The organism is Paenibacillus sp. ICGEB2008 (genome assembly GCF_000307675.1).
Classification (GTDB): Bacteria; Bacillota; Bacilli; order Paenibacillales; family Paenibacillaceae; genus Paenibacillus; species Paenibacillus polymyxa.
The window spans coordinates 519,043-634,385 of the sequence record NZ_AMQU01000007.1 but is presented as its reverse complement, the minus strand read 5'-3'; the positions used below and the strand labels follow the sequence as shown (position 1 = coordinate 634,385).

103 protein-coding genes, 6 tRNA genes, 7 pseudogenes and 2 riboswitches (1 of these 118 running past the window's edge) are annotated in these 115,343 nt (G+C 46.2%); of the genes and pseudogenes, 34 read left to right on the top strand and 82 right to left on the bottom strand.

The window, feature by feature from the left end:
• The first annotated feature begins 437 nt into the window (after nt 1–437).
• Nucleotides 438–923: a glutathione peroxidase gene (locus C400_RS0107540; protein ID WP_017426531.1), complete on the top strand. Its 486-nt coding sequence runs from the start codon at nt 438–440 to the stop codon at nt 921–923.
• A 148-nt stretch (nt 924–1,071) separates the two neighbouring features.
• Here C400_RS0107540 and C400_RS0107535 read toward each other — a convergent pair.
• Nucleotides 1,072–1,154 (bottom strand) — tRNA-Leu (locus C400_RS0107535).
• A 262-nt stretch (nt 1,155–1,416) separates the two neighbouring features.
• On the opposite strand from C400_RS0107535, the gene C400_RS0107530 reads away from it, so the two are divergent.
• Both C400_RS0107530 and C400_RS0107525 read left to right on the top strand, forming a co-directional pair.
• Nucleotides 1,417–2,154, top strand: coding sequence for an urease accessory protein UreF (locus tag C400_RS0107530; RefSeq protein ID WP_017426530.1), 738 nt, complete (start codon nt 1,417–1,419; stop codon nt 2,152–2,154).
• 285 nt (nt 2,155–2,439) lie between these two features.
• Nucleotides 2,440–2,661: a Rha family transcriptional regulator gene (locus C400_RS0107525; protein ID WP_013369935.1), complete on the top strand. Its 222-nt coding sequence runs from the start codon at nt 2,440–2,442 to the stop codon at nt 2,659–2,661.
• Nucleotides 2,662–2,777: 116 nt separating this feature from the next.
• Here C400_RS0107525 and C400_RS0107520 read toward each other — a convergent pair whose 3' ends face one another.
• From C400_RS0107520 to C400_RS0107495, 6 genes are all read right to left on the bottom strand, one after another.
• Complete coding sequence (locus tag C400_RS0107520; RefSeq protein ID WP_016818371.1) at nt 2,778–3,161, bottom strand: helix-turn-helix domain-containing protein; 384 nt, start codon at nt 3,159–3,161, stop codon at nt 2,778–2,780.
• An 87-nt stretch (nt 3,162–3,248) separates the two neighbouring features.
• Nucleotides 3,249–3,623: a helix-turn-helix domain-containing protein gene (locus C400_RS0107515; protein ID WP_016818372.1), complete on the bottom strand. Its 375-nt coding sequence runs from the start codon at nt 3,621–3,623 to the stop codon at nt 3,249–3,251.
• 186 nt (nt 3,624–3,809) lie between these two features.
• A complete protein-coding gene (locus C400_RS0107510) occupies nt 3,810–4,265 on the bottom strand; it encodes a MarR family winged helix-turn-helix transcriptional regulator (protein WP_017426529.1) in 456 nt (151 codons plus the stop codon).
• A gap of 165 nt (nt 4,266–4,430) precedes the next feature.
• Nucleotides 4,431–4,513 (bottom strand) — tRNA-Leu (locus C400_RS0107505).
• A gap of 15 nt (nt 4,514–4,528) precedes the next feature.
• A tRNA-Lys gene (locus C400_RS0107500) sits at nt 4,529–4,604 on the bottom strand.
• 86 nt (nt 4,605–4,690) lie between these two features.
• Nucleotides 4,691–4,762, bottom strand: a tRNA-Glu gene (locus C400_RS0107495).
• Between the two features lie 246 nt (nt 4,763–5,008).
• Here C400_RS0107495 and C400_RS0107490 point away from each other — a divergent pair.
• Nucleotides 5,009–5,770 carry a DeoR/GlpR family DNA-binding transcription regulator gene (locus tag C400_RS0107490; RefSeq protein WP_017426528.1) on the top strand — a complete coding sequence of 254 codons (762 nt, stop codon included), beginning with the start codon at nt 5,009–5,011 and terminating at the stop codon, nt 5,768–5,770.
• Between the two features lie 72 nt (nt 5,771–5,842).
• Nucleotides 5,843–6,718: a Cof-type HAD-IIB family hydrolase gene (locus tag C400_RS0107485; RefSeq protein WP_017426527.1), complete on the top strand. Its 876-nt coding sequence runs from the start codon at nt 5,843–5,845 to the stop codon at nt 6,716–6,718.
• 168 nt (nt 6,719–6,886) lie between these two features.
• On the opposite strand, the gene C400_RS0107480 is transcribed toward C400_RS0107485, so the two are convergent.
• From C400_RS0107480 to C400_RS0107470, 3 genes are all read right to left on the bottom strand, one after another.
• Nucleotides 6,887–6,975: transfer RNA gene (locus C400_RS0107480), tRNA-Ser, on the bottom strand.
• 1 nt (nt 6,976) lies between these two features.
• Nucleotides 6,977–7,052: transfer RNA gene (locus C400_RS0107475), tRNA-Asn, on the bottom strand.
• A 44-nt stretch (nt 7,053–7,096) separates the two neighbouring features.
• Entirely contained in the window at nt 7,097–7,609 is a 513-nt protein-coding gene (locus tag C400_RS0107470) for a SprT family protein (protein ID WP_016821162.1), read from the bottom strand.
• Between the two features lie 142 nt (nt 7,610–7,751).
• Here C400_RS0107470 and cmpA point away from each other — a divergent pair, with 142 nt between their 5' ends.
• Nucleotides 7,752–7,886 (top strand): cortex morphogenetic protein CmpA, encoded by a 135-nt coding sequence (cmpA, locus tag C400_RS26640; RefSeq protein ID WP_016821163.1) that lies wholly within the window; start codon nt 7,752–7,754, stop codon nt 7,884–7,886.
• Nucleotides 7,887–7,989: 103 nt separating this feature from the next.
• Here the strand turns inward: cmpA and C400_RS0107460 are convergent, their stop codons facing one another.
• The 6 genes and pseudogenes from C400_RS0107460 to C400_RS0107435 all read right to left on the bottom strand — a co-directional run bounded on the left by C400_RS0107460 (nt 7,990) and on the right by C400_RS0107435 (nt 14,810).
• Nucleotides 7,990–10,212: a Tex family protein gene (locus tag C400_RS0107460; RefSeq protein ID WP_017426526.1), complete on the bottom strand. Its 2,223-nt coding sequence runs from the start codon at nt 10,210–10,212 to the stop codon at nt 7,990–7,992.
• Between the two features lie 178 nt (nt 10,213–10,390).
• Nucleotides 10,391–10,742, bottom strand: a pseudogene (locus tag C400_RS0107455) (type II toxin-antitoxin system PemK/MazF family toxin).
• 6 nt (nt 10,743–10,748) lie between these two features.
• Nucleotides 10,749–11,031: pseudogene (locus tag C400_RS0107450) on the bottom strand (CopG family ribbon-helix-helix protein).
• A 293-nt stretch (nt 11,032–11,324) separates the two neighbouring features.
• Nucleotides 11,325–12,521 carry an alanine racemase gene (gene alr / locus C400_RS0107445; RefSeq protein ID WP_026065391.1) on the bottom strand — a complete coding sequence of 399 codons (1,197 nt, stop codon included), beginning with the start codon at nt 12,519–12,521 and terminating at the stop codon, nt 11,325–11,327.
• Between the two features lie 267 nt (nt 12,522–12,788).
• A complete protein-coding gene (locus C400_RS0107440; RefSeq protein WP_017426524.1) occupies nt 12,789–14,066 on the bottom strand; it encodes an outer membrane lipoprotein-sorting protein in 1,278 nt (425 codons plus the stop codon).
• Nucleotides 14,067–14,176: 110 nt separating this feature from the next.
• Nucleotides 14,177–14,810 (bottom strand): annotated as a pseudogene (locus tag C400_RS0107435) (LysE family translocator).
• Nucleotides 14,811–15,044: 234 nt separating this feature from the next.
• On the opposite strand from C400_RS0107435, the gene C400_RS0107430 reads away from it, so the two are divergent.
• On the top strand, nt 15,045–16,016 hold the full coding sequence (locus C400_RS0107430) for an ABC transporter substrate-binding protein (protein ID WP_017426523.1): 972 nt from the start codon (nt 15,045–15,047) through the stop codon (nt 16,014–16,016).
• Nucleotides 16,017–16,125: 109 nt separating this feature from the next.
• Nucleotides 16,126–17,847, top strand: coding sequence for an ABC transporter substrate-binding protein (locus C400_RS0107425; protein ID WP_017426522.1), 1,722 nt, complete (start codon nt 16,126–16,128; stop codon nt 17,845–17,847).
• 27 nt (nt 17,848–17,874) lie between these two features.
• Here the strand turns inward: C400_RS0107425 and C400_RS0107420 are convergent, their stop codons facing one another.
• Together C400_RS0107420 and C400_RS0107415 are read right to left on the bottom strand one after the other, a co-directional pair.
• Nucleotides 17,875–19,506, bottom strand: a complete 1,632-nt coding sequence (locus tag C400_RS0107420) for a formate--tetrahydrofolate ligase (RefSeq protein ID WP_017426521.1) — start codon at nt 19,504–19,506, stop codon at nt 17,875–17,877.
• A 260-nt stretch (nt 19,507–19,766) separates the two neighbouring features.
• Complete coding sequence (locus C400_RS0107415) at nt 19,767–20,270, bottom strand: DUF6933 domain-containing protein (RefSeq protein WP_017426520.1); 504 nt, start codon at nt 20,268–20,270, stop codon at nt 19,767–19,769.
• A 306-nt stretch (nt 20,271–20,576) separates the two neighbouring features.
• On the opposite strand from C400_RS0107415, the gene C400_RS0107410 reads away from it, so the two are divergent.
• The 6 genes from C400_RS0107410 (at nt 20,577) to C400_RS0107385 (ending at nt 27,587) form a co-directional block, all read left to right on the top strand.
• Complete coding sequence (locus tag C400_RS0107410) at nt 20,577–21,284, top strand: response regulator transcription factor (RefSeq protein WP_017426519.1); 708 nt, start codon at nt 20,577–20,579, stop codon at nt 21,282–21,284.
• A gap of 1 nt (nt 21,285) precedes the next feature.
• Complete coding sequence (locus C400_RS0107405; RefSeq protein ID WP_017426518.1) at nt 21,286–22,230, top strand: sensor histidine kinase; 945 nt, start codon at nt 21,286–21,288, stop codon at nt 22,228–22,230.
• Nucleotides 22,231–22,332: 102 nt separating this feature from the next.
• Nucleotides 22,333–23,256 carry an ABC transporter ATP-binding protein gene (locus tag C400_RS0107400; RefSeq protein ID WP_016821174.1) on the top strand — a complete coding sequence of 308 codons (924 nt, stop codon included), beginning with the start codon at nt 22,333–22,335 and terminating at the stop codon, nt 23,254–23,256.
• Nucleotides 23,249–23,941 (top strand): ABC transporter permease, encoded by a 693-nt coding sequence (locus C400_RS0107395; RefSeq protein WP_016821175.1) that lies wholly within the window; start codon nt 23,249–23,251, stop codon nt 23,939–23,941. Before C400_RS0107400 ends, C400_RS0107395 begins: the two co-directional genes overlap by 8 nt.
• Before the next feature lie 124 nt (nt 23,942–24,065).
• A riboswitch (FMN riboswitch) is annotated at nt 24,066–24,210 on the top strand.
• 171 nt (nt 24,211–24,381) lie between these two features.
• Nucleotides 24,382–25,329, top strand: coding sequence for a DMT family transporter (locus C400_RS0107390; protein ID WP_016821176.1), 948 nt, complete (start codon nt 24,382–24,384; stop codon nt 25,327–25,329).
• 227 nt (nt 25,330–25,556) lie between these two features.
• Complete coding sequence (locus C400_RS0107385; RefSeq protein ID WP_017426517.1) at nt 25,557–27,587, top strand: methyl-accepting chemotaxis protein; 2,031 nt, start codon at nt 25,557–25,559, stop codon at nt 27,585–27,587.
• 140 nt (nt 27,588–27,727) lie between these two features.
• On the opposite strand, the gene C400_RS0107380 is transcribed toward C400_RS0107385, so the two are convergent.
• Nucleotides 27,728–29,209 carry a carboxylesterase/lipase family protein gene (locus C400_RS0107380; RefSeq protein WP_017426516.1) on the bottom strand — a complete coding sequence of 494 codons (1,482 nt, stop codon included), beginning with the start codon at nt 29,207–29,209 and terminating at the stop codon, nt 27,728–27,730.
• Between the two features lie 152 nt (nt 29,210–29,361).
• A pseudogene (locus tag C400_RS0107375) lies at nt 29,362–29,926 on the bottom strand (GbsR/MarR family transcriptional regulator).
• A 514-nt stretch (nt 29,927–30,440) separates the two neighbouring features.
• Here C400_RS0107375 and C400_RS0107370 point away from each other — a divergent pair.
• The 3 genes from C400_RS0107370 to C400_RS28680 are packed head-to-tail and all read left to right on the top strand — an operon-like array spanning nt 30,441 to nt 34,234.
• The gene (locus tag C400_RS0107370; protein ID WP_017426515.1) at nt 30,441–31,664 is read left to right on the top strand and encodes a quaternary amine ABC transporter ATP-binding protein; all 1,224 of its coding nucleotides are present in this window, start codon (nt 30,441–30,443) and stop codon (nt 31,662–31,664) included.
• The gene (locus tag C400_RS0107365) at nt 31,639–33,696 is read left to right on the top strand and encodes an ABC transporter permease/substrate binding protein (RefSeq protein WP_017426514.1); all 2,058 of its coding nucleotides are present in this window, start codon (nt 31,639–31,641) and stop codon (nt 33,694–33,696) included. Before C400_RS0107370 ends, C400_RS0107365 begins: the two co-directional genes overlap by 26 nt.
• Nucleotides 33,697–33,730: 34 nt before the next feature.
• Entirely contained in the window at nt 33,731–34,234 is a 504-nt protein-coding gene (locus C400_RS28680; RefSeq protein ID WP_232795328.1) for a glycine betaine ABC transporter substrate-binding protein, read from the top strand.
• 89 nt (nt 34,235–34,323) lie between these two features.
• On the opposite strand, the gene C400_RS0107360 is transcribed toward C400_RS28680, so the two are convergent.
• The 6 genes from C400_RS0107360 to C400_RS0107335 form a co-directional block, all read right to left on the bottom strand.
• Nucleotides 34,324–35,547 (bottom strand): ABC transporter permease, encoded by a 1,224-nt coding sequence (locus C400_RS0107360; RefSeq protein WP_017426512.1) that lies wholly within the window; start codon nt 35,545–35,547, stop codon nt 34,324–34,326.
• A gap of 1 nt (nt 35,548) precedes the next feature.
• A complete protein-coding gene (locus tag C400_RS0107355; protein WP_017426511.1) occupies nt 35,549–36,916 on the bottom strand; it encodes an HlyD family secretion protein in 1,368 nt (455 codons plus the stop codon).
• A gap of 24 nt (nt 36,917–36,940) precedes the next feature.
• Entirely contained in the window at nt 36,941–37,525 is a 585-nt protein-coding gene (locus tag C400_RS0107350; protein WP_016821184.1) for a TetR/AcrR family transcriptional regulator, read from the bottom strand.
• 255 nt (nt 37,526–37,780) lie between these two features.
• Nucleotides 37,781–39,148 carry an ABC transporter substrate-binding protein gene (locus tag C400_RS0107345; RefSeq protein ID WP_017426510.1) on the bottom strand — a complete coding sequence of 456 codons (1,368 nt, stop codon included), beginning with the start codon at nt 39,146–39,148 and terminating at the stop codon, nt 37,781–37,783.
• 117 nt (nt 39,149–39,265) lie between these two features.
• Complete coding sequence (locus tag C400_RS0107340) at nt 39,266–40,087, bottom strand: carbohydrate ABC transporter permease (protein ID WP_016821186.1); 822 nt, start codon at nt 40,085–40,087, stop codon at nt 39,266–39,268.
• Nucleotides 40,084–41,049, bottom strand: a complete 966-nt coding sequence (locus tag C400_RS0107335) for a carbohydrate ABC transporter permease (protein WP_017426509.1) — start codon at nt 41,047–41,049, stop codon at nt 40,084–40,086. Before C400_RS0107335 ends, C400_RS0107340 begins: the two co-directional genes overlap by 4 nt.
• Nucleotides 41,050–41,242: 193 nt before the next feature.
• Here C400_RS0107335 and C400_RS0107330 point away from each other — a divergent pair, with 193 nt between their 5' ends.
• Nucleotides 41,243–41,563: a hypothetical protein gene (locus tag C400_RS0107330; protein ID WP_016821188.1), complete on the top strand. Its 321-nt coding sequence runs from the start codon at nt 41,243–41,245 to the stop codon at nt 41,561–41,563.
• A 118-nt stretch (nt 41,564–41,681) separates the two neighbouring features.
• Here C400_RS0107330 and C400_RS0107325 read toward each other — a convergent pair whose 3' ends face one another.
• A complete protein-coding gene (locus C400_RS0107325; protein ID WP_016821189.1) occupies nt 41,682–42,056 on the bottom strand; it encodes a hypothetical protein in 375 nt (124 codons plus the stop codon).
• A gap of 606 nt (nt 42,057–42,662) precedes the next feature.
• Nucleotides 42,663–43,379 carry a hypothetical protein gene (locus tag C400_RS0107320; protein WP_017426508.1) on the bottom strand — a complete coding sequence of 239 codons (717 nt, stop codon included), beginning with the start codon at nt 43,377–43,379 and terminating at the stop codon, nt 42,663–42,665.
• Between the two features lie 92 nt (nt 43,380–43,471).
• Between C400_RS0107320 and C400_RS27535 the strand changes: the two genes are divergently transcribed.
• The gene (locus tag C400_RS27535; RefSeq protein WP_017426507.1) at nt 43,472–43,645 is read left to right on the top strand and encodes a hypothetical protein; all 174 of its coding nucleotides are present in this window, start codon (nt 43,472–43,474) and stop codon (nt 43,643–43,645) included.
• A 577-nt stretch (nt 43,646–44,222) separates the two neighbouring features.
• Entirely contained in the window at nt 44,223–45,011 is a 789-nt protein-coding gene (locus tag C400_RS0107310; protein WP_017426506.1) for a polysaccharide deacetylase family protein, read from the top strand.
• A gap of 89 nt (nt 45,012–45,100) precedes the next feature.
• On the opposite strand, the gene C400_RS0107305 is transcribed toward C400_RS0107310, so the two are convergent.
• Complete coding sequence (locus C400_RS0107305) at nt 45,101–46,075, bottom strand: sugar-binding transcriptional regulator (RefSeq protein ID WP_231124959.1); 975 nt, start codon at nt 46,073–46,075, stop codon at nt 45,101–45,103.
• A 134-nt stretch (nt 46,076–46,209) separates the two neighbouring features.
• Here C400_RS0107305 and rpiA point away from each other — a divergent pair, with 134 nt between their 5' ends.
• Complete coding sequence (gene rpiA / locus C400_RS0107300; protein WP_017426504.1) at nt 46,210–46,902, top strand: ribose 5-phosphate isomerase A; 693 nt, start codon at nt 46,210–46,212, stop codon at nt 46,900–46,902.
• Nucleotides 46,903–46,918: 16 nt separating this feature from the next.
• Nucleotides 46,919–47,887, top strand: coding sequence for a Gfo/Idh/MocA family protein (locus tag C400_RS0107295; protein ID WP_017426503.1), 969 nt, complete (start codon nt 46,919–46,921; stop codon nt 47,885–47,887).
• A 105-nt stretch (nt 47,888–47,992) separates the two neighbouring features.
• Here the strand turns inward: C400_RS0107295 and C400_RS0107290 are convergent, their stop codons facing one another.
• The 14 genes and pseudogenes from C400_RS0107290 to C400_RS28545 all read right to left on the bottom strand — a co-directional run bounded on the left by C400_RS0107290 (nt 47,993) and on the right by C400_RS28545 (nt 58,885).
• The gene (locus tag C400_RS0107290) at nt 47,993–49,318 is read right to left on the bottom strand and encodes a prolyl oligopeptidase family serine peptidase (RefSeq protein ID WP_017426502.1); all 1,326 of its coding nucleotides are present in this window, start codon (nt 49,316–49,318) and stop codon (nt 47,993–47,995) included.
• 100 nt (nt 49,319–49,418) lie between these two features.
• Complete coding sequence (locus C400_RS0107285; RefSeq protein WP_017426501.1) at nt 49,419–50,300, bottom strand: AraC family transcriptional regulator; 882 nt, start codon at nt 50,298–50,300, stop codon at nt 49,419–49,421.
• Between the two features lie 268 nt (nt 50,301–50,568).
• Nucleotides 50,569–50,643 (bottom strand): annotated as a pseudogene (locus tag C400_RS26635) (phage terminase small subunit-related protein); the annotation flags it as partial.
• Nucleotides 50,644–50,707: 64 nt separating this feature from the next.
• On the bottom strand, nt 50,708–51,331 hold the full coding sequence (locus C400_RS0107280; RefSeq protein ID WP_017426500.1) for a LysE family translocator: 624 nt from the start codon (nt 51,329–51,331) through the stop codon (nt 50,708–50,710).
• A 57-nt stretch (nt 51,332–51,388) separates the two neighbouring features.
• Nucleotides 51,389–51,616, bottom strand: a complete 228-nt coding sequence (locus C400_RS27530; RefSeq protein ID WP_231124968.1) for a hypothetical protein — start codon at nt 51,614–51,616, stop codon at nt 51,389–51,391.
• 140 nt (nt 51,617–51,756) lie between these two features.
• Nucleotides 51,757–52,527: a BclA C-terminal domain-containing protein gene (locus C400_RS0107270; protein ID WP_017426498.1), complete on the bottom strand. Its 771-nt coding sequence runs from the start codon at nt 52,525–52,527 to the stop codon at nt 51,757–51,759.
• A 249-nt stretch (nt 52,528–52,776) separates the two neighbouring features.
• A complete protein-coding gene (locus tag C400_RS0107265) occupies nt 52,777–53,400 on the bottom strand; it encodes a LysE family translocator (RefSeq protein WP_017426497.1) in 624 nt (207 codons plus the stop codon).
• Between the two features lie 206 nt (nt 53,401–53,606).
• Complete coding sequence (groL, locus tag C400_RS0107260; protein ID WP_013369880.1) at nt 53,607–55,235, bottom strand: chaperonin GroEL; 1,629 nt, start codon at nt 55,233–55,235, stop codon at nt 53,607–53,609.
• A gap of 73 nt (nt 55,236–55,308) precedes the next feature.
• Nucleotides 55,309–55,590, bottom strand: a complete 282-nt coding sequence (gene groES, locus C400_RS0107255) for a co-chaperone GroES (RefSeq protein WP_007429271.1) — start codon at nt 55,588–55,590, stop codon at nt 55,309–55,311.
• 288 nt (nt 55,591–55,878) lie between these two features.
• Nucleotides 55,879–56,646, bottom strand: coding sequence for a twin-arginine translocase subunit TatC (gene tatC, locus C400_RS0107250; RefSeq protein WP_016821197.1), 768 nt, complete (start codon nt 56,644–56,646; stop codon nt 55,879–55,881).
• Between the two features lie 112 nt (nt 56,647–56,758).
• A complete protein-coding gene (locus tag C400_RS0107245; RefSeq protein WP_016821198.1) occupies nt 56,759–57,007 on the bottom strand; it encodes a twin-arginine translocase TatA/TatE family subunit in 249 nt (82 codons plus the stop codon).
• A gap of 102 nt (nt 57,008–57,109) precedes the next feature.
• Entirely contained in the window at nt 57,110–57,592 is a 483-nt protein-coding gene (locus tag C400_RS0107240) for a MogA/MoaB family molybdenum cofactor biosynthesis protein (RefSeq protein ID WP_013369877.1), read from the bottom strand.
• A 113-nt stretch (nt 57,593–57,705) separates the two neighbouring features.
• A complete protein-coding gene (moaC, locus tag C400_RS0107235; RefSeq protein ID WP_017426496.1) occupies nt 57,706–58,194 on the bottom strand; it encodes a cyclic pyranopterin monophosphate synthase MoaC in 489 nt (162 codons plus the stop codon).
• Nucleotides 58,195–58,232: 38 nt separating this feature from the next.
• Nucleotides 58,233–58,885 (bottom strand): annotated as a pseudogene (locus C400_RS28545) (5-formyltetrahydrofolate cyclo-ligase).
• Nucleotides 58,886–59,154: 269 nt separating this feature from the next.
• On the opposite strand from C400_RS28545, the gene C400_RS0107225 reads away from it, so the two are divergent.
• Nucleotides 59,155–61,119, top strand: a complete 1,965-nt coding sequence (locus tag C400_RS0107225) for an ABC-F family ATP-binding cassette domain-containing protein (protein WP_017426495.1) — start codon at nt 59,155–59,157, stop codon at nt 61,117–61,119.
• 545 nt (nt 61,120–61,664) lie between these two features.
• Here the strand turns inward: C400_RS0107225 and tsaD are convergent.
• Genes tsaD through tsaE form a run of 4 tightly spaced genes read right to left on the bottom strand, consistent with a single transcriptional unit; the run spans nt 61,665 to nt 64,577 of the window.
• A complete protein-coding gene (gene tsaD, locus C400_RS0107220; RefSeq protein ID WP_017426493.1) occupies nt 61,665–62,729 on the bottom strand; it encodes a tRNA (adenosine(37)-N6)-threonylcarbamoyltransferase complex transferase subunit TsaD in 1,065 nt (354 codons plus the stop codon).
• Nucleotides 62,726–63,241, bottom strand: coding sequence for a ribosomal protein S18-alanine N-acetyltransferase (gene rimI / locus C400_RS0107215; protein ID WP_017426492.1), 516 nt, complete (start codon nt 63,239–63,241; stop codon nt 62,726–62,728). Before rimI ends, tsaD begins: the two co-directional genes overlap by 4 nt.
• A gap of 16 nt (nt 63,242–63,257) precedes the next feature.
• Nucleotides 63,258–64,094, bottom strand: coding sequence for a tRNA (adenosine(37)-N6)-threonylcarbamoyltransferase complex dimerization subunit type 1 TsaB (tsaB, locus tag C400_RS0107210; RefSeq protein ID WP_017426491.1), 837 nt, complete (start codon nt 64,092–64,094; stop codon nt 63,258–63,260).
• A 3-nt stretch (nt 64,095–64,097) separates the two neighbouring features.
• Nucleotides 64,098–64,577: a tRNA (adenosine(37)-N6)-threonylcarbamoyltransferase complex ATPase subunit type 1 TsaE gene (tsaE, locus tag C400_RS0107205; protein WP_016821205.1), complete on the bottom strand. Its 480-nt coding sequence runs from the start codon at nt 64,575–64,577 to the stop codon at nt 64,098–64,100.
• Nucleotides 64,578–64,712: 135 nt separating this feature from the next.
• Here tsaE and C400_RS0107200 point away from each other — a divergent pair, with 135 nt between their 5' ends.
• The 5 genes from C400_RS0107200 (at nt 64,713) to C400_RS0107180 (ending at nt 69,247) form a co-directional block, all read left to right on the top strand.
• Nucleotides 64,713–65,243, top strand: coding sequence for a cysteine hydrolase family protein (locus tag C400_RS0107200; RefSeq protein ID WP_016821206.1), 531 nt, complete (start codon nt 64,713–64,715; stop codon nt 65,241–65,243).
• Nucleotides 65,244–65,910: 667 nt separating this feature from the next.
• Nucleotides 65,911–67,095, top strand: a complete 1,185-nt coding sequence (locus C400_RS0107195; protein ID WP_017426490.1) for an acetyl-CoA C-acetyltransferase — start codon at nt 65,911–65,913, stop codon at nt 67,093–67,095.
• A 55-nt stretch (nt 67,096–67,150) separates the two neighbouring features.
• The gene (locus C400_RS0107190) at nt 67,151–67,891 is read left to right on the top strand and encodes an acetoacetate decarboxylase (RefSeq protein ID WP_017426489.1); all 741 of its coding nucleotides are present in this window, start codon (nt 67,151–67,153) and stop codon (nt 67,889–67,891) included.
• Nucleotides 67,892–67,929: 38 nt separating this feature from the next.
• Entirely contained in the window at nt 67,930–68,598 is a 669-nt protein-coding gene (locus tag C400_RS0107185) for a CoA transferase subunit A (RefSeq protein ID WP_017426488.1), read from the top strand.
• Nucleotides 68,591–69,247 (top strand): 3-oxoacid CoA-transferase subunit B, encoded by a 657-nt coding sequence (locus tag C400_RS0107180; RefSeq protein ID WP_016821214.1) that lies wholly within the window; start codon nt 68,591–68,593, stop codon nt 69,245–69,247. The genes C400_RS0107185 and C400_RS0107180 overlap by 8 nt, the downstream gene beginning before the upstream one ends.
• Nucleotides 69,248–69,378: 131 nt before the next feature.
• On the opposite strand, the gene C400_RS0107175 is transcribed toward C400_RS0107180, so the two are convergent.
• Together C400_RS0107175 and C400_RS0107170 are read right to left on the bottom strand one after the other, a co-directional pair.
• The gene (locus C400_RS0107175) at nt 69,379–69,558 is read right to left on the bottom strand and encodes an H-type small acid-soluble spore protein (protein ID WP_017426487.1); all 180 of its coding nucleotides are present in this window, start codon (nt 69,556–69,558) and stop codon (nt 69,379–69,381) included.
• Nucleotides 69,559–69,611: 53 nt separating this feature from the next.
• Entirely contained in the window at nt 69,612–69,851 is a 240-nt protein-coding gene (locus C400_RS0107170) for a hypothetical protein (RefSeq protein WP_016821216.1), read from the bottom strand.
• A gap of 208 nt (nt 69,852–70,059) precedes the next feature.
• Here C400_RS0107170 and ku point away from each other — a divergent pair, with 208 nt between their 5' ends.
• On the top strand, nt 70,060–70,974 hold the full coding sequence (gene ku, locus C400_RS0107165; RefSeq protein ID WP_017426486.1) for a non-homologous end joining protein Ku: 915 nt from the start codon (nt 70,060–70,062) through the stop codon (nt 70,972–70,974).
• 181 nt (nt 70,975–71,155) lie between these two features.
• On the opposite strand, the gene C400_RS0107160 is transcribed toward ku, so the two are convergent.
• The 9 genes from C400_RS0107160 to C400_RS0107115 form a co-directional block, all read right to left on the bottom strand.
• The gene (locus C400_RS0107160; RefSeq protein ID WP_017426485.1) at nt 71,156–72,487 is read right to left on the bottom strand and encodes an erythromycin esterase family protein; all 1,332 of its coding nucleotides are present in this window, start codon (nt 72,485–72,487) and stop codon (nt 71,156–71,158) included.
• 654 nt (nt 72,488–73,141) lie between these two features.
• Nucleotides 73,142–75,037, bottom strand: a complete 1,896-nt coding sequence (locus tag C400_RS0107150) for an ABC transporter ATP-binding protein (RefSeq protein WP_017426483.1) — start codon at nt 75,035–75,037, stop codon at nt 73,142–73,144.
• A gap of 20 nt (nt 75,038–75,057) precedes the next feature.
• A complete protein-coding gene (locus tag C400_RS0107145) occupies nt 75,058–76,584 on the bottom strand; it encodes a nucleotidyltransferase family protein (protein ID WP_017426482.1) in 1,527 nt (508 codons plus the stop codon).
• Nucleotides 76,585–76,641: 57 nt separating this feature from the next.
• Nucleotides 76,642–77,127 (bottom strand): lasso peptide biosynthesis B2 protein, encoded by a 486-nt coding sequence (locus C400_RS0107140; protein ID WP_025364274.1) that lies wholly within the window; start codon nt 77,125–77,127, stop codon nt 76,642–76,644.
• A gap of 1 nt (nt 77,128) precedes the next feature.
• Nucleotides 77,129–77,431 (bottom strand): lasso peptide biosynthesis PqqD family chaperone, encoded by a 303-nt coding sequence (locus C400_RS0107135; protein WP_017426480.1) that lies wholly within the window; start codon nt 77,429–77,431, stop codon nt 77,129–77,131.
• Entirely contained in the window at nt 77,418–78,473 is a 1,056-nt protein-coding gene (locus C400_RS0107130; protein WP_025364273.1) for a dephospho-CoA kinase, read from the bottom strand. The genes C400_RS0107135 and C400_RS0107130 overlap by 14 nt, the downstream gene beginning before the upstream one ends.
• A 128-nt stretch (nt 78,474–78,601) precedes the next feature.
• The gene (locus C400_RS26625; RefSeq protein ID WP_013369856.1) at nt 78,602–78,730 is read right to left on the bottom strand and encodes a paeninodin family lasso peptide; all 129 of its coding nucleotides are present in this window, start codon (nt 78,728–78,730) and stop codon (nt 78,602–78,604) included.
• A 53-nt stretch (nt 78,731–78,783) separates the two neighbouring features.
• Nucleotides 78,784–80,709, bottom strand: a complete 1,926-nt coding sequence (locus C400_RS0107120; protein WP_017426478.1) for an asparagine synthase-related protein — start codon at nt 80,707–80,709, stop codon at nt 78,784–78,786.
• The gene (locus tag C400_RS0107115; RefSeq protein ID WP_017426477.1) at nt 80,684–81,970 is read right to left on the bottom strand and encodes a sulfotransferase family protein; all 1,287 of its coding nucleotides are present in this window, start codon (nt 81,968–81,970) and stop codon (nt 80,684–80,686) included. Before C400_RS0107115 ends, C400_RS0107120 begins: the two co-directional genes overlap by 26 nt.
• A gap of 212 nt (nt 81,971–82,182) precedes the next feature.
• Between C400_RS0107115 and ligD the strand changes: the two genes are divergently transcribed.
• Complete coding sequence (ligD, locus tag C400_RS0107110; protein ID WP_017426476.1) at nt 82,183–83,085, top strand: non-homologous end-joining DNA ligase; 903 nt, start codon at nt 82,183–82,185, stop codon at nt 83,083–83,085.
• 68 nt (nt 83,086–83,153) lie between these two features.
• Here the strand turns inward: ligD and C400_RS0107105 are convergent, their stop codons facing one another.
• Entirely contained in the window at nt 83,154–84,098 is a 945-nt protein-coding gene (locus C400_RS0107105; protein WP_013369852.1) for a YitT family protein, read from the bottom strand.
• A 194-nt stretch (nt 84,099–84,292) separates the two neighbouring features.
• Nucleotides 84,293–85,723, bottom strand: a complete 1,431-nt coding sequence (gene cls, locus C400_RS0107100) for a cardiolipin synthase (protein WP_017426475.1) — start codon at nt 85,721–85,723, stop codon at nt 84,293–84,295.
• 122 nt (nt 85,724–85,845) lie between these two features.
• Between cls and C400_RS0107095 the strand changes: the two genes are divergently transcribed.
• Nucleotides 85,846–86,877, top strand: a complete 1,032-nt coding sequence (locus C400_RS0107095; RefSeq protein WP_017426474.1) for a M23 family metallopeptidase — start codon at nt 85,846–85,848, stop codon at nt 86,875–86,877.
• A gap of 45 nt (nt 86,878–86,922) precedes the next feature.
• Nucleotides 86,923–87,384, top strand: a complete 462-nt coding sequence (locus C400_RS0107090; RefSeq protein WP_016821227.1) for a bactofilin family protein — start codon at nt 86,923–86,925, stop codon at nt 87,382–87,384.
• A gap of 39 nt (nt 87,385–87,423) precedes the next feature.
• Here the strand turns inward: C400_RS0107090 and C400_RS0107085 are convergent, their stop codons facing one another.
• From C400_RS0107085 to C400_RS0107010, 16 genes and pseudogenes are all read right to left on the bottom strand, one after another.
• Nucleotides 87,424–88,509 (bottom strand): AI-2E family transporter, encoded by a 1,086-nt coding sequence (locus C400_RS0107085; RefSeq protein WP_017426473.1) that lies wholly within the window; start codon nt 88,507–88,509, stop codon nt 87,424–87,426.
• 260 nt (nt 88,510–88,769) lie between these two features.
• Complete coding sequence (locus C400_RS0107080) at nt 88,770–89,552, bottom strand: ABC transporter permease (protein WP_017426472.1); 783 nt, start codon at nt 89,550–89,552, stop codon at nt 88,770–88,772.
• Nucleotides 89,545–90,467: pseudogene (locus C400_RS0107075) on the bottom strand (ABC transporter ATP-binding protein). Before C400_RS0107075 ends, C400_RS0107080 begins: the two are co-directional and overlap by 8 nt.
• Before the next feature lie 115 nt (nt 90,468–90,582).
• Nucleotides 90,583–91,080 carry a hypothetical protein gene (locus tag C400_RS0107070; protein WP_013369844.1) on the bottom strand — a complete coding sequence of 166 codons (498 nt, stop codon included), beginning with the start codon at nt 91,078–91,080 and terminating at the stop codon, nt 90,583–90,585.
• A 118-nt stretch (nt 91,081–91,198) separates the two neighbouring features.
• On the bottom strand, nt 91,199–92,176 hold the full coding sequence (locus tag C400_RS0107065) for an LCP family glycopolymer transferase (RefSeq protein WP_017426471.1): 978 nt from the start codon (nt 92,174–92,176) through the stop codon (nt 91,199–91,201).
• A gap of 13 nt (nt 92,177–92,189) precedes the next feature.
• Complete coding sequence (locus C400_RS0107060; RefSeq protein WP_017426470.1) at nt 92,190–93,530, bottom strand: UDP-glucose dehydrogenase family protein; 1,341 nt, start codon at nt 93,528–93,530, stop codon at nt 92,190–92,192.
• Between the two features lie 52 nt (nt 93,531–93,582).
• Nucleotides 93,583–94,392 carry a WecB/TagA/CpsF family glycosyltransferase gene (locus C400_RS0107055; protein ID WP_017426469.1) on the bottom strand — a complete coding sequence of 270 codons (810 nt, stop codon included), beginning with the start codon at nt 94,390–94,392 and terminating at the stop codon, nt 93,583–93,585.
• The gene (locus C400_RS0107050; RefSeq protein ID WP_017426468.1) at nt 94,370–95,611 is read right to left on the bottom strand and encodes a glycosyltransferase family 4 protein; all 1,242 of its coding nucleotides are present in this window, start codon (nt 95,609–95,611) and stop codon (nt 94,370–94,372) included. The genes C400_RS0107055 and C400_RS0107050 overlap by 23 nt, the downstream gene beginning before the upstream one ends.
• Nucleotides 95,608–96,822: a glycosyltransferase family 4 protein gene (locus C400_RS0107045; RefSeq protein WP_017426467.1), complete on the bottom strand. Its 1,215-nt coding sequence runs from the start codon at nt 96,820–96,822 to the stop codon at nt 95,608–95,610. Before C400_RS0107045 ends, C400_RS0107050 begins: the two co-directional genes overlap by 4 nt.
• A 741-nt stretch (nt 96,823–97,563) precedes the next feature.
• The gene (locus tag C400_RS0107040; protein ID WP_017426466.1) at nt 97,564–98,832 is read right to left on the bottom strand and encodes a zf-TFIIB domain-containing protein; all 1,269 of its coding nucleotides are present in this window, start codon (nt 98,830–98,832) and stop codon (nt 97,564–97,566) included.
• Nucleotides 98,819–100,162, bottom strand: coding sequence for a flippase (locus C400_RS0107035; protein ID WP_017426465.1), 1,344 nt, complete (start codon nt 100,160–100,162; stop codon nt 98,819–98,821). The genes C400_RS0107040 and C400_RS0107035 overlap by 14 nt, the downstream gene beginning before the upstream one ends.
• A 122-nt stretch (nt 100,163–100,284) precedes the next feature.
• Nucleotides 100,285–101,274, bottom strand: a complete 990-nt coding sequence (gene gmd, locus C400_RS0107030; protein ID WP_017426464.1) for a GDP-mannose 4,6-dehydratase — start codon at nt 101,272–101,274, stop codon at nt 100,285–100,287.
• A gap of 20 nt (nt 101,275–101,294) precedes the next feature.
• Nucleotides 101,295–102,233 (bottom strand): GDP-L-fucose synthase family protein, encoded by a 939-nt coding sequence (locus tag C400_RS0107025; protein ID WP_016821240.1) that lies wholly within the window; start codon nt 102,231–102,233, stop codon nt 101,295–101,297.
• Between the two features lie 34 nt (nt 102,234–102,267).
• Complete coding sequence (locus tag C400_RS0107020; protein WP_017426463.1) at nt 102,268–102,966, bottom strand: sugar transferase; 699 nt, start codon at nt 102,964–102,966, stop codon at nt 102,268–102,270.
• Between the two features lie 84 nt (nt 102,967–103,050).
• On the bottom strand, nt 103,051–103,728 hold the full coding sequence (locus tag C400_RS0107015; protein ID WP_016821242.1) for a CpsD/CapB family tyrosine-protein kinase: 678 nt from the start codon (nt 103,726–103,728) through the stop codon (nt 103,051–103,053).
• Complete coding sequence (locus C400_RS0107010) at nt 103,709–104,458, bottom strand: YveK family protein (RefSeq protein ID WP_016821243.1); 750 nt, start codon at nt 104,456–104,458, stop codon at nt 103,709–103,711. Before C400_RS0107010 ends, C400_RS0107015 begins: the two co-directional genes overlap by 20 nt.
• Before the next feature lie 328 nt (nt 104,459–104,786).
• Here C400_RS0107010 and C400_RS0107005 point away from each other — a divergent pair, with 328 nt between their 5' ends.
• The gene (locus C400_RS0107005) at nt 104,787–105,155 is read left to right on the top strand and encodes a helix-turn-helix domain-containing protein (protein ID WP_016821244.1); all 369 of its coding nucleotides are present in this window, start codon (nt 104,787–104,789) and stop codon (nt 105,153–105,155) included.
• Nucleotides 105,156–105,702: 547 nt separating this feature from the next.
• Here C400_RS0107005 and C400_RS0106995 read toward each other — a convergent pair.
• The 3 genes from C400_RS0106995 to C400_RS0106985 all read right to left on the bottom strand — a co-directional run bounded on the left by C400_RS0106995 (nt 105,703) and on the right by C400_RS0106985 (nt 111,259).
• Nucleotides 105,703–107,982: a hypothetical protein gene (locus C400_RS0106995; protein ID WP_017426462.1), complete on the bottom strand. Its 2,280-nt coding sequence runs from the start codon at nt 107,980–107,982 to the stop codon at nt 105,703–105,705.
• Between the two features lie 48 nt (nt 107,983–108,030).
• A complete protein-coding gene (locus tag C400_RS0106990; RefSeq protein WP_017426461.1) occupies nt 108,031–109,632 on the bottom strand; it encodes a glycosyl hydrolase in 1,602 nt (533 codons plus the stop codon).
• A gap of 13 nt (nt 109,633–109,645) precedes the next feature.
• Nucleotides 109,646–109,727, bottom strand: a riboswitch (cyclic di-GMP riboswitch).
• Nucleotides 109,728–109,882: 155 nt separating this feature from the next.
• Nucleotides 109,883–111,259 (bottom strand): sugar phosphate nucleotidyltransferase, encoded by a 1,377-nt coding sequence (locus C400_RS0106985; RefSeq protein WP_017426460.1) that lies wholly within the window; start codon nt 111,257–111,259, stop codon nt 109,883–109,885.
• 49 nt (nt 111,260–111,308) lie between these two features.
• On the opposite strand from C400_RS0106985, the gene C400_RS27525 reads away from it, so the two are divergent.
• On the top strand, nt 111,309–111,539 hold the full coding sequence (locus tag C400_RS27525; protein ID WP_232795326.1) for a hypothetical protein: 231 nt from the start codon (nt 111,309–111,311) through the stop codon (nt 111,537–111,539).
• Between the two features lie 375 nt (nt 111,540–111,914).
• Here the strand turns inward: C400_RS27525 and C400_RS0106980 are convergent, their stop codons facing one another.
• The 3 genes in view from C400_RS0106980 to C400_RS0106970 are tightly spaced (at most 28 nt apart) and all read right to left on the bottom strand, a layout consistent with a single transcriptional unit that may run on beyond the window.
• A complete protein-coding gene (locus C400_RS0106980; protein WP_016821249.1) occupies nt 111,915–113,243 on the bottom strand; it encodes a UDP-glucose dehydrogenase family protein in 1,329 nt (442 codons plus the stop codon).
• 5 nt (nt 113,244–113,248) lie between these two features.
• Nucleotides 113,249–114,349 carry a glycosyltransferase gene (locus C400_RS0106975; protein ID WP_019686407.1) on the bottom strand — a complete coding sequence of 367 codons (1,101 nt, stop codon included), beginning with the start codon at nt 114,347–114,349 and terminating at the stop codon, nt 113,249–113,251.
• 28 nt (nt 114,350–114,377) lie between these two features.
• Nucleotides 114,378–115,343, bottom strand: partial view of a glycosyltransferase family 4 protein gene (locus C400_RS0106970; protein WP_016821251.1) — the 3' portion only. The gene runs 183 nt beyond the window's last position; 966 of the gene's 1,149 nt are visible here — the last part of the coding sequence; its start codon lies beyond the right edge, outside the window; the stop codon is at nt 114,378–114,380.

Below are 115,343 nucleotides of genomic sequence, written 5' to 3'. Positions count from 1 at the left end.
TTTGAAATTACGTCTTGAATCATACACCCGTGCAAGGAAGACTGTAAAGCTCAACGGCAAGGCTATAAATCACCCTTTAGAGCATAGAAGATTAAGGATAACGCTTACAACCAACCTATGCTTCTCGTATCTCTCTAAAACTCTGTATTTCACCCCTTTTTGAAAATGAAAGGCATGTCAATATTGGCGTAGGGTATGGTACGGTTGCCCTTTATTATAAAAAAGAAAGAAAATGCGCTATATGTACTAGATAATTATCGAATGAAGCCTTTTTTATGAGAAGAAACACCTCAATTTGCTCCATTTGAAGTGCGATTTACCGTTTTGAACAAAAGACGATTTTACAATGCACAATGTTTGTAGACTCTTCTGGACTTGCAACCCCTTGTTGAATTGTTCACAATTTAATTGTAGAATATTGAATTAGGAGGGATATCATGAGCGTATATAAATATGATGCACAGACCCTACAAGGGGCACAAATTCCGTTATCCACATACGAAGGGAAAGTTCTTCTTATCGTGAATACTGCCAGCAAATGTGGGTTAACCCCCCAGTACAAGGCGCTACAAGAGCTATATGACCAGTATCATGAACAGGGGCTCGAAATTTTGGGATTTCCCAGCAACCAGTTCGCCAAACAAGAGCCGGGTTCCAGCGAGGAGATCTCCGGGTTTTGCCAACTCAATTACGGAGTGACCTTTCCCATGTTCGCCAAGACAAATGTTAACGGTGATCAGGCACATCCTCTATTTCACTACCTGACCCACACTGCTCCAGGCGTATTAGGCTCCAAAGCGATCAAATGGAATTTTACTAAATTTTTAATTACACGAGAAGGTAACGTATTTAAGCGTTATGCGCCGCAAACCACTCCAGACAAGCTTGTAGGAGATATTAAGAAGCTTTTGCAGAAAAACTGACAATCTTTATGCACTACAGTCAACGAGCGGTCCGTTGTCCATACGACCGCTTCTGTGACGGGAGGATATGACGAAAAGTATTTAACAAAAAAGCATCCCTTCACGTAAAACGTGTCAGGATGCTTTTTCAACTGGGTACTGCATATAATGCGGTCGAGAGGACTCGAACCTCCACGGGCGTACGCCCACTACCCCCTCAAGATAGCGTGTCTGCCATTCCACCACGACCGCATGTCATAATGTATTGAGGCAACAGATTTATTATACTCTCTCAGCAACAATTTGTAAACAAGAATATTATAATTATTTTAATGTAACTTTACATAACATATATAAGCAATAAAATTATTTAATTTGACATAATTGAGTTCGAAGTGTAAATATATATTACATAAATATTTGAATTATTATTATAAAAATAAGATTTGAGTCAAATAACATCACACAAATATTCACTTCAAGGAGGCGAACCGTCCTGTATAAAGGTAACCGGTTGCTAAACTACGCATTATTGTTGGACCCTTCCCTACCTATTGGTGGTTTCACCCGTTTCTACGGATTGGAGGAGCGTTTCCGCGCTGGACACCTGAACAGTCTACAGGATCTGAAACATTACATGCGAGACGATTGGTATCCTCAAATCACAACCCTTGACGGCATGGCCATTAAAAGTCTGTATGCAGCCATCCAGCAGAATGACGGTTGGCGGATCGCCCTTATTGATAAAATGCTGCACGCCCAACATCCTTCCTCGCAGCATGTAAAAGAGTCGCGACTTTCTGGCCAGCGACTGCTCAAGCTCACCAAGGCTCTTTATCCTTGGCTCGCATTTGACCAACTGGAAGACACACTCACTCAATACAATGCAATTGGCACACTCGCTACTGTCCACACTTGGATTAACTCCCTCCTCGGAAGCGATATAGAACAGACCATTCACGGCTATTTTGCCACAGCGGTATCCTTCTGTATCGAAGATGCCTTCAGACTACTCAATCCTCCTTATGAGGAAAAAAGTCCTCTTATCGATCATATGACCAGCGAGTTGCTTACCACCTGGAAGACGATTAACAAACCTACGCCAAGCTCATATCAGCGCCATCTTTTCCACAGCCATCGGACCAGCTCCTACATCACTCAGCCACCCTATATGAGCCATAGCAGCCAATTGAATGCATCCAGACCCTTTTCCTCCTCCGTCCTATTTAAACGCCTTCCAGCATCCCTCTGATGCGTCGTTTACCAATCTAGCAGTCACAATAAAAATACTCTGCCCTTTTCTCAAGCGGCAGAGTATTTCATGTATCCCAAATTCACACCAATAACAGACCATAGTCGGATTATTTTCACTTTTTGCACTTAATTAAGTAATTATTTTAACGAAATGCCGTATTTAAGATTGTATAAACACGTATAAAAGTGTATCATAGTTTTAGATGGTTAATTCTAACATGTTTACTGATGATTATTATATCACACCAATTATTCCGTAAGAATCCGTAAGGGGCGATTTCTCTTGAACAACAAAATGCCTGTCACCTCCTTCGGGTGGGCCATCAAACAAAGGCTTGTCGAGCTTCGGCTGGATCAGAAAACATTTTGCGAGACACATAATATTCCGCCTTCACGCTTGTCCAATCTGATTCACGGCACCCGCAAAGCACAAAGGTACAGAAAACAAGTTGCTGCAATTCTGAATATCGACGATAACGATTATAAGGAGGCAACACCACACTAAATCCAACAAGCATTTCAGCATCCATCGCGTCGCCATATTATCAGGAAACCAAATAAACCCGTAAACCGAACCCTCAGTTCGTTTTACGGGTTATCACCCAGGCGTTTAGCCATAGATTATTCAAGTTTTGTTTTGTCCTTCTCTCTTTTTTGCTTACGGTACTTCGCAAATTCAACGTATTCTAAAATAAAGTTCTGTTCTTCTGTCTCAAGATCTTCAGCCTGGCAATTCAGTGGCCCCATCACCCCAAAAAAATAAGCAGCCTTCTGCTCCTGAAGCACGCCTTCCCCTGGCTTAATCCCTTTCATCAACCAGTCGAGCGATACATTAAAAAAGTCCGAAATCTGAATCAAATGGGCGGTACCTGGCGTTGTTTTTCCCCTTCTCCAATCACCGAGATTCCCTGAGCTAATTTTAAGCTTTTCACAAAATGCCTTCTTGGTCATTCCTCGATCCTTAATTAAAGCTTCAATCCGCTGATAAATAGTTTGATCTCCCACAACGTTTCCCCTCCGACACTGTAGCTTTTTCTAATTAATTTTCAATTGTACACATTAGAATGTCCTTATCAAATCCCACAGCAAACATTAATCAGTAGTTGAATTGGGCTGGTTTTTCTCTTTACGAAAGCGGGTAAATTCAATATACTCAAGTATAAAATCTCTTTCCGCCTCACTTAGCGATCCCCCCTGGCAATTCAGTTGCCCTGAAGCTCCAAAAAAATAAGGGTCCTGCGACTCCTTCAGCACCTTACTCTGCACGTCTCGACCCAGCATAATCCAATCCAGACTAGCGTCAAAAAAAGAAGCGATTTCTATGAGTTTATTCGTGCCTGGTGTCGTTTTTCCTCTTTTCCAATCTCCAAAGTTCCCTGTACTAATGCCCAACTGCTGGCAAAACGCCTTTTTGGTCATACCTCGTTCCTTAATGAGCTCCTCAATGCGTTGGTAAATAGATTGCATAGAAGTTCCTTCCTCCCTAGCAGGCTCTCCAAATAACGATATCATGTCCCTTGTTCCCTTTTCAAAGATCGCGTGTGCTAAAATTACCGAATTATGTATGTTGGTTTTCATTATACCACAATATGCAACAAAAACCGCCTGTTTTCCGAAGAAAGGGCGGTCTTTAAGTCAGTTCGCTTACGCCAATCACGTAGCAGAGTTGTCGATTTTAAGTAAAATCCGCTTCAATTCGTTCAACGTTTCACTTAAGTGCAATAAATCTTCTTCCGGCAGATACACCAGTCTCTCTTGAATTTTATTAGAGAAGGTATGAAACACCTGTTCACAAAAAGCGTCGCCTTCTTCTGTAATGGCTACGTTCACGACTCTACGATCCGAGTCGCACGATTGACGGTCAGCCAACCCATGCTCCACCAGCTTATCCAGAAGAGGAGTCATGTTTGGACGAGAGACATTTAGTTGTTTGGACAAATCGGATACCGTAGACGAACGCACTTCACGCAGAAGCAAGAGTACCTGAAAGTTATTAGGTGACAAATGCAACGGAAAATCAAGCGGACCGTAGGTGAAAAATTTCTTCTTCACAATCGGAAACAAGCCCAAAATATTTTCTGATATATTTCCTAACAGTTGAGTGTCCATATTTTTCACCGTCACTTCATAAGTTTATATATTTATTATTCTATAACATTATGGCGTTATATTATACTATGGAATCATTATTTCATCATAATCATTGTTTAATTGCATCCATGCACAAATAAAAAAAGCCTCTAACGCGAGAGACTTTTCCGTTTATTCCATTGATGCGGTCGAGAGGACTCGAACCTCCACGAGCGTACGCTCACTACCCCCTCAAGATAGCGTGTCTGCCATTCCACCACGACCGCATAACAAAATATAAATGGTGAGCCATGAAGGACTCGAACCTTCGACACCCTGATTAAAAGTCAGGTGCTCTACCAACTGAGCTAATGGCTCATGCTGTTCATCCTAGCTGTCCGCCATTAGATCAGACCTCAGGAATTCCCCTTAAGCATGCAACATGTAGTCTGTAAAGACAACAATGACCCGTAGGGGATTCGAACCCCTGTTACCTCCGTGAAAGGGAGGTGTCTTAACCCCTTGACCAACGGGCCTTATGAATGTACACCAACTTGGCGACAAGAAAGAGTATATCAAATAGAATAGTAAATGGCAATACTTATTTTTAAAATTTTCAAAAAAGCTATTTTATATAATTGTAAAATGCATATTTACTTACATTAACTTATTTATTATCATCTAAACCCTGAAAAATCACGATAAATGATTGCAAAATCACTTATATTTACTTATAATCACTTACGAGATACCGAAATGATTATATATTAGAGGAGCTTTCTATGTATCAGGAAGAACGAATGTTAAAAATCGTTGATTACTTACAGCTTCACAAGCGTATTTCGGTGGATGATATTTGCGAAATTTTTAATGTTTCACGGGATACGGCCCGCCGAGACCTGGTAAAACTTGAGGAGCACCAAAAAATTATTCGTACCCGCGGCGGTGCCCTTCTCCCTAAACTGCATCACGATCCAATTGGAAATTATAACGAAAGACTGCTTACTGTATCTGAGGAGAAACAAGTGATCGGACAATTGGCTGCCAGTATGGTACGAGATAGGGATCGTATTATATTGGATTCCTCTACCACCGTACAGGCGTGTGCAGAAAGACTGAATGTGCAGGAATGTTCGGTTATCACCAATTCAATCAATCAGGCTGACGTACTATCTGGAAAAGACGGTGTCTCCATTCATCTATTGGGGGGCCGCCTCCAAAAAGAACACCGATATGTATACGGTTCGTCCGTAATCGCCACTTTGTCTCACTATTTTGTAGACAAAGCTTTTATCGGGATTGGAGGCATATCAGCTCACGGACTAAGCCTGATTCATGAAGAAGACGGTATGCTGAAGCATCAGATGATGAAACAGGCAGATCAGGTGATCATCCTTGCGGACCATTCGAAATTCGGAATCAATTTCCCGTATCGTTTTGCTGATTTGTCTGAGGTTAATATCGTGATCACCGATCGCTTACCAGAACCGGCGATGCTGGAAATTTTGCAACACCATGATATCGAAGTTGTTGTCCCCTCATAAACTTGAAGCCAATCGCTCTAACTAGACGCAATATGTATAACAGAGATATCAGAAGACAGGAGCTGGAGAGAAATGAAACTGTTTGCAATTGATATGGATGGAACGCTATTGAACGAGGAAGGAAAAATAAGCAAAGCCAACGCAGAGGCAATCCGCAAGGCACAGCAGCAAGGTGTTCAAGTGACGATTGCCACTGGCAGAGCCGCTTATGATGCCTGGACAAAGCTAGAGGAAGCAGAGCTGGTTACTCCCGTCATCGGGGCAAACGGCGCCACTGTGCACGATGTGCATCGGCGCCAGCTAACCTCTACTCCTATGGGCCGGAGCGAAACATTTGAAGTGCTGAGCTGGCTTGAGGGTAACGACTTCTACTATGAGGTCATGACAGACCGGGCTATTTATTCTCCACAAAAGGGGCATCAGCTACTTGCTGTTGAAATGGACCGCTTGCTGAGCGCCAACCCAGATATTTCGCTGGATACTTTATTACATGCAGCTGAAAAACAATATGAACAGACCGGGCATACCCGCATCGCTTCATATGAGCAGATTCCACTGGATGTAGAGATATATAATGTGCTCTGTTTCTCCTTTGATCATGCCAAATTGGAACGGGGGCGTAAACGTTACCGAGATTTTCAAGGTCTAAACATGGTCATCTCCTCAGATCGCAACTTTGAAGTCGAGCATAAGGATGCGTCTAAAGGTAATGCATTGCTTTATCTCGCGAATTATCTGAACATCCCAATGCAGGAAGCCGTAGCGATCGGTGACAGCTATAACGATATTTCCATGCTGACGACGGCCGGAAGAGGTATTGCCATGGGCAATGCAAATGACGACATTAAGGCTGTCTGCTCTGAAGTTACCCTGACCAATGTGGAAGATGGCGTTGCTCATGCTCTGTTGAACCTCCTCAACACCGTCGAGGCTGACACTGTAAAATAGAAGGGATTAGTTGCGTACTGCGTACAACTCAGGCTAACGCTGTTTCATGCTGTACGCAACATGTCCGTCTTACATATAACAATTCTTAAAAAGCAGATCTAGACGAAAAAGACGCTCGCAAGCATGGTTACCATGCATACGAGCGTCCTTTTCTGTTTGAAATACCAACGGAGAGAGAGGGATTCGAACCCTCGCACCGCTTACGCAGTCTAACCCCTTAGCAGAGGGTCCCCTTATAGCCACTTGGGTATCTCTCCATGGCTCCCCGAACAGGACTCGAACCTGTGACAACTCGATTAACAGTCGAGTGCTCTACCAACTGAGCTATCAGGGAATATTACTGTAGATTATCATACAGTATGGTTAATTTACCATGAATCAGGGGGCCTCGTCAAGTGCCAACAAGCGAAGTTTACCTCCACATTTCCCACAGCGATATCGCTGTGGATTCATTTTACGCTTACGCATATACTCCTGTTGACAGGAAACACACACAAGCTTGTAACGATAAGGCTGAGGCTTTCTTCCCACTCTTCCCGGTAGGGTCTGACAATGCCTGCTTCCTCCTACGCGAGCCAGCCATGCTTTGAAATCAGCATCACGATGCTGGTAGCCCATTCCGCGCAGATGTAGATGATAATGGCACAGCTCATGCTTTATAATTTTTTCCACCTCAGAACGCCCATAAGCTGCGAGTTGATGTGGATTAATTTCAATATGGTGACTTTTCATAAAATATCGACCGCCTGTAGAAGACAGGCGCGCATTAAAGGTGGCTTGATGTTGAAACGGCACGCCAAAGCTCTCCAGCGAGATGCGCTCTACCCATTCTTGAAGTTCTTTATTACTCATGGAAGGGTTCATTGAATTGCTCAGAGACTTGGACTCCATCCTTATGGTTTCCCTCCTTTGCTTCATACTGACAAGCATATTATAAAATGACGGCCGAAGTCTAACCCTGGTTCATAAGCACACTTTAGGTATCCACCCCATATGCTAAACATACAGATGTAACGCAGAGGAGGAGATCGGCTTGCCTCAATGGCTCAGCAACCAGCTCATGCGGGCCTTTTACAAGAAGGACCGACGCCAAATTAAACTGTTGAACGATTGTTGGTTTTTTTATCATAAAGCACCTGGTATAGAATTTGACGCCAACAACGGGTAGAAGCAGAAAAGTTCCAGAAATGAAAAACCGGAGTCTCCAATATGATTCGGAGATTCCGGCTTTTTTTACTCTCACAAAAGGTTATACAGCTTTATTTAAAGCACTATGCCTGTGACTGCGCATCTGCGGGAGGTTTCATAGTCAGACCTACCCTGCCTTTTTTCAAATCAACATTCAACACCCACACGGTTACGTTATCACCAACAGATACAACATCCATCGGATGCTTAACAAAACCACTGCGCAGCTGTGAAATATGAACCAACCCGTCACTTTTAATACCGATATCCACAAATGCACCGAAATCAATGACATTGCGGACCGTTCCCTGAAGTTCCATACCCGGTGCCAGATCCTCGATCTTCAACACATCCTTGCGGAATACAGGCAATGGCAACTCGTCGCGCGGGTCACGACCTGGTCGCTGGAGGCTGTCCAAAATATCCCGCAATGTTGGTACACCAACTTCCAGCTTCGCAGCCAGCTGATCAATATTAGACACATTCAGCGCTTCTGTTGCAACTTTCGAACCCAGATCATGGGCACTGATACCTAGCTCCGCCAACAGACGGTCTACGACAGCATACGATTCAGGGTGAATCGGTGTGCGATCCAGTGGATTTTCTCCACCCGGTATACGGATAAAGCCAACGGATTGCTCGTAGGTTTTTGCGCCAAGTCGCGGCACCTTCTGCAACTGACGACGGTTGCTGAATTTACCGTTTTCCTCACGATACTTCACGATGTTTTTAGCAATAGTAGCGTTGATCCCTGCTACGTAGGACAACAGCGCCGAGGAAGCCGTGTTCACATCCACACCGACGTGGTTAACAGCCGATTCCACAACGTCCTTCAAGCTCTCATCCAGATGTTTCTGCGACACATCATGCTGGTATTGACCTACACCAATGGCCTTCGGCTCAATTTTGACCAGCTCAGCCAGCGGGTCCTGCACACGACGCGCGATGGACGCCGCACTGCGCTCAGCTACGTCCAAATCAGGAAATTCTTCCTGTGCCAGCTTGGAGGCAGAGTATACGCTCGCACCTGCCTCATTGACGATCAGATACGCGAGGCTGTTGTCACCAATATCCGCGATAACTTCGGCTACGAATTGCTCTGTCTCGCGTGATGCGGTTCCGTTACCAATGACAATCAACTCGATGTCGTATTTAGCAATCAGCTGCTTGAACGTTTCGGCAGCCTCACGTTTCTTGTTGTTCGGCGGTGTTGGATATGTCACAGCCACTTCCAGCAGCTTGCCTGTGTCATCGACAACTGCCAGCTTGCAGCCTGTCCGATAGGCCGGATCGACTCCAAGCACACGACGCCCCTTGATCGGAGCCTGTAGCAACAGGCTGCGCAAATTGCCTGCAAAGATAGAGATGGCCTGCTGTTCGCCCTTCTCTGTCATTTCAGCGCGCACTTCACGTTCGATAGATGGCGCGATAAGTCTTTTATACGCATCCTCAATGACACTGCGTAGCAGGTCTTCCACCACAGACGATCCTTTAATCACTTGACCTGCCACATAATTGTAGATGGAATCCGGTGCTACCTCCAAACCAACCTTGAGAATGCCCTCCCGCTCTCCGCGATTAATCGCCAGAATACGGTGAGGTGGCATTTTCTTAGCCAGCTCACGATAGCTGTAGTAATTCTCATACACAGACTCTTGCTCGGTATCCTTCGCTTCAGAGGTCAGCATTCCATGATCCAGTGTATAACGGCGCACCCATTGGCGAATAGCCGCATCATCAGCTATATTTTCGGCCAAAATATCCATAGCTCCTTGGATAGCTGCCTCAGGGGTTTCGACTCCCAGCTCAGCATTCACATAGGATTCAGCTTCTTTCAAAACATCACCCTGCTTCGGCTGACCCCAAATCCAGATGGATAGCGGCTCCAACCCCCGTTCCTTTGCCACACTGGCGCGAGTCTTGCGCTTTTGCCGATATGGACGGTATAGATCTTCCACTTCCTGAAGTTTAACCGCAGAGGTGATAGCAGCCTGCAGCTCTTCAGTCAGCTTGCCCTGTTCATCAATAATGCGGATGACCTCTACCTTACGATCCTCCAGATTACGTAAATACAGCACACGATCTTCAATTTCACGCAGCTGATTTTCATCCAGCTCTCCTGTCATTTCCTTACGATAACGCGCGATAAAAGGAATTGTATTTCCTTCATCCAATAAACTGATCGTTGTCCGGATTTGCTTGAGTGCCAGCGACAGCTCTCTCGCCACTTGTTTGACAATCCGTTCTTGGCGTTCTGCTTCGTTCGGCTCCTGCCCAATTTCCGTCTTCATTTCCTCGTTAGACAAACCTATCCCTTCTTCCTCACAGCTCTTGTCATACATCATGTCTTTTATTATCACAAAAAATGATTCAAAGCGCCAGCAGGTGACGTAAAAGCAAGCCCTACCTGTATTTTTCTTCGGACATGCAAAAGGACAGCGCTAGAGCGCTGTCCTTTCCCGTTTCACTCGTCGTTCCATCATACTAAAAATCAATCAAACCGAGACTGATCTGTAGCGAATCGCTCACTTTGCGCATGGTTTCTTCATCCAAATGGGTGATTTTGTCGGTAAGCCTTTGCTTGTCGATCGTCCGGATTTGCTCCAGAAGAACAACAGAATCACGATCAAAGCCATGCGTCGCCGCGTCGATTTCCACGTGTGTAGGCAGCTTTGCCTTCTGAATCTGTGCTGTGATGGCTGCTACGATCACGGTAGGGCTAAACCGGTTGCCGATATCATTTTGAATGATCAGCACAGGTCTGACGCCACCTTGCTCGGAACCGACTACGGGTGAAAGGTCTGCAAAAAAAAACGTCGCCGCGCTTTACGATCAATATGGATTACACCCCGCTAACTGTACGGCCCAAGGTGCTGTTTGCATCTTCCTCCGCGTGAAAGGCTTCAGATGCCATGGTCAGGTTAATTTTAGCCATTTCCATGTATCCACGCTGCATAGCTTCACGAATGTAACGTTTTTTTACGTTCACCTACATAAAGCTTCATTGCCTGCCTGATAAATTCACTGCGGTTGGAATTCTCCATAGCTACGATCCCGTCCACTTCCTGCAAGAGATGATCTGGCAAACTGATCATTATTCTTTTGGTGTTCTGCAAATTGGCCAACTTCTCTTCCACCCCCAAAACCTTGTCGCCATTGTACCATTATAACGTTATTCCCGGTAATTTATTCAAACGGAATATAAGAGAATGTATATGATATGCGTATATCATCTATGCTGCATTCCATTATAAACTACGCAGTTCGTTTTCGTACAGGCGTTTGATCCCCGAAATACAAGTGTCAGCGGAGCCTAGTGCGTCTTTTGACAGTTATAGCGCTCTTTTCTTTCCTTTGTACATATTTCGGGACGTTCTACGAAAACTCCTGCTTTTATCCGGTAATTTGCGTTATGAAATTAATTCCAGCGGGTTGGAAGAAGCGAGTTCACCCGAACGACAGGAACATGATCTCGCATGTAAACACGCGGTACCCTGTCTGCGATCATGCAGATCACCTCGTAGTGGATTGTACCAAGCTTGGATGCCAGCTCATCCGCCGCAATGATTTCGCCGGACTGCTGGCCGATGAGAACAACCTCTTCGCCGGTTTGGATTTCTTCCGCATCCTCTGCGAAAGATTGTAAGGATACCATACACTGGTCCATGCAGATCGTACCGAGTACAGGGACGCGACGACCGCGTATCAACACTTCGACCTTCCCACTTAGCATGCGGGAGTATCCATCCGCATAACCAATTGGCAGTGTGCCGATCCGCTCTTCATCAGAGGTTACATACCGGGTGCCGTAGCTAACCCCCCAGCCGGGAGGAAGCGTCTTGGTATAAACCACCGCCGTCTTTAATGACAATACAGGCAACAGTTCAATGACTTGCCGGTTAACCTCATCAGACGGATACAGACCGTATATACTGATGCCAATCCGCACCATATTGGGGGAAAGGGAAGGGGTATCAATGGTGGCCGCGCTGTTGCCCGTATGTATAATGGGAATAGAAATACCTTGTTCCCTTAGCGCATCCGCCACGCCCCGAAACCGATCATATTGTAGCAGTGTATAGCTTTTATCTTCTTCATCCGCACGGGCAAAATGGGTGTACATGCCTTCCAGCAGCACCTGCTCTAATTCGTGAACCTGCCGGACAAAAGCCAAAGCCGTTTCTCCAGGCAGCAAACCGAGTCTTCCCATACCGCTGTCTATTTTGATGTGCACCTTCAGCTTGCGTTCGCTTCCTTGGCGATCCAATCTGCAGATACCCTCCAGCACTTCCTCACTAAACACAGTCAATGAGATATCATGCTCCCAAGCTGTTTGGACAGCTTCAGGTGAGGTATAGCCGAGTACAAGGATCGGCAGTCCAACCCCCGCATGACGAAGCTCCAGAGCCTCATCCAGAAAAGCGACGCTCAAATAATCCGCACCAAGGCGTTCCATTTCCTTTGAAATTTCTACGGCACCGTGACCGTAGGCATTAGCCTTGACACAGACCAGCATCAGCTTATCCGCAGGCAATGCCTTGCGAAAGGCCTCATAGTTGGCGCCAAGGTGATCCAGGTTGATTTCGGCCCGGGTCGATCTGTATTGTGCTTGCAAAATCCAGTCACCTTCTTCAATTGTTAGCCTGTAACGTAACCTTTTACCATTTTGGATATAGCAAAATCCTTGCTTCCAAAGGTTAATGGTAATGTTCAGAGACGTGGCTGTCAATGGCAGGGGGCTCTGCCAGCCTCCTCTACCATCTTTACAATAGAACAAGATATACAAGCGATGCACATCTTAGACTGCGAATGAACAAAAGACGGATACGGGCGGTAGCAGAGCATTTTACACTCTAGACCGTCTGCATCCGTCTATAAAATTTTATTTACCCGATTGTTCCTGTATAGAAGCGGCAATTTGTATCATTTCGCTCACAGGCAAGTCAGCACTGGTGATTCTGAACTCTATTCCATCATTCATCCAGGTCATCGTCTGCTGTTCACTTCCTGTCAGCACGGCAAAACTTCCTCCAATATCAACCAGTTCGCCTGCCGTCAATGCGACCGCCCGATCTTTTGGACGCGCCTCCACAATGGTATAGTTATACGTTCCGCTGTACCGCAGCATCACTGCATGTGTACCATTATCCTCCAGCTCCGGCGTATCCTTGATTTGTACTCCGGCTGGCGTGTAGGACGGTTCAATCAAGCCGAACTCACCCAACACAGCTTCTGCGGCATCCGTTCCCGCTGACGTTCCAGTTGCAGCATCCGCTGTGCCCGGTGTCTGTTGCTGCTCCTCTGCGTTAGCTGCTGCTTGCGGCTTGGACGTATCGCCAGTGACAGCTCCGTCGCTCTTTGCTTCACCAGACGGTTGCTGGACATCGCCCCCTACGGTTCCCTGCTCTTGTCCGGCTTCACTGGACGTCACGCCAGTCGTCCCTTCTAACGTACCGGTCGTATCAAGCGGACCGCTGGAATCCACTGCCCCTGAAGATGGCGATCCCTCGTTACCTGCATTCGTTTTTCCGGAAGCCATATTCCGCTCCATATCAAAGGAATCCTTGTCAAACTTCGTATCAAAAGCAAATTGATCGAATTTCAGATCGACAACCACCTTGGCATTCGCATCAGATACTTGTACCTGAGTAGGGGCATAGTTGTTTTTGGATAGCCAAATCTTTTGCCTTACCAGCGCATGGCTATTGTAGTTCGCGGCCACATCAAACACATAGGATTTATCGTCGGTAGCCAACTGACGGGAAGCATCACCGATAATGCTGCGAACCAGCGTCTCATATAAATATACCTGACCCTGATTGTTTGGCCAGTCGCTCTTGAAACGGAAGCTTTTGTTCAGGCTGGGGGTCAGTACAAATACACCCTCATCATTACGAAGCACAATTTGCGTAACATCTTTTTTCTCGTTCGTCATGGCAATTCGGTAATAGGACGGCTTGCGATAGGAAATATCCACCTTGTATTCCTGCGGCGTGTCGCCGGTATGCAGCGTCATCAAAGCTGTACCGTGGTAGCTGTTCAGGTCGCTCACCACGTCACTCAAATCTTTAACCACATCGTCTGCGCTCTTCTTGCCGCACCCGGCCAGCAGCAACGTTACACACATGACCATGGCAAGCATCCATGAAATCCGGCGCATGTCATCAACCCCTTCAGCACATGTTTTAAATGAATTAGTACATGTCTATGAAGGACTTGTTCGATTTATGCAGACTGGCATGACAAGCTTGAGCGTATCCTTGTGTCATGCTATAAAATCTTTTGGAGACTGATCATAAATTCATACAAGAAATAAACTGAAAAACCAATCAAAACCACACCGGCACAGATTGTAACCCACTTGATGGCGGTTCGGTTCATGGCTTTTCGTGTTGTCGCTACGAGGGTCATCAAACCTAAATCATGAATAAGAATACCAAACAAAATACCTAAGCCAACAATCAAAAATTGACTTGTATTTGACCGATCAAATGAACTTGCCAGCACAGTCCCAAAAACACTTACCCAGAACACTAAATTCCCTGGTGAAACAGCTACAAGCAGCCCATTTTTATAGGAAGAAAATAATGATTTCGTCTTTTTCTCTCCTTCTAGTGCAATATCATGATCCGCATTTTTAATGCTGTCGTACCCCACGTAGCACAGAAATATGGCTCCAACGAGCCACATGATCACCTGTACAACAGGTAAGGACAGAACAGAGGCCAGACCAAAATATAAACCAATGATTAATAACAAATCGATGGTCATCCCCCCCGAGCCCCACAATCCATCCATGCATAAATCCATTCTTTAGCCCTTGCTTCGTCATTTCAACCGTAATGGTACCTACAGGTAATGCTATGGAGAAACCTAGTAAAACATATGTAATAAACAATGCCATTTCAAAACCCCTTTCAAATGTATAAAAACGTTATTCTATATTATAAAAAATGACAAATCAATAAAATGTTGAAGCCTGTATGAGCTTAAAACACATGAGACTTATTTTGTACAAAATCGGATTCATTGACCAAGTTTGTCCATTGAGTATTGAGGTTCCAGCACTTATCATTGCTTTTGTGATAATAATTCTCATTCGCAAATTTATGAACTATCATATTATACGGAGGCTGCTATGACCAACAAAAAATCTACTCGACAATACACTGCTCTGATCTGTCTATTCTCTCTTATGGGGGCATTGCTGCTAGGATGCGGCGCATCTGATAAGCAGACTGCAAGCAGCAACACAACAGCATCTACAACCTCGGAAGCTGCCACAACTCGTGCCTACACAGACTATAAGGGTCATACAGTAAACATTCCCACGACTCCTGAGCGCATTGCTTACTTCGGAGAAAACTATGGGGATCTATTGGTTTTAGGCGTACAGGCTGTTGGTACATCGACTTCTATGATCGAGGGAAAGATATATGAGAAAAAAGTTCAGAATGTATCGGACCTAGGATTTCCCATTGATTTAGAAAAAACATTGGCTCTACAACCAGACCTAATCATCACCGCCGATACGGATGAAAAACAATACGCAGCGTTAACGAAAATTGCACCTACAATTATGTTCGATACCTTCGCTCCACTGAACGATCGTTTGCTACATCTCGGAGACATTGTGAACAAGAAAAAGGCTGCTGAGGACTGGCTTGCCCAATATAAAATCAAGGAAGCAGAGATGTGGACCAAACTTCATGCGCAAGGTGTTAAGTCGGGTGAAACAGCTTCGGTCTTTACCTACTATCCCGGTGATCGTTTGTTCGTCATGGCACGGACAGGCCTGTCACAGATATTATATGAAGAGAATGGTCTCAAGCCTACTCCTCTTATTCAGAAAGCGCTGGATGAGGACAAAGGATTCGTGCAATTATCACAGGAAGTAATCGGACAATACGCTGGAGATCGGATTTTCATACTAAGCACTCCAAGTTCAGAAGCCCAGCAATCCACCGAACAATTAATGAAAAGCAAGCTGTGGCTTCAGCTCCCTGCTGTCAAGCAGGGACATGTGTACATGCAGGACATTGGCAAAACCGAAAGTGATGCATCTACTCGGGAATGGTTGCTGGAGGAAATGCCCAAGCTCATAAAATAAGATTGGAGAAGCCTATCGTCCTTGTTGATAGGCTTCTTTTTTGTTGAACCTAAAGGAGGTATACTTATGCATATATGATAACCATTCTCAGTAAAAGGAGCTTTACACCGTGAATCAGCCTTCGTCGTCTGTAAATTCACCTCCACCCAACACACTGCTTTTTCATTTTAAAGGAATTGTGTTGGTTAGTGAGCCTACCGTTGGACAAATATCTCAATCAAATTCCGATCACTGTCTGCTTATGTTCATCGGCGGGGCTGGTAGGGTGGATGTGGGTCAAGAACAATATGTATTCCATTCAGGTCATGGGTATTGGTTAACTCCTGGCGAATCCTATCGCATCGCTCCCTTGGATGGAACTGTTCCTGAATACTACAAAATCACGTTCAAGGTCATTACCATGCCGTTGGAGCCACAATCGGACGCGACCTTGGTTGAAAACGCAACGGGCATGCCATCCATATATCACGGATCTGTCCTGCCAGACCCGCGTGAATACATCGTTTCCTCTTCCTTCAAGCCTATTCAGTTGGCCGAAGAGTTATTTTATAGCACCCAACAAACAATACAGCCTCATAGACAAACCACTGCATTGCGTCAGCAAATCATGTTTCAAGAGCTGCTCTTACTGTGGCAGGAAGCCCACGTCCCTATTAAGCATAACGAGGGCTTTAATCCGACATTGCCTGCATCGGTGGAAAGCACCCTTGCATATATGGAAAACCACTACGAAAAGCCTATTACCGTCAAGCAGCTTGCCGAACAGGCCAACGTTTCCATATGGCAATACTCCCAGCTGTTTCGCAAAATAACGGGCAAAAAGCCGTTGCATTACCTCACTGAGCTGCGCTTGAACCATGCCAAGCGGCTGCTGCTGGAATGCAAACGGCCTTTACGTGAAATTGCCCGTCAGGCGGGTTTCTCTGACGAATATTATTTTAATCGGCGTTTTAGGCAAATGACCGGGGTTCCACCGGGTAAATATGCGCTTTCCACTCCCGGTTCTGTGTGCGTTAAGGATTGGACTGGCCACCATATTCATATCCCTCGTCGAGCGAGCCGCATCATCTATCACGGAGAAACGATGGGCGATTTGCTCGCGTTAGGAGCCACAGCCATAGGCGGAAGCCTGCGGCTCAGTGAATACAGCGTCTATAAGCATCGTCTTGAGAACGTAACTGACGTGGGACTTCCGCTGGATACCCGCTTGACCAGCGCTCTTGATCCTGATCTGATTATCATCGCCAACTCGGATGAACAGGAATATGAGCGTATTGCAAGCATCGCGCCCACCGTCACCTTCAACTCCTTTGCCGCCCTGGAGGAACGACTGCGTACACTTGGCGCCTGGCTCGATAAGGAACAAGAGGCCGAACGCTGGTTAGCGACCTTCACCGCTCGTAATCTGGCGATGTGGCAGCAGCTCAGCACGCATATCACAGCCGGAGAAACCGCCTCTGTTTTTATCTACGACCATGGCGATCGGCTCTTTGTCATGGGCATGTCCGGATTCTCATCGGCCCTCTACCACCCGCACGGCTTCCAGCCTGTCGAGCCAATCCAAAAGATGCTTGATGAGGGACTGGGCTTCGCAGAAATTAATCCAAACGAATTGCCTGATTACGCTGGCGATCGCATATTTATGCTCGTCCCTACGGCACCAGACTCCAAGCATACGCTGGAATGCATGCTCAACAGCCCTCTCTGGCATAGCCTCCCTGCTGTGCGTCAAGGCCAGGTATATTTCGTAGAAGCAGACCGCTGGAACTGGAGCGATGCTATGACTCGGCAAAAGCTGCTCACTGCACTGCCCAAACTGCTCGTTCGTTGATGCTGAAATGCTGTTATTTTTCAAAAGCTACATGAGTCCTTGAATAGTCCCATCTGCCTCCAGCGACATATGCTCAGCTGCTGGAGATTTGGGCAATCCTGGCATCGTCATGGTATTACCTGTTTCCACGACTACAAAGCCTGCGCCTGCGGACAATGATACGCTGGACACGTGAATGGTGAACCCCTCCGGCGCACCTAGCAAGGAAGGTTGATCTGAGAAAGAATACGGCGTTTTGGCCATACATACAGGCAGTTGTCCAAAACCAAGCTGCTCCATACCAGCCAACGCCCGTTTGGCTGCAGGCGTGTAAGCCACCTCTGCCGCACCGTAAATCTCCTTGGCAATGACACTAATTTTCGCTTGCAAATCAAGCGTATGATCATATAGCGGCGCAAAATGGGCTTTATCCTTCTGAAGTAAGTTCAGCAGGCTTTGGGCCAATTTTTCTCCCCCTTGGCTTCCCTGCGCCCATACTTGTGAAAGCTCTGAGGGTACACCCAGCTTGCGGCATTCTGAGAAAATCAAATCCAACTCAGCTTCGCTATCTGTTACAAAATGGTTAATCGCCACCAAGACAGGCACACCAAACTTTTGCAAATTCCGTACATGCCGGCTCATATTGGCTAATCCGAGTTGCAATTGCTCCAGATTTTCCGCATCCAGCTCCTGTTTAGCTACACCGCCGTTATATTTCAGCGCTTTGGCGGTTACAACCAGCACAGCCGCATCCGGCTGCAAGCCGGACTGGCGGCACTTGATGTCAAAGAACTTTTCCGCTCCCAGCTCAGCCCCAAATCCCGCCTCTGTGACGACGACCTCTCCCAGCTTCAACGCCAGCTTTGTACCGATCAGACTGCTACATCCATGGGCAATATTAGCAAAAGGTCCACCATGCACAATAACCGGAGTGCCTTCCAACGTCTGCACTAGATTAGGCTTTAATGCTTCCCGAAGCAGCACAGCCATTCCTTCCACCGCGTGCAGATCCTCTGCTTTTACCGCTTCACCGGATTCGTTATATCCAATCACCATCCGACCCAACCGTACTTTAAGATCGTCCATATTTTCACTTAAGCATAGCACCGCCATGACTTCCGATGCCGAGGTAATCAGAAAGCCGCTTTCTCTTACCGCTCCATTCCCCGTTCCCAATCCAGTCACAATACTTCGCAAGCTCCGGTCATTCATATCGACAGCCCGTTTCCACACGATTCGGTCTGGCTTCAGCCGCAAAGCATTTCCATGGAACAAATGGTTATCAATCATCGCTGCCAGCAAATTATGTGCTGCCGAAATCGCATGTATATCCCCTGTAAAATGCAGATTAATGTCTTCCGCCGGAACAATCTGGGCCTGTCCTCCCCCGGTGGCTCCACCTTTCATCCCAAAGCAAGGTCCAAGGGACGGCTCACGCAGCGCAGCAACGGTTTTATGCCCCATCGCGTTGAGTGCCTGGGACAGCCCGATGGTTGTCAGCGTTTTTCCTTCTCCAGCCGGAGTGGGATTCATCGCTGTAACCAGCACCAGCTTTCCATTCGGGCGATCCTTCAGTTCCTCCCACAGAGATGGATTCAGCTTCGCTTTATATTTGCCATACGTCTCCAGATGCTCTTCTTCAATTCCTGCTTCTTTGGCTATATCAATAATCCTCTTCATCTTTCGTTATGTACCCCCCGTTTTATAAGTCTGACCCATGGTGTCGAACCCTTTATCATTTTATTCTACCAAAGTGTACGGTTTATTGCGCTATGATTCATTTCATCGCAAGCATGACTATCCTGTGAGTTATAAAAAAAGCATCCCCTGCCTGCATGAACTTTGAGGATACTCTTTTGGCATGTCCTAATCAGCAGAAATCCTTTAGAAATCAGGACAGCTTGGGACTACAAACCATCCATATGTAAGCAATTAAACTCTCAACTACTCTCCACTTTATAATGCTTTTCCAGCAGTTCTTTAAAAACGTCAATCGGGTACTTGTATTGATCCGTTTTGAACACAATCCGGTTATTCCACTGGTTCTTTTCCAGCTCGCACCCATGCTCCATGTCCAGTTCCTTCATAATAAATATAATCTCATCTAAGGTTACCATCACACTATGTCTATTCGTCGTAGTCGCCAGCATCTGCTCGCCTTCCTGTATGTATGCCTTAACGATCTGTTCATCAAACCCTTCGCTGATCATTAATTCCTTCAAGGTTTGTACAAAAAGAGACGGCAGGTTTTTGTACTGCGATTTTTTAATCCCAAACAGCGTGACGCTTAAGCGGGAAATATCATGCATAAACACAATATTTTTTCTCCGGTTCAGTAAAAACAAGCTGGCATGCCAACTATTCAAAGGCGGATAAATATCAACTTGAAGTGGTTCAGTCTCCCATTCCTTCAGCAGTTTTTGGGTTCCCCGTATAACAAACATCATTGCTCTCCTTTATTGACGGTTCTGTACCGTAGCTCGTGATCTGACATCCCTAATCTCTCACACTAGGCTTGCCCCGGAAATTATAACACCGTATTCCAAACATCGGATTATAGACTATTTCAGTATAGAATAGGGGAATGATTAATTACCTGACACTGTTGAACGTAGCTCCTTCGGGACAATCCAGGGCATTTTCGTTTTCTTAGTGGATATTTTTTATGGAAATCCCCTTCACCGCTCTATATAATTCAGGTACAGTTCGTCACACGAGCTTAATCTAAAAATTAGGGGTGTTCCACACCTATGTCACAGCATATTTTACTTATTGAAGACGATCTATCCATTGCTGAAATGCTGCTCAAAGCACTCACCAAGGAGGGCTACAATTTAACCACCGCCTATGACGGAGAAGAAGGACTTAATACCTTTGAACGGCATAACTATGACCTCGTACTCGTGGATCTGATGATGCCAAAGGTTGATGGTATGGAGGTAATCCGCCGAATTCGTACCCGCAGCGCCGTGCCGATTTTGATTATGTCGGCTAAGGACAGTGATGTGGATAAAGCGCTTGGACTGGGCTTCGGGGCAGATGATTATGTTGCCAAACCTTTTTCGATGCTTGAGATGACGGCGCGTATTCAATCCGCAATCCGCAGATCGACTACCTATGCTCGTCTGCAACAGCAGGAGGAACAGCCGCAAGCACAAGTGTTGACCTATGGAAATTTGCGCATTGATTTTGATCATTTTACAGTCATACGCGATGGAAATGAAATTCAGCTAACAGCCAAAGAATCCGATATTCTGAAGCTGTTTGCATCCAATCCGAACCGGGTTTTTACGAAAGCTCAATTATACGGATTTATTTGGAAAGACGATTATATGGGTGATGAGAATGTGATTAACGTCCATATTCGCCGCCTACGTGAGAAAATTGAAGAAGATCCCTCTCACCCTGTCCACATTAAGACGCTGTGGGGCATCGGCTACAAATGGGAGAATGGTTGATATGAGCATCGAAATCATTTTCGAATGGATTGTCGTCCTCATGATGTCCGTCGTTATCATATGGCTTTGGCGGGAACGTGTAGCCTATAAGCGCAAAATCAAGAATGTCCGAACCCTACTTGAGCGGATCGTGACCGTGAATCATGCGGAAAAGCTGCTATATGTCACAGGTGACGTTGAACTGCAGCGACTCATGACGGAGATCAACCGGCTACTAGACTTAAATTTGAGGGTATCAGCCGATTACAACCGGAGCCAAATCGCTATGCGCAAAATGATTTCAAATATTTCTCACGATCTCAAGACCCCGCTTACCGTTGTGCTTGGTTATGCCGAGATGCTGGATGGCGATCCAGATATTTCGTCAGAAGAACGTATAAAGCTGCTATCCAGAATTCATCAAAAGACAAGCGAAGCGATTGAGCTGATCGGAAGTTTTTTTAGTTTGGCGAAGCTGGAAGCCAACGATACGGATATTCCACTGACCCGACTGGAGATAGGAGAACTGTGCAGACGCAGCATTTTGGAGTTTTATGATCTGCTGACGGCTCAGGGTTTTACGGTACATATTGACATTCCGGAGCATCCCATTTATGCCTTGGGGAACGAAGGAGCCATTGGGCGGGTGCTGAGCAATCTGATTTCAAATGCCATTCGCTACGGGGCAGAGGGTCGAACGCTAGGCCTGACGCTGTCAGAACAGCAGGATACAGTGCGTATAGAAGTGTGGGATCGTGGAAAAGGCATACAGGAGCCGGAGCAGGATAAGGTTTTTGAACGCATGTACACACTTGAGGATTCCCGTAATAAGGCGGTACAGGGCAGTGGACTGGGTCTTACGATTGCCAAGCGCCTGGTTGAATGCATGAATGGAGAGATGCAATTGACCAGCAAACCTTATGAGCAGACCGTCTTCTCTTTTACCTTGAAGAAGATCAACTATTAAGCGAGCTGCTCAACTTAATAAATTTGTAAGGATTACGAAAGAAAAATGAACATTTCGCCCTTTATTCTTGAATTATCAACAGCACACGAAGGGAGAACACCCATGACTTACATATTACGTACACATCAGCTGACCAAAGCCATGAAGGGCAATGAAATTGTAGCAGGGGTCAGTATGAATGTGCGCAAGGGGGAAACCTATGGCTTTCTCGGTCCCAATGGGGCGGGCAAGACAACGATCATGAAAATGATTACCAACCTGCTCAAGCCGACATCGGGTGAGATTGAACTGTTCGGTGAAAAGCTAACGCCAAACTCTTATCATCTGCTCGGACGGATGGGTTCGATTATTGAATACCCAATTTTTTATGATAGACTGACGGCTCAGCAAAATCTCGAACTTCATTGTGAATACATGGGCTATTATAATAAACAGGCTGTCCGGGATGCGCTAGAATTAGTGAACTTGCGGAATGCGAGTGACAAGCCAGTAAAAGACTTTTCACTAGGAATGAAGCAGCGTCTCGGGATTGCCCGGGCCATTGCGACCAAGCCAGAGCTACTCATTTTGGATGAACCAATTAATGGTCTGGACCCAGTGGGAATTAAGGAAATTCGGCAGTTATTCCACATGTTATGCAAGGAATATGGGATGACGCTGCTCGTATCCAGTCATATTTTAGCGGAAATAGAGCAGATTGCGGATACAATAGGCGTGATTAATCACGGACGGCTGATTGAGGAAGTTTCGATGGAACAGGTACGGGATACCAATACAGAATACATCGAATTTACGACCAACGATTGTAAAAAAGCGGCCTACGTCCTCTCCCATCATCTGAGTCTGAATAATATAAAGGTACTCAATGAACAGAGTATACGTATTTACGATATGAGTGTACCGCAGAAGCAAATTACGAAAACGCTCATTTTAAATGATGTAGAAGTCGATTCCATTCATCAGAAAAGCAGTACGCTGGAAGACTACTTTTTACGTCTGTTACATGGAGGTGAGCCCCATGCTTAGATTAATACAGTTGGAGATGAAAAAGCTTCATCTGGCGGGTTATATCCGTTCAGCACTGATCGCCAACGCCTGTATTTTGGGGTTGCTCTGTATTATTGCGCTGGATAGCCAAAATGAAGGAGTACCCGAATTTACACAGTACGCTCAGCTTCTTGATCTCATGGACAATATGGTGAGAGCCACATTTATTGTATTTGCCTCCGTTCTGCTATGCCGTTTTATTGTAGGAGAATTTAAGTCCAAATCGATTACAATCTTGTTCATGTATCCGATTCATCGTCAAAAGCTGATGATCGCCAAACTCTTGATTGTGCTGCTGTTTACGTTCTTGTCTGTTGTTATATCGGAAATCATCATTACGGCTGCGATTCATTTGCTCAACCAGTTTGTCATGATTGTACCGGATAAGCTTACTCTTTCCATACTGGCCGAACAATCCGCGCGGACGCTAATCAATGCCGTGGCCGCCAGCTTTATGGGATTGGTTCCGCTGTATATGGGAATGCGAAGATACTCAGTACCCACGACTATTGTGACCTCAATTCTGGTTGTAGCCTTGCTTTTCTCCAATAATAACGGCGCTACACTTAGTTCCATTGCCCCCGTGCAAATCAGCTTCTCTGTGCTGGGAATGATTGTGGCTTATGCGGCAATTCGGCGCATTGAGTATAAGGATATTGCTTAGTAATATAGATTTTAGTGAAACGCTTTCAAAAAAAGATGAAAATCCTTGTTAGATATACACACATTTTTCACTGGACTTCATTCTAAAACAGGTATATCCTATAGGAGAAATTAAAAAACGGAATAAGGATCTTCGGGGTAGGGTGAGATTCCCAACCGGCGGTATGGCTCATGGAGCTAAGCCCGCGACTCTGTATCTGGCAACAGGATACGGACTGATTTGGTGAGATGCCAAAGCCGACGGTAAAGTCCGGATGGAAGAAGATCGAAGTATGAACATGCCGCAAAGTGAATGAATGCTGCGCTATAGTTTTTGCAGTAACTTCATTTAACTTGTATCAAACGGCAAGTTTATTTGATCAACCCCCGTCTTGCATGGCTTTCGCCATGGACGGGGGTTTTTGTGCCACCGGTCCTGTATTCGCAAGGAGCTAAATAAGTATGAGTCAATCATCAACTGTACTATCATCCAAAGGTTTTGATCGTAGCTCCCACATGAAAAGCGGTTTTTGGCTAGTCGCGATCGGAGCGGCCTTGTGGGGTGCAGACCCGCTGTTTCGTATTATTTTGTTAAAGTCATTCACCTCAGCACAAATCGTACTGATGGAGCATGTGCTGCTCTTTATCGCTCTGACGCCGATGCTGTGGAAGCATCGCGAGGAGCTCAAAACGATACGATTTCGTCAGGTTTTCGCTATTTTGTTCGTCTCGTGGGGCGGCTCGGCACTGGCCAGTGTGATTTTCACCATGGCACTCAGCAACGGTGATCTGAATGCAGTTCTTTTGCTCCAGAAGCTTCAGCCTTTGGTCGCCATTATTCTGGCCCGCGTTATATTGAAGGAAATGCTACCGCGTCATTTTGGAATATTAATTGTCATCGCTCTGTTCGGAACGTATCTTCTAACCTTCGGTTGGTCGCTTCCCTTTGGGCATGTTCATGATTTTGTTCACATTGGTAGTCTGCTCGCACTAGGTGCAGCGGTTCTGTGGGGCGGTTCGACCGTTATGGGTAGCTACTTGCTTCGTTCGATGAAATATGAGACAGTAACCTCCCTCCGCTTCATGGTGGCGCTCCCTCTGCTCATTGTTCTCACCTCGGTGGAGCATGCTCCGTGGAATATGCCTACAGGTACATGGGCGGGCGCAGCTGTAATGATCAACTTGCTGCTGCAAGCATTGCTTCCGGGTCTTCTCAGTTTATTACTGTATTACAAAGGCTTAAGTACAACCAAAGCTTCTTATGCTACGATGGCAGAATTGAGCTTCCCCATGGTTGGTGTCGTAATTAACTGGATCGCTTTCCAGCAAATCGTTACCGTAGCGCAATTGACTGGTTTTATGCTGATCTGGATTACACTCTTTATGATTTCTCGTCAGCAGAAAAATTAATAGCTTAATCTTCTTTCATGCTCATCCAAGCCAAATCGTGAAGATGCTTTTGCATCTCTGATTTGGCTTTTTATGTATTCATATTCATATTAACATTAGTTCCTAAGACCTATTTTTTCAAAAAAAAGTGTACTATTCCTTGTTTTTAAAGATTACATCTATAAAATTAGTCGATTTATGTCGAATAAAACTATGTAGTGATCATCTGACACAGAGGAGAAAAAACTATGACTAAAGCAAAACAAACAGTTCCGTGGTGGAACAGGTTTCTCAAGCAGTTTTATTTAATGAGGACAAAATTAATAATATCTTTTTTGGCTGTGTTATTGATTCCAAGCGTACTTATTGGATACTTTTCTTACCAGGGGGCCACGACACAGCTCAGTCAGCAGATGGCTGCTTCCGTAAACACGAATCTGTATCTGATCCGAAGCAATGTTAATCAGTATGTAGCACCGATTATAAAAGACGTAGACGTGCTTACCAGTGAGATCGAATCTGATTCCATTGGTTCCAACCAAGAAGCACTTCAGAAAAAGTTGGACGTCATCGTCAAAGCTCATCCTGAGTTAGATGCCGCGCTCCTTGGCAATATGGAAGGACAATATATCCGTTCTCCGATAAAAAAGGAGGCTGATTATGATCCTAGGGAGAGAAAATGGTACAAAAACGCAATGCTACATAAGGGCAAGGTATTCGTCGGCGTTCCAGTTGCCAGCGTTACGACAGGAAACTTAGTGGTTAATGTATCGGCAACGCTCAAGGACGGTGAAGGAGCTGTTGCATTGGCTTTGAATCTGGACAAGATGGGTGAAAGTCTCCAATCTGTGAAGATAGGTGAACGCGGAGGACTCATCATTGTTGATTCTGATCATAAAGTTGTATCTGGGACTGGAACAGCCTTTACCAAGACAGGCAAAAAACCGGCTGACACCATGGAGGGCCTTCCCGAAGTGGCGGCAACCGGTGAAAATGATACTCCTTCCGTGTCGCAAATTCAATTTATGAATCGGGACGTACTGGCCTTTACACTTAAGGACCCTCTCACTGGCTGGAACATTGTTGCACTATCGGATCTGGAGGATTACAGTGATGCAGCCCAACCGATTCTGAAGCAAAGCCTGATTGTAATTGTTATTTCCATACTGGCCGCTGCGATCATCATAGTGCTTATGGTCCGCTCATTCCTGATCCCACTCAAAAAGCTGCAAGCAGGAACACGGATCGTCCGTGATGGAAATCTGACCGAACGTGTTAATCTGTCTAGAAAGGACGAGTTCGGCGAGCTGGCACAGAATTTTGACCAGATGACGCATTCCTTGCATTCAATGGTCTCCGAAGTCAACCAAACCTCCTCCCGTCTTGCTTCCTCTTCCCTGATAATCAAGGAGAGCACAGAGCAAACGACGGAGTCCGTACAACACGTAGCGGAAACAGTTATGGAATCCGCGGAAAATGCAGTGACCAGCGCCGAGGCATCCGAGCAAACCGCCAATGCTGTTGAAGAAATGGCGAAGGGTGTCAGCACGATTGCCGAATCGGCAAGCTCCATCGTGGATTCAGCAGGACAAACCGAGCAGGACGTAGCTCAAGGCAGTCAAATGATCAGCCATGTGCGGACACAAATGGACCGCATTTTGGAAGCTGTAAGCCAAACGGCTAGCCTGATGGATGAGCTATCCCAGCTCTCGGACGATGCGAAGCAAATGAATGCGGCTATAGCTGCCATTGCCAAGCAAACTAACTTATTGTCCCTGAACGCATCTATTGAAGCCTCCAGAGCAGGCGAAGCTGGACGTGGATTTGCTGTAGTCGCTATAGAGGTACGCAAGCTGTCGGAACAGTCCAAGGAAAGCGCCGATTCCATCAGTCAGATCATTACGCAGATGCTCGATTTGATTCAACGCTCTACCGCTACGATGAACGGTAATGTTCGTAATCAGGTAGGTGAAGGATTACGAATCAGCCAAGATGCAGAAGGTGCTTTTACGAATATTGAACGCTCTACTTCTCATATCGTGGAACAAATTCAAAGTGTGTCCGCTGCTGCTGAACAAATCTCAGCCAGTACAGAGGAAGTTTCCGCCACTGTCACCCATTTGGCAAGCCTATCCCGCAATTCGGCGGACAGTTCGCAGACAACCTCTGCTGCCGCTCAAGAGCAAATGGCAGCCATGGAGGAAATCGCCTCTTCCTCACAGGAGTTGTCCAACATGGCACAGGATCTGCAAGAGCTTGTTAAGCGATTTAAGATTTAGCTTCCACAGCTATTATTGAAATTTTCACCAACGAAAGCTCAGCAGTACTGTATCTGTTTACTAACAAAAGCCTTCGCCCGCATACAAAATACGGGCGAAGGCTTTTTCGTTGATTCCTTTAGACGATGCCTCGTACTTACCTATATGCTCATCTGCCCCGTTAGCTGGCGGCGTCTATCCCCTTCTGGATCATGTTCCACCATAATATCCTGATGAAAAATGGCTGTAGCTCGCTGTTGCCTGTCGTACATCGGCCATGCTCGCTCAGGTAGCATAGGCTCCCCATCCCGTGCAAAAGCAACCCATGCCTGCTGCATATCATGAGCAAGCTTCTCCATCGAAGGTTGAATCTCTAATCCCAGCTTACCCAGCAGCTTCAGATTATCGAAAACAAAAGCAATTTCTGCACCGTGAACCGCTTGTCCAAAGGTAGGATGGCCCGGCAGTGTCCAATCAAAACGGTACATCCATACCGACGCATACACCGACTGTGCAGCGGCAAGAGCCAACGCAGGACGCCAAAAAATGAGATCAGTCAACATTTGTGCCTGTCCCTCAATGGTAACTGGAAAAGGTTCTATCAGGTCGCCAATGTCGGACATACCTGTCATCATTTCCAATGCCTGACGTGCTGTTAGCTTGTTCATCAGATGGGATTCTTTGCGGATAAAATAGTTCCCTTCATGCAAGTTCGTTCCAATCATAACAGATACCTGTTTTGCTGAACCTTGGGCGATTGCCGACAGGGGTACATCCGGCAAGGTCACCCCGTCCACAACGGGTTGATAAATCATCGCCATCCCAGGTCCGATGACTTCATGTGTTTTGGCCATAGCGAGCATCAACGCATCTGTCGGCAGCGTAAACAATCGCTCAGGATGCTGAGCATCCACACCCAGTTGCTGCAAATACACAGCCGCCACTTGCTCAGCCTGTGCAGCTGGCAACACCTGCGATGCTCCACTTTGCAAAATTGCACGCTGGAACAGCCCCTCAGCGGCTGGCATCGCCAATAGAGCGGCAATACTCATCGCGCCTGCCGATTCACCGAACACCGTTACTTCGTCCGGGTTGCCGCCAAAGGCAGAAATATGATCCCGAACCCATTCCAGCGCAGCGATTTGATCCAACAGTCCGGCATTTGAGGTCAGCCCATTCCCCTTTGGAGTCAAATGCAAAAATCCTAACGGTCCTAACCGATAGTTGATCGTAACTACAACAACATTGCCATTCTTCGCCATGCGTTCCCCGTCATATAAAGGTATAATCCCAGACCCGGTGACAAAGGCACCGCCATGAATCCACACCAGCACCGGACGTCCCTTCTCAGGAGCCTTCGAAGCCGGTGTCCAAATGTTCAGATACAAGCAATCCTCGGACTGCTGCGGCGGTTCCACCAGATTTCCGGTCATACTTTCAGCGGAGGGCATGGGTTGCGGACAGATGGGTCCGAAACTCGTCGCAGCCCGTACACCCTCCCAAGGCTCCAAAGGCTGTGGTCCGTGAAAACGAAGTTTTCCAACAGGAGGCTGCGCATATGGAATACCTTTCCACACATGATATCCATTCCCCGTTTCTCCACGTAATTGACCTAGACGAGTATGTACTGTATTACTCTCCATCATGAACCCTCCTTTATTTTGTATGTTCAACATAACGGTATACTATCAATCTTTACATATCTCTATTATACCCTTTGCGCAGGACCAAACCAAAAAATACCGGAAGCGCTTTTGCGCTCCGGCATTTTGTAGACAGAATGAGTGGATCTTGCTTAATCCTGAACCTCTTCTTTCGGAATCAGCTTGTAAATTTCTTCGCTTTCCATCGAATCAATCAATCGGTCTAGCCACTTGTAATAAGCCACGGCCTGCTTCATTTTCATACGGTCTTGCTGAAGAATGGTCTTAAATTCCTCGTATTCTTCACCCTGCGCCATCAATTTGTCCAGTTCGTCAATGGCTTTGCGCAGTACGAGTAAATTTGTTTCTACTGCTTTTCTCCATTTAATAGCGAAGAAGTCAGTAAAAGTTTGGTACCAGTCATATTCGACTTCATACAAGTCCTTGCGTGAGCCTTTGCTCCATACCTTGTTCACCATTTTCAGATCCAACAACGTTCGAACTCCTGTACTCATGCTCGTTTTGCTCATTTCCATTTCACGGCCCATCTCGTCCAGCGTCATCGGTTTATCCGCAAAAAAAAAGCAAACCGTACAAATGCCCCGCAGACAGAGTGATCCCATATAGGTCCATGTTTTTACCTATAGCTTCTATGACACGTTTGCGAATTTTTTGCAGCGACGCCTGCTGCTCATCACCTAACTGGTACAAGCTCATGCTTGCAACCTCCTAATTTTAGAGCATTTTGCACAACCTAGTATGAACGACTTACCCGTAAAGGATTAGCTTTGACGCAATATATGAAATCTTTCAATACTGAATGAAATGTTTCAAAAGCAAAGCTTCTGTCTATATTACAACAGCATGATCGTTCAAAATCATAATTCGCAAAATTGCTAATGATAGTAAACTTTTAAAATTATGGATATACATAAATCTTTTTGTTATGGTCATATTTCATTGTCTATTTTAAAAAAAGCACTATCGGTTGTAAAGTTCCGAATGTTTGAGCATTCTAAAGAACGAAGGAGCATATCGAAGGAAAGTTTGTACAGTTTTTTCTGTACGTACTTTACGAACAGTTTTTTTGTTTGAAATGTAAGTGATGCTTCTGTTACAATTAATTTTGTCATTAACCGTTCAGGATGTACAGAATTATGATTTTTATACTCAATCCATCATGCAACATGGGGTTAATACCAAGCAAAGTATAGAAAGAAGAGGTGTATGTATGACGATTTTGGAAGTCAAAAATGTCAGCAAACTCTTTGGTCCTCACGCAGAGCAAGGTGTTCCGCTCCTGGAGCAAGGCTGGGGCAAAGAAAAGCTGGCCAAAGAAAAACAGATTACTGTTGGTGTTAACAAGGCCAACATGCAAATTAAGCAAGGTGAAATTTTCGTAATTATGGGGTTATCAGGTAGCGGCAAGTCCACTTTGGTGCGAATGCTAAATCGCTTGATTGAGCCTACCTCCGGTGAAATTCTGGTCCACGGCAAAGATCTCCGTAAGATGAACAAAGAACAACTCCGCGAAGTTCGTCGTAAAACCATCAGCATGGTTTTTCAAAAGTTCGCCCTGTTCCCACATCGGACTGTATTGGAAAATGTAGAATACGGTCTTGAAATTCAAAAGGTAGATAAAGCACAACGCCAGGAAAAGGCACAAACAGCGCTGGAACTGGTTGGTCTTAAAAACTGGGGCGATAAAATGCCCGATGAGCTGAGTGGCGGTATGCAGCAGCGTGTCGGCCTGGCACGGGCACTGGCGAATGACCCTGAAGTTCTCCTGATGGATGAAGCATTCAGCGCATTGGATCCTCTCATTCGCCGTGACATGCAAGATGAGCTGCTGGAGCTTCAAGATAAAATGAAGAAAACGATTGTCTTTATCACCCATGATCTGGATGAAGCGCTGCGGATTGGTGACCGGATTGCATTGATGCGGGACGGAGTGGTCGTACAAATTGGTACACCGGAAGAAATTATGATCCAACCAGCTAACTCTTATGTAGCCCGCTTCGTCGAGGATGTGGATCTGTCCAAAGTATTGACGGCTGCTCATGTCATGCTTCGTCCAGAAACCATCACTATGGACCGCGGTCCGCGTGTAGCTCTGGAATTGATGCGGGAGCGTGGGATTTCCAATCTATTCGTCATTGACCGCACCAAAAAGCTATTGGGTGTTATTAATGCCGAGGATGCTGTTCATGCACTGCGCAACAATTTGAAGATTGAAGATATTTTGATCACGGACGGACCGCAGGTTCCTGCTGAAACCGTTATTAATGATTTGTTTGAAATTACAAGCTCGTCCAAGGTGCCACTGGCTGTCGTCGATGACAAGCAGAAATTGCTGGGCGTTATCGTCCGTGGAGCTTTATTGGGTGCACTAAGTGGAGATGTACCTACTACAAAGGAGGTGAATGCCCATGATACCGAAACTGCCAATCGCTGAGTGGATTCAATCCATTGTAGACTGGATGGGTATTCATCTGGCTGGATTGTTTAATGTTATTTCTTCGGTAATTGAAGCGGTAGTAGGCTTTTTCTCTGGCTTGTTCATGCTTCCGCACCCTCTGGTGTTCATCGTGATCATCGGGATTATCGCCTTTATGATCGGGCGGGTGCAGCTTACACTGTTCACTGTCATCGGCTTCCTGCTGATTGATAATCTCGGCTATTGGAGTGAAACGATGAACACGCTCGGACTGGTCATCACGTCTGCGCTTGTATCCATTGTTATCGGGATTCCGATCGGAATCTGGTGTGCATACAGTAAGTCAGCATCACGCATTATCACGCCTTTACTTGATTTTATGCAGACGATGCCTGCGTTCGTGTACTTGCTCCCGGCGGTTACCTTTTTCAGCTTGGGTGTTGTACCAGGTGTTATCGCCTCTGTAATCTTTGCGATTCCCCCAACCATTCGCATGACCAACCTGGGGATTATGCAAGTATCGGATGAACTGATTGAAGCCTCTGATGCTTTTGGTTCAACATCGGCGCAAAAGCTGTTTAAAGTACAGCTGCCACTGGCATTGCCTACCTTAATGGCTGGTATTAATCAGACGATTATGCTGTCACTGTCCATGGTTGTTATTGCTTCCATGATCGGTGCGGAAGGTATCGGTGCGGTTGTGTATCGTGCTGTGACCCAGCTGCAAATTGGTAAAGGCTTTGAAGCCGGCTTGGCTGTGGTCGTTCTGGCTATTGTACTTGACCGCTTTACACAAAACCTGTTCAAACCGACGAAAAGAAGCAAAAGTCGTGTATCCAGCAAGCAAAAAGTATGGATCACCTCTGCAGTTACAGCGGTTATTCTGATCGCTGGCGCATCTCAATATTTTGTTGGAACAGATCATTCCGCTGCTGGTAAAGGTAGTGCTGCTGCCAATCCGATTGGCGCAGAGGTTGATTATAAAATTATTGGTATTGATGCCGGGGCAGGCATTATGAAGTCGACGGCTAAAGCAATTCAAGACTACAACTTGTCTGATTGGAAGCTAGTTGAGGGTTCCGGTGCGGCCATGACGGCCACATTGGACAAAGCCATCAAAGCGAAAAAACCGATCATTATTACCGGTTGGACTCCTCACTGGATGTTCAACAAGTATGATCTCAAATATTTGGAAGACCCTAAAAAGTCTTATGGTGAAGCTGAGGGTATTCATACGATTGCCCGTAAAGGTTTGCAGCAGGACGCTCCTACTGCTTATGAGTTTCTAAAACGTTTCAAATGGACAGCAGAAGATATGGGTGAAATGATGGTTGCTATCCAAGAAGGGACCAGCCCTGAGCAAGCTGCCAAGGATTGGGCGGAGAAACATGCCGACAAGGTTCAGGAATGGACTCAAGGACTGCAACCTGTCAATGGCGATACCTTTAAGCTAAGCTATGTAGCTTGGGATTCGGAAATTGCGAGTACAAATTTGCTGAAATATATTATGGAAAATAATCTGGGTTACAAAGTAACCGCACTGCAAGTTGAAGCAGGTCCTATGTGGACGGGTGTCGCTAGTGGCGATGTAGATGCCTCACCGGCTGCATGGCTGCCGTTAACGCATGCGGATTACTGGGCTAAATACAAAGATAAACTCGACGACCTAGGTGCAAATATGACTGGTGTTAAAACTGGGTTGGTCGTTCCAGCTTACATGAATGTTAAATCAATTACTGAGTTGCAGGGGAACGGAGCCGAAGCGGCTCCAGCCTCCGCCGCTACTGGGGACTTTGGCAAGGAGGTCGGCTACCGCATTGTCGGTACCGACCCTGGTGCCGGACTGATGAAGCTGACTGCTAAAGCTATCAGTGACTATGGATTGTCCGACTGGAAACTGCTTGAAAGCTCTGGAGCTGCAATGACCGCTACACTGGATAAAGCTATCAAAGCCAAGCAGCCTATCGTTGTAACCGGTTGGACTCCTCACTGGATGTTTAACAAGTATGATTTGAAATACTTAAAAGATCCTAAAAAAGGCTTATGGTGATAAAGAAGAAATTCATACCATTGCCCGCAAAGGGTTGAAACAGGATGCTCCTGTGGCTTATGCATTTCTAAGCCGTTTCAAGTGGACTGCTGAAGATATGGGTGAAGTGATGATCGCAATTCAAGATGGTACTCCCCCACAGCAGGCTGCCAAGAACTGGGCTGATAAGCATCCTGATAAAGTACAGGAATGGATCAAGGGCTTGCAGCCCGTCAATGGCGATCCTCTGAAGCTGAGCTACGCTGCTTGGGATTCGGAAATTGCCAGTACGAACGTATTGAAATATGTATTAGAACAAAAATTGGGCTATAAAGTAACCGCGCTGCAAGTGGAAATCGGCCCAATGTGGACAGGCGTGGCTGGCGGAAGTGTAGATGCTACCGCAGCCGCTTGGCTTCCATTGACGCATGCTGATTATTGGACTCAATACAAGGATAAAGTAGATGACATCGGAACCAGCATGACTGGCGTTATGTCCGGACTTGTCGTTCCATCCTATGTACCCATTGATTCTATTGAGGATCTCAAAACGCAATAATACTTCACTTTTAAACCATACTAATAAATAAAAGGCAGATCAGGGTTACATCTGATCTGCCTTTTGAATATCCAAATTTAAAATTACTCTCAGCCTTTGATTGTGAACCCTTCTTGAGCGGGCACATCGGCATGCTGTGCTGTCGTCTGATGTTGTCTAAAGAATAACGGATAGATCACGAAGGCCACCAGCAGACTCACACAACCAATGACGCCCAGAGCAATCAAATCCTTAAAGATGTATGTGATATCCAGACCCTTGAGCGTAATGTTCCGTACTGCGTCCAGATAATACGTCAGCGGCAATATTTCAGCAAGCCCTCGCAAGAAGCCGGGCATTGCTTCTAATGGCCACGTATAACCTGACAGCATAAAGGAAGGAACAGCAATGAGCATCAGAGTTTGTGTTGCATCCACTCTGGTCTTGGAAAAGAGACTGAACAGGAACCCTAATCCACACAAAGCAAAGTTAAAGACCAGCGAAACCAAAATCAATGGCAGTACCTGTCCCCTAAACGGAATATCGAAACATAAAGCGCTAATACTGAATACAGTCAGCACATTAAAAGCTCCCGCCGCATAATAGGGTGCTAGCTTGGCAATAGCCAAGCGCCAAGGGGTGTTTTTCCATGCGCCAAATCTTCCCCAAGTCCCAGCTTCCTTATCACGCGTGCAAGACAACGCAATACCTAGCAGCAAGCACTGCTGGAGAGCCGCAGAAATTACCCCCAACGGCATGAAAAGCTTATAATCATATACCGGGTTAAATAGCACTCTGGATCGGAACGGGATGGTAGTCAGCGTCGAGGCGGCCTGATCGGCGTTCATTCCCTTTTGCTTCATGGAATTGAGCGATACTCCGGCACTCACGCTACTAATGACCTGATTGGCAATCCGACTGGCACTATTGGAATACATCATATTACTGCCGTCAATCAGCGTAAGCACAGGTGGATTTTCCCCATGCTTAAGCCGAGTGGTAAAGTTATCTGGAATGACAATTCCGACCTTGGCTTCCCCAGTCTCCACCTGGCGGACTACATCTTCCTGATTGGTCACTTGCCGTGTAACGGCAAATGAATCAGTCGCGTCGAACGCCTGAATGATTTGGCGACTAAGCTGCGAATTATCTCCGTCATACACCGTAACAGGCATCTCGGTAATCCGCTGATGCGAATACAGGAAGCCGAACAGTATCGTATACACAATTGGCGTAATCAGCAGAATAGCCATAAAGCGGCGGTCCCGGAAGATACTCAGCCATTCCTCTCGAAACACATCGCGGATACGAAGTCTTTCCTGTGAACCCTGCATATTACTGCGCCCCTTTGCCTGTAAACAGAACCGTGGAGCCTGTTGGAACGGAAGCCGCAAGATCCGGTAATGCTACCTTCACACCAAAGGAACGGACATCCTTATCACCTGAGCTTTGGCTCGGTTTTTGAATGGCAAAGTCCGCAGCCGATTCTAACAAAATGACTTTGCCCTTCAGCTCCTTACCGCCTGACAGTAATTTAACTTGAACTGTATCCCCTGCTTGAAGACCGTTCAGAGACGTTTCCGGTACATAGAATTTAGCCCAACGCTGTGTGGATGTTTCAATAGTATAGACAGGAAATCCTGCGCTAGCCATCTCACCCAAGCTAAGCGACTTGGATTTTACGATCCCATCCTCAGGCGCACGCAGCGTAGTATAGCCCAAATAGGTCTGAGCCTCCTGAAGTGCAGCTTCCGCTTGGGCTACCTGTGCATTGGCACCTTCAACCGCAGATTGTGCCTGCTCTACCGTCGATTGCGCCGCCTTCACAGCGGATTGCGCTTGCTCTACCGAAGCCTGAGCAGCTTTGACATCTTCCTGTTGCACAGCCACTTTGCCCGCTCCTGCCTGTGCTTCCTTCACTGCAGCCAAGGCTTGACGGTATTGGGCTTCAGCCGCCGTAATTTCCTCCTTACGGCTTCCCTCCCGCGCCATATCCAATTTTTGCGACTCAGCATTATACTTGGCCACTGCCTGTTGATGTTCCAATGTCGCTTGATCCAGTGAGGCCTGAGTTGCTGCACCGGCTTCTTGAAGCTTTTTGGCACGCTCCAGATTTTTAACAGTCAGGTCCAGCGTTTCCTTCGCTACCTTCACAGATGCTTGCAATTGCTCAATCTCCTGCGGTCTTGCCCCGCTTTTGAGGGCATCCAATTTCGCTTTGGCGGCGTTCGCAGCCGCTTGGGCCTGTTCTATCTGGCTGGAGGAAGCCTCAGCAGTCACACTGACCGCTGTCGTACCTTGGCTCTTCTTGGCCTGAGCGGCGCTCACGGTAGCCTGTGCCTGGCCTACGCCTGCTTGAGCCTGCAATACGCTGGCTTTCGCTTTGGACACATTGCTCTTGGCTGCCAGCAAAGCAGCCTGTGCTTGCTTCACCTTATCTTCCAGCTCACGGCTTTCCAGATGGGCTAGCTTCACCTGCCCTTTTTTTACCTTGTCGCCCTCATTCACCAGCATCTGATCAATACGTCCCGCCATCTTAAAGCTGGCATTGAGCGTATCGGATTCTACATAAGCCGTAGGGATAGAAGAAGACTCATCTGCGGATAAGCTGCTGCTCCCTCGTGGGAAAGCAGTCAAAGCATAGATTCCTACAGCGATTAAAATAATAAGTACGATGTAAATCGCATATTTTTTGGCTTTCATGTTCTCATCACTCCACTTGTCTATTTAATGTTGCATACCCAGCGCGTTACATACAAATACTTCGGTACTTTCACGAACTTCCTGCAGATTCATCGTTTCGCCCCATACCATCGACCGCATTGGAGTAAAAATGTAAATGCCGAATAAACAATTTGCAGTCGTTTTTGCATCCAGCTTACTCGAAATTTTTCCATAGAACTTGCCGGAATCAATCTCTGCCTCCATAAAATCAAAATAGTCTGCCAGCACCTGCCTAATATTAAAATGCTGTTCCTGCGAGACCCATCCCTTACTGACCAGTAGACGGCAAAAATCCGGCTCTCTCCCAATGAACTCAATATGTACTTGGATCAGCTTGCGAACCCTCACTTCTACCTGATCCATAGGAATTTGAGCCATCGCTTCATGGATATCCTGGACAAAACGTTCCATTCCCATCTTCAAAATGTAAATGTACAATTCTTGCTTGTTTTTAAAATTGTAGTACAGGGTTCCTTTGGCTATGCCACACACCTTGGCAATTTCCTCCATATTTGTATCATTAAATCCTCGTTCGGAAAAAGCCTTGAGTGCGCCGTTAAAAATAATTTCCTTCGTTTGCTGTTTCATGCTTCCTCCTTTTTTGAACTGACCGTCCAGTACAAAAATTATGTATTTATTATAAGCCCATTTTCAGTTATCCAGCAATAGGAAATGTGCAAAAATGACCATTTTAGACACTTCGTCTAAACGATTATTCTAAAATAAAAATGCAAAAACGGATCGAATAAGTGAGGGGGTCACTCATTCGATCCGTTATTTCATAAAATCGGCTAATAAGGAGGCACATCTACGAATTATCAGCCGATTTTAAGGGAGGGCCGACTATTTCTTCACCGTTTGATTGTATTGCGCGATTTTGCCTGTAATTTCTTGTGCAGCTTGATCCAGAGCCTGTTTTGGCTGTTGCTGGCCACTCAGAACAGCCTCAATCGCACCTTCGACGATCTGACGCGCTTCTGGGAATACGCCCATCACTGCGCCTTGTGTAGCAGTAGATTGTGCCGATGCATGCAATTGGTCAACAGCTGTCTGGAATTGCGGATATTTTACCATGTTATCTTTGAGTACCTTCTCGTCATAGGCCGCTTTCGTGATTGGGAAGTACCCAGTATTCACACTCCATTGTGCCTGTACTGCTGGGGAGGCGACGAATTTAATGAACTCCCATGCTGCCTTTTGCTGGGCTTCAGGTTTGTTGTTCATGATGCATAAGCTCGCGCCGCCTACAACTACGCCGCCTTCTTTTGCTTCATTGGCTCTTGGCAGAAACCCTGTGCCTACTTCGAATTTATCGCCAACCTGCTCCACAATATTACGCAGCGAAGCGGTAGAATCCAGCGTCATCGCAATTTGTCCTGCGGAAAAGGCTTTCGCTGTATCGTCCGAGTTACGTCCCAAATTGGATACGACCTTTTCATCGATCATTTTCTTCCACCATGTCAGCGTTTTTACACCGGCATCCGAATTCAGCAACGATTCCGTAGCTGCTTGCTCACGTCCATTGCCATTATTCACATAGTCCGCGTTCTGATTGGCAAACAGTTGCTCCATAAACCAGCCGTAAATGGCAATGGATGCACCAGATTTACCATCCTTACTTAAGGCTTTGGCAGCTTTTTCGAATTCATCATACGTTTTCGGAGGATTAGCTGGGTCAAGTCCTGCGGCTTTGAAAGCATCCTTGTTGTAATACAAAATCGGGTTTGACGTATTGAACGGCATGGCGTTCAATTTGCCATCAATCGTGTAGTATCGTGTAATATTCGGTTCAAGCTGCGACAAATCGAACTTATCCGCATCAATAAATTGTTGTACAGGCGTGATCATTTTGGAGTCGATCATGAATTTACTGCCGATTTCGTATACTTGAATGATGTCTGGTCCGCTATTAGAACCAAGCGACGCTTTCAGCTTGTTCAAGCTGTCATCATATTTACCTTGATATACTGGCTCTACCTGAATGTCCTTATGACTAGCGTTAAAGTCAGCAGCAATCTGCTTGATCGCTTTTTCACCGTTGCCGGACATTGAATGCCACCAAGTCAGCTTTACAGGTGAAGTTGCTGCTGCCCCTGTATCATTACCATTACTCGGCTTCTCCGCCGCTGTATTGTTGCTACAGCCTGCTGCAACGACCATAGCAGTCAGAATAAGCAGGGTCAAAGCACTTTTCAAACGAAAAAATCTCATAATCTCTCTTCTCTCCCTTTGATTAAATGATTCTTGAATGAAATGTTTGTACTCTTGTGTGTTAAAGCTTTGTATATAGGCTGCTTGCGCAGGTGTTGCTGTCTTTTGCTTCTATAATTAGCCTTTAAGCGCACCCGCTGCCATTCCACGCACCAGCTGTTTTAATCCAAAGATCAGCAGGAGTAGAGACGGTAAAATGACAAGTGCCGTACCCGCAAACACCAGATTCCATGAAGTCGATTCCTGAAACTCCAGCATAGATATGCCGATCTGCACGGTACGCATATTCTCGCTATTTGTGACCAGTAAAGGCCAGAGATATGAATTGTACATGTTCAGGAACGAATACACAGCCAGTGTTCCGAGCGCAGGGCGCGATAACGGAAGCACATGAAACAGGAAATATCGGATATGTCCGCACCCATCCATACGAGCAGCCTCGAACAGTTCCTTGGGAAGCTGGAGAAAAAATTGTCTTAACAGGAACGTTCCGAACGCCGTCGCCAGAAATGGAACCGTCAACCCTTGATATGTATCAAGCCAGTTCCAGCTTCGTACCGTCAGATAGTTGGGAATAATAGTAACTTCCCAAGGGATCATCATCGTCGCGACAAACATGCTAAAAATGAAGTTTTTTCCCTTGAATTCCATTTTGGCAAAGGCATAGGCCGCCAAGCTGGCTGTAATCAGTTGTCCGATCATTGTCAGACCCGAAATGAGAAAGGTGTTGCCGATAAAGGCTGCAATCGGAACGATTTCAAACACTTCAGAAAAATTGGCCATATGAAAGGAATGCGGGAAAAAGCTTGGTGGGTAAGCGCTCGCTTCCTCCGGTGACATGACCGCCATAAAAAATGTATAAATAACTGGGTACAAAATCAGAGCGGCTGCAATCGTAAGCAGCACATACAATAATGTTGAATTCAGGTGTTGTTTCATTGGTAATGCACCTTTCTTTCCACCCACTTAAACTGAATCATCGTAAGCAGCAAAATGACAGCAAACAAGACAATGGCCTGCGCACTCCCTGTTCCGAACCGGAAATTAATGAAAGCTTCCTGATAAATGGAATATACAAATACATTCGTACTGTTCACCGGACCACCTTTGGTCAAGATATTAATTTGAGCGAAAGACTGGAAGGCACCAATGATGGAAACTACGGTCACAAAAAAGATCGTCGGTGATAGCAGCGGCATAGAGATACGCCAGAACGTGACCAACGGTCCGGCTCCGTCCATTTTGGCACTTTCGTACATGTCATCTGGAATCCCTTGAAGTCCGCTTGATAAGATAATGTAATTGAAGCCAAGATTCATCCAGATGGTCATTATGGCTACGGAGAACAACGCCCAATCTGGGCTGGTCAACCACGGAACTGGATTGATATGTAATAGGGAAAGCACATAGTTGAACATCCCCAGTGTAGGATGGAAAAGGAATTTCCAAATGACCGCAGATGAACCCACCGATAACACCATCGGTAGCGAGAAGGCAAACTGGAAGATACGCATTCCACGTAATTTACTGTGTGTAAGGGCAGCGAGTACCAGCGCCAGTAAAATACCCACAGGTACCGTCAATAGTGCAAAAAGCAGCGTGACCTTAATCCCCTGTAGAAACTGACCTGAGCTGAACAGCATAGCAAAGTTATCTAACCCCACATAATCTGCAACGTTTCCTGCGGGATCTGTAGAATGCAAGCTGAGATAAACGGACTTTATCATCGGATAAAACATAAATACAGCAAACAAAATAAGCGATGGAGCCAAAAAGGTATACGCCAGCGCGTTTTCGCGCAGTCTTTGAATTTTTAGCGAACCCGTGCGTATGCGAGCTTTAGACGATGTCCGTTGCTGGCTCCTCGTCCCCAGTCCCAAAGATTTGTTAAGTTCACCCAAAACGGAACGCCCCTTTCTTTTCAAACCAACCTCAGTAAGTGTATCGTTTTGATGTAAAGGGAACATCAAGTGAACTGGAGTAAAATGTTAATGTTTTGACTCTTTGTAAAACCTGTCTTACTTGGGTATTTGCACAAGGGCACAGGCTCCTGCATACGATATATCATTATATGAGTACGGAGGTCAGAGGCGAATGTCGTACAACACCGTCAGTCCGCAAACCTTATATCAAGCTAGACCGGAATTCCAACAAGAACTCAAAAAAGTCCACGATCATTTGCATTATCAATTGAGTCCCTACATGAACCACACGGTTAGAGTACAAACGATGGATCATCAGGTATATGAAGGAACGATTGCGCATATTGATGCGGATCATTTGTATTTGAGAGTGCCTCAGCAGTATCACTCATCCTCCTTAGGAACCCCGACCCCTGATCGTTCCTATGCCTACAACAATGTCATTCTGCCGCTGGTGCTATTTAATTTGTTGGTTATAGTCCTGTTGAGCTAGCGCTCGATCCATGCAATCTGTCTAACTAAAAGACAAAAAAAACCTCCAAATCCGTAAGGAGCCTACCCTTGGCACATTACGAAGTTGGAGGTTTTATTTATTTGTGTTTTTATAATCATTAGTTCTCACAGGAGATGCCTGCTTCCTGCTCTAGTACAGCTATAAAACGCTCTATACGTTCTTCATTCGGCAGGTGGCAGAACACCTCATTTACCCCCTGATTGATCAGCAGGATGCTCTCCTTAGTATCCGACAATTCCTTTTCCAGCTTAGCCAGCGAAATATGGTGATAATTAATGAATTTGATCCAAGGAATACCCATAGTGCAGGAATAAAAGATGATTCGTTGGGACGTTACTGCCAGCATTCCACAAAGCGGTATCTTCTCGGAGCTTTGCTGCAAATCATACGTACACCTAATAAAGGATCGGATGTGTTCGCCGGCTTCTAACGTCAGATTAATGGCTCGTAGCTCTTTTTCATCTGTTTTCATCCCGTCTCATCTCCTGTTCGAAGTTCAGGAACGAGTCGCAGCTCCATGACCTCAAATCAGCTTTTGCGGCTTGCCCCGTCGACCTCTTCCATTTTTCGTCAGAATAAGAACTGGACAATGACTGATCTCCACTGCACATTAAAACCAAGGATGGATATGTACAACTTAGCATGGGCACAGGATGTTATCAACAAGCAAGCGAGCACTGTTATTGAGCAAAATTCGGCTATGTGCGTCTTTTATATGCTAGCCTTTACCTCACTTACTATTAATAGCAGGCCGTATTAACTTCCTCCTGCCTGGAAGAATGATACAATGAAGAGATATAGTATGTAAAATTTAATCTATTTAGGTATAATCACCCTGTTCTTACACGACGGAATGGAGAGAGCAAAAACAAGCTTTGTCTGAATCGATCAGTGCCAAGCCTGCATCGTATAAGATCGAGTGCAAAACTAATCTCTTGCTCCTCCGCATGCTTCCTGTATTAAACTCGCTTATCATTTCCTAGAAAGGCTTCCCAAGTTTATTTAACTTGGAGGAAGCCCTTTTATCTATCTCGCTTGTAAATAAAATATTTAGGTAAAACACTAACAAATTATTAAATTAATATGTTTGTAATTGTGAGCTAGCTGAACTGTTGTGAACATATAGAAATAATTTGTATGTAGAGCTAAAGTAACCATTTATTTTAACCCAAGTAAATGTCAAGGTTGCACGAGCGGGTCTTGAATCAGTCTGTTTAGGTTGGTCGACTACCAAATTCTCTCCACTTGAGTACCCCCCAATTATATCAATATAAGGATCATAAGCGTCCGAAATGTAGCTGTAGCCACCTTGAACTAATGTATAATCAGCAAAAAATCTCGCTTTAACAAAAGAAGTTTCTTCTCTCACTGTTACATTTGTAAATGTTCTATAACCAGTTCCTCCTGAGGCATATCCCCCTGAAACATCATTTGGAGTTATAACATGTTCTTCCTTTATTTTCGCGTTTGTAAGATCTATGGTTGATTGAATTACGGAGCCATCAGGAAACGTAGTTTTTTGAATTTTCATACCATCTGATGATTCTACTTCACTTGTAATACCAGTATCTTTTTTCTCTGGGTTGTCAGAATCAGGGAGTTCTCCTGCCTTAATCTTTTCTATTAGGCTTTGTTGCACTTTTTCCGAAAGACCCAAATCATTTAAATGACTAGATAATTTTTCGAAATCTTGATTTGAAAATGTAACTGAAGAAACCTCACTTGCAAAACTAGCGGGTGCCATTGAAAGTAAAAGAGAGACGGACAATATTGCAGACGCTACAACTTTTTTCATGTTGTTCCTCCTATAATATGGTATGATACTATTGAAGATTAACATATTATAGATTTATACGTCAAATATTATCAAAATTTGGAGGAAAATTTATGTTTGACAATTTATTTCTTCATGAAATGTCTATATTTTTATTTTTAGGAAGTGAATTATTGCTCTTCTCTTTTGCTCTTATTTTTATTATTTGCACTTTTAAACAAAACAAAGCAATGCATCGTTTGGATGAGATTTTGGCAGAAACAACCCACCTAATAAAATCGAAGTAAGGAGAGGATTCTGATAGGGACCTGGACTATATCTGTAACCATAATCTACTGGTTCTGCTTTATTCATATTTTTATATGTTCATGTGCGTTGATCTACCTCTTTAAAATAAGAAAAACAAATAAATTATTTCAAAGAAAAATAGAGCTGCTCAGTAAGCATTTAGAAATATTAAGAGAACAGCTTAAAAAAAAAATATTAATATGCAAGACGGGTTACTAATATTAGATGCTATTCAGCTACCTTGAAAAGTTTAACTTAAAATCTTGAGGGATGTAATAATCCTTTTATTACAAAATCGCCAACAAGACCTCTCACAAGTTTTAACTCATGAGAGGTCTTGAACTAATTCAGAGAGAGCAAAAGCAGAAGTTGTTACATTATGCTACACTCTTGAACTTAGTCTCATTAATTTACCATATTTACCCTTAAGACCTGTTCTGGGGCTTATATCCTTCCATACTATGTTTCTCTTCATGAGTGCTAATATGCTGAAGATAATTTTAAAAAATGAGGAATGGTATGCGCTTCTTCTTGGCAAGCTAATGTGAGAATACGTCAGAACGGAGAAGAAGCCTGATGAAATATAACCGTTTGCTATGCGCTGGAATCGCTATTTCTTTGCTGAGTATTAGTCCTTGCCCCATTCCATATACGAATGCACAAGACACATCATACGCCTCTCCCGCACCTACAAAGGGAAGAGCCTATTACGAAGAACGGGGCGACATTGTATGGGAAGTTCCTACCCATCGTAAGCTTATCGCTCTCACATTCGATGACGGACCGGACGAAAGCAATACTCCTGCCATTCTTGATTTACTTCAGAAATATGATGCGAAAGCGACCTTTTTTGTCGTCGGCAGCCGTGTAGAAAAGCTGCCACACCTTGTAAAACGGGAACGAGAGGAAGGACATGAAGTTGGCAACCATACCTTCCTTCATTCATCCTTTCAATATATTTCCCGTAACAAAGCTTTGTCCGAATTGAATCAAGGTCAGGCGAGCATCGTTCAAGCAACTGGTGCGGGGACACATCTATTTAGACCACCAGGCGGCTCCTATAACGATACACTGGTCAAGCTATCCAAAGAGAAGGGACTGAAAATTATTTTATGGTCCTGGCATCAGGACACCCTAGATTGGCGAAAGCCCGGTGTACACCGTATCGCTGATAAGGTGCTTCGCAATGCCCGTAACGGTGATATTGTCCTCATGCACGATTATGTACATCAAAGTACACAAACCGTTGATGCCTTGAAGATTATTCTCCCTGAGCTCAAGAAAAGAGGTTATTCCTTCGTCACTGTATCTGAATTACTCTCTAATCGAGAAAAGCCGGATGGGCTGATTGAAGTGAATAAGTGAAAGAGCAATGTTGTACTTGTGACCTAAGATGATGGATCAGAAACTAGCCCCATGTTATCATGTGTACGCAAATAATCGTTCATATCATGTCATGGGGATTTGTTTTCAGTAGCTTGTTCCAGCAGTTTTAATGCTGTTTCTTCCGTTGTGATGAGCACATTCATGTAACCCCCATTCAATGCACCCAGGATTCCTGGAACCTTTTCTAATGATTCTGCTATACCGACAGAAAGCTTCGCCTTTTTGATTTGCTCCAGCGAAATGGTAAGGGTCCTATCTTCCAAACTTGTTATGATCGAAGTACCGCTTTCGTCAAAGAAACGCGAGCAAATATCTCCGGCCGCTCGCCCATCTTCCAATTCTGTAATAAATGCATCGCCATAAAATCCTCTCCACTTCTCACGCCCCTGCAATTTGGCTGAGCCAATGCCAAATAACGCAATATCCAACTTATCCCAATAATCAGAGATTGTCTTGAAGTAAGGGGAATTTATCAATTGCTCTCTGGTCTCCCTCTGCTCTGTAATCGCCGGTGCATCAATCATTAATGAACGGGCGTTCCACTTAACCGCTGCTTGATAACAAATAGTGTTCACATGATAGCGGCTCTCTAGTTTTCCTGAGGGCCCGCCGACCATAGGAATGAACGTTACAAAAGGGCGGTTGTCGGTGGAGAATTCATCCACTACACTTGCTAGACTGCTTCCCCAAGAAAAACCGATAACATCCTTAGACTGAACCTTATGCTGTAGCCAATCTGAGCAAGCCCGGCCTATGGCTTTACGCTTAAGATGGCTTGGCTGAGCTGGATCGGTCATAACAACAATAGCTTCCTGAAGTCCAAAACATTCGCATAGCTTCTGCTCCAGTGGAAGCTGGTCGGCTGTCCCATAATTAATTGTAATACTCACAATCCCCTCTTCTCGTACCCGCTTCAACATCCGGCTGATAGTCGTCCGGTAAATGCCCAGCACTTTAGAAATTTCGCTCTGCGTCATATCCTGCTCATAATACATTTGGGCAACCTTAATTAAAAGTTTTCGGTCTTCCTGCAAATTCATCATCTCGCCCTCCCTTTGCGCATATTGCATTTGACAGATAAAAAAACCGTCGATATACTGTAGGCGATCATTTTGCACATATTTTATTATAATGCACAAATGTGCAGAGAATCAAATAATACGGGGAGATGATTACTTTGAGCACGGATACGATAAAAAACAAATGTGCCAAAGAAGCTCTAACTTATATCCGAGATGATACAGTCATTGGACTGGGAGGTGGAAGCACCATCTCCTATTTAATCAGGCAGATTAAAGAATCTGGTCGGCGCGTTAAGGTAATAACCCCTTCCGGTGCTACAGCCGCCCTTTGTATCCAGCATGGTCTGCCGCTGCTTCCGTTATGGTCTGTGGAGCAGATTTCCGTTGCTTTTGACGGCTGCGATGAGGTCGATGAACAGCTACGGGCGCTGAAGAGCGGCGGCGGCATTCATACCAGGGAAAAACTGGTCGCAACGATGGCGGAGCACTACATATTACTGGTTGATGAGAGCAAGGTGGTAAAGGAACTGACCTTTAGTCATCCTGTCGTACTTGAGATTCTTGAGGATGCGCTATCTTATGTCCAAAAATCGGTTACCAGCCTGGGCGGCAACGGAATGGTCCGCAGCAGTCCAACTAAAGATGGGTATACCATTAGCGATTACGGGCATTTATTAATGGATGTTTATTTTCGGGAAAGGATAGATATCGAGAAGATTCAGAGCAGCCTAAAAAAGATTAGCGGAGTAATCGAGACATCATTGTTCACGGAGGAAGTGACAGGAGTGCTCGTTGGGAGCGAGCATGGAGTCCGATTTATGTCCAAAAAAATAGACACACCAAAATAAGAACGGGGGCTTAACCATGGATCATTTGAAGTGGGGTATTATCGGACCAGGATCGATCGCTGCAGAATTCGCAGTCGCCCTAAATGAGCTTGGCGGAACACTGTATGCAGTATCCTCACGCACACTAGAGAAAGCTGAGGAATTTGCCAGCCGACACGGTGCCTTGAAGGCTTACGGCGGACACAGCGAAATGCTGCAGGACCCTGAGCTGGATGCAGTCTACATCGCCACACCGCACAGCCACCATTACCAATACGTGATAGACAGCCTTTCGATGGGAAAGCATGTCCTCTGCGAAAAGTCCATCACGATAAACAGCGCACAGTTACGCGAGATTGCTCGTCTTGCCGAAGAAAAACAATTAGTAGTGGCTGAAGCGATGACAATCTACCACATGCCACTTTATAAAAAGCTACGGCAGCTTCTGGACGACGGGGCCATCGGCCGTTTGAAAATGATTCAAGTCTCTTTCGGCAGTCATAAAGAATACGATGTGAATAACCGCTTTTTCAGTAAGGATCTGGCGGGAGGGGCACTGCTGGATATTGGAACATATGCCCTATCATTTGGCCGTTATTTTCTTTCGGAGCAGCCGCAAGAAATTCTATCGACTGTCAAACGCTTTGAGACAGGTGTCGATGAACAATCTGGAATCATTCTGAACAACAATGTAGAGGAAATGGCCGTCATCTCTCTGGCGATGAGATCTAAAATGCCCAAGCGGGGCATTGTGGCTGGGGAATTAGGATATATCACCGTGGATAATTTCCCTCGGGCCTCCAGCGCTACTGTTCAATATTTGGACGGAACTGTAGAACTGATTGAAATAGGAGATAGTGCTAAAGCACTGCAATATGAGATTGAAGAGATAGAGAGCCGTATTTCCGGAAAAAGTAACCGGAATACCCTACCGCTCTCCCTCGACGTTATGGATATCATGAGTCAGATACGAGAGCAATGGGGAATTAAATACAGCTTCGAATAACAGGGTTATCCACTGTGTAGCCTGGGGATGAGATTCTTGTATATGAGGTATACAAGAATCTCATGTTCTTATCCTCAGCAGCTTTCCAAAGCTGTACCTGCCCTCTCAGTCCAATGTTTTGGAGGCCAGCCATTGCATCATCGTTGTTTTCTTTCCGTTAATCAGCTTTGATACTTCATTGTTATATACGTAAATCCAGGACCAGTGACCATTATATTCATACGGTGTTTTGTCGCTCTTTTTGTACAAACCAGAAGTATCCACTACATTATCAAACAACGACATATGGACATCCTTTGCTCCCGCATTCACCAAACGGTTATAGGTCGGAATCATGTAATCGTTGGGTGGAACTACGGTGTCGGTTTTGGCGGCGACAAACCAGATCGGCAGATTCTTCATGTCATTAATTTGTTCATCGGTGATAAGGCTATCCTTCAAAGCTTCACACGCCACCACAGCTGCTGCAAAATAGTCTTTATAATCACGGATCAGCAGCATAGTCATGTATCCGCCGTTGGAGTCTCCGCCAATGTAGATTCGATCTGTATCAATGTCTTTGTTCTTGGCCACGTACTCCTTAATTAAGGACATCAATGCTTGCTCATACTTCGAAGTTCCGTCTCCAAAGCCTGTAAAACCATCCATCCAATAGGTTGGGGTCTGAGGTGCCAGCACATAAGCCCCGCCAAAATAAGATTGAATATCTTTAGAAGCAAAATTCGCTGCCTTATTCCCTGAAATCGGAATCGTCCGATCTGTACCTCCCTCTCCCATACCATGCAGCCAGATCACCAAAGGGTTCTTCACTTTGTCTTTTGCTGGTGCATAGTCGGCGTAAGTTAAAGTAACCCCATCAAATATAGCTTTGCCAGTTGTAAACTGATCAACAAGCTTCCGGATTTCACCTGAGGAAGTATCAATCTTCAATCCGGAAATCGTACCTGATTTGGTTCTTATAGCTTTTTGCTGCGTGATCGTATATTTGTTATCATTCCATCCGTTAAACCCGGAACCTGCATCATAATGAATAGCGGAACCCAATGTTAAGGACGGACCGATTTCCATTTCCAGCACAACGTAGCTTCCGGTTTTCTTTACAGGGTTGCCGCTTTTGTCCGATACATAGGCCTTGGTGACCTTCCTGTTACCTTTTTCAATAAAGGAATTTACCAACCTATTGTCGCTTCTTTCCACATGTACCTTAAATGTATCGTTTGTTATCGCATCTTTGGGTACCGGCTTACCCAGGTTAACAATGATCTTCGTAATGGCTGCTCCCCAATCCTTCACCTCCGCAACCGTCCGGTATGAGGTGGGCTGTACCTTGGCATCCTTGGCCCATGCACCGGAGCTAAAAGCAAAGGTCGTACTGACAGCTAAAGTGAATAACATAGATGTTTTAGCAACCTTTTTAAACTGTTTAAACATGATGTCTTACCTCCTAGATCCATTAATAAAACGCTTACATTATTAATTTTAACGATTTTTTTATTTGCATCCTGCCTTTTATTAGCCTAATTCAGGTCAATTACTGACTCCTTGCTTCAGAAAGCCTCTTGTGCTTTTTACGATATTGATGAGGCGTCACGTGATAAACCTTTTTAAATACCCTGGCAAAAGACTTCTCGTTCGGAAATCCGTGTTCCAGCGCAATTTGTATAATAGAATGGTCTGTATTCATAAGAACACGGAAAGATTTCTCCAGACGGATGGCGTTGATATATTGAAAGAGCGTCAACCCTACATGCTTTACAAAAAAACGGGACAAATATTCGGGAGACAATCCAAAAACCTGAGCTATGGAATCCAGGGATAGGCTCTGATCGTAATTTTCTTTGATATAATCAGTTATCAATGTCAGCCGCTCCAAATATTTATTTGTGCTAAAGCCAGGGAGCGATTCGTTGTCAATTTTAAAATGCATTAATAAAAGGTACACCAATCTATAAGATAGAGACGTTAAGTGAATATGTACTAAAGGGTCATTGTGCTGGTTGAGGTAAGCCACAAATAATGTGTTTAACAGATCACGCAGCTCTTCAAAATGCTGTAATCTCTGCTCGTTGGTTTCGAAAATGGATATACAATCAAATAAAATGGGATTACTATCCTTTATATTTTCTCGAATAAATCCAGAAGGAATCAGAACAGTTATAGCCTGTCTACCTTGGCCCTTAGCCACAGAAAAGGAATGAATAGCATTCGAATTAATGAGCACAATATCTCCTTCTCTGGAGCTATAATTCATGCCATCTATATAGATATTGTCGATTTTTCCTGAGAGTACATAGGATATTTCGATGCTGTCGTGCCAATGCCTAGGTATGTATGCTGGTTCATTGGAGGAATGAGCTATAATTTTTAATGGAAAATGATTGTCTGCCTGGACTAGCTCATATTTGTATCCCAAGTTTGTCGCTCCTCTCAGATGTGAACATCATAATAGAAGAAACGGCTTCAATAGGTTGCCAAAACCGCCATATTTAATCTTCCTGTCTCTATAAACAAAAAAACCTAAGATAACCAAATACATAAGATTCTTGGATCTTAGCATTTGGTTCCTTAGGTTTTGCCTGCGTAACAGTAACAATCCCAGTGCTATTCATTTTCAATTAACTAAGCTAAGTATATAGAGGGTTGAAATTTATGTCAACGCTTTCACTTAAGGCGTTTAACCCTCAACTAGCGGCGATGTCCTTTAGCTTCATATGCCCGTAGCTCTCCAGCCACATCTGTTTTGCCTTATGCCGCTCGGTATCTCTTTCTGGTCGTCTCCCCTAACAAAAAAGAACGAGCTTCCATAGCCCGTTCCTTTATTTATGATCCTGTTTTTTGAACTTTGAAGATCATATTTAAACCAAAACCAATCAGCACGAGTCCCGTGACCTTATCGATCATTTTTTGAACTTTAGGTGACATTAACCATCTTCTTATGTAACTTAACAATAATACGATTGTAGTAAACCATATAATCGAAAGTAGAGCATAAAGAGAGCCCATCAGTAAAAACTGCAAACTGGGATTATAGCCCGGTAGAACAAATTGCGGTAAGAACGTGAGAAAAAAAATAGCAACCTTTGGATTGAGTGCATTGGAAACCAATCCTTGTGTAAACGCTGATTTTCTAGAATTCTCTTGCTTCTCTTGAACCAAATTACTCTTTCCTTTTTTTACAAAGGAAGACAGTCCCATATATATCAAGTAAACTGCCCCTGCATATTTGACTACCTCAAATGCTACAGCCGACTTCATTAATATTAAAGAAAGCCCCAATGCGGCTGCCAATGTATGAACGAGAGCTCCGCTAGTTAAACCTAGTGCAATTTTGAAACCATCCTTCTTGCCATCAGTGAGAGTTCTTTTCGTTATTAATGCAAAATCAATCCCTGGTGACATGACAATAAAGATGAGCAGTATCGTAAATGCCAATATATCATTCATAATGTGCCTCCAGATGAAATTTCAGATACACAATACTAACGCGTTATCAGCTATATTTCAATACCTAACATTCATCCTTTTGAAGCTAATGCGCCACTCGTACGATTTTAAGAATCTTCTGAAAATAAGATTTTTTTGTAAATAATGTTTTTTTGAAAACAGAAAATAATCAAAGTATCCTACCAGCGGTTCATAGACTTCCCTTGGCGAACCAGACTTTTCAGGAACAGAAAGAGCAGCGGCGATGTCCTTAAGTCGCATCGCCCCGCTGCTCTCCAACCACATCTGTCTGGCTTTGTCCCGTTCAGGGATTCTCTCTCTAGGTATTTCCATATCTCAGGTCTCTGAATAATTAGACAAACTGACCGGATAAAAGACATAAACCTTAAACCTTTTACTGAATAAGCTACTACTAAGCAACAATATTAAGGCGTCAACTTTAATATTGTCATAGTTGTATTAATATTATTGTGCAACTGAGCAGGAGTTGCATTGGCATTTACCAGTTGTATTGTAGTTGGAACTGTTGTAACGGTTATTATAACCTCAGCTGCGATAGGTCCCCCACCATTACCTGAGAAAGGTAAGGGTGTTACAGGAGTTCCGTTAACAGTGAGATTGAAGTCCGCATTACCTTGGTTGTGGATAGAAAATGAGATGAAGTAGCTCCCCGTCTCGTTAATTGTTATCGTTGGAGATGGAGGAGTGAAAGTAAATGCACCTCCAACATTAGCTAAAACCCCAGTAAAGGTAATTGGTGAGTTACCCGGAACTGTGTCAGTCCCCGTACCAGGATCTGCTCTGAAAACACTTAAGAAGTCTGATATCCCGACGCCTGCAGGCCCCGTTGCTCCTGCTGGTCCTGCTGGCCCTATTGCTCCTGCCGGTCCTGCTGGTCCTGCTGGTCCTACTGCTCCTGCCGGTCCCGTTGCTCCTACTGGCCCTGCAGGGCCAGGAATTCCTTGGAAACCTTGTAGCCCTTGCTGACCTTGAGCACCTGGAACTCCCTGTGGACCTGGCAGTCCCTGGGGTCCCTGCGGTCCTTGAGGTCCTTGAGGTCCTTGAGGTCCTTGAGGTCCTTGAGGCCCTTGAATTCCTTTAACAATGACCTTCGGCAAAACTTTGAATTTTTTAACTGAACATCTTCTAAATTTTCTCCGATGCATTTTCTTTTGCCAACAATAATGTCTAAACATAATTAATGGTCACCTCCAAAGTCTAGTCAAATTAGCTTATTGTGCAATTAACCAAAAAGATTGGGCTGTTGACTTCATCTAGGAAAAGATAGGCATAGGTCTGTCCGTATGCTCCAACTCGTTGGTCATGATCTTAAACCTCTGTGACCGCCCACCTGTTCTCGGCGTGTGTTGTATGCTTTTCCAACAAAAAAAGGACTAGCTCAACAGCTAGTCCTTAATGATTGGGTTGAAAAGTACTACCTTCTATTATTTTTGGGTAAATGCGATTTTTAAGCCGATGAGTGTAAATAACGAGCCTTGAATATAATTGATTTTTTTAGAAAAGGATGGATTTCTCCGTAGAAAGGAGCCTACTTTTCCAGCAAAAATACTTATCAAAATAAAAAGCACTAAAGTTTGCATTAAAAATACCACTCCAAGAACTAGCATTTGAACAGAAACATTACCGCTTTCCTGGTTTACGAACTGAGGAAGAAAAGCCAAGAAAAAGAGTGATATCTTTGGATTCAACACATTCATGATGACACCTTTTTTATACAATGATTTGTAATTCAAGGTATCACCACTCTTGAGTTCAAAACTCATATCTTTTGCTCTAAATGACTTATACGCCAAAAATAATAGATAAGCTGCTCCAGCGTATTTGATTACTGCAAATGCCAAGGAAGATTGATAAATTATTGCTGCGAGGCCGAAGGTTGCTGCAAAAATATGAACCAACAATCCCGTGCAAAGGCCTAAAGTAGTAAATATCCCTGCATTCCTACCTTTTGCTATGCTCTGTGTCAGAGTGAACACGTTGTCGGGACCCGGCATAATGGTGAGAACAATTGCTGCTCCCAGAAAAGCTAATATAGTTTGAAGCTCCACACAACTTCCCCCTTTGGATAATTTGCATATATACTACACCACAATATGTATAGAAGCTATTAGAGCAAATGATTGAATGTAAACTGCCGAATTACAGAAACTCTGCTGTAAGCTACATGAGCACTCATGGTGTAGCAATGGTATAGAAAAGGGCTCCCTCTCGGGAGCCCTTTAAATAGCGGTATTACAGGGTTTTGAGGCCCTAATTACATCATGCCGCCCATTCCGCCCATGCCGCCCATGTCAGGCATTGCAGCCTTTTCTGGTTCTGGCTTGTCAGCGATAACTGCTTCAGTAGTCAGGAACATAGCCGCTACGGAAGCAGCGTTTTGCAATGCATAACGAGTTACTTTCGCAGGGTCTACGATACCAGCTTCAATCATATTTACCCAGTCGCCAGTAGCTGCGTTGAAACCAACGCCAACTTCTTCGCGTTTCAGACGCTCAACGATAACAGAGCCTTCTTCACCTGCGTTAGCAGCGATGGTACGGATTGGAGCTTCCAGAGCACGCAACACAATGTTTACGCCTGTTTGCTCGTCGCCTTGCAGTTCAACAGCTGCAACTGCTTTGTATACATTCAGGAGCGCTACACCACCACCGGATACGATACCTTCTTCAACCGCAGCACGGGTTGCGTTCAGAGCATCTTCGATGCGCAGTTTGCGTTCTTTCAATTCTGTTTCAGTAGCCGCACCGACTTTGATTACTGCTACGCCGCCGGACAATTTAGCCAGACGCTCTTGCAGTTTCTCTTTGTCGAACTCGGAAGTAGTTTCTTCCAGTTGCGTGCGGATTTGGCTAACACGAGCGTCGATGTCGGCTTTGTTTCCAGCACCGTCAACCACAATCGTGTTTTCTTTTGTAATACGCACTTGACGTGCTGTACCCAGTTGGTCCACAGAAGCTGTTTTCAGGTCCAGACCCAGTTCTTCTGTGATTACTTGGCCGCCTGTCAGGGCAGCGATATCTTGCAGCATTGCTTTACGACGGTCACCAAAGCCAGGAGCTTTAACAGCTACAGCATTGAATGTACCACGCAGCTTGTTGACAACGAGCATAGCCAGCGCTTCGCCTTCGATGTCTTCAGCGATCAGAACGAGTGGCTTGCCTTGTTGTACGATTTTTTCAAGCAATGGCAGGATTTCTTGTGTGTTTGTGATTTTCTTGTCAGTAATCAAGATATATGGATTGTCCAGTACAGCTTCCATTTTGTCCGTATCTGTAATCATGTACGGAGAAATGTAGCCACGGTCAAACTGCATACCTTCAACTACTTCCAGTTCTGTTGCAAAACCGCGGGATTCTTCAACAGTGATGACACCGTCTTTGCCCACTTTTTCCATAGCTTCAGCGATCAGTTCGCCTACTTCATCATCAGCAGCGGAAATACCAGCTACTTGAGCAATGGATTGCTTGCTTTCGATTGGTTTGGAGATAGCTTGCAGTTCAGCAACTGCTGCTTTAACCGCTTTGTCGATCCCTTTACGGATACCGATTGGGCTTGCGCCAGCAGTTACGTTTTTCAAACCTTCAGTGATGAGGGCTTGAGCCAAAACAGTAGCCGTAGTCGTACCGTCACCAGCTACATCGTTTGTTTTGGTTGCTACTTCTTTAACCAGTTGAGCGCCCATGTTTTCGAACGCGTCTTCCAGCTCGATTTCTTTTGCAATCGTTACACCGTCATTAGTGATGAGCGGGCTACCGAATTTTTTCTCCAGTACAACGTTACGGCCTTTCGGTCCGAGTGTTACTTTAACAGCGTTAGCCAATGCATCTACCCCGCGCAGCATGGAGCGGCGAGCGTCTTCACTGAATTTAATGTCTTTAGCCATTTGTGATAAACCTCCCTATGGATTATGAATGATTTGTTTCAATTCCTATATTTAGGTCTTGTCCGGGTTCCGGTTAACCGATGATCGCGTGGATATCGCTTTCTTTCATAATCAAATATTCTTTACCTTCATATTTGATTTCCGTTCCAGCGTATTTGGAGAAAATGACACGGTCGCCTTCTTTTACTTCCAGAGGAATACGGGCACCGTCTTTCAATGCGCCTGCGCCAACCGCGATAATTTTGCCTTCTTGCGGCTTTTCCTTGGCAGAGTCAGGAAGTACGATTCCGAAGGAAGTCGTTGTTTCTTGCTCAATTGCTTCCACCAATACGCGTTCACCCAAAGGTTTGATCATGAAAAATAGCCTCCTTATTAAGTGTTTATCCTGTAATTTGGTTGTTATGTTGTATGTATTAGCACTCAACAGTCGTCAGTGCTAACAACCAACTTTATGATACTCAACTTGAGATTGAATTTCAAGTCCCTAATGTATTTTTTATGGGAATTTTTATGGGCAGCCATTCTTGATTATATCCACCTATCCTAAAAATAACCGTTAACTCAAGGCTAATGGTTATTTTTAAGACAGCTATGTTGATCAATTTTAGAGAAATTAGTTATTGAGCCGTTCAGGCCCTGCTTATTATTCCGCAGCTACACGCAATTGGGCCTCCCGTTCCTCCTGTGCACGCAGTTGCTTGCGGTACACGACTGATGACAAATATACACTCGCTTCATACAGCACCAGCAACGGAATCGCCACCAAAAAATCGGATATAAAATCCGGCGGAGTGATAACAACAGCGACAAAAACAAGCAGGAAATAAGAAATCTTCCGCCATTTGCGAAGCCTCATCGGGGTTAATACACGAATCCCTGTCAGAAACATGATCAGCAGGGGGAGTTCAAACAGCAACGCTACAGGCAACACAATATTAAACATAAAGGTGAAATATTGTGCAATACCGTACGTTTCCTGCAATCCCATACTTTTGGTGACGGACGATGTAAACTGAATCGCCATCGGGAAAATAATGAAATAAGCAAAAGCTGCGCCAATAATGAACAAAAGCAGCACATAAGGCACATATCGCAAGGTTGCACTCCGTTCTTGCGGCCTTAATCCCGGGCTGACAAACTTCCACAATTGGTAGCATGCAAATGGTAACGCCACTGCAATCCCAATGATCATGGCGATCTTCATGTAGATACCGATTCCGTCCCAAAAGGAAAATGCATTTAACTGAAAAGCTTGCGCCGAACCGGAGCGAATAAGCCAGTTATAGACAGAACCCGCCGCGAACAATCCACCAACCAGCGCCAATACAAATACAATCAGCACATAAATTATTCGTCGACGAAGCTCACCCAGATGTTCCATTAGCGGCATTTCATGCTCTGATGGGGTCAAGCCTATTCCTCCTTTCTGAACGGAACGCAGCAGCGCCTCCTAAAAAATAAAGCCCTTCACTGAAGAAGAGGCTCATGTTTATTATACAAGCAGCAAAAATGAATAACTAAATCTATGACAAGCGTTTATCCTCAGGCTGAGGTTGAACTTCTGACGTCGTCTGTGATGCTTGGACCACACTATCTTTGCTTTCTTTACGCCCAGTCCGTTCATCTTCAGATAAAATATCGCGTGCCCCGTTTTTAAATTCACGGAATGTACGCCCTACAGCTCGGCCCAGCTCAGGCAGCTTGTTCGGACCAAATAGCAGCAGCGCCAGAATAATTAACAAAATATAACCCGGTGCTCCAATATTGGGCATGTGTAGTAATCCTCCTTATGTTGACGGACAAAATGAGAACCTCTGTCCATATACGGCCATATAAATTCTTACAGGTATCATACCACACACACGGGCTGCCTTCTACCGGAACTGACCTGTCACCATGAGCAGCGCTTCCGGGAGCTGATCCATAATTGCTGCCAAGTTTTCATGCACGCCTTTGGGCGTTCCAGGCAAATTAACAATCAATGTACGTCCGCGTATCCCCACGATTCCACGAAAAAGCATGGCCGCCGGATTTTTCTGCATCACGATCATTCTCATGGCTTCCGCCATACCTGGCACTTCCCGTTCCACGACCCGTCTGGTCGCCTCAGGCGTCACATCACGGATCGCCAGTTCGGTTCCGCCCGTAGTTAGCACCAAGTCTGCATGAAAATAATCGGTCATTTCGATTAAAGCCGCAATAATCTCATCCGGTTCATCGGGAACGATCCGGTATTCCACAATCTCTCCGCCCAGTTCTTCTTCGACGAGTTCCCGGATGACCTGTGCGCTTGTATCCTCACGCTCTCCCCTTGCCCCTTTATCACTGGCTGTTAGGATCGCCGTTTTCCACACCATAAGATCACCCTTCTCCTATCATGAAAGAATACTTTCTCTTCTGAAAATCAGAAACAGCCACGCTGCATCCTCCATCACATCACAGTACCCTCTCGGCGACAATGTTGTCTATGTCAAGGTTTCCGGTGGTCCTCCCTTTGAAAATCCCCATGCTTGCCACCCGTTTTGGATTGCAGCATGGTAGGGCCGATGATCATATCTTTTTGCAGCGCCTTGCACATATCATACACGGTTAACGCTGCGGCTGAAGCCGCTGTCAAAGCTTCCATTTCTACACCCGTCTTACCCTCGGTCTTCACTTCAACTTCAATATGAAGCACATCATGTCCATTATCGGAAAAAGTAATGTTCACGCCTGTCAGAGCCAGCGGATGACACATCGGTATCCAGTCTGACGTTTTTTTCGCGCCTTGAATCCCCGCGACCTGGGCCACAGCAAGAACATCACCCTTGCCGATTCTGCCTTCTTTTACAGCCGTCAATGTAGCCGGGTTCATCGTAATCTGAGTCACGGCGACTGCTGTACGAACCGTAGACGTTTTGCCCGAAATATCTACCATACGAGCTCGTCCCTGTTCGTTAAAATGAGTAAAGGAATCCACGACTCCCTCACAGCTCCTTTCACATACCCAACTTTACTTCATTCATCATTTGTCGATTTTGCATGGTTACAATCTAAGCGACCTTCAGGTGTAAACAGCACGTCCACTCGCAAATCTCCTGGCTCCATGGGTACTTGTGCCAACAATTGTCCCGGCAGCAGCAGCGAGACATAAAGCGGACCTACAGAGCCGTTATTACGCTTCTCTGCCTCTACCTGTGCGGTAAAGCGATCATAGTAGCCTCCGCCATAGCCGATTCTGCCTCCACGACGATCAAAGGCCAAGCCGGGCACAACAACCCAGTCGATTCCCGTCCACATTTCAGGCAACCATTCCTTGCATGTCAATGCAGCTCAGGGATGTTCCATACGCCGGGCACCATATTTTCATACTGATCCATCTCCCTCAGCTCCATGGTTCGGGTTACCGAATCCACTCTCGGGGCCAAGACACGATCTCCCTGTGACCAGCAATGCTCAATGAGGGGAGTCGTAGAAATCTCGCTGCCAAAAGAGAGATAACTAAATAATGTTAGCTTATCCCCGTTTCTGTCTATTCTAAGCTGCTCCCATGCCTCGATTGCATGCCGACAGGCCACAGCCGATGCCTTCTGCCTTGTCAGCGGGTCCATGGAGTCACGCGCTTCCCGTTGCTGTACACGCAGCGCGTTCTTCACATTACAGACATCCACACATCCGCCCTCCCGCACAATCGTCGATAATCATCAAAACGTTGCAATTGTCCCATTTGTCAGTAAGTGCTGTACGTTGCAAGTTTTTTTCATTCTTTTTCACTTCTCGTTTAAGTTTATCATTGTTTATACAAATTGACTATACGAGGCTCAAGGGTTTAGGGGGTGAAAGCAGTGCAATAGTGGGTAATTTCATGTAAACTGGAAGGAAGGTACCTGCGAAAAAGGCAGGAAGAACTGTGCAAAATGTAATGGAGGAACGATACGCTATGCTATTGCAAGTAACCGGAATTACTAAATCCTATGGAATTGAGCCCGTTCTGGACGGGATTAACCTTCAAATATTGGAACGTGAACGTATTGGGCTGGTAGGTGTGAACGGTGCAGGCAAATCGACCCTGCTCAAAATCATTGCTGGTGAAATATCCTATGACAGTGGACAAATCTTTAAAGCGAAGGAAACCAGCATCGGTTATTTGGCGCAAAACAGCGGTTTAGATTCTGATCGTTCGATCTGGGATGAGATGATGCTGGTGTTCGAACCGCTGATTGCAGCAGAAAGGGAACTTCGGCAGATGGAGCAGGAAATCGCTGATCCGGCCAATGCGCAGAACGAAAAGCGTTATGCCGATCTGCTTGAACGCTATGCACGACGCTCAGACTGGTTCAAGGATCACGGCGGTTATGAAATGGAGACCCGTGTTCGCAGTGTGCTACACGGCATGGGCTTTGGTTCATTTGCACCCGAGACGCCTGTAGTCACCCTGAGCGGAGGTCAAAAAACCAGGCTTGCGCTAGCACGCATCCTACTGCTCGCTCCAGATGTCCTTATGCTCGATGAGCCTACCAACTATCTGGATATTCAGACATTGACCTGGCTGGAAGACTATTTGCGTGGCTACTCCGGCTCCCTGCTGGTCGTATCACATGACCGATATTTTCTGGATCGACTGGTGACGACGATTGTTGAAATCGAACGCCATCGCTCCACTCGCTATACAGGCAATTACAGCCGCTATATGGAACTAAAGGCTGCCGAGTATGAAACAAACCTCAAGCATTACGAAAAGCAGCAAGAGGAGATCGCACGGATGGAGGCATTTATACAACGCAACATCGTGCGAGCCTCTACAACCAAACGTGCCCAAAGCCGCCGCAAGCAGCTAGATAAAATGGATCGTATGGATCGACCTATGGGCGATTTGAAAAAAGCCCACTTTTCTTTTGAAACCGCCTATATGTCGGGTAAGGAAGTATTAGAGGTGCGCGACCTTTCCGTAGCGTATGAGGGGAAAAAGCCTTTATTTCAGCATGCCTCCTTTGACTTAAAACGAGGAGATACGGTGGCACTGATTGGTCCGAACGGGATCGGAAAATCGACTTTACTCAAATGCCTGACCGGCTCACTTAAACCTGCTGCTGGGTCCATCCACTGGGGTACGAAGATCAAAATCGGTCTGTATGACCAGGAGCAGACAAACCTGAACCCCGCCAATACCGTGCTGGAGGAGTTATGGAGCGAGTACCCTCATATGGAAGAAGCACGGATTCGGACAGTGCTGGGTAATTTCCTATTTAGCGGTGACGATGTACTGAAAAAGGTAGCTTCATTAAGCGGAGGAGAAAAAGCCCGCGTATCACTGGCCAAGCTAATGCTGCGTGAAGCCAACGTATTAATTCTCGATGAGCCTACCAACCATCTGGATCTGTTTAGCAAGGAAGTGCTGGAAGCGGCTCTGATGGACTATGACGGTACACTGTTGTTCATCTCCCATGACCGTTATTTCCTTAACAAAATGGCTGAACGTGTCATTGAACTTCATCCTGAAGGGATAGAACATTTCCTGGGGAATTATGATGACTATGTAGCTAAAAAACAAGAGTTGGAGGAAATCGCACAGGAAGCTCTCGAGGCAAGTCAGTCCACTCGTGGCAAAACATCGTCTGCCTCTGCATCTGTAACAGACGAGACCACTCCCAAATCACGCGCAGCCACCTATGCGGCAGACAAACAAGCCAAAAGCGAGGAACGCAGCCGTCAACGCAAGCTGGAGGCATTGGAAAACAAAATCAAAACACTGGAGGAACAAATTGTAGGATTGGAAGAACAAATGACCCTGCCCGAGATTTATCAGGATTACACAGCACTTCAGAATATTCAGGCACAACTCGACACCCATAAACAGGAATTGACTGAAACCTATGCATCCTGGGAGGAACTGCTTGAGGCATAAAAGCTGCTGCATAAAATCTTAGCCATAAAAATTTCACATTTCCCTCTTCTATTTTTTGTACACAAGAATATCCACAGATTTTGTGCATGGACGATATTGGAAAATGGCCTTTTAGGCCATTTTTTTATTGATAAACCGCCAACTTCAAATGAAAACCAAATTTATCCACCCTTTTATCCACATTATCCACAGATTTCACAATCACTATAGCTATGATATATCCCCCATCCAGCTATCTGCTAAAAGTCTTAGCCTGCTTGCTTCGAGCCTATTTATCCACATTTTTAATGGTATATGTGGATAACTTTGTTCACAACTTGACAAATCACATCATTATTCGGGCAGTATAAAATTTTGATAATTTTTTTGGTGGAACATGAAAAATCGTGAACCATTGTGACGAATCATGCGAGGAAATAAGATACCGGCATTCATACGCTCAAACTCCTGTATTTTATCCTCTTGAAATTCTATTTATATATATGTATAGCGCAGAATAAAAAAGACACGACCCTGAATGTGTCGTGTCCTTCCTATTCGCTCAATTAAGTTTGAACAGACCACTCTTCCAGAGACAGCCCTGGATCAGCTTTCATGTCCAATGAGGTGAATTCTCCGCGCTTCCACTTGGCGTATGCCGCGGCACCGATCATCGCTGCGTTATCTGTACAGTATTTCATGGAGGGTACAAGCAGTTCGATGCCTTCACGCTCACAGCGTTCCCGCAATGCTGTACGTAGTCCACGATTAGCAGCAACACCGCCGCAAAGCAGCAGCTGCTTCGCACCGTATTCACGCATAGCACGAATCGCTTTTTCCACCAGCACCTCTACGACCGACTCTTGAAAGCCTCTTGCAATCGCTCCCGCATGAACGGTTTCTCCGCGCATTTTCGTCTGGTTAATTACATTCAGCACCGCCGATTTCAAGCCGCTAAAGCTAAAATCATAAGAATCCGGCTCCAGCCATGCACGCGGCAAAGTAACCACTTCCTCCGATTCATGGGCTACACGATCCACATGCGGACCGCCCGGATATGGAAATCCGATGGCTCGCGCTACTTTGTCGTAGGCTTCTCCAACCGCATCATCCCTTGTACGACCAATAAGTTGAAAATGGCCTTCGGATTCCATCAGCACCAGCTCGGTATGCCCTCCTGACACCACGAGAGCAATGCACGGATATACAATATCATGCTCCAACTGATTTGCATAAATATGTCCCGCAATATGATGCGTTCCGATTAACGGTTTGCCGAACGCCATAGCAGCGCTCTTGGCGGCGACTATACCAACCAGCAATGCGCCAACCAGTCCTGGTCCTTGCGTCACGGCAACCGCTGAAATCTCACGGGGGCTGATTCCCGATGTTTGCATAGCCTCGTCCAGCATATAGGTAATGCTTTCTACATGTTTGCGCGACGCTACCTCTGGCACAACACCGCCAAAGGCTTTGTGTGTTTCAATCTGACTGGAGATCAGATTCGAAAGCACCTCTGTGCCATTTTTCACGACGGAAACAGCTGTTTCATCACAACTCGTTTCCACTGCCAGTATATAGCAAGGCTCGCTAGAGACAGAGCCTGTACCTGCTTTTTCCGCTTGCGTCATTGCTTCTGCACGCTTCCTTCCTGTTCACCGGATGCCCCGTGTGCGGGAATATCCGCCCACATAATCACGGCATCCTCGTTATTATCCGAATAATAGCCCTTGCGTACACCTGCAGGCTTAAAGCCCTTTTTCTCATACAAGCCCTGAGCGATCCGGTTCGTTACCCGGACCTCTAGGGTCATACGCTCCATCCCTAAATAAGAGGCAGTCTGCATCAGCTCATCCAACAGCTTGTCTCCAAGCTTGCGTCCACGATAAGCCTCACGAACCGCAATATTCGTAATATGCGCCTCATCCATAATCGTCCACATGCCTGCGTAACCAATAGCTCGTCCATTAAGCTCCATAATCATATATTTAGCGAAATGATTCATCGTCAGCTCATTGCGGAAGGCTTCCTCCGTCCACGGCAGCGTGAACGCTTCATGCTCAATCTCCAGCACATCGGGGATGTCATCCAGTTGCATTAAGCGAAACTCAAGTTTCTCTTCCCGCTGTATGTTCTTTGCCATGTTGCTCACCGCCTCTTCAGCGCTGACGAAGCAGATTGGCTTCCGCCTCCGCCAGCTGGGTATAATTCGGAACCAGCGTATGTAGCTCGTCATATTCCTGACGAAGCAGCTTATCCGCCCCAAGGCGGCCAACCCATTTTCCTTCCAGCTCATATGGTACAATACGAAGCTCGCTCCATGCACGCAAGCGCTCCGCTGTTTCGGCGTGAATCGTCGTTTCACCGACGAGCCAAATCACCGCAGGACGCTCTTCGACAGACAAAACCTCCAAACGTTGCAGCAGATCATCGGTCCACGCAGTCATCAACCGGATAGCATCCGCCTCTAACCGCTGCGGGCTACCGCTGTCGTTAACTGAATTCGCAGTGAACAGCCCCGTGTACACCTGACCACGGCGGGCATCCAGCACAGGCACAATCCAATCTGCTGCCTGCGTCCCAGACGAGTCGTTATTCCCAGACTCATGTTTACCTTCTTGCCCCTTCATTTCGATACCATGATTCCATCCACCCCAAGCCAAAGCCTGCAAAGTGGAAATGGATGTCACCGGAACCCCCCAGGCCCAAGCTAGTGTCTTGGCTGCGGTCACCGCGATTCGGATGCCAGTGTAAGATCCCGGTCCAACACCTACTGCAAGACCGTCCACATCATCGCGTGTCAGTCCTGCTTCGCTCAAAAGCCGTTCCAGCTCAGTAATGACATGCACCGAGTGATTGCGTTCGCCATAAACATTACTTTCTCCCAGCAGCTCTTTTCCGTTCATCAGGGCGGCCGCCATTACAGTCGTCGCTGTATCTAACGTCAAAAACCGCTCACGCGGCTTTTCATTTACATCTGTATGCTCTCTTTGCATGGTTCAAACTCCATTCTCCCGCAAGCTGCGGCACCATTGTTCATAAGGCTCGCCGTACCCGGTCAGGTGAATCAAGCGCTCCCCTACATCCGTTGTTTCTATATACATGTGAAGCCGCTGATTCGGCAACATATCCGGTATAATACTACCCCATTCCACCAGACATACTCCTGTCCCGTAAAAGTATTCGTCCAGCCCCAGATCCTCCGCCTCGTCCTGAGAGATGCGGTATACATCCATATGATACAAAGGCAATCGGCCCTCGTACTCCTTAATGAGGGTGAAGGTTGGACTATTTACGATACCCGGCACCCCTAAATGGCTGGCAAAAGCCTTGGAAAAAGCAGTCTTGCCCGCTCCCAGATCTCCATCCAGCACAATCACGGTTCCGGGAACCGCTTGGGCTGCCAAAAAGCCTGCTAATGTCCCGGTCTGTGCCTCTGAGACAGAACGGAATACAAACTGTTCCTGCGAAATTGTCATCTCTTTTAATCACCTTTCGTCCGAATCGGACCGTTCCAACTTGTTCTTTATTATATAGTTCACCTTATGTCGCCGCAAGGCATGAAGACATGCTATTGTAAGTTAAGTGTTACACATAGGGAGGGAATCGAACTGATGGGACAAACCGTTTTACTCTTGATTGATGTTCAGCAGGCTATGTTCATGTATGATGAGAAGCTGTATCGTGAACAGGAAGTTGTAGCGCATTTGCAGCAGCTTTTAACCGAAGCCAGAGCTTCTGGTACACCGGTCATTTTCGTGCAGCATACCGATGAAGCGGATGAGGATTTCCGGGAAAACAGTCTAGGCTGGGCCATCGCAGACGTGGTGCGTCCTCTTCCTCAGGAACGAATTGTCCGAAAATCATCCTGGGACAGCTTCTACCAAACTGAATTGCGTGATGTGCTCCAGGGATTGGGGGCAAGCCAGCTGATTATTGCCGGAATGCAGACTGAATTTTGTCTCGACACGACTTGCCGAAGTGCCTATAGTCTGGGATACCAGAACAACGTGCTCGTATCGGATGCGCATAGTACATTTGATAGCAAGGTACTAAGCGGCGAACAAATCGTAGCTCATCACAATGCAGTGCTAGGTAATCGTTTTGCGCGTTTGCTCACGACGGCAGACGTACATTTTTCGTGAGCTGTTGAAGTAAAATTTTTACGTTCCAAGCCGATTGCTCTCAAGCAGTCGGCTTCTTTTTTGTTCACACGAGCAAATAAAAAAACACTGACGTCATAACGTCATTGCTATAGGTGGCCCAGACATATATGAATTGATATTTATCCGAATTCCAAATGTATTCATTTGGATTGGCAACCTACTTTGCTTTTTTAGATGCTATAAGTCGGTTGCGAATTTACATATAGAGGGAGTTTTTCCCCTGCGATGAGCTAAATGAAATTTACCAAGAATTTTTTTTCACAGATTGATTTGCACTTTCGTATTTAACATAAAATTCAATTTTTGATCACTATTTTCAGAAAAATCAAGAAATTAACAGAAAACATTAGAATGACCTACTTATTGTGGACGATATGGCTCTATAAACATCTGTATTTGGATCTATGTAAAGATTTGAACATTGAGCAAAATCTGTATTAGAACTATGATAATTCTGGTTTTAATTTCCAGAAAGGAAAGAAGGCGATCGGACCGTCATACTCACTGTCTTAGGCACCATGATATGCCCGCATGTAAATGTATCTTGCAGTTTTTACGTTTCGTAGGTTAGGACCGGAATTACGAATGGAAGTGCAGTCATGGATGTATTGTGTCCTTGAACACAGCGAAAGGAATGTGAGTTTTTATGAAAAAAGTAGCTATAGTAAGCCCGTTGAGAACAGCGGTCGGTTCATTTAATAAAGTTCTTGCCCCCCTGAGCGCTCCTGAACTGGGAGCAACCGTGATGACAGCATGCCTTCAGCAAAGTAAATTAGAGCCTTCTTTGATTGATCAAATTTTTATGGGAAATGTTCTTCAAGCGGGCAATGGTCAAAATCCTGCCAGACAGGCGGCACTAAAAGCCGGTATCCCCATTGATGTACCCGAATCAACGATAAACACGGTTTGCGGTTCAGGACTCCATGCCGTCGCGTTAGCTTACGATTCCATATTGGCAGAACAAGGAAACATCGTCTTGGCCGGTGGCATGGAGAGCATGTCGAACGCCCCTTATCTGCTAAAAAATGCTAGAAACGGCTACAAGCTCGGTAACGGTGAATTGGTAGACTCCTTGGTGGCCGATGGCCTAACATGCCCGATCAACCATTACCATATGGGAATTACCGCCGAAAATGTTGCCGAAAAATATGGAATTTCAAGACTTGAGCAAGATGCATTTGCTTATGAAAGCCAGATAAAGGCTGTCGAAGCAAAAAACAACAAGGTTTTTGAAGAGCAAATTGTTCCGGTTATGATCAAAAACAAAAAAGAAACTACTTATTTCACAGAGGACGAACACATAAGAGGAAATACGACGAAAGAAAAACTTTCTCAGTTAAAACCTGCGTTTAAAGAGAACGGAACGGTTACTGCGGGAAACGCTTCGGGCATCAATGATGGTGCGGCGGCTATGCTAGTCGTGTCGGAAGACAAATGTAAGGAACATGCGTTAAAGCCGTTGGCATATATCAAAGGTTACTCGCTTGTTGGTGTTGACCCTGCATATATGGGAATGGGACCGGTAAAAGCCATTTCGTCACTGCTGAAGAAACAGGGAATGTCTATAGATGACATTGATCTCTTTGAAATTAACGAAGCGTTCGCTGCACAAGCTCTAGCGGTGCAAAAAGAGCTTGGAATTAATCCAGAGAAAGTCAATGTCAATGGCGGCGCGATCGCAATTGGTCACCCTGTTGGTGCAAGCGGTGCTAGGGTATTGGTTACGTTGGTTCATGAAATGGTACGCAGATCTTCACGTTATGGCGTAGTCTCGTTATGCATTGGAACGGGAATGGGAATAGCCATGCTGGTTGAAAATGCTCTCATTTAAAGTGCTTGTTCAAGATAATTGTTGAAATACCTCTTAAAAAGGAAGGGAGATCGCTATGAATCAAAAAGATGTACTTTCACTCCAATCCATGCCTGCGGCCAGCGGCAGTTATGGACGCCCGCCATGCCGGTTCATCAACCGGGAATTCTTTATTATTACCTATGAATCCGATCCCGCCGCGATTAGACAGGCGGTCCCTGAACCTCTCCAGCCAGATGGAAGTAATACGGTTTCCTATGAATGGATCAAAATGCCCGATTCATCCGGTTTAGGAAGCTATGAGGAAAGCGGCATTGTCATTCCGTGTACTTATAATGGAGAACCGTGTAATTTTGTTGCCCAAATGTATCTGGATAACGCACCTGCTATTCTGGGGGGACGTGAAATCTGGGGATTTCCGAAAAAATGGGCGAAACCTCGCCTGATCGTTGAGGATACAGAGACGCTGACGGGTACCTTGCATTATAATAACGCCCTGGTAGCCATGGGAACCACCCCTTTCAAATATAACGTTCTTGATGAAAAAGAAACGGCTAAAGCCATTGCAAAAACGCAAGTTAATTTGAAATTAATCCCTAATGTGGACGGCACCCCTAAAATTGCTCAGTTAGTGGCGTATAATCTCGAAGATATTACTGTAAAAGGCGCCTGGTCAGGACCTGCTAGATTAAGCCTGATCCCCCATGTCAACGCTCCGGTGGCAGATTTGCCGGTTAGAGCTTATGTTGGCGGAAAACATTTTATTGCCGACCTAACACTTCCATATGGAAGAGTCCTCTACGATTATCTCCAATAAAGTATGCTTTCCTAAAAAATAGATAAGGAGACGGAACCATGAATAAAAAAGTAAACTCCGCTGAAGAAGCTGTTAAGAGAATCAAAGACGGAGATACGGTGATGGTCGGAGGTTTTCTGCAAGGAGGCATTCCAGAAGAACTGGTGCGTGCGCTTGTCGATACAAATTCCGCTGACAATCTTACGATTATTTCCAATGACACAGGCACAACGGAATTATCTATTTATAGACTTGTAAAAAGTGGTAGAGTCAAGCGGATTTTTGCATCCTATATTGGCTCCAATCCCGAAACAGGAAGGCTCTTGATGACAAAAGAAGCGGAGGTTCAACTCTTCCCACAAGGGACGCTCGCTGAAAAAATACGCGCAGGCGGAGCCGGTTTGGGTGGATTTTTAACACCTGTAGGTGTAGGAACCATTGTAGAGAAAGGAAAACAGAAAATCAAAATTGACGAAAGAGAATATTTGCTCGAACTACCGCTCAAAGCCGATGTGGCGCTCATCAGAGCCCATAAAGCTGATGAAGCAGGGAACCTTGTCATCAACGGCACTTCACGCAACTTCAATATGGTGATGGCTACCGCAGCCGAGTATGTAGTTGCTCAGACAGACGAATACGTAAAGGCGGGAGAAATTGACCCCAATCATATCAATGTTCCCGGAATATTTGTCGACGCGATTGTAAAGGTGGGTGGAGACAATGAATAATAGAGAATTGATTATTAGAAGAATAGCCCAGGAATTCAAAGATGGCGAAGTGGTCAATCTTGGTATTGGATTACCTACCATGGCGGTGGACTACATCCCGGAAAATATTAATATTATGCTGCAGGCGGAGAACGGAATTGTCGGCGTTGGTCCCAAAGCAGCTCCGGGAAAAGAAAGACTTGATTGTATCGATTCAGGCGGAAACTACGTTACAACCGTGAAAGGAGCCTGCTATATTGACAGTGCGCTTTCATTTTCCATTATACGTGGAGGGCATGTGGACGTTACCGTTCTGGGTGCTCTGGAGGTCGATGAGAAAGGCAACCTTGCAAACTGGATGATCCCAGGGAAAAAGGTGCCGGGCATGGGCGGAGCCATGGATTTGGTGGTTGGAGCCAAGAGAGTGATTGTAGCTATGGAGCATGTGAACAAAAATGGGGCGCCGAAAATACTGAAACAATGCAAGCTGCCCCTAACCGCTGTAAATGTGGTAAAGACCATCGTAACCGAAAAGGGTGTCATCGATGTTATTCCAGGTAAAGGGCTGATGCTCAAGGAAATTGCTCCAGGTTTGTCGGTGGAAGATGTTCAAATGGCAACAGAGGCTGAGTTGATGGTTTCTCCACATTTGAAGACCATTGCAGTGTAAAAAACAGTTCCACCTTCAAATTAACTTGTTTGGCGTTTAACTTGTCTCCACAATCGCACTTATTATATAAAATAAGGTTCGCTAATTGCTCATTGAGCAATTGCGAGCCTTTTTAGGTTGGATTCCCTCTCCTATTGTTCTTCCAATCGATCCACACGAACGGTTTGTGTATTGCCGGGTCTACTTCCGATCTGTATCGTTGCCATACCATTCGCTTCATCTACATGCTCAATCCAAATCGGTTTGCCATCCAATTGAACGGCAATCGTTTCGGTTGAATCATAAATGGCTTTTGCTCGTTCCACATTCATACTGTTCTCCTCCTGCTCCTTGTTTTTGTGCAATATTTAGAAATATAGGTCACCTAGTCTTCGTCTATAATCCGTTCCACATCCAATGAAGGAAAGCTATGAGAAGGCGAAGTTGAAACTACAGCCTCCAAATCCACATGAGCGACAGCTACGGGAAAAGGCGGCGGCGTTCCATGTGAAAGAGCAAACTCGGGTGGCAATGCATCCTGTTCGCCTGCAGCAGGCCCTCGAAAGGCAATCTGACTTTGCCCCACACGATGACTGATCTGCTGAGGATAAGGTTTTCTAGGCATCAATGGTGTACCTCCTTTTGAATCGGATATGACTTAACATTCACCAATAAAACCGAAACCATGCGCAAGTAAAAGCAATTCGTAGCCTACATTTGCACCTCATACATTCCTTTGTGCGAAGCATACTAAGTGAAAAAGGAAATGCTCACAGCCCGGGTGTCCGGAATCAAAATATGAAATATGCGGGTAAAAAAGGAGGACTGGCGGTATGCATACAGTCTGGAAAGGCGCGATCAGCTTTGGGCTGGTTCATGTGCCAGTTAAAATGTTTTCAGCTACTGAGGACAAGGATATTTCCATGCGTTATATTCACAAGGAATGTGGGAGTCCACTGAGCTATGTACGGAAGTGCCCTGTTTGTGATAAGGAGGTTGAATGGGAGGAAATTGGAAAAGGATACGAATATGAAAAAGGAAAATTTGTCATGTTCGACAAGGAGGAACTGGAGCAAGTTAGCGGGCAAGCCGATAAAAATATCGTGATTTTGGACTTTGTGGATTTACAGGAAATTGATCCGATCTACTTTCAGAAAACGTATTATTTGTCCCCGGATCAGGCCGGCTCCAATGCGTATAAGCTGCTCATGAATGCAATGAAGGATACCGGAAAAATCGGGATTGCCCAAATCTCCATCCGCTCGAAAAGCAGTCTGGCAGCCATTCGCGTGCTGGATGAATGCTTGGCGGTGGAGACCATGTTTTACCCGGACGAAATCCGTCCCATTTCTCAAGTTCCCAACTTACCTGGACAGGAGGAGGTTAAAGAGAAAGAGCTGACCATGGCAAAAATGTTGATTGAGCAGCTATCTACCCCTTTTGATGCAGCAAAGTATACGGATCAGTACCGCGAGCGTCTGCTGGATCTTATCCAGCATAAAGTAGCTGGCGAAGAGGTGCGAATTGCCCCAACACAGCCTCAGACCAATGTGGTTGATTTAATGGCTGCCCTCCAAGCCAGTATTGAGGCAGTGAAGCCTGTCGTTACCGATCCTGGTCCTGCTGCGAAAAAACGTCCTGCGCGTAAACCAGCAACCCTGACAACACAACAAGCTGTGGCAGGCGACGCCATCTCTCCTGCTCCAGTCAAAAAGAAAAGGAGCCCTGCTAAACGTAAAGAAACGTGAGCTTTACAGGAAAGGAAATAACTAAATGTAGAGACAGAAAATTTTCATTTAGGGGGATGGCGAAGTGTTTCTATCCTACATCCCCTTTAATGGAATAACATGACTGACATTTTTAATCAACTCTATTGACACTTAACACTACCATCAATACTACACTTCGTTGAGCCACATTATTACAAATTTATTGATGTAGTTGAGATGGACTCACTTTTTGAATTTGAACAAGTATATCAAACGATTTACCTAATGATATATCAACAGTTTTTGGTATATCAGGGCCTTCCGTAGTTATTCCAGCGAAAATTGGATGTTGTTGGTTTAACCAAGTTTTTGTTACTCCGTTCGCCTTACGTAAATCTATAAAAAATTGATCTTTTTTGACCTGTCCAAAGATGTAGTTATAGCTGTTTGGATCATCTGATTTTAATGTTCCATATGGGCCAAATTCACCGTCATTATTGTAGACATTATATTGCCCTTCGTAAACTGATGTTCCAATAGATACATACCGTTCCCCATAATATTCCGCTAAATGCTGCCCAGCTACTTTAGGGTATATAAAAGGAATCATATTTGTTTTCGAAACGTGTCCGTTATGTCCCCAAACAATGGTTTTTCCTAAATGTTCTTCAGTCCACTTCGCATTTTCATACATTGCAATATCATGTTTCAAAAAAAGGTCGGATGGTTTATCAGGTGGTGACGCTAACATTGTAGTAAATTGTTCAATAATACGGGCATTTTGTTTTATCCATGCGAACTCTCTGGATTTTCCATTTAGATAGCTTTTATTTTGTTCTAATAAAGCACTGATTTGTTTAGCATCTGAAATATACTTTTCTTTTTCCTTTTGCGTAAGGCTGTCAAAGGTATCCATATCCTTTGTTACAGGAATAAGCCCTCTTATCTTCTTTTCGACTCTAGGCACAAGATCTGAATTGTTTCTTTTTATATATTCTACTATATTATTATAAACATTCTCGTTTACTGATTGAATATCCATCCCAATGACACGCACTTTAGATTTATGTTTTGGATTAGCATTATATTGCCGAATCCAACTAAGTAGATGTAACATTTCTTTCGTCTTAAATGCAGGTGATAGATGTTGGCTTGGGTTTCCCTTACCAGTAAGAACATATCGATCAAGTTCCAAAGCTCTGTCCCATCCCTCTTCTAAAACTAAGTTGGTAAAGCCCTTTTCAGATACTAAATAATTAACAATGCGGTGTTTCATTGTATAAACTTCATGAGCCCCATGTGTAGCTTCACCTAAACCTACAATTGAAGCTGAACCTACCATATTCTTAAGTGGTTTTAAATCATTAAGAGGTGCAGTTGGATTCGTTGTTTTTAAAGGCTTTGCATGCGCTTCTAACCATTCTGCTATTTGATTTGTATTGTAGGGAGCTGTAACAGGAACTACTGTTTTCGAATCTGCATAAGTACTTCCTACAAAATTAGCCAGCATTATAGCAGAAGCACCAAGTGCAATAATCATTTTCTTTTTCATAAAAACCTCCTGAAATACTTACTTATTATTTTTCTAAATTCCCTAAAAATCCCCTTTAACCATCAATTTAAAATTCGGCATTCACCTCATGGATTTTTTTGAAGTACGACTCTTTCTGCATACAAGCATATTGGGTCGTCTTCAGTAATCCAATTGTCACTCACTCGCTATCATTTAAGCTAGTTACAAATCTTCACTATTTCATGTGACATGCAATGCTCGCTAACGTATTGATCAGCGCCAACATGTCACAAAGAAAATGATGACATGTTGATGACAGAGATGACAGCTGTGCGGTTAGTATGGAGCAGTACCATCAATAAAGGCGTGCATCGATATTAATATCGATGCACGCCTTTTGTTAAAAAAGGGGGGTTGTTATTTAGCTTTTTGTCATTTTCCGTATTTTAAAATCATTTATCAATTCTTTATAAGTCGTCTTCATTTCTTGTGCGAAAAGATCCCCGTGAGGCTTACGGATTAGACATTGGTATGCCAAAATGGATAAAGATTTGACCTCATTAATTTCAGTACTCTTCAAACTGAAGCTTTGTATTACTTTATATTCTGGAACATAAGGATCAGAATATAAAATATTAGCGCCTTTTTGTTGCAAAATTTTTAGTATATTTATGGAGGGTGACTCTCTTATGACTAAGGGGCGGCGCTGACAGTGCTTTGATACGAAAGTAGCTGACTGAACGCCCCCCGCTCCTCTTCTACCAGTTGGTGGTAGTTCCCCTGCTGTATGACCTCGCCTTGATCCAGAACAACAATTTGATCTGCATGTCTGATCGTTGACAGACGGTGAGCGATCACGATCAACGTCATTTGACCTTTCATCCGTTCCAATGCTGCCTGAATTGCAGCCTCGTGCTCACCATCCAGCGCACTTGTCGCTTCATCCAGGATGAGTACAGGAGGATGATGCAAAATAGCCCGCGCTAATACCAGCCGTTGACGCTCTCCCCCGGACAGACGAATCCCGCGATCACCAATGACTGTGTCCAGCCCTTCTGGCAGTCTGGATACAAAGTTGTCTGCAGCTGCAAAATGTAACGCCTCCCATAGCTGTTGTTCACTAGCATCCTTATCGGCCAGCTTCAAATTTTCACGGACGGTCGCATGGAACAAAAACGGGTCCTGTGACACATAGCCAAACGACTGCCGCCACAGCGGCAGCAATTTGTCGTCCAGTACATGACCATCGATTTTAATCTGTCCTCCAGTTGGGCGTAAAAAACCCATCAGAACATCGACCATTGTGCTTTTGCCTGCTCCTGATTTCCCTACAATGGCGGTCATTCCCCGGGCAGGTATCAACAAATTAATATGACGTAGGGCAGGCTCTGCCGCACCCTCGTAGCAATAATCCAAATGGCAGCATTCTATTCCATTACGAAGGGATAGAGGTTGCCGTGCAGATGTAGATGTAGATGTAGATGTAGATGTAGATGTAGATGTAGATGACAAATGATATACGGATGAATCGAATGGAACATGAGCCTCAGAAGATGTAAGCCCGATCAACGAGGGGTCTGAGAAAGCCTCGCATTCCCGTTGCACTTTAGTTACACTCTCAAAAGCAGAGATCATAGACATGATATATTCCAGGCTCGCTTGAATAAGGGCAAACCTGGGCCATAAGCGGGAAAATATAAGGATGAGCACGATCAGTTTTTCAGGTGTAACATGCAGCCATTGGAGCGACACAAATAGAACACCAACGACAAAAACAGCTGCCGCTATGCGATGAAAAAACTGTGTGGTCGCATTTTGCCGAACAAACTGAGTCGTATTATCCTCCATCCGCTGCGTCAGGGAGCGAAACCAATGAATATTCGCTGCTTCCAGCAGATTGCTTTTAATATCTTTCATCCCGTTCATATGATCCGTAATTCCGGCAAAATAAATCTGTGACAGCTCAGTGGTACGGTCACCTAATTGTTTGGCATTTCGGATAGAGCGACGGAACACGACAAACAACACCAATCCACTCAGAAACACCAGCCCGGTTAAAGAAGGGGATAACCAAAAAGCCAGCGCAATCTGGATTAGCGTAAACATGACGGCCGTGGTCAGTTGAAGAAGCAAATTCGTTCCCTGACTGACACGCGCCAGCTCGGTCGTCATCACGTGGCTAAAATCAGATTTACGCTGACGCAAATAAAAAGCCCACTGCGCCTTCATAAAGGAAGTGTATACGTCTATTCGAAGGGAACGCATAAAACGCTGCTGAATCCGTGAGTTAAGAATGGACTGGTAACGCTGAAGCCAAGCCTGCCCGGTAAGCAGCACTACAAAAAACATTAGCATTCCCGGCAACAGCCAACTTTTAGGAATGTACGGCAAAAAATAATCAAATCCATCCGACAGAAATGGCATCTCTGAATGACCGCCAAATACGCCGATGGCCGCCAGCATAGGAACAAGCATATAAATGCCGACACCCTCCAATAGGCTGACGATCATCATACATCCAATATTAAGAAATAACGCCGCGCCGTTCACGCTATACAGCTTGGTTATATATAATCGCAGGTGTGTCATCATGTACACTCCTTATCAGGTCAGTGCTTTGAAAATCGACGTTTTAGCCAAAGAAATGGACGTAAAGGAATATACAAAAAATGCAGCTGGCGAGGCAGTGGGCAAATGACTGAATCCCTCGTAGAAGGAAACAAACGGCTGATGAGATACCATAGTCTGTGTCTTGGCTCCTTTAAGGAAAGCAGGTAAGCGCGGCTAACCGGCAGAGGAGTAAACGCTGTTGTTGTAGCTCCAGCAATGGCTGGACTGGAGGCGACTGTAGCAGCACCTACAGGCTTGGCAAGGCTACTTACAGCAGTGTTCACTGTATTCACCGGGTCACCAAGGATGCTGCTGGCATCTTTCGATATGCCAGCAGCACTACTGACGGCGTACAGAACAGCTTCGCCCGAGGTTCCGTTAGCTGAAATACCGCCATCTGAAGGGGCGGTATTCATTGACTCGGTCAAAGCTACGTTAGGCAATAGCTCTGGCCGAACGAGTCTGCCTGTACCCGCCCCATTGGCAACCGGGTACGGCGCAGGGACGCTGGCCTGCATAAAGGCCAGCGCGCTCAGCGCAAGCCTGTGCGCCTGCCGGGTAGCCGATATCGGACGCACCGGCTCCGGGATCGGCGTACCGAACAACGCAGCGGCCAGTGCCCAAGCCTGCCCGCCCGCAGGCAGGCCCCCGTAACGGCGCATTAGCGGCAGTAGCGCCCCCCAATCGACAGCGCGTACCGCAAGCCTGTCGATGTCAACCAACCAGCGCAGCCTGAACCAGCCGTGACGCGCTCCGTGTGCGCTGAGGTACAGAAATTGATGCTGGCTGCCAAGCGTATACATGCAGGATGTCGTCACATTCCTGCTGTCGGCAGAAGTCGCTGGTGCCATCTGACTGGCTCGAACTGCTGGGGCTTTACCCATTTGCCGGCAGCCCCAAAGCTCATCAAAGGAGGGCTCCCGCCCCCCATCCGGGTGAAGCCGCCAGTGCAACTCGACTTCGACCCTCTTTTGCGGATGTAAGAAGGAGGCATGATGATCCTTCCACTTCCAGCTGCCAAGGACGCGCACTTCTCCGCTTTTGGACGCATACCCAGCTTCCTTCATCCAGTGCTCCGCTTCATCCATGTCATCCGGGGCAATAAGTAAATCAATGTCTTTAGAGGTACGCAGGGAAACATCCCCGTACAATTGCTGCGCCAGAGCAGGACCCTTCAACATCAGCACACGAATTCCATGAGCTGTGAGCAGCCTGGTCAGACGCTCGGCTTCTGCTTGAAGATGGAGCATGCGCAGCGTGTTTCGATGATATTGCGCCTGAAGGTTTCGCAGCAATTCTGCGGGAATGAACGGGTGATTCAACGTTTTCAGCTGGAGATACACCGTAGGTATCACACGATGGTGTTCTGTCAGACGCAGCAAGCGGGACCAATCGATCTCCTGCAACTGGGAAGCAGTCATCGTATTCTGCCATAGATTGACGTCTTTACGAAGTAGAGAGAGTAACAACGTTAATTCTTGATCCTCATTCCAATTCGCAAGTTCCAAAATAGACTTGGTGGTCATGGATTCTTCTCCTTCGATTCTTTGAACGTTCTTTGTTCCTTTTATATCGCACTAAAACTAAAACAGAGAACTGCCTTTATCCGCTGTCCTCGTATTTGTAGCTGTCCCAGCACGTCTCCCGAATATTCCCACCACGGTAAACGCTCCCATCTCCCGTTCTCCCGTAACATAGATCGGCCCACTCCGTACCCATGCATGTGCTGCCAATTGTCCCGCAGCATTTTTGGCTGTGCCCAGATACAGTGTACAGTCCAGTTTTCTGCGTACCAGCAACGTCATAGCGGCAGCGGCTTGTACAAGACAGCTACTGCGCCAAGGAGTATAACGGCTGGCTACATCCACAGCTTGTGAAATGTGACGGATAGACTTCTCCTGCCCGACCTCGCACTGCCAAGAAGTTTCTTCCATACATGTCCCCCAAGCCCCTGAGTAATCTCCAAAAGAACGACGCTGGCGAAATCTCGCGCATCCCAGCTCCAGCCAGGCTTCCGGCAACAATCTCCTGACCTCTGGAGACAAGAGAAGAAGCCGTTGTATCCGCATGTTAGTCCAACTCCCGTAGGAGCCTCAGCAATCCTTCCCGCTCCAATTCAGCTACAAAGGTATGCACCTGCTGTCTGCACTGTTCCTCGTCCACTTCATATTCATTCGTCAGGACAGTTACAATATCTTCAATTGAAGGGCTGAATTCTGCCAATTCCCAAATCCGTCCTCCTGTGAAGCCCAAATTATAATACTTTCCCGTATGAATACTCATCATCACTTTTTCTCCGTCCATATCACTTACATAGACCTCTTCACCATACGTGATGCGATAATGATCCTTAGCTGGATTAATGGCTGCCATAACTCTTTTCCTCCTTATGAATGAGTTCAAGTACGCGTTGTACAACCTCGGACGCCGTAAAAAAGGAGCTATCCCTCAGCAGCCGCCAGCCTTCCACTTTCCGAGCCATCCGGGCCGCTGTATCAAAATACCATTCACCCAAACCCATTCGCGAAATGATCGCCCTACGATATGTATGCTGTAGTAATGTATGCAAGCACTCCAGTTTGTTCAAGGGCTGTTCCGTAACCACCACTGGCTCCCCTTCACGCATCGACTCACGGTTGGGAGAATCGCTCACAAGCTCGAATACACCGCTCAGGGGAAGCGGATCGTTATAAAATTCGTCCACAGCAGGCACGGCATATTTATTGAGCTCACCTGCAATCCTACGCAAATCTTGGTATTGTGCCCTTACAGGATTACCGTCAGTTAGGGAAAGAACATGCTTTCTTTGCCGTACATGCTTGTTCTCCCGTAATGCCTCCAATTGAAGCAAGCTTTCCAGTCCCAGCTTCTGCTGCGGATATGCCGGATATACGATGGCTGCGGAAGCTGTCACGTTTATAGCAATCACATCATCACTGATCATCTGATAGCCAGCCTGTCTAAAGGCAGCAGCCAGCGTCGATTTTCCCGTGCCGGATTCACCTACAAATGCATAGACCCGACCTCCGATGACGACCGCACTTCCGTGAATAGGTAAAACCCGTTTTTGTAACAGTAGAACACCCATGCATGTGCCCAGTACAAACAACCGCACGGTGTCAGGATCAGCCCCAGGCAACATACTTACCTCGATTTCCTTGCCTCCCCTGATGGCATAAATGGCCGTGTCCGGTATTAGGAACATAAAGCGTTCACCCTGCATTACAAAATTGGCCTGCTCCAGTTGGTCCCTCCATGCTGACAGATCAACCTGCCGGATGACCACATCCTCTACCAATCCCGGTTCTGCTGGGATCAGCTCAGGCAGAGTCAGCTCACTGGCAATCCTGAGTCCAAAGGCTGTATATTTCACCCAACTGTTATGGGCACTCCTGTCATGCGCGATAGGACTCACTCCCTGTTCTTAAAATTCCGTCTTTATTTCTTCCGGTCCAACCTAACCCGAATGAAATAAAGACGGCTCGTGATCAGTAAGCTATCTGGATCTCAGCCCAACATCGGCTCATGTATAATTATCTTCCGTTAGCTCGGATTATACAGATCGGCATCATGGTCTGACACCCAATCAATCTGTTTCCAGCCTTTACCCGCCATAGTCTGGTTAATATCCAGCACCTCAATCGTCGGTTCCTGCCATTCTTTTTTACTCATCTCATCACCTCCCCTCCCACGAATGGCACACCGTCTGATCGGTTAGATCCAAATCAGTTCAAACCACAGAGAAAACGGTACACGATCAGGCTGTGCATGAATAGTCGTATATTCGGATCGGATGCCTGGTCCGGACGGGGATGTCGGTATTTCGCCATAGCCGTCTTAATGTAGTCCATATTGAGATATTCGGCAGCTCGTAAATCATGACACATCACTTGCAGCTCTCCCATAAACGTGTCCCAGCAAGGAAGCATACGATGTAGCCAATCCGCAGGCTGTACGCCGCGTACTCGCTGGTTCAGCCGAACATCATCGGGGAGATGATCACGCATAGCTTTACGAATGAGGGCACGGTCCCGGCCATTTTGTACATATTGTTCAAAAGGTACCGATAAGCAAAAGCGAATGACACGGCTGTCTCCGGTTGGATCACGTTCCCACAGGCCATAACGAAGTGAAAGTTTGGTCGCCATGACACCATTTTTGTTGGCAATCGCCAAATTTGAAAACTTCTCTTTTCTTGTCTGATCGGCATTTTTTCTCCAGCCAGTTCCACTCAATACGGGAATATCTTCTACATTCATCCGCTTGGCAAACTCCGGATGAATCAGTGAAGGAATCGGACTTTGCTTGCCACGTCCCCACCATGTGCGAGCGTCAAGTGAGGTGGCTTTTTTCAACATCACGGGCAGTAAATGAGACATACGACTGCCTGTAAGCTTGCTATACCGCCTCACTCCCTGCCAAGATTGCAGCCAATGCAAACGGCGAAACTGACGGGCATAATAGTCCAGTGCAGGCCCCCACGATACGGTAAAATTGCCCCGTGCCCCAGTCAACAGAACTCCGACATTATGTTCCTGTGCTTTCTCATAAAAACCTCTAATCCAGAAGGAGTTTTCAAAATATTTGTAGGGAGCCTCCATCAACTCCAGCCACATATCAATTTCAGAAAACGGACTTTTCCCCTCAAAATCCATATAATTTTCACGAATGTTGCCCACATAGCGAGCCGTGGACTGAATATAGCTGCGTTCGTTCGCCAGCAATGTAGGCGGTGTCCAATCTGTAAAATCTTGAACAGGTACATAGCTGTAGGCATGTAGCGGCTTGTGTTGTAAGTGCAGCGCTGGTGCGGCAAAGCTGGCAACCGCTCCGGAATCCAATCCCCCACTCAGGGCAGCCCCTACAGCGCGATGCGTCCGTAATCGGGCAGTTACCGCCTGGGAGAATACCTCGCGGAAAGCTTCTATGTATTCGCCGCATGTTTTGAGCCGCAACGGCTCTACCTCATCCAGACATGCATATTTACAGAGCGATTGCTTTCCCTCTTCCATAGTGAACCAATGTGCAGGAGGTAGCTGGTTGATATGCTTGTAGGCGGTTGTCCCGATATCGACGGATTCCTGCATTGCACGGATAGATAAGAATTCGGCCAGCCATGGTTCATGCAGTTCTTTTCGCAGAGAGGACAGAACCAATAGCGGAGCGACTACCGTGCTAAACGCAAATCCTCCGTCATGTTGGTAGGTATACAGCGTACGATTGCCTGTCATATCTCTAGCACCATATAACCGATGTTTCTTAGCATCCCAAATGACAAAGGCAAAATCACCTATCAGATAACCTGCTGCATCAACACCCCATTTGTCGTATGCCAGTAAAATCAGCTCGCTGTCCGTGATATCTATCCGCCGCCTCTGCTCAACTGCTAGTCGTTCAAACAGCTCAGAACGGTTGTCAATGATCGCATCGGCCGTGATGGCCAAATCTCTTAGCTCATCATAAAAGGGAAGATGCTCATGAACAGATTCGGGGGTCACATGCTGGGCATGACATCCCAAAAAAATGGAACCTTCACACCAAGTGCACACGCGGTCAGCGGGATATTTTTGCAGAGTTTGCATCATTCTCTCGCCTTCTTCAGCATATACAGACTCATGCCCAAATCTATAGATTCCGGCAATTGCACTCACGTTCTCCCTCCTTTTCTTTTCCGATACTTGATAATACTTCAGACGCCCAGCGCCCGAACTTACGGGCCAATAAATGGGACCGGAATCCTTGGCTTGGGCGCTGATAGCTTTGGAGCTTCGCGATCAGCCGGTTCCGTTCCTCAAAGCTATGTGCCAGTCTGTTTTCCAGTGATTGAATTCGTCGATCACTCACGATCTGTGCCATATCCATCCTTGCCGGGTTGTGAGGTGCAGCATGACAGGTTGCATTTGTCATGAATTCTTTGTTATCTGCATCCTGTTCTTCCAGCATCCGATAAGCTGTCTTCCATTCAAAGCCACTTTGTTGGAGGAACTGGTGTGTACGCCGACTCAACAGCTCTATATCAGGGTCATCCTCAAAGCGGACTCCCGTCAACTGCTCAGCCTGTTCCAGCGCTTCTCCGTAACCAAGCTGCCTAAACAAGCGAGCTCCAATACTTCTGCAATACAGTTCAATTTCCATTGTACTCAACAGATGTTGCCAACTATGTACCGAATTCTGATGCGCCTGTTCATGCTCCATAACAAACGGATCACCCGCTCCCATGCTATAAAAAAGATTGGATTGGGGCGTATCCGCGAAGTTCCCGTACCTTTCCATCCCCGGCTCATAATGGATCTCCAGAAAATGACACAGCTTCTCAATCTCCATCCTTGGATTGGCTACGAGCTGTTCATACATCAGCGGGTATGCAAGTGGATGAGGTGTGGCAAAATAATGAGCATAACGGAACAAACCAACCGTAATATCTGTCATCTTCATATTAAAATGCGGACTTCCCAGTTCCTTCAACAGGTGAAAGTTCCCATTTCGGAGCTGATTGACCTTTTTAAACGAGGCCACGATGGACAAAGGATTGCGGATAAGCCACACTCGACGGGCAGCCGGGAACAAACGGTCTACAAATTCAAGCACTGTATAGTAACGCGGTGATTTGTCGATAAGCATATCAGCGGTCGTCCCTTGAAGCAGGCCATTATATATTTCAAGTGCATACGAACGAGCGGCCTGCTCCAATACATGTGGAGGGACCATACCTTTAAAAAATTGCCGGAGTATTCCTGTTCCTCCATATGGCCGTGCATGTGACTGAGGAAGATCATATAAACTGAGCAGAAACCACATTTCCTGCGTGGCAAACAGACGGGAATGGTTTTGCAAAATGGCAGTTAGCAGCGAGCTTCCACTTCGAGGGACACTCAACAGAAATACTAGCTTTCCGCCCTGCTTTTCAATCAAGCACGCTCCTCCTCTACCTCTGCTCAAGACGTTTTAATAGATACATATCGTATTTTTATTATAATTTATGATACATAATGTATCTTGTCAATCCCTTTGATGGATAAATTCTGTGCTGCACGCTCATGTTAAACCTTATGTAGATGTAGAAATGCTGCCAGTTGTCTGTAAATAATGATCTTGCTGCATGTTAACCAAAGGAGCATAGCACTATGGGACGAGCTGTTAAAGGTACGATTACGATTGAAGGTCATGAAATTGCGATCACAAACCCGGATAAACCGCTGTGGCCCGAAGCAGGTGTAACTAAGGCGCTATATCTTCGCAAGCTTGCGGTATTGGCCCCCTACCTGCTCAAATATTGTCATCAGCGTCTATTGACTGTCATCCGTTGGCCACATGGTATCCATGGAGATTTTTTTTATCAGAAAAATGCCCCACATCCTCGGCCAGACTATATTGAAACCGCTCTGCATGATGGCATTGAGTATATCGTGCTTGGCAAGCTGCCCCAACTACTCTGGCTCGGTAATCAAGCTGCGTTGGAATTTCATCCCTCTCTGCACAGAACAGGAAGCCAACTGCCCTGTGAATGGATGATTGATCTGGATCCATCCAGAGAAGTTGAGCCACGTATTATGGAGGCCGCCTCCATTGTAGGCGAAGTATTGGCTTCGCTTGGGTTGGACTCTGTCCCCAAAACCTCCGGGGCCACAGGTGTACAAATTATCGTCCCGATCCGTACAGGCATCACCTTTGACGAGCTACGCAGCATCGGACTGTTGGTTGGACAATTTGTGACGGAAAAGCACCCGAATCTGTTCACACTGGAACGGTTAAAGAAGGATCGTGGAACAGCCATCTATTTTGATTACTTGCAGCATTATCAGGGAAAAACCCTAGCCGCTCCTTATACTCCTCGGGCACGTCCCGGTGCTACGGTCTCGACTCCGCTAACCTGGGAAGAGGTACGGCAAGATGTGTCACCACTTGATTACCATTTGCTAAATATTGAGGAACGGTTAAACCAGGTAGGCGACTTGATCGACAAGGTGCCTCCCCAGCCCGTAGAGGACCTCCTCAAACATATGCGCTCCAAAACACACCCAACCTGATCCATGCTTTGAAGCACAAAAAAGGGGACGAACCCCGCAGCCATAGGCTGAGAAATTGTCCCCTTGCGCTAGTGTATTCCCTTTTTCTTAAAACGTCCGCCCTTCACATCGTGAATATTACCAATTGCAATGAAGGCGTGCGGGTCCCAATCCTCAACGATGCTCTTGAGTTTCGCTTCCTCCAGTCGGGTAATGACGACGAAAATCACTTTTTTGCTCTCGCCTGTAAAGCCGCCTTCACCTTCCAAGTAAGTTACACCCCGTCCAAGACGATCCGTCAGAGCATCTCCGATATCACGGTATTTATCACTAATAATCCAGACCGATTTGGACTGATCCAGACCCTCAATTGTAATATCAATCATTTTCATAGCAATATAATAAGCAATCATGGAATACAGGGCATTCGGCCAACCGAATACAAAACCCGCACTTCCCAGAATGAAAATATTAACGAACAATACGATCTCACCGACCGAAAAAGGAGTTTTTTCGCTGACGAGAATAGCCACGATCTCTGTCCCATCCAGCGAGCCGCCGGACCGAATCACAAGACCCACTCCCACGCCGAGAATGACACCCCCGAAGATAGCGCCAAGCAGCGGTTCCCCAGGCGTCAATGCACTTACATTGTGAAGTAACGCAGTTCCGATGGACATAACGACGATGCCGAATAATGTGGATAAAGCGAAGGTTTTACCGATTTGTTTGTAGCCGATAAGTAAAAATGGAAGGTTCAACAGGGTCAGGAAAATACCGAGCGGATAACCAGTAATCTTGGAGGCCATAATGGAAATACCTGTAACGCCGCCGTCAATAACGCCGTTAGGAACCAAGAATATTTCCAATCCCACGGCCATCAGCGCTGCACCAACCACAATCATGGCTGCACGCTGCAATAAGCGTTTTACTTTGTTCTTTGGATTAGCTGGAATTTTGCTGATCTTGGTCAACTCTCCGGTTACATCTGTGATCTCAGACAGATTTTGGACTTCCTTGCTCACTACACTCATATATAAATCCCCCCGTTACAGTATGGTATATTGGACCGAAAAAGGGGCTGCTCTCCGCAGTCCCCTCTCCTTTACGGCGCTTAGTTATGTGATTAGTATATCATAAAACTGTGATTTTGCGCAAAAAAGTTAGCAAAGAGCACATAAATCACAATAAAGCGGGATTATATTGATAAAAACGGCGAAAACCGCCTCTAAAGGAGGGGAGAGAGCATGCGAGTTAGAATTTCAGCTATTTTTTGAGATCGAGGGCGTCTGCGGAACACGTTCAAATCTATTTTGGAAGAGTTGGAAATGTCCTCTACAAAATCTGCCGAAAGCCGTTCCAACGCCGAAGTTGCAAAAAGTACAGCGGTCAACTCAAAATTATAGAAAAAACTACGCATGTCCATATTGGCGGTCCCAACCGAGCCGAGCAAATCGTCCACAATCACCACTTTAGCGTGAATAAATCCTTTTCGATATTGGTAGAACTCCACTCCTGCCTCCAGCAGTTCTTGCACATAGGACAGTGACGCCAGGTGGACCAGTTTCGAATCTGATTGGTAGGGAATAATAATTTTCACATCTATGCCGCTGACGGCCGCCAGCTTCAGTGCCTCATAAATTCCCGGATCGGGAATAAAATACGGCGTCGTTATCCAAATCCGCTTTTTGGCAACCGTAAGCGCTCCAAAGCACAATTCCTGAATCGTATCCCATACCTGATCGGGCCCACTGCTCAAAATCTGTACTTCCTCATCCCCTGTGCAGGTATGTGGAGGAAATAAATTCACGTCCATTAGCCTCTCTCCCGAAGCCAGCTTCCAATCGCTAAGAAACACATTTTGCAGAAAATAAACGCCATCTCCTTCAATCTGCAAATGCGTATCCCTCCAAAATCCCACTTTGGGGTACTTTCCGAGATAATCGTCGCCTACATTGATTCCCCCCACAAATCCGATCGTGCCATCCACCACCACGATTTTCCGGTGATTGCGATAGTTAATCCGGCGGTCCAGCGTGGCGAAAAACGGCGGTAGAAAATAATGAAATTCGATCCCAGCCTCATTACAAGTGCGAATAAACGAATAAGGTAAATGGTAGCTCCCTACGCCGTCCACAATGAATCGTACCTTAACTCCCTCGCGTGCCTTACGGATCATGACTTCCTGAAATTTTTTTCCGATTTCGTCTGCCCGAAATATGTAAAACTCCACATGGATATGATGTTGTGCCTGTTCCATCGCTTTCAGCATGGCGTCGAAAGTCTCTTCCCCGTTCGTCAGCACACGTGTACGGTTGCAGCCAGTCAACGGGTTTTCCGACATACGAATTAACTGGTTAAACAGACGCTCCTGATGCTTGAAATGGGGATTGTGCATTTGCTCTACATTTTCAATCACCTTGGTTTGCGCCCACAGATGTTCACGGAATTCACGAAATAGCTGCGATCCTGCTTTACGAACCACTTTGCGCTTCTGGTAATCCTGAGCAACAAAATAGTACACCACAAAACCAATAAGCGGGAAGCAAAACAAAATAAAGAGCCAGGCTACCGCTTTGGACGGCTTGCGAAATTCAAAGAGCAGAATCGTCCCGGTCTGAAAAATAAAAATAATTAAAACCAACAGCAACCACAGCATGTCTAAGCCTCCTTATATATCTACGTTTTATACAAAGCTCCAATTTTTTTGACATGTTTGCCTCTTAAGCTGAATAGATAGTAACCAAGCACTATAGGAGCGATGTCCGGAAAGGAGCGATTATGAAAAAAGGAAGCCTAAATCGCCGGATGACCCTGCTTGTCATTCGGGATGCACAGCAACCGCCCAAGCAGCTACAATGCTCCGCAGCCGCTGTCATTCTCGTCCCGACCCTTGTGATCGCATCAATCTCTACGCTCGTGATCGGGCTGCAAATCCGTTCTTCCCATATTATTTCCCAAATGGAAACCAATCTTGCTGTCCAGAGTTTGCAGATGGAGGTCACGGTAGCAGACAAAGACGCAGCCATTGGGCGACTGCGGCAGGAAGTCATGGAGCTGACGAATCAAGCCACCAGTATTCGCGAACGTCTCCAGCGTGTAACAGAGCTGGAACAGCAAATGCAGCAATTCATTCGTAAACACGGAAATTCCTCCAGCGCAAGCAGCAATAAATCAACCATCACCCCCCTCTCCTGGGATGCTTCCGGCCATACCGGCGGTGAATTGATCGCAGTGCATGAAAATACAGCTCTTCTAGCCCGCCAGGCCATGGATGATTTTCAGGAAATAGAAGCTCTGCTGGACACAGTGGAGCGCACGGTTCCGCGCTCTATTCAACAGGCAAACGCCGTACAGCAGAACCTGGAGCGCCAACAAGCCGCGCAGCTGCTCCAGACCCGAAGACTGGCACTTGCTGAACAAGGCAGGCCCTCCATTTGGCCTGTTGGTTCGCGGCGCATGACCTCCAGTTTCGGCTATCGCAGCGACCCATTTACAGGGAAATCCGCTTTTCACTCAGGCGTGGACATTGCCGGTCAATCCGGTGATCCTGTCTATGCAGCAGGGGCAGGCACTGTGCTGGAGGCCGCTTCCAGCGGAGCTCGCGGCAAGTGCATCATCATTCAGCATCCTGACGGACTCCAAAGCTGGTATATGCACCTAAGCGGTATGCAGGTGGCTCCGGGGGACCGTGTTCACAAAGGACAGACCATTGGCCTGCTGGGAAGTACCGGGAGAAGCACAGGACCTCATCTTCATTTTCAGATCGTCAAGCATAACCAACCTGTCGATCCATTGCTGTATGTACAATAAGGTTTTTGCAAAATACCGACAATAAAGGATTGGAGGAAAACGATCATGTTCAAGGAATCCAAAAAAAAGCTCTCCACCCCGGCGACGGATACACTGCTCGCGAACGGCACCAGCTTTGAAGGTACGATTGAGGCAGAGGCCAACATTCGCATTGACGGTCATTTTCAGGGCGATATCTACAGCACTCGCACTGTCGTCATTGGAGAATCAGCAGTTGTACGTTCGGACATTATTGCACGGGACGTCATTCTTGCCGGCAAGGTATTCGGCAGCATCACCACAGAAGGACGGCTGACCATTACATCGACAGGCGAACTGTACGGAAATACGGCGACCCCTACATTGGTCATTTCTGAAGGCGGCGTACTGAACGGCACAAGTCAAATGAACCAAACTATGGATGCAGAGTCGCCAGCTGCTATAGATAAATCAGAGGATGAAAATCAATCCAGTTTCAGCCAAGACATAGAGGACAGCCAAGCCTCCCTACAACCTGAAGCGGGATAGGGCCGGCTTATACTCCTATATATCCAGTACATCCTCCAATCACTCCATAATATCCTCCACTCTGCGTTCCAAAAATAAATGGTACACCTTGCGTATGACGATTTTGCCGCACATATATAATGGAATAACCAAAATGATACCCAAGATCCCGAGCAGGTCGCCACCAACTAGCAATAAAATGACGACAGTCAACGGATGAATGTCCAGCTGCTTGCCAAAGACAATCGGCGACAGCCAATTATCCTGAATTTGCTGTGCAACGATCACCACCACCAGCGACCAGAGCGCCATGGAAGGCGATTCGAGAAATCCAATGATAACCACAGGTATAGAAGCAGCTACTGCCCCCACATAGGGAATAAAATTAAGGAAAATCGAAATAACGGCAAGCAGCAAGGCATAAGGCAAACCAATAATCAAAAATCCAAAGAACATCATCAAGCCCAACGCGACATTGATCAGCACTCGACTGACGATAAAGCTGCTGAGCGCACTATCAATATCCTCCATAACTTCCAGCGCGTCCTTATGATACTTTTTAGGAAAGAAGTTAAGCATTTTGGGACCAAACTTGCTCCCTTCCTTCAACATGTAATAGAGCAATATGGGAAAGGTAGCCAATACGATAAAAAAGTAGGATACGAACGATACCAGCTTTACCGAGTAATCTGACAGCGTTGAAAAAGCTTCGTTTAACGTATCTGACAGTTGTGACAGCGGGTCTTCACCCGGAGGCAGTACTTGTCTCAAGGATTGATTATGCCGCCATTGGCTCAATTGATCAACCAGACTTTTAATAAGCTTCGGCGCGTTCTCAAATAAATTGGTTACCTGATCACGGAGCGTAGGCCACACTCCCCATGAGAAGAGGAACAGTAACACGCCAATAACCAAATAAATCAGCAATATGGAAATTGATCGTTTGATTTTTCTCCGTTCCATGACATCTACGATCGGTCTCAATAAATAATAGAGGAAAAAAGATAGCATCAACGGTACAACCAGCAAGCTGACCAAGGATACAAGAGGACTGAATATAAAGCTTACTTTGGTGCCCAAGTAAATGATGAGCAATAGCATGACGATTCCTAAAGTCAGGCGAAAAAAACGATTATTTTGCAGCATATCATACGCCCCCCTGTTCTGTTTCTCTCTACTTCTTTAAACGCAAACCGACCCTATTGATTGATTCTTGCTGAAAATAGATTACAATATACCCACACTTACAGAATATGTAGCAAAAATGACATAGATACTGAATAAAACAGTGCCAACATAGCAAAAAAGGAAGTCCAAATGGCTAGGCATTGGACTTCCTTTTTGTGATCTCAGCATTTTGCCAAAATCCTCGTGTTATTCAATCACACATGCTAAGAGATACGTGTTTAGGTTGAAACATCGCGTTTTATGAAAACCACCCAGGCAATGGCGATAAAAACCACATAATAAGCGGCCAGCACGGTGAGCGAAAAGGTTAGATCGGAAGTTACTGTACCCGGCGGCATATCTAGATATTTTTTCAGATCCATATGCGTAAAGAGTACGTATTGGGTCCATTCAAAACGATCTGTGCTGAACAAACCAATCGAGTTATACACTGTTTTGGTGAACATCATAAACAAAGACAAACCAATCGCCAAAGCGCTCGAACGAAACACCGCGGATAACATAAATGCAAAAGCCATGGTCACGAATAGGGCGATATAGCTATACAAAAAGTTCAGCGTTACGTAAGATACCGGATCACTGAACAGCGGAACAGAGCCCGCTGGTGCGTCCTTCGATAACATCAGCCAGGAGGACAGCGTAACCATCAAAACCAAAACGATCGTTCCGAGCAAGCTGAACAAAATCACCGATATATACTTGGACAACAGAATTTTGCTGCGAGTCCAAGGGCGAATGAGCAGTAGCTTAATCGTTCCCCATGTAAATTCACCAGCCACCGAATCAGCAGCTACAATGACCGTAAACGTCGTATTGAGGAAAAATGTAAATAACGTTGTCAATGCGATGCCATCCCACACACTGACCTGATCGGAAACCAGAGAAATCAGCATCGGAATCACAGCGGTGATGACTGCCAGCAGCCCCAGCATGATCCATGTGCGCACACGCAAGTAGATTTTGAGATTTTCATTATGTACCAGCTTGAAGAAATCAGCCAATGGACCCGCCTCCCGTCACTTCCAAAAATTGATCTTCCAACGTACGGGCAACCGGGCTAATGGCGTACACCTTGACTCCATTTGCAGCCAGCAGACTGTTCATCTCTGCAATCTGTTCCCGCTCCAGGTGAAGCAGTAGTTGATTGCCTTCGACGCGCCCTGCTCCAGCAAGCGTATAAGCTTGCTCGGCATCATTGACTTCAAAAGCAATTTCCGCCGTCTGCACTTCTCCCTCTGTATTCTTCAACTGCTTGATATCTACCAACCGCCCGCTTTGAATAATGGCCACGCGGTCGCACATCAGCTCCATTTCGGACAACAAATGACTCGATACAAACACCGTAATTCCTTCCGTACGGGTTAATTGACGCAAATAATCCCGCAGTTCACGAATACCCTGCGGGTCCAAGCCATTGGTCGGCTCATCCAGCACGAGCAGCTTCGGACGATGCAAAATCGCCTGAGCTACTCCGAGTCGCTGTCGCATCCCGAGCGAGTAGGTTTTGACTTTATCGTGAATTCGGTTTCCGAGTCCCACCAGACGAATCGCTTCATCTATACGCTCTTGGGTCACCCCTGGAGACATGCGCGCAAAATGCTGCAAATTTTGATAGCCTGTCAGAAACTTGTACATCTCCGGGTTCTCAACAATCGCACCGACATGGGAAACAGCCTTTTCAAAATCGGTATTGATGCTGTCTCCGCAAATATGAATATCACCCTTGCTGATCGAAATCAGGCCAACCATCATACGAATGGTGGTCGTTTTTTTCCCGCACCGTTGGGTCCGAGAAAACCAAATACCTGTCCGGCCGGAACCTCCAGTGTCAGATTGTCCACGATCGCTTTTGAGGAAATGATTTTACTCACACCCTCCATACGTATGACGGGAACCTGCCCTGTCGCTTGCTGCATGCTATGAAACTCCTTCCATCCGGAGTGAAGCTGTCATCCATTTTACTGTACATTTCCGGTTTTGGAAGTATTATACCATATTTATCCTTTCAGAAACACCTTTGGGAACATCATATCACGTCTGTTCCTTTTCCTTGTATATCCAAAGCACCCTCCACTCCTCATCTTCCTGCGTCACATAACAAGGCTGTACGATATCAAAATTACCGAATCGGGTCTTGTAATGCTGAGTGACCGTAATACGGTAAACCTTCCCTAAATCTTCCCCATTTGGATCGGTACGAATGTCATATTCAGCCTGCGGCTCCCCCAGTTCAAACGTAAACGTATCCGTCCCCATATCCTGCATAAAAACGTGCGCACGCTGCTGTACATACGTGGACTTCTCGAATTTCTTCTTCATTTGTGAATGAAAAAGCTCCCAGGAGCCGCCAAAATTCCCCGATTGCTCCATTGTGTAGAACTCGTTCAGCGCTTCTACGGCTTGATCCCCTTCCCCCGTAGACATCACCCCACGCAGACCCATCCACAGCAGCCATAGCAATCCACATAGGATTGCAAAATACAGTAGCTTACGGACGAACGCCGAAGCCGCTCTCCTTCTAAGCAGCACATATGTCCCTCCCTCTGTTGGACTATACCGAATACTCTACAGATGTATGTAGGACAAGGTGAGTTTAGAAGAGAATAACAGGTCCTCCCTATAGGACATTCGCCTGCATAAGGGATGTCTAAGGCGATGCAGAAGTGGTGACCAAATGTTTCTCCAGCACTCCATGGATACGTTGGCGTTCCTGCTCATCTACGATGTAATAATACACGCCGTTGATTTTGCTCCCATGTCCCTTCACCTCAACGGTATCCATCTGCTTAAGGGACGGGCCGATCCGGGTCAGAAAGGTCGTCATATCATCAAAGGTAATGTCTGTGCGAATCTGCTCCCCCGCTGCCTCCAGTATCGGTTTTACTCGCAACAGCCCTTCCTTGCTGATGGACTGGGCAAGAATTTGCTTGAGCAGCTCTCGCTGGCGAGCATTTCTCCCGAGATCTCCACGCGGATCATCAAATCGCATACGGGCATAGGCCAATGCTTCTGCTCCGTTCAAGTTCAAATTCCCCTGCGCAAAATGATGCCCCTCATACTGAAAATCAAGTGAATTGTAGACCTCCACTCCCCCCACAAGATCCACCATTTTCGCAAACCCTTCCATATTCATTTGTACATAGTAATCTATCGGATGGTTCAAAAAATGCTCTACCGTACGGATCGACATATCCACGCCCCCAAAAGCAAACGCGTGATTGATTTTGTCCTCACGCCCTCTACCGATCAACTCTGTTCGTGTATCACGCGGAATGTTGAACATTAACATCGAACCCTTGGCGGGATTCATAGATAGAACGATCATCGTATCGGATCGTCCTGGATCGTGCGGTCGCCGATCTACACCCAGCACCAGCACGGTGAACGGCTTAAACTGAGAGATGGCTGCCGGATTGGGTGTACTTGTTCCAGTGTTTGTTCCTGCGGAGCGCCCTGCTCCGCCTGTCGCAAGGGTAGAGACCACTCCGGGCTGCACGATGCTGCGCGGATGATACATCGCATCAGCCGCTGTTTTAAAGGAATGATACACATAGACGGTATAGGCAGCACCTCCTACAACCAACAACGCCACAGTCCCCAATGTCATCTTCAGCCATCGTTTCATAGTCAGCCTCCCTTTACGGATTCACTACAGACTGATGACGATCTATATCCAGATTGTTCATCTGTGGTCTGCCAACAGAATAGTATGCAAAGGCAGATTGTCTAATTTGTTCTTCCCTATACACATTGCGCCCGTCAATCATAATGGGATACTTCATCAGCTCATTCAGTTCACCCAGTCCGACCTCACCAAACTCCTCCCATTCCGTCAAAAGACACAATGCATCGCATCCTTCTGCTGCTTCCCGCGCGCTATCGGCCCACTTTATTTCCGGGCTGTCCAGCAATCGGCGGAAGTTAGCAGTAGCAATCGGGTCATATGCACGAATATGCGCCCCTGCCTCCAACAGCGACTGCATAATATCCAGTGCCGGGGCATCTCTTACATCATCTGTGTTCGGTTTAAATGCCAGCCCCCATATGCCAATCGTAGCTCCTTCCAGCTCACCCAGTGCCTCTTTCAGCTTGCGAATCACGTTAAAACGTTGTCCCTGATTCACCTCCACCACGGATTTCAGCAGCTTAAATTCATAGTCCACGTTGCCTGCAATTTGAATTAAAGCCTGCGTATCCTTGGGAAAACACGAACCCCCATAGCCGATGCCAGCAGACAAAAAGGAGGAACCGATCCGCTGATCCAGCCCCATACCGTGTGCCACGCGTGTAACGTCTGCACCCACCTTTTCACAAATATTTGCAATCTCATTAATAAACGAAATTTTGGTCGCCAAAAAAGCATTCGACGCGTACTTGATCATCTCGGCCGAATGGATATCCGTGGTTAAGATATTCGTGGTCAGCGGCTCATGCAGAGTAGTTAGTACTGCGGATACATGCGGATCGGAAGCTCCAATGACGATTCGATCTGGCTGTAGGGTATCCATGACCGCCGAGCCTTCTCGTAAAAATTCAGGAACCGAAGCAACACCAAAAGGATAGTTCGTGCGACTAGCAATCCAATTTTGAATACGCTCGTTCGTTCCGACAGGCACCGTGCTTTTGGTAACAATGATCTTGTAGCCATTCATGGCATCTGCCACCTCGCACGCTGCTTCTTCAATATAGGACAAGTTGGCTTCCCCGCTCGGCAATGAAGGCGTACCCACCGCCAAAATAACAATTTCAGCTGCCTGCACTGAAGCTGCGGTATCTGTTGTAAAGCTTAGCCGGCCCTGCTCGACATTATCTTTAATTAGAGCCTTTAAGCCTGGTTCATAAATCGGTACTCCGCCTGCACGCAGCTGACGAATTTTGTCTTCATTCTGATCGATACAGACGACGGTATTGCCAAGCGCGGCAAAACAGACCCCTGACACCAGTCCGACATACCCGGCACCTATAACACATAGTTTCAAACCAATTCCCCCTTTTACATGCTGTCTTATTTCACTGTACTTTTGCCCCGCTTTACTTCTCTATGCCTCTCCCTGTATGCCGATTATGATAGAGCGTGAGCCTTTTATTATGTCGATAGGATTTGAGAAAACGATAGATATACATTGGATTGTTATAGGCATACCTCTTCCACAAACGCTTTGGCTCACAGATCAGACGGTACAGCCACTCCAGTCCCAGCCTTTGTATCATTAGCGGCGGCCTGCGAACCTTACCTGTAATATAGTCAAAGGCAGCCCCTACTCCAATCATCACGCCACGGATACGATCTTTGTTGCGATGCATCCAGATTTCCTGCTTCGGACAGCCCAGACTGACGAATATGATATGCGCACCTGAAGCATTGATTTCCTCAGTGATCCGTTTCTCCTCATCTGGCTGAAGTTCACGAAATGGCGGTGAAAAGCTGCCCGCGATACGAATTCCAGGGTAATCCTGTCCTATCCTGTCTTTTAAGCTATCCAGCGTATCCGGCGTACTGCCGTAAAAATATACGCTCACCTCCGTTTGTGGCGCACGTTCGCACAACTTGAGCATCAAACTGGGACCATCTACTCGATCCTGACGCTCGAACCCGTACAGCTTGAGTGCCCATACCAGTGGCATACCGTCTGGAGTACACAAATCAGCCTGAGTGAGCGCTTCGTGGAACTCGGGATGATTCCCGGCCGTGACAATGGAATGGGTGTTGCAAATACATACATAGCTGTCCTTTCGTCCGACTGCCCATCGTTCCAGCGTATGTACCGTCTCCTGAAACGTCAGCGCTGCAACATCTGTGCTCGCAATCCTTCCGACTCTATACTGGGGCAGCTGCTTCATAATCACATTCCTCCATGGCCTCGCTATATATCGCCAGCAGTTGCTTCACATTCACTTCTTCCGTATAGTGTGCTGCATAGTTTTCCGCCACTTTCTGTCTCATAGCTGCATAGTTCTCATAGGCTACTGCACGGCGAATCACGGTCTTTATATTTTCCAGATCATCATGTTGAAAATGGAAACCCGTCACTCCGTCCTCCACGACTTCCTCCAATGCGCCAATTCGGCTGCACAATACCGGCGTTCCCACGGAATAGGACTCTACAATCGTCATCGGAAAACCTTCATACCAAATGGAAGGCACCATCACATACATGGCTCGGCTCATACAATCCAGCACCGTGTCTCCATCCTGCTTGCCGAGAAACCGAATGTCTTCCTGCGAATAAGCAGCAGCCAGTTCAGCCTTTTGCGGACCATCGCCAATGATGACCAGTCTCAATCCACCTCGATCTTCCAGCTGTGACCAGGCTTGCAACAGATTGCGAACCCCTTTTTCAGCTGAAATCCGGCCCACGAACAACAAATAACGATCATTGGGGTCATACTTGGCTTTGACTGTTTGATGATGGATAAAATTCGGTTTTACTGCGATGCGATCCAGCGGAATGCCGCTTTCAGCAAATTTGTCCCGTGCAAACTCCGTCAGCGCAATATAGCGACTTACCTTGTGCTGCCATGTGCCGATCAGCTCGTTGAACTTAATCATCGCCGCCACCGGAATCGTCTGCAGCTGTGAGCCTCGGTAACATCCATGACGGATGGAGTGCAGCAGCGTGCCGTGCAGGCATTTTTCACAAACTTCATTCCCTCGCATAAAGGTTGCCGCCGGACAAATCAGCCTGTAATTATGCAGTGTCTGGACAACCGGAACCCCCAGCCGTTCACAGGCATGATAGACCGATGGGGATATGACCGGGAAAAAATTATGCACATGTACCACATCCGGTTTCACCCGCAAAAGCAGCTCTTTGATTCTTTTGAATTCTGGGAAGGACCAGGCTGCCTCTACCGCCAGCTTTGCCATGTTGGCCAATCCTTTGCTTTGAATGCTGTCGTTATACACATAGTAATGCTCCGTCTCTATTCCTCTGGAACGCAGCATAGCCGATTCCTGCTCGACAACCTTGTCTTCTCCCCCACTTTGCTGATAAAAGTTATGGATGATCAGTACTTTGCTTACAGGCGGGGTCTTTCGTCTGCTAACCTGTTGACTCACGTGGCCGCCCCACTTTCCTGTGTTGATTGCATAGCGTGATTGGAGCTTATGGGTTTGATCCGCTGCTGGCTTATGATTTCATCCGCAATCCGATCCCACGATATACGCTCGAGCGTAAGAAACGCTTGCTCGGCCAGACTTCGTCTAAGCCCAGCATCATCCAGCAATGTGCCTATACGACCAGCCCATTCCTCTTCCGAAAAGCTTCTCAGCATCACTCCGCTCACTCCGTCCTCAATCAAGGTAACCGAGCCACCGTTCACCGAAGAAATAATCGGGACACGGAACAGCATGCTTTCCAGCAGCACCATGCCAAAAATATCGTATTGGGTCGGAAACAGCATCACATCCGCTGCTCCGTAAATCTGCCACAGATGACGTTGCTCCACTCTTGGAAAATGTATAATACTATCCGTCAACCCCAGGTGCTCAGCATAAGCCCAATAACGATCCGTATCTATCTTTCGTCCATCCCCAACCATTAACAAAAGGCAGCCGGGATGCTTTTGGAGTACTCTTTTGAACGTATTCAGCATAAAACGTATATTTCTCCGTTCCTCCAGCACACCGACATACAGCAACACCGGGCGATTACCGATCCGACGCAGTTCATTCGCAACCTCACGGTTTTCCTCACGCTCTCCGTTTTGGTCGTCACTGTTGAATTCTCTCTCTACATTGCTGCGATCCAGTCCGACCCCAATCGTTATCACGTTGTCAAAGCCTTTATTCTCCAGATAGCGCTTGGCAAGATCGGATTTGACATAGGTTCGGCGTAGAGACTTTGTCACCTTAGGCAGCAGCATAACATCGTACAGTTTGCGGATCAGCGCATGCGTATTATCCCGGTATGGACCGTGATACAGCGCCAGCTTATCGGGACATTTGCGGGAAAGCAGGTAGGTCATGATCTGGTTGTATTCTGTAGTAATAACCAGATCATAAGCTGCCAGAAAAGAATCTTTGAGAACATCTCTGTAGATGCTGTTGCTTAAGAACTTGAAACCGTGCAGCCAGATAATGCGCAAGGTGCAGCCTGCGTGACGATAGACTTGTTCCAGATGGGTCTCCTTACGATCGTTGTAGTAAACAATATCGCAATCGTAACCTTTACGGACGAGCGCTTTGCCCAAGCCGACTTCCTGCAAATTGTATGAGGCTCCATTCACCTTGCTGGCAAAGTTGCGAAGATACAATATTTTTGGAATCATCATCAGTACTCCTGCCATTTCATATTGGGTGAGTTATGGCACGCGGGGGTTAGAGTCCGCTACGCGGATGGATCATTCTTCCGATCGCTGTTATCCCCGGATTTCATCTGATTTATATAAACCCTTTAAAGGGTAAAATCCGGGGATAAAGGCGAACGCTATCGCTTCTTCAGAACGATTCCATCCACTCCGCTGCTGACCGCCGTTTCCATAAAGTCACCCCATCTTAAAAAAGGGAATGCTGGGCATGAAGTGCCATCGCTGCGGATATACGCGTGCGAATGCATGCAGGGCGTTGACTTCGTCAAACGACTTGTAAGCTTGGCACGTTATGGCACGCTCACAAGCAAGCACGGCTATACTACTGCTAGGCTGACCAAGATGCCTTAATTAGGCTTGATTTTGCATGCCGTAAGCACTATTCATCAAACTCTTTCAGCTTGAGAGAGGACTATACAGAGCATTAATACACCGGCACACATGCCCGGCGTGAAGTTCGCGGCGATAGGACGAAGCTATCGCCAGGCGGCTCTTACCTCCCCCACCTTATGGCTGGGGAAATTCTTTTTGGTGACGGTGAAACGTAGCGGAGGGTAAGGATTTGAATCTGAAGAAGCGTTAGCGTTCGCCTCAAAGCTTTCCGAAGGAAAGCTCGCTTCGAAAGCATATTCCCCGTGGGATTCCGCCCGCTTACAGAGCTTATTTAATCTAGGGAATCCCTCGTCAACAGCGATCGGAAGATCAAATCCTTCCCGTAGCGGCCTTTCCCCTCCAACTTGAATGTTCCCCCTGCCGTTGTCTTTCCTCCATCATCTGCATATTAAAATGGTCTGCCCCTTTAAGCTGGGCGGCTGCCATATCCGCCACCAAGCTCACCCTCGATTCCATCGGTACAAAGCGATATTTGTAGGCTGTAAGCCGATGATCCGTTTCGTGAAATAAAATGTCCTGGGCATAATTGCCCCATCGGTCCTTAGGCATCAAATCAATCGTCATACCTGCATGTGCAGAAGGCAGCAGCATATTGGAGCCATGAATACCAATGACTAATTGGCTGGCTGCGTATACCTCGCATACCCGCTTTTCACTATCCCGATCGAAGCGTGAGACGCGCTCGTCAGCAATCCATGCTGGGAAGCTTCCCGTGCGCCCAAGTCCCGCAACTGTAAAGCAATGATCAGGGAAGCTTTCTCTCAGTCTGCGGAACAGTCCAATGATTTTGCTGCGTTGATGATAAATTAGCGGTTTTAGGCCACGTTTGAGTTGTGGAAATTTTTGCACTGCTCTGGCAATATGATGGCTGCCGCTCCACAAGCGGTCTTCCCTCCATACAAAGGTAATGCGTGGCTTCCGCTCACGTTCCTCGTCATAACGGGAGACCCCTGTAAATTGTTCAATCTCAAATTGGCTGGGATGTGAATATGCCGGACTGACATACACCTCATCAAAGCGCATCAATTCCTCAATCATCCGATGATGTAGCAGAGGATAAAAGTTTCGCGCCTTGTTGAACGGGACATCGACCGTCCAAATTTCTGACACATATGCCGGCACCATCCACTCCAGCGACTTTTGCACAATAACGATGATCCCCAGTTCCGGCGATTGCTCATATTCACGCTGAACATTAAGCAGCTTAAGCAACGCATGACCATATAAATAATCTATAGTGTTGATGATGATCACACGCGAAGAAGCTTTCTTTTTATGCACGGTCATACCAACTGCCAAATCATAGGAAGGATTCATCAACGATTGCCGCAGAGGCTCTCCGAGCCATTTTCTTGACTTCGCATTACCGGTCAGGATATAGTCAGGCATTTCTACACGATAAGGTGAATACGTCGCATGACCAACCCTCATGTCCTCGAGATATTCACGTCCGCAACCCTCACACTTAGTACTGACACATACGTGGATTCCCTGCCACAGCACCTCTCCAGCACGTAACGTGTCTCCACAATGCGGGCACTGTTCCTCATGCCGAACAAATGGTTTAATCGGTATCATGATTGTTCTCTCCAACTTTCGGTACTGTAATATGAACATGCCAGAAGGTCAGGATTGACTTCATCATCCAACCCAAATTGGCTTTGACTTCCTTAAACAACAAATCCAATAGAAATACAGATATCGTAAAGGACAAAATCGTCGCCACTAAGGACCCTCGGACACCAAGCCATGGGATCAGAGCGTAATTGAAAGCTATATTCGTAACCGCACCTATTATCGAGGTCAGCAGCGTGTATTTGAACAAATTTTCATTGGTGATAAACAAGCTTTTGGCGACACTAAAGTTGGTGAAAAATAGACGAATCGCAAACAGTGACAACAGCGAGCCTGCTTCAGCAAACTCTCTCCCATACAGCACAACGACTACCCATTGGGATAGAAAAAATAAGGGGACTGAGGTCACAAGAAAGCATATAAACATCAGCCGATACACGTTAGACAACGTCCGTCTGTATTCGTCGCTTCCTTTCTGCTTGGAACGCGTCACCACCGGGGCATAAGCTGTCGTTAGCACGACCGGGATAAAGCCCAGCACCTCGATGAGTCGGAGTGCAACGGAGTATTGCCCGACCGCTTCGTTTCCCAACAATTCTCCGATAATGACCTGATCAATTCGTGCCTGTACATATACAGCGGAGGAGGACAAAATAAGCGGCCAGCTGTGATTCATGATTCGCCGAGCAGTTGTGAAGCGGAACGTCCACTTGTTCACACGCCGCCCTTCCTTATGGAAGAAATACAGCAGCAGCAGGCTTCCCAGCAGAAACTCTCCATGAGCACACAACGCCACTGCCCAAACTGGAATACCGGACAATAATAGAATGATTTTGACGGTGGAACCGAGGACAAAGGCGGTATTCTTGGCAACAACCGTATATTTGGACAACATCTGCGCACGGAACCAGTAGTCGATAATATCAAACAACTGAAATACCGAGGCCGTAGCCAGGATCAGATTGATTAACCGTACTGAACTGTCTTCCGGTCTGAGCAGTGAAATAAAGGAATAGGACAGTACAATCGCTACCAGAGTACCTAACAACTTCAACAGAACCGCCGTACCCAATAGCTCGTGCTCATCCTTGGGGTGTTTGACAAGATCGCGTACTAATATAGAATCAAAGCCAAGGGTCGTGAAAATCAGGAACATCCCGAAAAAGGATTCCGCATAATTCCATTTTCCCAGTTCCTCTGGTCCCAACACTCTCGCCATGATGATGCTGACTGCCAGCCCGAACACCATACGAATCATTTTGTCACCGAATAGCCAGGATGTATTCACCAGCAAGCTTCTGCGCGGTTTGGCACGTTTCTTGACTAATGTCATAGGTTCTACTCCATCTTGAAAAATGACCTCAAACATTGCTTTATGATCTGTTGATCTGTCATACAGCTGAAATCATGTACAACGAAGAGACCCCCCGGCCAGGCGGGCGGCCTCTCCACCTCTTACACGACGACAGAAGCTTCAACTGCAGCCTGCCTTTTTACACGCTCCAAGTCTGCATCCACCATCATACGAACGAGCTGGTCGAAGCCGACTTCCAATCGCCAGCCCAGCTTTTCTTTCGCCTTGGCACAATCGCCAAGCAATAGATCTACCTCTGCCGGTCGAACAAATTGCGGATCAATCACCATATAATCCTCGTAATTTAAACCTACATGAGAAAAAGCAATTTGCAGCAATTCGCGCACAGAATGCATTTCTCCCGTGGAAATCACGTAATCATCTGGTCGATCCTGCTGAAGCATCAGCCACATCGCCTTTACATAATCCCCTGCAAAACCCCAGTCTCGCAGTGAATCCAAATTCCCCATGCGCAGCTCCTGCTGCAATCCCAGCTTAATACGAGCTACTGCATCCGACACTTTGCGTGTTACAAACTCCAGCCCTCGGCGGGGCGATTCGTGATTGAACAAAATACCGGAGCAAGCAAACATATCAAAGCTTTCGCGGTAGTTGACTGTAATCCAATGGCCGTACACCTTGGCGACACCATAAGGACTACGTGGGTAAAATGGGGTCGTTTCTGTCTGCGGCGTCTCCAGTACCTTACCGAACATCTCGCTGCTTGAAGCCTGATAAAAGCGTGCATCCGGCTTGGCAATTCGAACCGCCTCCAGCATATTGGTAACAGATAATGCTGTGATTTGCCCAGTAGCCAAGGGCTGCGGCCATGAGGCCGCTACAAAGGATTGAGCAGCCAAGTTATAGACCTCATCCGGGTCGGACTGACGGACGGCTTCGATCAGCGAAGCCAGATCGGTCATATCACCGGAAAGCCAGTGAATGTCATTCTGGATATGCGCTACATTTTCAAAGTTCGGTGTGCTGGTTCGTCTGCGCACCCCGTACACCTCATAATCCTTGGACAGCAGCAACTCAGCTAGATAAGACCCGTCTTGTCCGGTAATCCCAGTGATCAGCGCTTTTTTCATTCCAATTCCCCCACCGTTATTTATTGTTCAACCAGATCCAGACCTTGAAATGCCTGGTATACAGACCTTAATCCTTCTTCTAGTGAAATACGCGCCGACCAGCCCAGCCCGGAAATCCGGGATACATCTACCAACTTACGCGGCGTTCCGTCAGGAACGGATGTATTAAAAGTAATTTCGCCCTCATAGCCGACTACATTTTTGACTCGTTCAGCCAGCTCACGGATGGAAATATCCTCACCCACACCGATATTTACAATCTCATTTCCCTCATAGTTATTCATCAGAAATAGACAAGCATCAGCCAAATCATCCGAATGAAGAAATTCTCGCCGAGGCGTACCGGAGCCCCATACTTCTACAGTTGGAGATTGATTCAGCTTTGCCTCATGAAACTTGCGGATCAGCGCAGGCAGCACATGAGAGGTTTGGAGATCAAAATTGTCGCCCGGACCATATAAATTCGTAGGCATCACCGAAATAAAACGGGTTCCATACTGACGGTTGTAGGACTGACACATTGTAATCCCGGCAATTTTAGCAACCGCATAGGCCTCATTGGTAGGCTCAAGCTCACCTGTAAGCAGATATTCTTCTCGCAACGGCTGTGGAGCAAATTTGGGATAGATACAGGTAGAGCCTAGAAATAACAGCTTGCTTACATTCTTCCGGTATGCCGCATCAATCACATTTGTTTGTATAAGTAGATTGTCACGGATAAAATCGGCCGGATATTCGTTATTCGCCAAAATCCCGCCCACCTTGGCTGCTGCCAGAAATACATAATCCACGGGCTCTGTATCAAAAAAATGATCTACGGCCTCTTTATTGCGCAGATCCAGCTCACGGCTTGTGCGAGTAGTAATATGACGATATCCCGCTTTCTGAAGCGCTCGAACAATAGCGGAACCCACCAGCCCATTGTGTCCTGCCACATAGATGTTGGAATGAAGCTCCATCCTTCTCTCCTACCCCTCTTTATTAAAATTGACTTTAATAAGCATCCTTGGAGCCCAGCAGCACACGAAATGTTTTCAGCATGATGATCATATCCGTGCGGAAACTGCGTCTAGATATGTACTCCAAATCCAGTTCTACCATCTGGTCAAAGCTTAGATGATTGCGACCGCTGATCTGCCATAATCCGGTGCAGCCCGGTGTAACCGTCAGACGCAGCTTATCCCTCATGGTGTAATCATGGACTTCTCTTGGCAATGGGGGTCTGGGTCCTACAAGGCTCATATGCCCACGCAGTACATTGAAGAGTTGCGGTAGTTCGTCGATGCTCGTTCTGCGAAGAAAGCGACCCACACGGGTAATTCGGGGATCGTCCCGCATTTTGAACATCGCACCCTCAATTTCATTTTCCACCAGCAATGCAGACAATCTGGCTTCGGCATCAGACACCATGGAACGAAATTTGATCATGCGAAACGGTCGCTCATGTTTACCGATACGTATTTGATAAAATAATGCACTTCCTTTGGGGTCCTCCAGCTTGATCAACAAAATGACGAGCAGAAATACCGGGCACAGTACGATGATTCCAATAAAAGACAGTATAATGTCCATACTTCGCTTCACGAACGGATATACGTTCCATCCTTGTCGTCGTTCAAGCCCATGAGCGACCGAATATACATCTACTGACGCGCCCAGCACTTTGGCCTCGTTCGAGCGGGAAGAAGACACGTCTCATCACCTCACTCCTTATTGATAAATATTATTTATTCATTGTTAAAAGAATTTTATATACTTTTATTTTCCCCGATTTATTCATGTCAGATTGCGTTCCTCCATACCACGCTCGGCGCGGCGCTTCACGTTATTGAGCACTACACCCAGAATGCGCGCCTTAACTCTTTCTAAATTTGCCTTCGCCTTCTTAACGACATCCTTTTTGACCTTCCCTGCCTGTACTACCAAAATGACACCATCACACATGGCACTTACAATGAGGCCATCCGGAAAAGGCAGCAGGGGTGGCGTATCCATCAGAATCACGTCATAATGTTCTTTTAGCTCAACTAGTAGAGCCTTCATTCTACGGGAACTGAGCATCTCGGACGGATTGGGTGGATTCGGTCCAGCTGTGATTGCATGCAGATGATCAATCCCGGTTTCCTGAACCACATCCTGCCATGTCTGTTGATTGGCAAGTACCCGTGTCAGCCCTGTATGATTGCGCAAACCAAACATATGATGCAAGGAGGACCGACGCAGATCCATATCCATAACCAGCACCTTTTTTCCCTCTTGCGCATAGGTTACAGCCAAATTGCTAATCGTGACTGTTCTGCCTTCACCCGCCTGAGCGGACGCCACCATCATCACCTCAATCGGCTCGTCTATAGAGGAAAACTGGATGTTAGTGCGAAGCATGCGGTACTCCTCCGACACGGAAGACTGAGCATGCAAGGATGTAACGAGCTGATTATTGATTAATCGCGGCATATTGTCCCTCACCTACCTGTTTAGGAGTTGTAGTAGAGCTGTCAGAGCGTCTATCTTCTTTTTTCATTTTTGTAATCAGGGATAGGGTAGGCAGACCGAGTTCTTTTTCAATATCCTCCTCATTTTTAAATGTATCATCCAATACCTCCAGCAAAAACGCCAAGCCTATGCCCAGTAATAAAGAAATGGTAAAAGCAATAAAAATTTGTATGGCGGGATTATTGTTCACGGGAACTGCTGGGTCATTCAGACTGGCTTCGCTTAGGATGGTGACATTGTCCATTTTCATGATAGAGGGGATTTGCCGTTTGAATACTTTGGCTACCGCATTGACGGTTTTCACAGCCTTCGTATACGATAAGTCGCGGACTGTAACATCCATGACCTGTGAATCACCTGCGGTGTTTACTCTTAATTTTTGCGCCAAAGCTGACGGAGTAACCTTAAGATCGGGGAAGCTGGCGACCACCTGATCCATAATCGCCGAGGAGATCATAATTTGCTTATAGGAGTTCGTTAGAGCTATATTGGTTTGCACCACACTGTAATCGACGACACCTGCACGGTCCGGTCGTGGCGTCTGATTAATAATGAGCTTGGCGGTAGCTTCATAAACCTGCGGGGTAAAATATACATTTTTTATGCCTACTACAGTACACACCAGCAGTACAATGCTACCAATCAACCACATTCTTTTGCGGATCAAACGGATGTACTCTTTCAACTGCACAAGACCAGTCCTCCCTGCTTGACTTGTTTTCGATGAATAACGCTTGTACTGATCCTCTGCATGACGGGGAAAAGAACGATGCATGACCCTCTAATCTATAGTAAAATGTTGTATAATAGCGCATAGAAGGTCTAGCCAGCGAATAAGCACACAATGCTCAATCATCGTTGGCCTCTTAAGGGTATATAAATGAAGATATAAGTGAAAACTACGAAATAGGGATACGTTATGTAACTTACATAATTAATTTATGATACAAATTGTATCTTGTCAAGCGCAAAATTGCTTTTCTTACCTTTCTTAACCTTGCCTTCAGGAGGAAAAACAGATGAATTATGGAACCCGCATCGCTGAATTACGAGAACATAAGGGATTAAAACAAGAGGAATTAGCGCAATCCCTCGGAATTACGCGGGCGGCTCTTTCTCACTATGAAAAAAATAGACGCAAGCCAGACTTTGAGACCTTGACCAAGCTCGCTGATATTTTCGAGGTAACCATCGATTATTTGGTGGGACGTACGAGCCACCCGACAGCCATATTGGATTCAGATGTGAGGGAATTTGTGGATCAGCTTGAACTGTCAGACGAGGATATCCTGCAACGTTTTAACCTGACGATTGACGGACGCACCTTGTCTGAGGAAGAAGCCAAACGTTTTATCGCGTTTGTTCGAATGGAACGAATGATGGAATAAAGAAAGCGCCGCTGCTTGATGTTTGGCTTAAGTAGGACCAGCAACTGAAAATTACACGCGCTTGTCCTTCTGGCACTTAGTTCTATCAGCGTCGCCCTCCAGCCATTCTGGTGTCGTGATCCCACATTGGAGCAAAATGTTCCGGATGTCCAAGTGGATGGCTGCTTTGCCTGCTTTCCGTGCGTTGTCTCGAAGAAGAGGGCCATTCCCCCCTAATTCTGTTTCCTTGTTCATTCAGCACTAACCTCACTTTATTAGTCTTGGTCGCCGGAAAGAAAGAGATTCCCTACAAACCATGTATGTATAGTCATGAACAAAACTATTATATATGAATACATACCTGCAATGTTGTCGTCTTATGACGAGAATATTAAAGGATTTTCTTATTTTTTTCTCCATTATACGTAAAGTATTGGCAATTCAGAACGATTTACAAATAAAAAAGAACCTGTCAGGTCCTATTTTCTCCTGATAGGTTCTTTTTTGCTTTCTTTCGGAATGGTGTTAGATATTCATTAGGTAAGGTCCTACATGCATTCCGGTGTAACTAAGCGACCTCGGCTGTCTGAGAAACCTGAGTACCTCCGGTCGCTCGGACTTTGTAGACGTAATGACTTCCAGCTTTTACAGTGCGGTCCGTATACGTGCTTCCTTCTACTTGCGAGGCAATCACCTGATAGGCACCGTCTGTCCGGTCAGCACGCAGCACATCATAGGAAGATATGCCTTCTGCTTGAAGCCAATTAATCTTTACCACCCCATCCTGAATAGAGGTAGCTTTTACCTCTGTTGGGGCAGAGGCCGTGGTTTGATCTGTACTTTTTAATTCCAAAATATATTGTACCGATTCGCCAGGTCCCAGCTTTTCTTCAAAATCAAGGGCAGGAGAAGCCTTGAGCCCTGATATGGAACGCTGCGCCTGACTGTAGGTGGAACCCGCCCCAAAACGTTCCCCCGTGTACAAGCCAGCTTTCGGCATCGTCACCCGTACACGAACGGTCTGCGTAGTGGATTCGAAGTTCACTAGGTTCACCAGCAATTTGTTCGAGGTAGCGCCGCTACCTGCCAGCGGTTTAAGCTTGGACGTATCCACCGCGCGAACATAGACCATCTTGTCCTTGGTCTCCTCTGGATTCAACATTGTATAAGTCAGTGGTTTACCATGCGTGGCATAGGCTAGACTCAAGCGTCTCATAATCTTAACGCGAGTGTCCTGTCCTTGCCCAAACGGATAAATTTCCGTGTTAGCCGGGTTGTGACTTTGCAGATCAAAACCCGTTTTAAACAGTGTGTAATCCTTATAAAAAGCAGCGTGCTGGATAAACATATCGGCAAACCCGATTTGCGATCGCATAATCCGATCGAATGCAGCTGCTTGTGGCTGACTAGCCCCGTAATCAGGATTGTCTCGATGCGTATCGTTAGTACCGAACTCTGTGTTTAGCATCTTTTTCGCCAGTCCGTTGCTCGAACCACCGAAGGTTTTCAAATTCTGAACGAAGCTGCCCCCGCCCTCTTCATTATACGATTCACCGTAGGCGTGTCCGTTGGTCAGGTCGGTGACTTCCTCCAGCTGTTTACGCTGCGCTGGGTCCCGTTCCCATCCATCCGGATCACCGCATTTTTGCGTACCTCCGGTTTGATTTTTGCACGCCTTGGTAGAGTATGTCGGCCAGTAGGCCCAACCCGGCGCTACGGTTTTGAGATGCGGTGCCAATTGCTTGCCTTCCGTATTCAACCACTTAGCCACAGCTAGGTCTACCGCCTTGGAACGGTTAAACAATCCAGGTTCGTTATCTACTTCATAATATTGAAGGTATGAACCGTATTTTTTTACATAATCACGCATCTTTTGCTTGGCCGTCTCTGGCAGAGTACCATCTTTTTGTAGCTTAATATCACCTGTGTATAGATACAAAGCAGACGATTGCATATTATACTGCTTTAACGTTTGATAGTAATCATCCACATCTGTGCATGCCTTGCCTACATTACTGGCACAAGTTACCCTCATGACGTTGCCACTATAAGCAATTCCCAGCCATTTGAGAACGTAAGGTAGATGCTTAACTGCACCCTGATCATAATAAAATTCTTTATTATTCACATTCGTACCGGTCAGTATATATTTCCCATGTACTGGTTCGGCCGCAGGGGAAGCTAACGTCTCCAAGCTCAAGTCATCCCAAGTCCACCACACATTTTTATCTTCCGCAGAGGAGCAGTATAGGCAGCGCGCTGTCTTTAGCTTGAGTACGTTAACACCGCTTTGCAATTGTTCTTTGGGGATATACAGCTCGTAGTTGTTTTTGAAATTATAGGTACTCCCAGTACCGGATACCCCGGCAATCTGAATGATTCCGGACAGCTGATGATTTGAGAAGACAGCCATCTGCGGCACAGCTTTGCCCGCATCCAAAATCCGAACACGGAATATCATACCATTGGGCGGAACCTGATTCAGCTTATATTGAAGTGTTAGTTCTGGATTCGTGGATGCATTCAAACCGGGAGGAATATCTCCACTGCTGAGCAATACCGGAACTGTTGTACTCTCTGCTTCCGACAACGCCGAAAATGCTGCTTTAGCAGATGATGCTGCAGAAATATCGATATTATCCCTACCGACCACTCCTTTAAATTCCGCTGAGGAGTCATCCCTCTGACCCAGCTTCCATACTGGACTGGCCGCCGCTACCTTATCTGTCTGCAATTCTACACTTTTTGAAGGCGTGTATATAAACCAAGCGATCATGGCTAGAACTGCGACCCCTAGTAATCCGGATAATACGACCGTATACCTATGGGTCAACCATTTTTTCATCATATGATACACCCTCTCTCCTCAAAATTTTTGACCGGGAAAGAGTATCTATCAAGGAAGAAACAAAGCGTTTCCGGGAACCACCGCTTTCGCTTCATGCTGACTTTCCCACATCAGACGTGCCATCGCATCGCCTTTTTCATCATAGTATTCCACTTTTAGATCTACCATTTTACCTGCTTCCAAAGCAATACTGCCTTTTCGCTCTGTCCAGCTTTGTTTGAACCAACTATCGATCACTAACTTGCCGTCTACCCATACACGAATACCATCATCGGATATGGTTGTGAACGTATAGGTCTCGCAGTATTGTGGCTTGATTTTACCCTTCCAGCGAACCGAGAACTGGTCGGCATTTACCTTTGGATCAGCAGCAATGGCGCGCCAGTTGTAGTCCAGCTTACTGTCTGTACGGATCAAAACAGGACTGCCGCTCACATTCATATTGTTGAAATATTCGCCCCGCAGCCCGTTCACATATACTTCATCAGGAACGGAAGGAGGAGTCGGAGCTGGAGGAGCAATCACTACTGGTGGAGCTGGGAGAGGCTCACTTTGTCCCTCATCCGGTAAGGTCGGTACATCTGTTCCAGGTTGTTGGATGGCCTCCAGCCCATTTTTCACATCATCCCGTGTCAAACTCTTCGCATCGTTCATATAATCCTGTATTTGAGTGGTTGTGTTATTCTCGGTCAGCATCTTGCCCCAAGTCATGGAATACACCCATTTTGGCTGAGCCTGCAACACCTCAGAACTAGGTATCTCACCGTGCTCGCCAATGGCAATCGGCTTATTCCGTGCCAACTCGAGCAGTCCTTCATAATGACTTTGCTTAAAATCATTGTTGTAGATGTCTACTGCCAAAATATCCACTTTGTCATCCCCCGGATATTTTGGGGTATACGGGACAGTGTAGGAATTGGGAGCATTGGGACTCCACACCCACAGCAGATTGTTCAATTGATGCGTGTTAACAAAACGGTCGTACATGATATTCCATAGCTGATTGAAATTGTTTTTGTTTCCCCACCAGAACCAGTCACCATTCATTTCGTGGTAAGGTCTCCACAATACCGGAACCCCTGCATCACGAAGTTGCTTTAACGATACAGCGACCTTATCCAGATCGGCAATGAGGAGGTTATACTGCGTAGTGCCTGGCGTGACGTATTTATTGAACTCCGCCTGACTTACTTTGGCCTGCACATTGGCCCAAGTCAGCGGTCTACCCGGCAGCGCTTCATGAAAAGTCATCGTCACAATGCCACCTGCTCTGCTCCAACGAATAGCGCTATCGACGACATTTTTACGTTGTGCTGCTTCTGTAGCGTCAGATTGACCAGAGATGGCTCCCATCTCATAGCCGTGCAGACCCACATACGCCTGGCTGATTTTTTGGACCTTGTTGCTTAATTCATCTGGACTTTCCAAATAATCATGCTGACCAGTGACTGTTTTCTTTCCAGAGATGCTGAGTAAATAATTGTATAGTTCACGGGCCTGAGTACAAGCGTCCGAATTAACAGGTTGTAATGAAGCGGCATTCACCACAGACAGAGAATCACCAAATCCGACGGGAAACAAAGAAAAAATTATAACTACGGAGAGTACATGACGTATCAGTCGATACAGAGGAATAAAATTGAATCTCACTTTTGCTCTTCCTTTCGGTAGCCAGGCTGCCATCCTTACGGGAAGGCCCTTTAGCTTTGCGTACCTGCCTTTCGACAGGGCTGCGTTTATCGTTGGAAGGAGTTTGGATTCCTTCTTAACCTAAGTATCGACTTTTTTTTACCAAAATTTAATAGGTCATGTTCATGAATTTACAGGTTTTCGCCCAATTTCGACAGTTTGGGCTATAAATTTTCATCAAATCTTCTTTATTTCGTTTTTACGAAAACGATTATGAGATAAATTGATGACGGGCAATTTCATTCCAATCCATGCAAAAGCGTACAATATCCTCTTCAACCAACTCAGAGCCAGTCTGCACCTCTATAAAATCCACATCGGTTACAGCCAAAATACTATGCTTGGTTCCTTCAGGGATACGGACTACGTCACCGGCCTTCACTTTGTGCAGCTTCTCATTCAAAATAATTTCCGCTTCGCCGCTAATAATGGTCCAGATTTCGCTTCGTTTGAAGTGAAGCTGGTAGCTGATATTTTTACCTTTGTGTACGCGGATTCGTTTGGTCAGTACCTCATTACCCTCGTCATACTTTACATAGTCTACAACTCGATACTGCCCCCAACGACGTTCTTCATACATTGGACGCTGATCATGAGCCTTGAGCACTTCCTTGATGCGTGGGCTTTCTGCCTTATTGGTCACAAGAATACCATCTGGGCTAGCGGCTACAATCAGATCATTCGTTCCAATGATCGCTACCGGAATGTCCAACTCATTAATAAGGCTTGTATTGACACAATCCTCCGTTACTACACCTCTGCCCACTTGCTGATTAGACATTTCTTCTGTGAGCGTATTCCAGGTGCCCAAATCCTTCCAAAAACCATCGTACGGAAGCACCACAATGTCTTTTTCCTTCTCAACGACTTCGTAGTCAAAGCTGATTTTTTCCAGAGACGCATATTGCTTTTGCATTTCTTCATAATTCAGCGGCAAACCCTTGGATGCCAGGATATCCAGCAAATAGCTTAATTTGAATGCAAAAACCCCGCAGTTCCATAGAGCATTGCGTTCAATCAGACGCTCCGCCTGCTCCCGGTCGGGTTTCTCTTGAAAATGGCTCACTTCGCGGTAGCCTGTGCTACCTTGAGTGGCATCGTTTTTCGGAATAATATAACCGTATTTCTCTGAAGGATAGGAAGGGACAACCCCAATTAATGCAAGCTTGCCTTCACTCTCCTGAAGTGTGTGTTCCAGTTGGGCAACGGAAGCAAAGAAAGCATCCTCTACATAAGGATCTACAGGCAATATAGCTATAATTTCATCAGGCGAAACACCCGCAATGGAATATAGATAAGTCGCTGTCAGCGCAATCGCAGGAAAGGTATCTCTGCGTTCCGGCTCAACTATGATGCGCGTATTCGATCCGATCTGACTCTGGATCATTTCGACCTGCGCTCTCCCTGTCGCAATAAACGAGGATTCGGATAATCCGTTGTCTCCCAATTGTCTCCATACCCGCTGCACCATGGATTCCGAAATCCCTTCCGGGCTCTCCAGTACCTTCAAAAACTGTTTGGAACGGGAATCGTTGGATAACGGCCATAATCTTTTACCGGAACCACCAGACAAAAGTACGAGCTTCATAATTCTCCACTTCCTCTCTATAATGTGTGGGCGATCGGATGAGGCAAGGTTGAGTAGCCCGCTACGGGCTGGATTTGATCTTACGATCGCTGTTGGACCGGGATTCAAATCCATTCCTACGCTACTCAAAAATGCATCATATCGATCATACCTTGTGGTGCAAAAGGCACGACCGGACATTATTAAGTCCGGTCAGCCTGTAAAAAACGTTGAGGAGTTCGGCGTTTGCCTGCCTTGCTTGCAAGCTTCTAGTAATCGACGCTTCGTAACGCCTTACTAAGATTGCCTTCGACTACCGCAATGGCAGCTTTGCTCCGCAGGAGCAACATAGCGTATCCGCATGGTAGGCTTGCTCCACAGGGGCGCCGCGGTACAGCGCATGGCGCCTTAATCGGAAGGAGCGGCTTCAACTGTGCCGCTCCTTCCGATACGCCCTTACTACTCCCATCCCCTAAGATGGGAGATTAAAAATCGTGACTCTATGCGGCAAAAGCAGCGGAGCGGTCCATTTGAATCTGGAGAAGCGCTGGCGTTCGCCTTTGCAGTGGGATTCTTACCTTGGAATGTTTTATATAATCCAGAGAATCCCACTGCAACAGCGATCGGAAGATCAAATAGAACGCATAGCGTCTCCCCCACCGCCCACAGTCACTTTTTAAACTTCCACTTTATCTCTGTTCCATCCACTCATCCGCGGACGACCCACGGAGTAGTATTCCAGTCCAGAGCCTTGAATCTGTTCCTCGGTGAATACGTTACGACCGTCAATCAGAACTGGCTTGTGTAGAATAGAGCCCAGTTGCACGAGATCAACTTCTTTGAACTCTTCCCAATCCGTCAGCAGGCACACAGCGTCGCTTCTTTCGGCGGCTTGCTGCGGGGAGGAGCACCATATAATATTCGGGTGATCCACGCGCTCCTTGAATTTATCCATCGCAATGGGATCATACAGCTTGACAATAGCACCTGCCTGAATGAGCGTTTCTACGATTTCCAGTGCTGGAGCTTCGCGGATGTCATCTGTATTAGGCTTGAAGGCGAGGCCCCAAATGCCAATCGATACGCCGTTTAGCTGACCCAGCGATTCACGCAGCTTGGATACAATCATAAAACGCTGGTCAGTGTTCACCTCGACCACCGATTTTAACAACTTAAATTCATAGTCTACATTACCCGCAATTTGGATGAGCGCATTCGTATCTTTCGGGAAGCAAGAGCCCCCGTATCCGATCCCTGCTTGCAGGAAAGAGGAACCGATCCGTTTGTCCATGCCCATACCCTCAGCCACACAGGTAACGTCCGCGCCAACCTTTTCGCAAATATTAGCAATCTCGTTAATAAACGAAATTTTAGTTGCCAAGAACGCATTGGAGGCATATTTGATCATTTCAGCACTGCGGATATCGGTCACATAGATTTTATCCGTGAATACCTGATGCAGAGTGACCATTGTTTCACGCAAACCTGTATTGTCCAAACCAATAATGATGCGATCTGGATGAAGCGTATCATTGATGGCTGAGCCTTCTCTCAGGAACTCCGGCGCGGATACAATATCAAAAGACAAACTCGTATGTCGAGCCACTACATCCTTAATCTTTTCGTTCGTTCCGACAGGTACGGTACTCTTGGTCATAATAATCTTGTACCCGTTCATGGCTTTGCCGACATCGGCAGCCGCCTGTTCAATGTAAGACAAATTCGCCTCGCCGTTAGCCAGTGAAGGCGTACCTACCGCTAAAATAACGATATCCGAGCGACGTACCGCATCGGCCAAATCGGAGGTAAACTCCAAACGGCCAGCTTCCAGATTCAACGCGATCAATTCCTCAATACCCGGTTCATAGATCGGAGATTCTGCCCGGTTCAACATGTCGATTTTGTACTGCTCCAGATCGACACAAATCACCTCATTACCTTTTTGCGCAAAACACACACCCGAGACGAGTCCAACGTATCCAGTACCGATTACAGCCAGCTTCATTCCGTTCATCCTCCTTTTAGAAAGTTCACATAGGCTTGTTCTACATACTTTTTCAATTGATCCTTGAAGTTATCTTCATCAAATTTGCGGGCATGGGTAATGATATCGTCCACATTCCATGCATGTTGCTCGACCTTTGCGACGGCCTCCAGCACATCGTCTACTTGATGCTTGCGGAAAAATACGCCGTTCACATGAGGAACAATCGTATCCAGCGCTCCCCCGCCCTGAAAAGCGATAACTGGCCGTCCAGCCGCATTCGCCTCCAAAGGCGTAATACCGAAGTCCTCTTCCCCCGGAAAGACAAGCGCCCGGCATTCGGCCATCAGCTTGTTAACCTCTTCGTCCTCAAGCCTGCCGAGGAACTCAATGTTCGGGCTAGCCATGGCTTCGAGTCGTTTACGATCTGGTCCTTCGCCAACGATGCGCAGCTTGAGACCGTTACGTTTGAATGCCTCGATCGCGAGATCAATGCGCTTGTAAGACACCAATCGGGATACGATCAGATAATAGTCACCGATGCTTGTAGCACGTTTAAAACGGGATGTATTGATAGGAGGGAAAATAACATCTGCCTCCCGTTGGTAATAGTGCAGAATTCTCCGTTTGACGACGGAAGAATTGGCGATAAACTGGTCTACGTTGCGAGAAGTTTTGGCATCCCATGTTTTCAGCCTGTTCATGTACAGCTTTAGCATATTTTTGAGCAGGTTGGATTTGGACTGCCGGGCCATATATGTATCGTAATCCCAGGCAAACCGCATCGGTGTGTGACAGTAACAAATGTGAAACGTATGTTTGGGTACCTGGATGCTTTTCATAAATGCGCTGCTGGAGCTTAAAACAATGTCGAAATCCCTAAAATCAAAATCACGGATAGCGATGGGATACAGCGGCAGCACTCCTTTGAAATTGGTCTTCACTCCTGGGACGTTTTGTAGCCAAGTGGCTCTAATGTCCGCATCCTTCAAGTTGCGCGACAGGCGCTCGTCGCTGAACACCGTTGTGAAGATGGGAGCCTCCGGATACATATCATGGAATACCTCTACTACCCTTTCCGCTCCGCCCATTTGGATTAAGTAATCATGTGCTATCGCTATTTTCATCTGAATCATCCTTTAACGCGAATGTCGGTCAGACTCCTGCCAACAAACCCTTATAGTAATGAACTATATCCTTAACAGTGTTCTCGATGACAAAATGCTTCTTGACCCGTTCCATCCCTCTCTCACCCATCTGCTGACGTTCCTGTGGATGCTCCAGCATCCAGCGGATGGCTTCTTCCAGCTTGGCCGGGTCTCCCGGTTCAATGAGCAGCCCGGTTTCATTAGGTACCACCGTTTCCTTGGGACCACCTTCGTTTGAAGCGATCACTGGCAAACCTGCAGCCATGCCCTCAATAATGACTTGACCGAATGGCTCCGGTGTAATGGAAGTATGAATTAGCAGGTCACAGCGCTGCATCAGTCCCTGAATGTCATCGACGTGTCCCATCAGATTGACGTTGGTCAACCCATATTCGCGCATCGTGGATTCCAATCGTTGTTTGTATTCCTCTTCTCCGAACAACGCATCTCCAGCCAGCCAGAATTTCACACGCTGATCTGGTAAAAAAGAACGTGCCGCTTCCAATAAAATATGTTGTCCCTTCCATTCCGCCAATCTGCCGACCAATACGACGTTAAACGAGTCATCGCCACGCAAATGCGCAGCCGAATCACGAGCCGTAATTGCTTTGGCAAAAGCGGAGTAGACGACGAGCGTCTTTTTGTCCGGGGGTAATTCCAATGCACTCAGCGTGGATTTGGAATTGGCAATCACACCGTTAGGCAAAAAGCGGGACATGAGCCGAATCCCTTTGGCTACAATCGGCTTCAGATACGGCGGACCGATGTGGTCACGGATATGCCAGATCAAGGGCAGCTTCGCCGATTTGGCGGCTACTGCACCATACAGTGCAGACTTGAGTGAGTTTGTGTGCACACACACGACTTTTTCCTCACGCAGCAATGGCGCGAGTTTTCTGCCGTAAGCCAGCAACCGAAAGGCTGCTGCAGGCGCACCCAGATTAACAGCATTTCGTCCTCGATTGCGAATCGA

What these genes read in the sequence shown, in the direction of transcription:
- C400_RS0107540 (WP_017426531.1), top strand. Translation starts at nt 438, where the DNA reads ATGAGCGTATATAAATATGATGCACAGACCCTACAAGGGGCACAAATT.
- C400_RS0107515 (WP_016818372.1), bottom strand. Translation starts at nt 3,623, where the DNA reads ATGCAATCTATTTACCAACGCATTGAGGAGCTCATTAAGGAACGAGGT.
- C400_RS0107510 (WP_017426529.1), bottom strand. Translation starts at nt 4,265, where the DNA reads ATGGACACTCAACTGTTAGGAAATATATCAGAAAATATTTTGGGCTTG.
- C400_RS0107490 (WP_017426528.1), top strand. Translation starts at nt 5,009, where the DNA reads ATGTATCAGGAAGAACGAATGTTAAAAATCGTTGATTACTTACAGCTT.
- C400_RS0107485 (WP_017426527.1), top strand. Translation starts at nt 5,843, where the DNA reads ATGAAACTGTTTGCAATTGATATGGATGGAACGCTATTGAACGAGGAA.
- C400_RS0107470 (WP_016821162.1), bottom strand. Translation starts at nt 7,609, where the DNA reads ATGGAGTCCAAGTCTCTGAGCAATTCAATGAACCCTTCCATGAGTAAT.
- C400_RS0107440 (WP_017426524.1), bottom strand. Translation starts at nt 14,066, where the DNA reads ATGCGCCGGATTTCATGGATGCTTGCCATGGTCATGTGTGTAACGTTG.
- C400_RS0107430 (WP_017426523.1), top strand. Translation starts at nt 15,045, where the DNA reads ATGACCAACAAAAAATCTACTCGACAATACACTGCTCTGATCTGTCTA.
- C400_RS0107420 (WP_017426521.1), bottom strand. Translation starts at nt 19,506, where the DNA reads ATGAAGAGGATTATTGATATAGCCAAAGAAGCAGGAATTGAAGAAGAG.
- C400_RS0107415 (WP_017426520.1), bottom strand. Translation starts at nt 20,270, where the DNA reads ATGTTTGTTATACGGGGAACCCAAAAACTGCTGAAGGAATGGGAGACT.
- C400_RS0107410 (WP_017426519.1), top strand. Translation starts at nt 20,577, where the DNA reads ATGTCACAGCATATTTTACTTATTGAAGACGATCTATCCATTGCTGAA.
- C400_RS0107405 (WP_017426518.1), top strand. Translation starts at nt 21,286, where the DNA reads ATGAGCATCGAAATCATTTTCGAATGGATTGTCGTCCTCATGATGTCC.
- C400_RS0107400 (WP_016821174.1), top strand. Translation starts at nt 22,333, where the DNA reads ATGACTTACATATTACGTACACATCAGCTGACCAAAGCCATGAAGGGC.
- C400_RS0107395 (WP_016821175.1), top strand. Translation starts at nt 23,249, where the DNA reads ATGCTTAGATTAATACAGTTGGAGATGAAAAAGCTTCATCTGGCGGGT.
- C400_RS0107390 (WP_016821176.1), top strand. Translation starts at nt 24,382, where the DNA reads ATGAGTCAATCATCAACTGTACTATCATCCAAAGGTTTTGATCGTAGC.
- C400_RS0107385 (WP_017426517.1), top strand. Translation starts at nt 25,557, where the DNA reads ATGACTAAAGCAAAACAAACAGTTCCGTGGTGGAACAGGTTTCTCAAG.
- C400_RS0107380 (WP_017426516.1), bottom strand. Translation starts at nt 29,209, where the DNA reads ATGGAGAGTAATACAGTACATACTCGTCTAGGTCAATTACGTGGAGAA.
- C400_RS0107370 (WP_017426515.1), top strand. Translation starts at nt 30,441, where the DNA reads ATGACGATTTTGGAAGTCAAAAATGTCAGCAAACTCTTTGGTCCTCAC.
- C400_RS0107365 (WP_017426514.1), top strand. Translation starts at nt 31,639, where the DNA reads ATGATACCGAAACTGCCAATCGCTGAGTGGATTCAATCCATTGTAGAC.
- C400_RS0107360 (WP_017426512.1), bottom strand. Translation starts at nt 35,547, where the DNA reads ATGCAGGGTTCACAGGAAAGACTTCGTATCCGCGATGTGTTTCGAGAG.
- C400_RS0107355 (WP_017426511.1), bottom strand. Translation starts at nt 36,916, where the DNA reads ATGAAAGCCAAAAAATATGCGATTTACATCGTACTTATTATTTTAATC.
- C400_RS0107350 (WP_016821184.1), bottom strand. Translation starts at nt 37,525, where the DNA reads ATGAAACAGCAAACGAAGGAAATTATTTTTAACGGCGCACTCAAGGCT.
- C400_RS0107345 (WP_017426510.1), bottom strand. Translation starts at nt 39,148, where the DNA reads ATGAGATTTTTTCGTTTGAAAAGTGCTTTGACCCTGCTTATTCTGACT.
- C400_RS0107340 (WP_016821186.1), bottom strand. Translation starts at nt 40,087, where the DNA reads ATGAAACAACACCTGAATTCAACATTATTGTATGTGCTGCTTACGATT.
- C400_RS0107330 (WP_016821188.1), top strand. Translation starts at nt 41,243, where the DNA reads ATGTCGTACAACACCGTCAGTCCGCAAACCTTATATCAAGCTAGACCG.
- C400_RS0107325 (WP_016821189.1), bottom strand. Translation starts at nt 42,056, where the DNA reads ATGAAAACAGATGAAAAAGAGCTACGAGCCATTAATCTGACGTTAGAA.
- C400_RS0107320 (WP_017426508.1), bottom strand. Translation starts at nt 43,379, where the DNA reads ATGAAAAAAGTTGTAGCGTCTGCAATATTGTCCGTCTCTCTTTTACTT.
- C400_RS27535 (WP_017426507.1), top strand. Translation starts at nt 43,472, where the DNA reads ATGTTTGACAATTTATTTCTTCATGAAATGTCTATATTTTTATTTTTA.
- C400_RS0107310 (WP_017426506.1), top strand. Translation starts at nt 44,223, where the DNA reads ATGAAATATAACCGTTTGCTATGCGCTGGAATCGCTATTTCTTTGCTG.
- C400_RS0107305 (WP_231124959.1), bottom strand. Translation starts at nt 46,075, where the DNA reads ATGATGAATTTGCAGGAAGACCGAAAACTTTTAATTAAGGTTGCCCAA.
- C400_RS0107295 (WP_017426503.1), top strand. Translation starts at nt 46,919, where the DNA reads ATGGATCATTTGAAGTGGGGTATTATCGGACCAGGATCGATCGCTGCA.
- C400_RS0107290 (WP_017426502.1), bottom strand. Translation starts at nt 49,318, where the DNA reads ATGTTTAAACAGTTTAAAAAGGTTGCTAAAACATCTATGTTATTCACT.
- C400_RS0107280 (WP_017426500.1), bottom strand. Translation starts at nt 51,331, where the DNA reads ATGAATGATATATTGGCATTTACGATACTGCTCATCTTTATTGTCATG.
- C400_RS27530 (WP_231124968.1), bottom strand. Translation starts at nt 51,616, where the DNA reads ATGTGGTTGGAGAGCAGCGGGGCGATGCGACTTAAGGACATCGCCGCT.
- C400_RS0107270 (WP_017426498.1), bottom strand. Translation starts at nt 52,527, where the DNA reads ATGTTTAGACATTATTGTTGGCAAAAGAAAATGCATCGGAGAAAATTT.
- groL (WP_013369880.1), bottom strand. Translation starts at nt 55,235, where the DNA reads ATGGCTAAAGACATTAAATTCAGTGAAGACGCTCGCCGCTCCATGCTG.
- groES (WP_007429271.1), bottom strand. Translation starts at nt 55,590, where the DNA reads ATGATCAAACCTTTGGGTGAACGCGTATTGGTGGAAGCAATTGAGCAA.
- C400_RS0107245 (WP_016821198.1), bottom strand. Translation starts at nt 57,007, where the DNA reads ATGCCCAATATTGGAGCACCGGGTTATATTTTGTTAATTATTCTGGCG.
- C400_RS0107240 (WP_013369877.1), bottom strand. Translation starts at nt 57,592, where the DNA reads ATGGTGTGGAAAACGGCGATCCTAACAGCCAGTGATAAAGGGGCAAGG.
- C400_RS0107225 (WP_017426495.1), top strand. Translation starts at nt 59,155, where the DNA reads ATGCTATTGCAAGTAACCGGAATTACTAAATCCTATGGAATTGAGCCC.
- tsaD (WP_017426493.1), bottom strand. Translation starts at nt 62,729, where the DNA reads ATGACGCAAGCGGAAAAAGCAGGTACAGGCTCTGTCTCTAGCGAGCCT.
- rimI (WP_017426492.1), bottom strand. Translation starts at nt 63,241, where the DNA reads ATGGCAAAGAACATACAGCGGGAAGAGAAACTTGAGTTTCGCTTAATG.
- tsaB (WP_017426491.1), bottom strand. Translation starts at nt 64,094, where the DNA reads ATGCAAAGAGAGCATACAGATGTAAATGAAAAGCCGCGTGAGCGGTTT.
- tsaE (WP_016821205.1), bottom strand. Translation starts at nt 64,577, where the DNA reads ATGACAATTTCGCAGGAACAGTTTGTATTCCGTTCTGTCTCAGAGGCA.
- C400_RS0107200 (WP_016821206.1), top strand. Translation starts at nt 64,713, where the DNA reads ATGGGACAAACCGTTTTACTCTTGATTGATGTTCAGCAGGCTATGTTC.
- C400_RS0107195 (WP_017426490.1), top strand. Translation starts at nt 65,911, where the DNA reads ATGAAAAAAGTAGCTATAGTAAGCCCGTTGAGAACAGCGGTCGGTTCA.
- C400_RS0107190 (WP_017426489.1), top strand. Translation starts at nt 67,151, where the DNA reads ATGAATCAAAAAGATGTACTTTCACTCCAATCCATGCCTGCGGCCAGC.
- C400_RS0107185 (WP_017426488.1), top strand. Translation starts at nt 67,930, where the DNA reads ATGAATAAAAAAGTAAACTCCGCTGAAGAAGCTGTTAAGAGAATCAAA.
- C400_RS0107180 (WP_016821214.1), top strand. Translation starts at nt 68,591, where the DNA reads ATGAATAATAGAGAATTGATTATTAGAAGAATAGCCCAGGAATTCAAA.
- C400_RS0107175 (WP_017426487.1), bottom strand. Translation starts at nt 69,558, where the DNA reads ATGAATGTGGAACGAGCAAAAGCCATTTATGATTCAACCGAAACGATT.
- C400_RS0107170 (WP_016821216.1), bottom strand. Translation starts at nt 69,851, where the DNA reads ATGCCTAGAAAACCTTATCCTCAGCAGATCAGTCATCGTGTGGGGCAA.
- ku (WP_017426486.1), top strand. Translation starts at nt 70,060, where the DNA reads ATGCATACAGTCTGGAAAGGCGCGATCAGCTTTGGGCTGGTTCATGTG.
- C400_RS0107160 (WP_017426485.1), bottom strand. Translation starts at nt 72,487, where the DNA reads ATGAAAAAGAAAATGATTATTGCACTTGGTGCTTCTGCTATAATGCTG.
- C400_RS0107150 (WP_017426483.1), bottom strand. Translation starts at nt 75,037, where the DNA reads ATGACACACCTGCGATTATATATAACCAAGCTGTATAGCGTGAACGGC.
- C400_RS0107145 (WP_017426482.1), bottom strand. Translation starts at nt 76,584, where the DNA reads ATGACCACCAAGTCTATTTTGGAACTTGCGAATTGGAATGAGGATCAA.
- C400_RS0107140 (WP_025364274.1), bottom strand. Translation starts at nt 77,127, where the DNA reads ATGCGGATACAACGGCTTCTTCTCTTGTCTCCAGAGGTCAGGAGATTG.
- C400_RS0107135 (WP_017426480.1), bottom strand. Translation starts at nt 77,431, where the DNA reads ATGGCAGCCATTAATCCAGCTAAGGATCATTATCGCATCACGTATGGT.
- C400_RS26625 (WP_013369856.1), bottom strand. Translation starts at nt 78,730, where the DNA reads ATGAGTAAAAAAGAATGGCAGGAACCGACGATTGAGGTGCTGGATATT.
- ligD (WP_017426476.1), top strand. Translation starts at nt 82,183, where the DNA reads ATGGGACGAGCTGTTAAAGGTACGATTACGATTGAAGGTCATGAAATT.
- C400_RS0107105 (WP_013369852.1), bottom strand. Translation starts at nt 84,098, where the DNA reads ATGAGTGTAGTGAGCAAGGAAGTCCAAAATCTGTCTGAGATCACAGAT.
- cls (WP_017426475.1), bottom strand. Translation starts at nt 85,723, where the DNA reads ATGCTGTGGTTGCTGTTGGTTTTAATTATTTTTATTTTTCAGACCGGG.
- C400_RS0107095 (WP_017426474.1), top strand. Translation starts at nt 85,846, where the DNA reads ATGAAAAAAGGAAGCCTAAATCGCCGGATGACCCTGCTTGTCATTCGG.
- C400_RS0107090 (WP_016821227.1), top strand. Translation starts at nt 86,923, where the DNA reads ATGTTCAAGGAATCCAAAAAAAAGCTCTCCACCCCGGCGACGGATACA.
- C400_RS0107085 (WP_017426473.1), bottom strand. Translation starts at nt 88,509, where the DNA reads ATGCTGCAAAATAATCGTTTTTTTCGCCTGACTTTAGGAATCGTCATG.
- C400_RS0107065 (WP_017426471.1), bottom strand. Translation starts at nt 92,176, where the DNA reads ATGAAACGATGGCTGAAGATGACATTGGGGACTGTGGCGTTGTTGGTT.
- C400_RS0107055 (WP_017426469.1), bottom strand. Translation starts at nt 94,392, where the DNA reads ATGAAGCAGCTGCCCCAGTATAGAGTCGGAAGGATTGCGAGCACAGAT.
- C400_RS0107045 (WP_017426467.1), bottom strand. Translation starts at nt 96,822, where the DNA reads ATGATTCCAAAAATATTGTATCTTCGCAACTTTGCCAGCAAGGTGAAT.
- C400_RS0107040 (WP_017426466.1), bottom strand. Translation starts at nt 98,832, where the DNA reads ATGATACCGATTAAACCATTTGTTCGGCATGAGGAACAGTGCCCGCAT.
- C400_RS0107035 (WP_017426465.1), bottom strand. Translation starts at nt 100,162, where the DNA reads ATGACATTAGTCAAGAAACGTGCCAAACCGCGCAGAAGCTTGCTGGTG.
- gmd (WP_017426464.1), bottom strand. Translation starts at nt 101,274, where the DNA reads ATGAAAAAAGCGCTGATCACTGGGATTACCGGACAAGACGGGTCTTAT.
- C400_RS0107025 (WP_016821240.1), bottom strand. Translation starts at nt 102,233, where the DNA reads ATGGAGCTTCATTCCAACATCTATGTGGCAGGACACAATGGGCTGGTG.
- C400_RS0107015 (WP_016821242.1), bottom strand. Translation starts at nt 103,728, where the DNA reads ATGCCGCGATTAATCAATAATCAGCTCGTTACATCCTTGCATGCTCAG.
- C400_RS0107005 (WP_016821244.1), top strand. Translation starts at nt 104,787, where the DNA reads ATGAATTATGGAACCCGCATCGCTGAATTACGAGAACATAAGGGATTA.
- C400_RS0106995 (WP_017426462.1), bottom strand. Translation starts at nt 107,982, where the DNA reads ATGATGAAAAAATGGTTGACCCATAGGTATACGGTCGTATTATCCGGA.
- C400_RS0106985 (WP_017426460.1), bottom strand. Translation starts at nt 111,259, where the DNA reads ATGAAGCTCGTACTTTTGTCTGGTGGTTCCGGTAAAAGATTATGGCCG.
- C400_RS0106980 (WP_016821249.1), bottom strand. Translation starts at nt 113,243, where the DNA reads ATGAAGCTGGCTGTAATCGGTACTGGATACGTTGGACTCGTCTCGGGT.
- C400_RS0106975 (WP_019686407.1), bottom strand. Translation starts at nt 114,349, where the DNA reads ATGAAAATAGCGATAGCACATGATTACTTAATCCAAATGGGCGGAGCG.